The following is a 115343-nucleotide window of genomic DNA, read 5'->3' as shown; positions in this document are numbered from 1 at the left end:
GCGCGCTCATCTTTTCCCTAAGCGCAGGTGCTATTACTTGGTTCTCCCGCGCGACCATTCCTACCGCGCTCATTTCTGTGGGCACGATGGTGCTAGCTACCGGTGCGCTCCTTAGCGTGTGTGCCGTGTGCTTTCCACAAAATTTCAGTGATAATCCCTTGACATCATTGTCTTCCTATTTCTTCACTGCACTCGTTGCGTTCCTTTTTCCAGGCTTGGTAACCGCGATTATTGCAGCATGCATGGCCGTCCAATCCGCCGCGCCTGCACACCTTCTCCCGCAGCAGGAAGACATCTCCGTTCCCCTACACACCCACATAACGCCTACTCCCCATGAAAAAGGAAAGGCCATTGCCGCTAAGCAACCTCGCACTCGTGCCACCACCTAATTTACTCAGACCAGCGGCGATGAATAAAGGCCCTATTTGGTGAGTAGACGGTGTACGACGAACCGCCTGCTCACCAAATAGGGCCTTTGGCCGTGCCTAGTGTATAGGTCTTTCCTAGCCCCTTACTCTACGGCCCGGTGTGCACCGAACCATAGAGTTTAAGGCCGATAAAGAAACTAAAGTTTTAGCGCTCGTTATAGCGGCGCTCATAGGTCTCGCCTTCAGCGTAACGTGTGTTGCTTGCGGCGCCGCCAGCGCGTCCCGGAGCCGAATAGTCGCCGCCACGGGAGCGCACTCCGGCACCGCCACGCAGGGCAGAGCGGTCGGAGTTTACTGTACGCAGCAGACCATTAAGGGTGGTTTCAAATTCGCTTAGCTTGCCATCCACAAATTCATCGCATTCACTGCGCAGACGGTTAGATTCGGTGTGGGCGGATTCCACAATGCGATGTGCTTCTTCATCGGCGCGGCGAACAACTTCTGATTCCGAAACCAGACGCTCTTGCTCTGCGCGGCCATCAGCGACGGAACGCTCATATTCATCATTCGCCTGAGCGATAGTACGGTCTGCTTCCGCGCGGGCCTGCTCCACCATGGACTGAGCGCGAGCTTCAGCATCAGCCACCAGCTTGGCGGCATGCTGCTCTGCATGGGACACCGTGGCATCCGCCTCTTCGCGTGCGTGGCCCACAATGTCATCTGCTTGAGCATTAGCATCATTGATGGTTTGGTCCGCGCGCTCCTCAGCGCCGTGCAGGATTTCATCCTGCTTATCCAACACATCCTGCGCGTCATCAATCTCCACGGGCAGCGCGTTACGGAGGTCGTCGAGAAGCGCGAGCATTTCATGGCGCGGAACTACGCAATTAGAGGTCATGGGGAAGCCATGGGCCCCCTCCAAGTGCTGAACTAATTCATCTAGAGACTCAAAGACACGGTACATACCGCGAATTTTACATACCCTCACCCGCCATGCGTGGAGGCCACGCACCGAGTGTGTACTGCAGATTTTACTTCCACAACCGGTCTTGCCAGTCCGCGCCCACACATACAGAATTTATGGCACGCATATACAAAAACAAGCGCCCCTTTTACCGCCACGCTCTGTGGCGCAAAAGGGGAGCTTGAATAAGGCCGATTTTTAGATGACGCCCTGTGCCAGCATGGCATCCGCTACCTTCTTGAAGCCGGCGATATTTGCGCCGGCTACGTAATCGCCTTCGCGGTCGTATTCCTTCGCCGTGTTGTCGATGTTTTTAAAGATATTAGACATGATCGCGTGGAGGCGGTCATCGGTGTAGTCAAAGGACCAAGAATCACGGGACGCATTTTGCTGCATTTCCAGCGCGGAGGTAGCAACACCACCAGCATTAGCGGCCTTGCCCGGCGCGAAGTTGATCTTGGATTCTTGGAATATGTGGACGGCCTCCGGGGTGGACGGCATATTGGCACCTTCGGCCACGTAGCGCACGCCGCCTTCCACAAGCTTTTTGGCCGAGTCGCCGTCCAGCTCATTTTGGGTAGCACACGGCAGTGCCACGTCCGCCCCTACTTCCCAGATATTTCCGCCCTCATGGAATTCCACGCCGCTGCCAGCCTCTTGTGCATAAGTGGAAATACGCTCACGACGAGTTTCTTTGACGTTCTTGAGAAGCTCGATGTCCACGCCTTGTGGGGTGGTGATATAGCCGGAGGAATCGGACATGGCCACCACGGTGGCGCCCAGTTCTTGGGCCTTCGCTGCGGCGTAGATGGCAACATTGCCAGAGCCAGAGACAATAACCTTGGCACCATCAAAGGACTCGCCATGGGTCTTCATCATTTCATTGGTGAAATAGACCGTGCCAAAGCCTGTGGCCTCGGTACGAACCAGGGAACCGCCCCAGGTCAGGCCTTTGCCAGTAAGGACACCGGATTCATGCTGGGTAGTCAGGCGGCGGTACTGACCAAAGAGGAAGCCGATCTCGCGGCCGCCGACGCCAATATCACCAGCTGGAACATCGCGGTATTCTCCGATGTGGCGGTGCAACTCCGTCATAAAAGACTGGCAGAAGCGCATGATTTCCACCTCAGACCTGCCCTTGGGATCAAAGTCAGAACCGCCCTTGCCACCGCCAATGGGCAGGCCGGTCAGGGAATTTTTGAAGATCTGCTCAAAACCGAGGAACTTAATGATGCCCAGGTTGACCGAAGGATGGAAACGCAGTCCGCCCTTGTAGGGGCCGAGCGCAGAATTGAACTGGACGCGAAAACCGCGATTGACTTGGATATCACCATTGTCATCGATCCACGGCACGCGGAAGATGAGCTGGCGCTCAGGTTCACAGAGACGCTCCACCAAGCCGTAGTCCGCGTACTGCGGGTCTTTTTCTAGGACAATCTTCAGCGAGTCCAGAACCTCAGAAACCGCTTGGTGGAATTCTGGTTCTCCCGCATTGCGCTTGAGCAATTTGTCGTAGTACTCAGAAATTTGGCTATCTACTGACATGGCGTGCATTCCATTCTGTGGACGTATAAGAACAGATACCAGTTTCCTATCAAACTACCGATAAAGCAAGCAGTTTCTAGACCTTGCATAGATCCGAACCGTCTTTACCAGCGACAATAAAGTAAAATATTTTCTGTAGAACGTTCGGATCTTCAGCCGCACAGACTCCTTTCGCAGGCGGGCTTTATAATCACGGGCATGCATATTGTCGTCGCGCCAGACTCGTTTAAAGGCACCGCCTCCGCGCCCGAGGCCGCAGCAGCCATTGCTATGGGGGTGCGCCAGGTTCTTCCCGAGGCCACGGTTACCACCCTGCCCATGGCCGATGGTGGCGAGGGAACCGCCGCCGTCCTCGCACAAGCGGCCGCGGCCGGCGGACAATCCGTCGAAAACATCACCCTGCCTACCACCGACGCCATAGGCCGCTTGACTCAGGCAAGCTATGCTCTGGCCGGAACCACTGCGTTTATCGACGTCGCCTCTGCCACCGGCCTGCCCGCAGTGCAGGACAGCCTTGATCCGCTGCACGCCGATTCTTATGGCACCGGCGTGCTGATTGCGGATGCAGAAACACGCGGCGCCACCTCGATTGTGCTCGGATTGGGAGGAACTGCCAGCATCGACGCCGGTATGGGCATCCTTACCGCGCTCGGCGCTGCCGCGCACGACGCCCGCGGCTACGCCCTGCCCAAGGGCGGCGCTCCCCTAGTTCAGCTCGATCACATTGACACCGCGCAGCTCAATATCAAGGCGGGCATGCTTGATTTCACATTGCTGGCAGATACCCGCGCTACTCCAGTACAGGCGGCAACCATGTACGGCCCCCAAAAAGGAGCGCAAGGCGAGCAGGTAGCCCTGCTGGCCGGTGCCATGTTGCAAACATGCGAAGTCACCGGCGCCGATGCGGACTCCGAATATTTCGGTGCCGCGGGTGGCCTTCCCATCGGCCTGCACTGGCTTTCTCGCACGCTCTGGGGCTCAGATGAGCATATTCGCGTCTTATCCGGCGGCGCACATGTCGCCACTGCACTCGGGCTGCCAGAAAAAATATCCTCCGCCGATCTCGTCATTACCGGCGAGGGCCGGTTTGACGAGCAATCTTTGACCGGAAAGGCCGTCGGAACCATTGCGGGTCTCGCCCAGGACGCAGGCACGCCTATGGGCATTATCGCCGGTTCCTTCGAGCATGACATGGACGCCTACTGCGCATCGCTTAGCCAAGAAGGCCCCCTGGCGCAACAGCTGGCGGCGGCCGCCAGGGACATCGTCAAGCAGCTCTAAGGCCGGATAGACAGCGACCACGGGAAGATAGCTGGCTGCTCATGCGCCAGCTCATCTTCCAGCAAGACGTGGTCTTTCGGCAGCACTGCATGCGGGGTAAGAAGGCGCGAGAGCACCATGCCTAGTTGGTTAACCGAGCCGCTCACCCCTGTTACCGCAATGTCGTAGCGGTACACGCTCGCGTCCTCAAGGTCGCGGTCCTCATGCTCATCGCGATAATTTTGCCGCAGCTGTTCTTCCAACCCCTCTGGAAACTGCGGCGCATCGGGGCGAGTAACCTCAGCGGAGGCTAATGAACCGCTTTCTACCAACTTGTCGGTGGCAGTGGTAAAGATATCCGCGACGCGCTCTGCTTGTGCGTTGGGAACCAAAACATCAAATTGAATAACCGGCATAGCGCTAACCCTACCCAATTCCTAAGGTGTGAAACCATGTCTGATTCTGCCCGCATCGCCCAGCTCGTCACTTCCCAGCAGGCCGATCTGGAGTGGCAGCAGGACTTTTATGAGGACCTGCACCGCCACCCCGAGCTTTCCCACGAGGAAGAGCGAACCGCCGGTCGCATCCGCGCCAAGCTCGCCGATTTTGACTGCGAGGTAGTAGAGAACATCGGGGGTTATGGGATGGTCGCCATCTTCCGCAATGGCGATGGACCCACCGCTTTGCTGCGCGCGGATTTCGATGGTCTGCCGGTAGAGGAGGCCACCGGTGTTTCCTATTCCGCTGCCAATGGAAATATGCACGCCTGCGGACACGACATGCACACCACCGCGCTGCTAGGTGCCTGCGCGCTTCTCGACGCCTCCCGAAACACCTGGTCCGGCACCTTCCTCGCCCTTTTCCAACCGGCCGAAGAATCCTCCATGGGGGCTAAATTCATGCTGGCCGATAACCTCATCGAACGCGTCCCGCGCCCCGATATTTGCCTTGGCCAGCACATCATGCCCGGCCGCGCCGGCACCGTGCGCCATACCGCAGGCCCTATCATGGCAGGCTGCGATTCCCTGCGTATCCGCGTCTTTGGCAAATCCGCCCACGCCTCCATGCCCCATAACTCCATCGACCCGACCTACATCGCGGCTATGATCGTCACCCGCCTCCAAGCCATTGTGGGCCGCGAGGTCGCTCCGCATGAGTTCTTTGTCATCTCCGTAGGCGAGCTTCACTCCGGCGATAAAAACAACATCATCCCCGACTCCGCCGAGCTGGTACTCAATACTCGCTACTATGATCCCGCGTTGGCAGAAAAGGTCTACCACTCCCTCGAACGCATGGTTAAGGCCGAGTGTGTCGCCTCCGGAAGCGAGCAGGACCCTATTTTTGAGTACTACGCCCACGGCGAGGTCACCGATAATGACGCCGCTGCCCATGCCCCAGTAGGCGAGGTTTTCGACGCCGCTTTTGGCTCCGACTCAGTCATCGCGGCCCCCTCCACCGCCTCCGAGGACTTTTGCTACCTGCCGCAGGCGTGGGGGGTACCTTATGTCTTTTGGCACATCGGCTGCACCCCGGAAGATGAGTTGCAGGATCCTCCGGTCAACCACCAAGCAACCTTCCTGCCTGACTATGCCCCCACCGTTTATGCCTCCACCCGGGCGGCATATGGTGCGGCAATGACCTACTTGGCCACGCCCTAGGTGCCCGAGACGCGTATTCTCATTCCCCCGCCTGCGGCGCAGGGCCAATGCTATTAAGCTGGCAGGCGTTTCGTGACTCCCCACAAACTTAAGGTTGAAAATGAGCCAGCCACGGCATTCTGCTTTCGAATCCACTGTTCCCTCCCATGTCCGCGCGGCCTCTGGCGTGAGCCCGCACAGCGCTTCCAACCGTAAGTTCTGGTCGGGCCTCTCCGGTGCCGTCATGGAGCAGATTGCCGATAATTGGGAGCGCACCCGTGCTGCCTACGCGGAAACGCGCCAACAGCACTACTTCTCTGCGGAATTCCTGCAGGGACGCGCGCTGCTCAATAACCTCACCAACTTGGGTCTTGTTGACGATGCCAAGACCGCGGCCAAGGCAACCGATCACGAGCTGAGCGATGTCCTCGAAGCCGAGCATGATGCCGCGCTCGGCAACGGCGGCCTCGGACGCCTTGCCGCCTGCTTCCTCGATTCCGCTGTCACTCAGGACTACCCCGTAGCCGGCTATGGCCTTCTCTACCGCTACGGCCTTTTCCGACAGTCCTTTGAGAATGGCTTCCAGAAAGAACAGCCAGATGCGTGGATGGAAAACGGCTATGACTTTGTCATTCGCCGTGCCTCTGAACAGCGCCGCGTCCACTTCGATAACATGGACGTGCGCGCAATTCCCTATGACATGCCTATCACCGGCTACGGGACCGATAACGTAGGCACCCTGCGCCTATGGAAGTCCGAGCCCATCGATGACTTCGATTACGATGCCTTTAACTCCCAGCGCTTTACCGAGGCCATCGTCGAGCGCGAGCGTGTTATGGACATCTGCCGCGTGCTCTACCCCAATGACACCACGTACGAGGGCAAGGTACTGCGCGTGCGCCAGCAGTACTTCTTTGTCTCTGCCTCCCTGCAGACCATGGTGGATAACTACATTGACCAGCACGGCGAAGACCTCACCGGGTTTGCGAAGTATAACTCCATCCAGCTCAATGACACCCACCCCGTACTTGCCATCCCGGAGCTGCTGCGCATCCTGCTCGATGAGCATGGTCTGAGCTGGGATGCAGCCTGGAAGATCGTCACCGAAACCTTCGCCTACACCAACCACACCGTGCTGGCGGAGGCGCTGGAGAGCTGGGAGGTGTCCATCTTCCAGAAGCTGTTTTGGCGCATTTGGCAGTTGGTGGAGGAAATCGACCGCCGCTTCCGCGAAGATATGGCCCACCGCGGTCTGGATCAGGGCCGCATCGACTACATGGCGCCGGTATCCAACGGCCACGTGCATATGGCCTGGATCGCCTGCTATGCCGCCTACTCCATCAATGGTGTCGCCGCCCTGCACACGGAAATCATCAAGGCCGATACGTTGGCCGAATGGCACGAACTCTGGCCGGAGAAATTCAATAACAAGACCAATGGCGTCACCCCGCGCCGCTGGCTCAAGATGTGCAACCCCCGCTTAGCAGAACTGCTCACGCAGCAGGCTGGCTCCGATGCTTGGGTCACTGACCTCACCCAACTGGCCAACCTCGCTGATAAGGCCGAGGATAAGAACCTGCTTCGCGAACTCATCGCCATCAAGCAGGCCAACAAGCGCGACTTTGCTAACTGGGTAAAAGACCACCAAGGCGCCGAGGTTAATCCCGACTCCATCTTTGATGTACAGATTAAGCGCTTGCATGAGTACAAGCGCCAGCTGATGAATGCCCTCTACGTCCTCGACCTCTACTTCCGCATCAAAGACCAGGGCGAGACGGTGCCGAAGCGCACCTTCATCTTTGGCGCAAAGGCCGCACCGGGCTACGAGCGCGCCAAAGCGATTATTAAGCTCATCAACAGCATCGCGAAGCTAGTCAATAACGACCCAGATACCAAGGACATCATCCGCGTCGTTTTTGTGGAGAACTACAACGTCTCCCCTGCCGAGCACATCATCCCCGCCGCTGATATCTCAGAGCAGATCTCTGTAGCCGGCAAAGAAGCCTCCGGTACGTCCAATATGAAGTTCATGATGAATGGCGCGCTGACTTTGGGGACCATGGATGGTGCCAACGTAGAAATCGTAGAGGCAGTCGGTGAGGACAACGCCTATATCTTTGGCGCCCGCAACGAGGAGCTTCCTGCGCTGCGCGCCGAGTACAACCCGGGCGAGCTTTACCAGAGCGTGCCAGGCTTAGCCCGCGTGCTTGATGCGCTTGTCGACGGCACCTTGGGCGCCGAAAATGCCGGCATCTTCGGCGACCTGCGCTCCTCGCTTCTCGATGGTTACGGGGAGCACGCCCAGGACCAGTACTACGTCCTCGGTGACTTCGCCGACTACCGCGCTACTCGAGACCGCATGGCTGCGGACTATGAGGAAGACAACCTTGCTTGGGCTAAGAAGGCGTGGCTCAATATCTGCTATTCCGGCCGCTTCTCCTCTGACCGGACCATCGCGGACTACGCGAACGAGGTGTGGAAGATCCAGCCCACCCCGATTTCCTCACGCTAAGAAAAGGTCCTGTCCTTCGCTTTCGTGGCGGAGGACAGGACCTTTGCCAAGGCGTTGTGCTCAATTCTGTTTAGCGCAGGCCCATGCGCTTTAGCTGCTCATAAATGGGTTGCAAGTCAATATTGAGCACACCCATTTGCGTAGCCAGGAAGCCGAGTCCACCGACGACGGCCCCCAGGATTCCTAGGCCGGTAGCGAGGCCTGCGGCAAAGCCCTTGCTACTACCGTCCTTGCCTTCGCCATCCGAGGGATTAGCAGTATCTCCCGGCTGTTCTGGGTCACCAGCGGAATCGGTGCCATCGTTCCACCACTCGTCAAAGACCAAATTGGCCACCAAAGTGTTGTCGATGTATTCACCGCGCACCGAATCGGTACCAGAGGTACGAGCCATAATGTCCTCCGAGCCGGCCCCCTTGAAGAAGAACGGCACTAGCTGGTTAGTGTGCTGCCCGGAGTACCAACCGTGGCGGGCAACCTTGCCCTTTTCACCTTCCATAGCATTGAAGCGGTTGTCCGCTTCAGGGGTGTCTTCTGTCGGCACCTCATTAGCGCCGGAGAGATAGCCAGTCTCGTGGTCCGCGGTAACAACGAGCAGAGTATCTTCCCACGAGGAGTTTTCCTCCACCCACTTAATGGCGGCGTCAACCGACTTATTGAAATCCTGGGTCTCCTCGATATCGCGCACCGGGTTATTGCCATGGCCGGCCCAGTCAATGGCACCGCCTTCAATCATGACGGAGAAACCATCCTCATCCTGCCCCAAAGCATTGAGCGCACCGGTGGTCATGGTGGGAAGATCCACGACGTCGTTAAGCGGGTCAGAGTACGGTGCCTTTGCCTCGCCAGTGCGGGAGTTCTGCAACGTGGAACCTACCTGCGCGATACCCCAATACTTCTGCTACGGCTTGACGTCACCTTGCGCCATCTTCTTGAAGTCATCGTTGGACTCGAAGTAATTCCAGTCGGTCTCGCCTCCGGAAAGCTTGGCGTAGTCGTCCTCGTACATGAAGCTATAGTCGGGAGTATCGACCTTCTGGTGGTCATTATCGTAGAACGGGTGGCCAGCGGCCATGACCAAGTCGAAGGCGCTGCCGAGCATCTCACGGCTAATGTCCTGCAGCTTATCGCGGTCCTTGTTGTGCGCGGCCCACGCCGCCGGAGTGGCTTCGGAATAGAGAGTGTCTGATGGTTTGTGTGGGTACCTAACCTGCATGAGGAGATGGACCAGAATGACTACTGTGGCGAGACGAGATCCGGCTGATAAGGCCAAGATTGATGCGATTGAAAAGAAGCTTCTTGCTAACCCTGAAATCGCGAAGCTGATTGATGACCTAGGCACGTCTACAACGGATGCCAACGACCTGGTTCGCGGCATGTTGCAAGCCTCGATTACCAGGGGACTCAACGCTGAAATGGATGCCCACCTGGGCTACGAGTCTGGCGACAGGAGCGCTAAAGCTGCAGCTAGAACAGACAATCACCGCAACGGGTCGTATCCAAAGACCGTGGATTCTAACTACGGGCCAGTTACCGTTGATGTGCCGAGGGATAGGGCTGGCACATTCTTGCTGACTATGGTCCCTAAAGGCTCGAGGAGATTGACCGATGTCGATGACATGACCGTTAGCTTGTACGCCGGTGGGATGACAATTAGGGACATCCAGCACCATATGGCAACGGCGATGCGTGTTGATATTTCCCATGAGACGATTTCCGCAGTCACCGATGCCGTCCTCGATGAGGTCATGGTCTGGCAAAACCGCCAGCTAGACGAGTTCTACCCGGTCATTTTCCTGGACGCGCTGCGCATTAAAATCCGCGATGGCGGCCTAGTGGTCAATAAGTCCGCGTACATGGCAATCGGCGTGGCTCTCGACGGTATCAAGCACTTTTTGGAATCGTGGATTGCCAAAGAAGAAAGCGCTTCATCCTGGGCGCAAGTATGCGCCAATCTTTCTAACCGTGGGGTTAAAGACGTCTTTATCGTTTGCTGTAACGGGTTCAAAGGCTTGCCGGAAGAAGTAAAGGCAACCTGGCCGAACTCTATGGTGCAAACCTGTATCGTGCACCTGATTCGTGCCGCTAACCGATGGGTAGCCTACAGGGATCGCCGGGGCGTATCGGCCGCGTTGAAAAAGATTTACACCGCCACGGACGAGTCCACAGCTAAGGCTGCCTTAGACGAATTTGAAGCCTCTGAATTGGCAGAAGAGTATCCACGCTCAGTCAAAGTCTGGCGAGATGCATGGGCGCGTTTCGTACCGTTTCTCCAGTTCCCACCAGCAGCCAGCAAGGTCATTTACACGAAGAATTCGATTGAATCATTCAACAATGAACTGCGGAAAGCTACCCGCAACAGGGTGCAGTTCACTAACAATGAATCAGCGCTCAAGACGCTATGGTTGATGATCTGCAATATCGAAGACAGACGAGCTGCCAAGAGAGCGAAGCAGGGCAAACGAGTCTCAGCGACAACCGGCAGACTCATGGAAGGGACCCGAGTTTCCGGCTGGAAACAAGCCATTAACCAAATGGCCGTGGCCTACCCCGACAGCTTCGACAAATACCTATAAACCTAGCCCCACACACAAACAACTTGACACCCTCCGAACAAGCAAGCATTGATAGATGCAGGTCTGCACTACATTTTGTCGGTGAAACCCCACCGTGCCTGAGGTGATTGAAACCTGGCGGCGGGAAATCCCTGGTGAAGCCTACGCCCACGGCCGGATCTGGACACAAGCCTCGGCAAGCGATGCGCGCAAACACACAGCCCCGAATACGGTGACCCACTTCCAGTACTCCTATGATCGGGCCAGACGCGGCCTGCGCGGAATCAAAGAGCAAGTCGCAAAAGCCAAACGCGCTGTTGACGGCGAAATCGCCATTAAGCGCAACCGCTATTTCGATCTTTCCACCCCGAACAAGAAGGTCAACTACGCTCTTGCTGCCAAACACCGAGCCCTAGCCGGAATTAAAGGCTATGAAACCGACCTGACCGCTCTTCCCGCCCTGGAGGTTATCGGGCATTACCGCAGGCTATTCCACATTGAAAATGTCGTATCGGATGTCGAAATCAGACCTGAAAGCACGCCCAATCTATGCGAGGAAACAAAACTCGATCACAGCACATCTCAATATTGTGATGGCAGCACTAGCCGTGACCCACCTGATGGAGACCCGCAGTGGTCACTTCATCAAACGCCTCGTGAGAACACTCAAGAAATACCGCAGCTTTCAACTCGTCGTTGGCGGCGAAACCATTCACGCCGCCGTACCATTCCCGCCCGACCTCACTGCCACCATCCAAGTAATCACCGGCCGCGAACTTCCGCACAAAAATTGGCCTAAGTCAGGTTAGAAGGGAATCAGCACACCGTCTCGTGGGATTCGTGCTCTGGGTGCTCAATCTGGATGGTGGAGTGCTCGATACCGTGTTCGCGCAGGGCCTGCTGGGCGGCATCCAACAGCGGGCCGGTGCCGACGGTGCCGTCGCGCACGATATGCACGGTCGTGAGCACGTTCACGCCGTCCAGGCTCCACAGGTGCAGGTCGTGGATGTCAGCAACGCCCTCGACCTGCCGCAGCGCGGGCTCGATCGCACTGGCGTCGAAGTCCGCCGGGACTTGCTCGAGCAGCACGCTCGCCGAAAGCCGCATGAGCTGCCAGGCGCGCGGCAGCACCATCGCCGCGATCGCTAGGGAGGCGATCACGTCCGCCGCCACAAACCCCGTGGTTAGTACCACGATGCCGGCCACGATTACTGCGACCGAGCCGAGCATATCCACTAACACGTGCAAGAACGCGCCCTCCACGTTGATCGAGGATTTGCGGTGCCGGTGCAGAACCCACGCCGATAGCGCATTCGCCACCAGGCCGATCAACGCGATGATCAGCATCGTTTTTCCCTGCACTTCGGCCGGGCTCTGCAGGCGGCGCACCGCCTCGACGACAATCCACACCGAGATCGCCAGCACCATCACTGCGTTCGCCAGTGCAGCAAGCACCTCCACTCGTCGGTAGCCGTACGTGGCCTGAGCCGATGCTTGTCGGCGCCCAACCAACACCGCTAACACCGCGATGATCAACCCCGCAGCGTCGGAAAGCATGTGCATCGCATCCGCCATCAGCGCCATCGAACCCGCCAACCAGCCGCCGATCAGCTCCGCGAAGAAGACGGTGCCGGTAATGCCTAGCGCAATCAAGAGTGCGCGCAGCGGCGTGCTGGAGTGATCGTGGTCGTGGTGCTCGTGTGCCATGCACTCAGCCTATCCCCGTCGACGCTTATTGACAATTAAATGAAAATAGATGGCGGTAAGCGCAGCCACTGAGGCCAAGTCGGCCTGATTTAGGTCATTGTGCAGTTGTCCTTTGAATGCGTAGAGAAGCTGAAACATGAACAACCAAAAAGTACTGCAGCCGCATGTCAGGAAAGCAACCGCTGAGTGTACTCGAGGTAAATATAAATCTACATTTGTATAAATAGCTAAAAGCGCCGCGCCCCGTGGAACGTGTTAAGGGGTGGGACGCGGCGCTTATGCCAGGAAAATTACTTCTTGGTTTCACCCAACAAGTGGCACTGAATCATGTTGGTATTGCCGGCAATTCCTGGAGGGGTACCAGCAATGACGACAATCATGTCGCCTTCTTCGTACTCATCCATCTCCAGCAATGCGTCATCGATAGCTGCCATCATGTCGTCGGTGGACTTAACGTGCGGACTCAAGAAAGTCTCCGCGCCCCAGGTCAACGCCAGCTGGGAACGAACGGCCGGATTCGGGGTAAACGCCAACAGCGGCAGGTGGGAATGCAGGCGGGCTACACGCTTGGCAGTATCACCGGAGGTGGTGAAGGCCACGATGGCCTTAGCATTAAGGCGCTCTGCAATATCGCGAGCGGAGTAGGACACCACACCACGCTTGGTGCGCGGAACGTGGGTAAGCGGTGGAACCTTGCCGCCGTCTTCAGCATTAGCCACAATCTTGGACATGGTGCGCACAACGTTCTGCGGGTCAATGCCCACGGAAGTCTCACCAGAGAGCATGACAGCATCGGCGCCGTCGAGCACGGCGTTGGCAACGTCGGATGCCTCTGCACGGGTCGGGCGCAGGTTGGAAATCATCGAATCCAGCATCTGGGTAGCCACGATGACCGGCTTAGCGTTTTCACGCGCAATCTGGATAGCGCGCTTCTGGAACAGCGGCACGCGCTCCAGCGGCACCTCGACGCCGAGGTCACCACGGGCAATCATAATGGCATCGAATGCCAGCACGATGGACTCGAGGGCATCGACTGCCTCCGGCTTTTCCAGCTTCGCAATAACCGGAACGCGGCGACCTTCTTCATCCATAATCTCGTGGACCTTATCCACGTCAGCTGGGGAGCGAACGAAGGAAAGCGCGACAAGGTCTACGCCAAGCTTCAGAGCGAAGCGCAGGTCGGCGATATCCTTCTCCGACAGGGCCGGCACGGAGATATCCATGCCAGGAAGGGAAACGCCCTTGTTATTGGAAACTGGGCCGCCCTCGGTAACCTCACACACGACGTCACTGCCGTCGACTTCCTTACAGACAACGGCGACCTTTCCGTCGTCGATAAGCAGGCGGTCACCCGGCTTGGCGTCCTTGGCCAAGCCCTTATAAGTGGTAGATACTCGGTCGTGGGTGCCTTCGATATCGTCCACGGTAATGCGGACGATTTCACCGTTATCCCACTGCTCCTCGCCGTTAATAAAGCGGCCAAGGCGAATCTTGGGGCCCTGCAGGTCCGCCAAAATACCGACGGCGCGGCCGGTCTTATCAGTAGCCTGGCGCACCCAGTTGTAATTCGCCTCGTGGTCCGCGTGCTCGCCGTGAGACATATTCAAGCGGGCAACGTCCATGCCGTCTTGAACGAGGCGCAAAATGCCATCCTCGCTAGCAACGGCAGGGCCGAGAGTACAGACAATCTTTGTTCTTCTATCCAGCATTATTGGCCTATTCCGTCGGGGAAACTGAACACTCCCCAACCTACTCCTTCGTATGGATTGCGGCCACAATTTTGGACCCCCATTTTCCGAACGGACACTCAAAAATGCCCTAGCCCCCACACAATCAAACCTATTCGGAAATACCGGGGTAGAACCTACGGTGATGCAGAGTCCGAATGCTGCCCCTCAGGTACCGCGCTACCATCGCCACCCCCGTTACTATCGCGGCGCTCGGCCCAATACTTAGGATCTACCTCTGCGGGAGATTCTGGGCCTTGGCGGCGCCTATCAAGCAAGAAAAAGACGACCGCAGAGATGATGAAAATCACCAGGGAGACGATGATATTCACGCGCAGCCCGAAGATATGGGTGGCTTCATCGGAACGCATTCCTTCGATAAAGAACCGGCCCAACGTATAGCCCATGACATAGAGGGCAAAGACTCGTCCGTGCCCCAACTTCCATGCCTTGTGCGCCCACAAGAGGAATAGACATACAAGGACGTTCCACACCAGCTCGTAGAGAAAGGTCGGATGCACCGAAGTCATAACCTCACCCGTGGAGTGCCCGGAAACCGGCGCATAACCGCCGTTGTCATTGACTCGGTAGTAAATATCTAAAGCCCATGGAACGTCGGTCGGGCGCCCGTAGAGTTCTTGGTTAAACCAGTTGCCTAGCCGCCCAATCGCCTGCGCGAGGACCAAGCCCGGGGCCACGGCATCAGCGAAGGGGCCGAGTGGCACCTTCTTCACTTTGAAAAGTATCCACAAAGCCAGCGCGCCGAGAGCAACAGCGCCCCAGATGCCAAGGCCGCCATTGGTAATCTTTAGCGCATCCGCGGGGTTGCAACTATCGCAGAAGTACTTCTGATTATCGGTGATGACGTGGTAGAGCCGCCCGCCAATGATGCCGGCTGGGATAACCACGATGGCAGCATCCCATACTGTGTCTGGGTTGCCGCCGCGAGCGGTATAACGGCGCAAGGTCATGCGCAGGCCGACGATAATGCCCACGATGATGCACAGCGCGTAGGCACGGATGGGAAGTGGCCCCACCTGCCACACGCCCTGCGGCGGAGACGGAATATTTGCAAGAATTTCTGTGTGCACGTAGCCAGTGTGCCTTATCCCCCACCCCGCCAGCTAGTCGGGGTATTACTCTAATTTGCGCGCAGGGCACGCTGGGTGCTGGCCGGCGGCCACCAGCGACCGAGCCAACGCTGTAGGGTCTTGGGCCGCCATGACTGATTCGCCGACGAGCACCGCATCGGCGCCCCGAGAAGCATAGTGAAAAAGGTTGCGCGCGTTGTTTACCCCACCTACTGCAATGCGCAGGATGGATTCGGGCAGGCCCGGGGCAATATCGTTGAACGCCTCACGGTTAATCGCGTCCGAGGCTAAAGACCATGCATTGATGGAGATAACGCTACTTCCAGCCTTAATTGCGCGGTCGACCTCGGCGCAGTTGCGTACCTCGACGATGGCGGTCATACCGAGAGATTCCACGCGGTCTAATAGTGCCTCCAAGCGAGCCTGCTCCAGCAGCTCTACTTGCAGTGGAATAGCATCGGCCCCATAACAGCGGGCCTCATGAATTTGGTAGGGATCTACGATGAGATCTCGTGACATCATGGGCACATCAATCGCTGCGCGGGCAGCCGCCATGTCCTCCAAAGAACCGTGGAAGCGGCGGAAATCAGTCTGGCACGCCATAAGGTGTACGCCGCAGTCTTCAAAGGTGCGGGCCCATTGCGCCATGTGCTCCGCAGAACCAACATGTGCAATCTCGCCGCCGTAGGGAACGGCACGCTTGAGTTCCGTGATAACGGAGCAGCCGGGGCGCAAGAGAGCTGCGCGCACATCCCGGGGAGATTCCATGTCACGCGAGCGTGCCTTTACTTCCTGAAACGACACACGGGACTCCCGCGCAGCGACGTCCTCTAAGACTCCTGCTACTAGGTGGTCAACGGCAATGGGCGTAGGCATCAGCACCTCCCTCCACGGGCGATTGAAATCACACTTAGGTTAACCCGCTCCCGTGCAGTTGCGGAAATTGCACAGACTACGGGGCTATTTTTTATCCATATCAGTGGGATCGATATCACTATCAAGCGCGTCCCACATCACGCGGCCAGAATCAGAGGAGGTTTCCAAATCCTCCTCCAATTTCGCTTGCCGCGCTGCCGGCGTCTCGTATTTGCTAGATGCCTTCACTTTATCCTCGCCTGGGTTGCGAGCTAGCATAACCGCACCAAAAAGAGCCATTGCCGCTCCTACCAGGGCCAGAATCGGCCCCCAGGCATGCACCTCGGTGGAAACCACTGTGGCCCATTGAGAAATTTGCGCGGAATCTACTGCATTCTTATTAGCCGAGGCACCTTGCAGGATCTTCTGCGCGCGCTCAACATCCGCGCCCGCCGTCAGCAAGCTAACCGGGGTCCATGCACTGGCCGCTGCTGCGAGGGCACAAATAATGCCCACTACGCGCCTACCGATGCGGCGCAGAGCCAACCCTGCGACGGCGCCGGCAACCAATACTAGAGTCAAGGCCATAATCTCTAGCGACCATGCCGAACCTATGATGTCATTGGCGGCGGAGCCGGTCTTATCATCTTCGCTGGCAGCAACCACCCACGTGGCACGGGAAGACAGCCACAATACGATGGCTCCTACAGCGATAAGTAGCGGTCCAAGGCGTTTAGCCTTCACGATTGTCCTCCTAGGAGATCTGTGGCGTCAAAGCACGTGCGGTCACCGGTATGGCAGGCGCCGCCACGCTGCCGCACGGTCAGCAGGATAGTATCTCCATCACAGTCAAGGCGAACGCCCAGCACCTCTTGGGTGTGGCCAGAAGTCTCACCCTTGACCCAGTACTCATTGCGCGAGCGCGAAAAATACGTGGCCTTGCGCGTGGCAAGGGTATGCGCCAAAGCATGGTCATCCATCCATGCCATCATCAGCACCTCACCGGACTCAGCCTGGGCAATGGCCGGCACCAAGCCTTGGTCATTGCGCTTGAGCTGCTTGGCGATGCCCCCATCTAGTTCATAGTCGGCCGGGTTACTCATCGGCGCACCTCGTAACCTGCGGCATCTAGGGTGTCCTTTACGTCGCAAATTTCTACCTCACCAAAATGGAAAATGCTTGCGGCCAAAACGGCATCGGCACCGGCCGCAACGGCCGGTGGGAAATCCGCGGCGCTGCCCGCACCGCCAGAAGCGATGATGGGAATAGTCACTGCCTCGCGCACGGCATACAGCAGGTCCACATCAAATCCTTGCTTGGTGCCATCGCCATCCATCGAGTTGAGGAGAATCTCCCCTACTCCGAGTTCCTCGCCACGGCGAGCCCACTCAATGGCGTCTATTCCGGCCGACTTCGTGCCACCATGCGTGGTGACCTCGTAACCAGAGGGCGCAAACTCCTCCCAGCACCGGCGGGCATCAACGGACAGCACGATGCATTGGGTCCCGAAAACCTCGGCCATTTCGCGCAGCACTTCCGGATTCTTAATCGCTGCAGTATTTACGGAAACCTTATCTGCACCGGCGCGCAGTAGCTCCCGGACGTCGTCGACGCTGCGTACCCCGCCGCCGACTGTTAGTGGGATAAATACCTGGTCCGCAGTGCGGCGTACAACCTCTAGCATGGTTGAACGCCCTTGCTTTGAGGCAGATACATCCAAAAATGTAAGTTCGTCAGCGCCTAAGGAGTCATAACGCGCGGCCAACTCCACCGGGTCACCGGCATCGCGCAGGTTTTCAAAGTTAACGCCCTTGACCACCCGGCCTTGGTCCACGTCTAGGCAGGGGATAACACGTACGGCTACAGCCATATCGGCCGCCTCCTTTGTGAGAATGAAGTCTTAGCGGTGAAAGGAACCGCTATGACGGGACAGGATGTCCACGATAGTGGCATGGACCTGCGGGGTACCTGCGACCAAGCCACGCGACTGCGCAGTCCACGGATTTCCTTCCGGATCAGTCACTACTCCGCCGGCGGTTTGAATTTGCAGTGCACCAGCGGCGTTATCCCACGGGTGTGGGGAGAAGTTAATCGCGCCATCAAATACGCCCTGCGCAACAAAGGCATTATCCAGCCCCACTGAACCGGTCATCCGCGGGCGCAGGCCGGTTTCGCGCAGCTCGTGGAAGATCTCAGTGGGCAGATGAGAAGAGCAGCCCACGTGTCCGCGCGCTTCATCGAAGCCCATCGCGTCCTCCCCACCGCCGAAGCCAGTAGCAGGCCCGCCTACTGAGCGCAGAGGAGAGCCATCGCAAGTGACCAAACGTCGCCCCAATAATGGGAAATCAGACACCGCTACAACAGGTGCGCCCTTATGGATGAGCGCCACCAAGATGCCGGCTAAAGGGTTTCCAGCGGAGTAATTTGCGGTGCCATCAATCGGATCTACTACCCAGACGGTATCTAGCACGCTGCCGCCGGATTCTTCTCCGTACACTGGGATGCCGGTCATTTGAGTCAAAATATCCCGCAGCTGTTGCTCGATGACGAGATCTACCTCGGTGGCAAAATCTCCCTGCCCTTTAAAGCGGGCGGGCTGCGCACCGAGGCCGGAACGAAAAATGGGTTCTACTTGGTCTACGGCCGCCTCCGCGAAGGCCACCAACTCGCGGGGTTCCATCATGGCTTAGTTGTCCTCAGGGTCGAACGGGTCAATGGTTTCTTCCGCCGGCAGCGGCTCTACCTCGGCCACTGCTGTGAGAGCTTCTTCGAGGCTGAATTTCCCCTCGTAGAGGGCTTTTCCAATAATGGCGGAATCAATGCCCTCATTTTCATAGAGAGCAAGCTCGCGCAGGTCTTCCACGCTAGAGATACCACCGGAGGCGGTGATTTTAGCTTCCGTAGCCATGGCGACCTCGCGCAGCAGCTCGATATTCGGTCCGCTTAGCGTGCCGTCTTTAGATACGTCTGTCACCACAAAGCGCTGGCATCCGGCAGCATCGAGGCGCTCGAGCACCTCCCACAGGTCGCCGCCATCGGAAACCCAACCATTGCCCGCGGTGCGCCACTCGCCGCCTTCCTCGCGCACGGCGAGATCCACGGCAACCTTATCGCCATAGCGCGCAAGGATATCTTCTATCCATTCCGGCTGTTCAAGAGCAGCGGTGCCAATATTAATGCGCTGCGCGCCGGTAGCCAGTGCTTGCTCTACTGCGGCATCGTCTCGGATGCCGCCACTAAGTTCCACGTTTATGCCCAGCTCTGCGGTGATATTCGCCATCTGCTCGTGGTTGGAACCGCGGCCGAATGCCGCATCCAAGTCCACAAAATGCAGCCATTGCGCGCCGTGGGACTGCCACTTCAATGCGGCATCGCGCGGCGCACCGTAGGAGGTTTCGGTGCCTGCTTCGCCTTTGTCCAAGCGCACCGCTTGACCTTGAGAGACATCAACTGCGGGCAAGAGCGTAAAAGTCATAGTCATCATCCTACCTAGAGCGTGCGCATCCAGTTTTCCAAAAGCTGTGCGCCAGCGTCCCCGGATTTTTCCGGGTGGAATTGGGTCGCCCACAAAGCGCCATTTTCCACCGCCGCGACAAACCTATCACCCGCGTGCTCGGCCCAGCTGACCAAGGGTGGACGGGTGATTTCCGTTTCCAACTCCCAGCGGCGGACGCCATAGGAATGCACAAAATAGAACCGCTCGTCTTCGGACAAGCCTGCAAACATATCGCTGCCGACGGGAACCGCAACGGTATTCCACCCCATATGCGGCAGGACTGTAGAGTGAAGTTTTTCAACGGTGCCGGGCCACTCGCCGCAGCCGGTGGAATTGATGTTGTGCTCCACCCCGACGTCGAAAAGCACCTGCATACCTACGCAAATACCCAGCACTGGCCGCTCCCCTGCCAGGCGCTGGCCGATGACCCTTGGCCCCTGAACCTCGTTTAGCCCGCGCATACATGCGTCAAAAGCGCCAACGCCGGGGACAAGCAGACCGTCTGCGTCCACCGCTGCTTTGGGATCCGCAGTCACGGCAACTTCCGCGCCTACTCGCTCCAGCGCGCGCTGTGCCGAGCGCACATTGCCCGCGCCGTAATCCAATAATGCGACCGTCTTTGCCATGGGCTATACCTTACGCATGCGACGCAGACGCGTTCGGATATCGTTGGTTTCACTCACGCGGGTGCGCCCAAGGATAAAATCTGCCAGCGTCATTAGTACGCCAACGCCGAGGATAGCCACACCGGCGCCAAACGCCCCCGCGTAGCCGTAGCCGGCAACCAACGCACCCAAAAGGGTCGAGCCCAAGCCGGTGCCGCCATCATAGAAGATATTCCAAATGGCCGAAGCCTCCGAGACACGCTCGCGCGGTAGACGGTCAAACATCGACAACAGGGCTTCATTTTGGGCAATGCCAAAGGCCCCGCCGAATAGGAAGGCACCCAGCACAAGCCACCACACGGAGCCGTCGAGGTAGAGCGGGACGGCGATGGCGAGCACACCCACAATGGCCATGATCTGGCTGGGGATATACAACCGGCCGGGAGTGCCCACGCGGTCTGCAACCATGCCGGCGAAGTAGCGGAAAATCATGGCCGCGCCACCCACGATGGACAGCATGATGCCGGCAAGGCTGGCGCCACGCTCTGCATCTAGTTCCTGCACCGCCGGCGGCAGGAAGGACGACACGGCGCCGTAGCTCATGGAGAAAGTCGTTAACGCTAGTGCAGGCACTGCCACCAGCTTCCACGTGGGAACGCGGATTAGGTTGGGCTCGTCTTCGGTATCAGAGGCCAGCGTGACCTTTATCTTGGGAATGCGCAAGCACAAACCAAAGCCCACGAAGCCAATGATGCCGGCAGTGATATACGTCGAGGCATAACCCAGCTTTTCCGCCATGACCAAGCCCAAGGGCAAAAAGACCATTTGTCCCAGTCCCGTAAACACACCGATCATGCCGGTGGCCTTGCCCAAAAGGCGAACAGGTGCCAACTCGGCAATAAGCGCAGACTCGGAAACGGTCAGCGCGCCAAAGCCCACCCCGCGCAAAGCGGAAAAGAGTAGGACAACCCAAGCATCTGTTCCCAAAAGATGTCCGAAGGCAGGGACGCCCAAGGTAAAGGCGGAAAGTGCCATCACGCGGCGATAACCCCAACGGCGCAAAAGCCACGGGGAAATGATCTGCGTAAGCACGGTAAAGGCCATAAAGATACCGGTGGATGAGCCCGCCAAAGTAGCTGAGCCGCCGGAATCAATGACAGCGAGCGGCACCACCGGAAGGAGGATGGACCAAGCGCCGAAAGCAGCGGCAATGGCCATCATAGTGGCGGTATAGCCCGGGATCTTCCAAATATTAGTCTCTTGGGTTTTGCTCACTTACCAAACGCTCCTACCATCCACGAAATTGCTGCTACCACGGTAATTGCGGCCAAAAGGGAGGCTACTACTGTCATTGCCTTCGACCCCTGTTGGTAGGCAGACCATGCACCGCCTACTAACATGCCTGCCACGAGGAAAAGAACCAAGATCATAACATGCATGCTTTTTAGAGTGCTCCCTTCGTCGAAGGAATTCCAGTCCGACGGGGGTCGGGTTCCACGGCAGCGCGCAGCGCACGCGCCACGGCTTTAAACTCCGCCTCCGTAAGGTGGTGCGGATCGCGCCCATAGCGCACGTTGAGGTGCAGCGTTATCGCAGCGTGAGCAGCAAGCGTTTCAAAAAAGTGGCGGTTAATCACCGTGGCGTAGTGGCCACCAACTATGTGCCACTGCAGGTGCTCTGGCTCGCCGTTCATCACGAAATAAGCGCGGCCAGAAAAATCCACCACCGCTTCAACCAACGTTTCATCCATGGGCAGTAGCTGGGATCCGAAACGACGAATGCCGGCCTTATCCCCCACTGCTTCCCGCAGTGCGGTACCGAGCACGATGGCGGTATCTTCCACGGTGTGGTGGGCATCGATCTCGGTATCACCCGCTGCCTGCACGGTGAGATCAAAGCTGCCGTGGGTGGCAAACGAGGTCAGCATATGATCGAAAAAGGGCAGGCCGGTGGAAATATCGCTGCGTCCCGTGCCGTCTAGGTCGATGACCACGGAAATCTGCGATTCAGAGGTAGACCGCTGGGCGCGTCCTACACGGTTGCTCATGGTTCGCTCCTTTCTCCTCCGGCCGGATTATCCGCTACTACTGTATCCGCAAGGTCCTCAGCTACTGCCAAAAAGGCCGAGTTTTCTTCCGGCAGGCCCACGGTCATGCGCAGGTGCCCGGCAATCCCGACATCCCGGATGAGTACTTCTTTATCCAAGAACTGCTGCCATACGCGCTGCTGGTCAGCAAAGCGGCCGAAGAAGAGGAAATTGGATTCACTAGGCAGGACCGTATAGCCCAGTTCCCGCAAGCGAGCTGCCACGCGCTCGCGCTCGCTGGCGATCTTTTCCACGGTGGCGAGCGTATCCGCGCTATGGCGCAACGCCACTGTCGCCGCAGCTTGGGAGAGCACAGACAGGTGATACGGAAGTCGCACTAACATGACGGCTTCTACAAAGGCCGGATCTGCCACAAAATAGCCAAGGCGGCCACCGGCGAAGTCGAAGGCCTTGGACATGGTGCGCGAGACCACCAACTTTGTGGGGTATTTATCCAGCAGCGTCACTGCGGAGGGCGAAGAGGAGAATTCGCCGTAGGCTTCATCGACGATGAGGATTCCCGGCGCGGCGTCGGCAAGCGCGGCAATATCGTCCAGACTAGTCACCCCGCCGGTGGGGTTATTCGGCGTTGTCACAAAGATGATATCCGGCTGGTGCCGCGCCACGGCCGCCAGAGCCCGGTCCATGTCTATGCGGAAATCCTCGTCCCGCGGGCACTCCACAAACTGCGTGTAGGTTCCGTCCGCAAGGATGGGGTGCATGGAATAAGACGGCGTAAAGCCGAGCACGCTGCGGCCTGGACCACCAAAGGCCTGTAGAAGCTGCTGCAAAATCTCATTCGATCCGTTCGCCGCCCATACCTGCTCATAACTAACCCCCACCCCGGTCTGTTCGGAAACGTAATGGGCCAAGGCTTTACGCAGCTCTACGGCATCGCGTTCCGGATAGCGATTGAGCGTGGAGGCAAGGCGCTGAGTCTCCGCCACCAAATCAGCAACGAGCGCTGGAGAGGGCGGATAGGGATTTTCATTGGTATTGAGTTGGTAGGCCACAGTGAGTTGCGGCGCACCATAGGCGGACTTGCCGCGCAATTCCTCGCGCAGGGGAAGATCTGTCAATTGCGTCATTTAGTTCTCCTCGAATCGGGCGCGGATTGCTTCGCCGTGGGCAGGCAGCCCCTCAGCCTTAGCAAAGGCGATGACCTGCGGGGCAATTTCTTCCAGCGCAGCTCGGTCATAGTTAATGAGGTTGACCGGCCGCATAAAGGTGTGGGTAGACAGGCCAGCCGAAAAGCGCGCCGTGCCGGAGGTGGGCAGCACGTGATTGGAACCGGCAGCGTAGTCCCCGAGTGGCACAGGGGCGAAGTCCCCCACAAAGATGGCACCAGCGTGCTTAATCCGCTCAGCTACCGTGCCGGGTTCTGCGGTGTGGATCTCCAGGTGTTCGGCGGCATAGGCATTAGCCACCGCAATCGCTGCGTCCAGGGAATCGACCACCACAATGCCGGATTGCTCGCCGCCTAAGGCCGCGGCCGCCCGCTCCGCATTAGCGGTAGCGCCGTAGCGCGCCTCCACCTCCGCGTTCACCCGCTGAGCGAGGCTTTCTGATTCCGTTATAAGCACACTCGCTGCCATCGGATCATGCTCGGCCTGGGAGATAAGGTCATAAGCCACATACACGGGGTTTGCGGTGTCATCGGCGATGATGGCAATTTCGGTCGGACCTGCTTCTGCATCTGTCCCCACTACCCCGCGCACCAAGCGCTTGGCTGCGGTAACGAAAATATTTCCCGGCCCCGTAATCATGTCTACTGGTGCAAGCTCGGCATCATCATCGCCGTAGGCCATCAGCGCAATGGCCTGGCCACCGCCTATAGCCCACACCTCATCTACGCCAAGCATCTGGCACACAGCTAGCACCGTGGGGTGCGGTAGACCGCCGAACTCCTTTTGCGGGGGCGAGGCCACCACTAAGCTTTCTGCGCCGGCCGCCTGCGCCGGCACCGCGTTCATGATCACAGACGAGGGATAGACAGCCTTGCCTCCCGGCACGTACAAACCGACGCGCTCGATGGGGCGAAAGACCTCGGTCACCGTGGCGCCCCGAGCCAGTTCGGTGGTATGTGCGGTCGGCTTTTGTTCGAGGTGGACCTTGCGGACGCGCTCAATCGAGGCCTCAATTGCTCGGCGCACCTGCGGGTCTAAGCCAGCGACGGCCTTGTCCAATTCCGCTTGCGGTACCCGCAGGTGGAGCGGGCGCACGCCATCAAAAAGTTCGCTGTAGTCCAGTGCCGCCGCGGCGCCTTCTTGACGGACGCGATGAACCATTGGCGCCACTTTGTCCACTACAGCGGCGACGTCGGTGCCGCCGCGTGGCAGGACTCGCCGCAGCTGGGCAGGGCGCAGCTCTGTGCCGCGCAAATCGATGGTTCGAAGCATTTCCGGCTCCCATTATTCTTATCGGATTTCTATTATTAAACCAATATCCTAATGTCCAAATGCCAGCGAGGGGGCGGGTTTGGACGATAGACTCGGACTCAACACAGCTTTAAGGTGGTGGCAGTGATGAGCGAGAGTGATCCTTCCCTTCTGCTTGCGCATGTCCGCGCCATCGCCCGCGAACATGGCTTGTCCTGCTGGGCGCTACCCTCAGGCGAACTTTTAGTACCCCACTCAGCCGGCGGATCTACCTTCATCTTTATAGACCAGCTAGAAGAACCGGTACTCCACCTACACACCAGCCCCCGCGGCGGCGTAAATCTCAGCGAAATATCCGAACTAGCGCGTGTGGCCAACGAGTGGAACCACGATTGCCTCTCACCGGCGGTAGTGGTTGATTTTGACCAGCCTGAGTGCGTGAGCGTATCCGGTCATAGTTATCTACCTGCGGATATCTCCCCGAGCCGGGAACAGCTCGCGACGTTTGTCTTACCGGCGCTGCGCAATGCCGAGGTCCTCATGGACTTGCTTGCCCAATCCCGTCCAGGCCTCGTGCGCGAAGCCTCACCGGAGCTAGACCCGCTTGCCGACGCCCCCTTAGAGCCCTTCACCCTCGATAGCCTGGCCGAAATCCTGCCGCTTATCGGAATCCAACGCTTCCAAAGCGACGGCGCCACGGCTATCTACGCGTGGGTCAATGATGTTCTCTTTTCCTTCGCTTTAGACAACGGCCCCAGCCTTATCATCAAGGGACATTGGGACCCTAGCTTGGAGGAAGCGGAATTTACCCGCCTGTTCCTTATTTGCAATGACTGGAATCGCGCCCATCACGGCGCCGTTGCATATTGCCACCACACCGCCGAAGGCCTGCAGGTGCGGATGGATGCCACCACCATTGCCGCCGCCGGCCTAACGCGGCCCCAACTCTTTAGCGCTATCGGCCGCGGCCTTAAACACATCCTGCACGGAATCGATGACATCGCGCAGGAAGTTACCGGCGCCTCCCCCGTGGAATGGCCCTAGGCGCGCGGCTTACCAATCATCATCGGAACTCACAAAAGCCGTGGACCAGTAGGAAAACATCGCCATGAATGGCGCCACCGCCCAAGAGATGGCCGGGGAGAATTTCGGTGCAAATTCTACGAACTCTCCTGGGTTTTCGGGCGGATGCGTGGCGGTGACCCCGCCAAATACGTAAAACGAGGCCGCGCCTGCCAAGGCGCACACGCCGACCCACAAGAGCATCGACAAGCCCCGCCCTTGCCGTCGCAGATATGCACCCAAGCCCAAAAGCAGTCCGAGTAGGCCAGTTATGAGGGCAAAGGTAATGAAGGCGATGAACTGGGCGCTGCCCATCGCTTCGATGGCATAACCGCCATCGTCTACCTCATGGCCGGCAAGTGTCGGACGGAAAAGCCCCCACAGCGCACCTGCCACGCCAAAGACCAAGAGCGCACACGCGAGTAACCCCGCACCAAAACCTAGGGTGCGGGGTAAGCGGCGCTGGGAAAGAGACAATTTAGTTGCAGAAGGTCCAGTTGCCATTCTCGCGACGGAAGCGAACCGTAGAGGTCTCATTGCCCTCAGAGTTGGACACGCTCACGGTTGCAGAAGCATCGTCACCGTTGACCACAATGTCGTTAACAGACTGCAGCTTGGTCGACTGCGGGATGGACTCCAGCTGGCTAGCGAACTTCTCTACCTCACCGTTGCCTCCGCCCTGCTGGCGCATGGTGTTGGCGTACTCAGCGAAGGACTGGTTCGGCAGGCTATCGACGTACTGCTGGTACTGGCCAAACTCCTTGGCCTGGCCTTCACGCACGGCTTGGCAGGCGTGCTGCGGCATGTAGTTGAAGTATTCCTTCACGTTATCGATTTCGTGCTGACCGCGGACCAGCTGCTCGATGGCCTGCTTGTCAGCATCATTTGCGTCCTGGCCACCTTCAATCGGCTTGATGTCCTTCGCCCCAGCGAAAGGATCCTCGCCATTATTTAGCGGGTTGGCCATCTGATCTGGGCCCTCGCCAGGGGCGCCCTCGCCGTCTTGGCCCTCTGCACCAGCAGCGCCGTCCTTGTTTTCGCCGTCCTTGTCTTTATCCTTATCCTTGTTTTTGTCCTTGTCCTTATCGGCGTCTTTGTCCTGGGACTTGTCTGCAGACTTATCCTCAGAAGACTTGGAGGCAGTGGTGGCGGCAGCCTTCTTAGAATCGTCGTTGTTGTCATCCGAACCACATGCAGCCAGCGCCAAGGGGGCAACCAGCGCTACTGCGATAAGGGACTTCTTAGCAGGGGTCAAAAAGGACAAGGGAAAACTCCTGAATCAATCTTGCGAATGTGAAGCGCCTTAAGGCAGCTTCTTTTTGTCTTCGCAATACTAACAACACCACGATGGAAATGACATTGATACTCCATTAAAGCAACCTGTGAGCTACCGCCCCGCTAGTCCTAGTCCGTACAATCACCAAGGTGCATATCAATCGCGAGAGTATTATCGACGCCGCTATTTCCTTGCTTGATACCTATGGGCTGGGCGACGTCACCATGCGCCGCGTTGCATCCTCCCTCGGCGTTGCCCCCGGCGCGCTTTACTGGCACATTGCCAATAAACAGGCGCTCATTGCGGCTTTGGCTGAGTACATTATCTCCCCCGTTTCTGGGGAGTCGCTCGAGGAGCTCAGCCTCAGCCTGCGCGATGCGCTACTTGCCCACCGCGACGGCGCTGAGGTAGTCATTGCCGGTCTCTCCCTGCCTCAGGCCCCCGCCTGGGACTACCTCTTATCCGTCTTTTGCTCTGCCGCAGCGCGTGGTGCCTATGAAGCCGACAGTACCCACCGCGCCGCCGCCCTATCGGCTATTCACCTCGTACTCGGTGCCACCTTGATGGAACAGTCCCAACGCCAGCTTGCAGAAACCACCGGCGAGGCTCCTGGCTCTAATTATCGCGACGACCTCCATCGCGGCATTCGTATTATTCACGCTGGGCTTACGCACGGCACTGGAGACTAAAAAGTGGTTATGCTCGTGAGCATGAACACTCCCGCCATGGACGCAGTCCCCACGCCCACCGAGCGCTACGGCCGCCAAATCTGGCCTGGCAAACCTACCCCACTGGGATCCACCTTTGACGGATCCGGCACCAATTTTGCCCTATTTTCTGAGGTTGCAGACAAGGTCGAGCTCTGCCTCATCGACAAAGAAGGCAGTGAAGAGCGCATAGAAATGTCAGAGGTCACCGCCCATGTGTGGCATGTCTACCTCCCCAATGTCACCCCTGGCCAGCGCTATGGCTACCGCGTTTATGGCCCCTATGAACCTGAAAACGGCCTGCGCTGCGATCCTTCCAAGCTCCTCGTAGATCCATATGCCCGCGCCTTCGACGGCGAATTCGACGGCGATGCCTCCCTATATTCCTATGACATCCACGCCGAAAAACCTGGCACCGGCCGCAACGAAGAAGATTCGCTGGGCCACACCATGCTCTCCGTGGTCATCAACCCTTTCTTTGACTGGCGCAGCGACCATCGCCCGCACATTCCAGACAACGAGAAGGTCATTTACGAAACCCACGTCAAGGGCATGACTATGACCCACCCAGACGTGCCGGAAGAACTGCGCGGTACCTACGCCGGCATGGCGCACCCCGCCATCATTGACTACTTCAAGGAGCTCGGCGTCACCACCGTCGAGCTCATGCCCGTCCACCAATTCTTGCAAGACGATCGGCTGCGCAACTTGGGCCTGCGCAACTACTGGGGCTATAACACCTTCGGCTTTTTCGCCCCGCACCATGACTACGCCTATGCCAAAAAGCCAGGCGAGGTGGTCTCCGAATTCAAGACCATGGTCCGTGCCTTCCACGAGGCAGGCATCGAGGTAATCCTCGACGTGGTTTATAACCACACCGCCGAAGGCAACCACATGGGGCCCACCATTGCCTTCCGCGGCATTGACAATGGCGCTTACTATCGCCTCGTCGAAGGCGATGAAGCCCACTACATGGACTACACCGGCACCGGCAATTCCCTCAATGTCCGCAACCCGCACTCGCTGCAACTGATTATGGATTCCCTGCGCTACTGGGTCACCGAGATGCGAGTCGACGGCTTCCGCTTCGACCTGGCGGCGACTTTGGCGCGGGAGCTTGACGACGTCGATAAGCTCGCTACCTTCTTCGACCTTGTCCAACAAGACCCCATTGTCAGCCAGGTCAAGCTCATCGCCGAGCCCTGGGACATTGGCCACGATGGCTACCAGGTAGGCAACTTCCCACCTATTTGGAGCGAATGGAACGGCAAGTACCGCGATACCGTCCGCGATTTCTGGCGCGGTGAGCCCGCTACCCTGGGTGAATTCGCCTCCCGACTGACCGGCTCTTCGGATCTTTATGCCGATAATGACCGCCGCCCCACCGCTTCTATCAACTTCATCACCGCCCACGATGGCTTTACTCTGCGCGACCTCGTGTCCTATAACGACAAGCACAACGAGGCCAATGGCGAGGACAACCGCGACGGCGAGTCCTTCAACCGCTCCTGGAACTGCGGTGAAGAAGGCCCCACCGATAACGAAGAAATTCGCAAGCTGCGCCGCCGCCAGGTGCGCAACTTCCTGACCACTCTCCTACTCTCCCAAGGCACTCCGATGCTCTCGCACGGCGATGAGTTCGGCCGCACCCAAGACGGAAATAATAACGTCTACTGCCAGGACAACGAGCTGGCATGGATGGACTGGTCCATGCTGAAAGAAGAAAAGTCCGCCGCCATGCTGGGATTTACCAAGCGCGTGCTGGCCATTCGCAACCACCACCCCGTATTCCGCCGCAAACGCTTCTTGGCCGGTGGCCCGCTAGGCGCGGATGTAAAAGAACGCGATATCGCCTGGCTGGTCCCCTCTGGTCGCCTGATGACCCAAGACGACTGGGACCACGATTTCGGCCGCGCTCTTATGGTCTACCTCAATGGCAATGCCATCACGGAGACCACCTCCCGCGGCGAACGTATCACCGATGATTCCTTCATCATGATATTCAACTCCCACGACGGCGAAATCGAGTTCACCCTGCCTACCAAGGATCTCGGCGCCACCTGGCGGCTGATGGTCGATACCGCCGATTCCGGCGGCTACCCCGCGGAGGAAACCCTCATTGAGGCAGAGGGTACGATCACGGTGCAACCGCGTTCAACGCTGATCTTGCGTCAGGTTGAGCCGCCCGTTTTTGACTCCTAGAGAAAGGCCCCTCGTGTCATTTCCCGCGCACGGCGTACTCATCGATGTCACAGCGGATAAACTCGTGCTCCACCGCACGCTGCTGGCCACCAGCCTTGGCGCCCCCGCCACGCAGGATATCCCGCTCGATTCCATCGACACTGTGCGCGTGAATGAACCGACCGCCACCGGCTTTGGCGCCCTCGACCTTGGCGCCGCCGGTTCCATCGCTTTCGCCCCGCACCAAGACCCGCAGGCCGTCGCCCGCGCCATCGCCGCCGCCCAGCGCGGCGAGGCCCCCTCCGCCACCGCCACCATCCCGGGGCTCGATTTCACCGCCGTGGATGTAGAAACGGCCAATGATAACTGGGGCTCTATCTGCCAAATCGGCGCGGTTCGCTTCCGCGATGGCCAAGAGACCGACTCCCGTTCCTGGCTGTGCACCCCTCCGCCGGGCCTAGAGCACTTTGCGGATATCAACGTCTCCATCCACGGCATAACCGCGAGCGATGTGGAAGGGGCGCCAGCTTTTGCCGACGTCGCCAAGGAGCTCTTCGACTTCCTCGGCGGCGACGTACTTGTCGCGCACAACGCCCAATTCGATTCCACCGCACTGCGCTCCGGCCTGCTTGCCGCCGGCGCCGAGGTACCCACGGTGCCGCTGGCATGCTCCCTCGCGCTAGCCCGCGACGCCTCTAAAGCCAAGGTAATTTCGGTGCGCAATCACAAGCTGCCCACCGTCGCAGCCCACCTTTCCGCTCCGGATTTTAGCCACCACGACGCCACCGAAGATGCCCGCGCAGCCGGCGAAATCATCGCCCGCTTGGCAGAGCGCTTCGGACACACCGGCAGCATCCGCGATCTATTCACCGCCCGCGAGTTCACCCTTGGCCGCCTCGAGTCCACGGCCGTCCTTCCCGTCCTGCGCGCCCACACGGCCCCGACCTCCGGCGCCGACCTCGGCGCAGGCACCGACTTCCGCGACCAAACCCGTGCGGCCGGCTCGGCAAAAAAGAAGTCCGGTGGCCCCGCCCCCTGGCAGTCTGTCGCCACGCCGGATACTATCCCCGAGCCCAATCCAGACGCTGATCCGGAAGGCGCACTTTATGGCAAGCATGTCACCCTCACCGGTGATTTCGAGCCCTATGACAAGGGGGTGCTGTGGCAGGGCATCGCCGAGCGCGGCGGCCAGGTAGCCAAAAACGTCACCAAAAAGACCACGCTGCTTATCGTGGGCGAATGGGCCAAGAAAACCTCCAAGGAAAAGCGTGCGGAGGAACTGCAGGCCAAGGGCCAAAAAATCGACATCTGGCCGGCCGATAAGCTCTTTGCCGAACTCCAACTCGACGCCGAGCCGCCCTTTTAATTTTCCCGGGAACCAAACGGCGGTTTCTCCAGTCCAATAAAGGCGACTGCACCCTACCCCACTGGAGAGCCCCGTCGTGACCGTCGCCCTGCGTTCGCCGCGTCCTACCACCGCAAACCTGCTGCCTGCCCTCTTTGCCCGTTCCTGGCTGAAAGAACAGCGGCTTTCCGACGACGGCTTTTGCGATTCCCTTGCCACCATCCAGCTCTCCCCCAGCCTGTCCATGGCGCTTGTCTTTCCAGGCAAGCGTAGCTTTCGCCGACTAAGCCACCGCGGCTTGGCAGACATGGACATTTCCACGCGCCGGGCGTGGAACCACGCCTCACATAACCTGCAACGCGCCGCCCTCGATTCGCAGGGACTGCGTTTCTGGACTCGTCCGGCTGCCTGCGAGCTCCCTTCCGCCTCCCACCTCGGGGGCCTACAGGTTCGCTCCCACGGCGCACCGATTTCCTCCTGGATCGCTCACCCAGAAACATTTACTGTGCTGGACAAGCACATGCGCCGCCTCCTGCGTTCGCACTCGCTGACCTACCTTGTCCCAGACTCCGCCACCCTCTTCGTTTTTGCCCGCCTGCCGGACACCTATGCCTGCCAGCTGGCTGCCGATGCCGTCGCGCGCGTGCCCTACCATCGCACCGTGCTCCACCCGCGCCCGCTAGTATGGTCTAACGGATTCCCGCGGGAGTTATGAAAGGAGCACCATGCCGGAAAGTAGGATGTCGCGGCTAAGCAACCAGTACCACGACTGGGCGCGCAACCACCCCACCGCTGCGGGGGACTTCCGCACCGCCATCGAGGATCTCCTCAATGACGCCGGCATCATCTTCGACCGCGTTTCTACCCGCGTCAAGACTTGGCCCTCGCTTAAGGCAAAGGCCAAAAAGCGCCGCGAGAACGGCGATTTTGTCTACCCCCAGCCGTGGCAGGAGATCCACGATGTGATGGGGGTGCGGGTCACGCTGTTTCACTCCACCGCGATTCCAGAAGCGCTGAGCGTTTTTGGTGAATCGTTTAAAGTCGAGCGTTCCGTTGATAAAGCAGCCGAGACCCGCATTTCCGGCGGCTTTGGCTACGGCTCCCACCACCTCGTGCTCACCGTGACCGAAGATAGCGCTGCCGCAATGGAAGAGCTCGCGAACTACGTAGGTTGGACCTTTGAGGTGCAGATTCGCACCGTTCTGCAGCACGCATGGGCGGAGTTTGAACACGATATCCGCTACAAGCAAGGGCCCAACCCACCCTCACCTGAAGTGGACCGCCTCTTTACCTTGGCCGCGGGGCTTATCGAGCTTGCGGACCAGCAATTCGACGAGATTGCTGCACTCAAGGCCCCAGGTACGGAAACCGATCGGGACGTCGAGCTTACCGCCGAGACCCTACCGGGCGTGCTGGCCATTATCCTGGGCAACCGTTTCCCGCTCTCGCGCTCGGAGCACTACCGATTCTTGGCGGAGTTATTGGAGCAAAACGGCGTGCGCCACTTGAGCCAGCTCGAGCAGCTGCTTGACGATACTGCCATTGCCCACGTCCACGACGCCATGCGCTACCGCTTTCGTCCCGGCCAGGTGCGGCTTATCGACGACTTGCTGCTCAACAAATTTGGCAAGCAGCATATCGAGGCCACCGCCGAATCCGGCGACCGCCCGGGCCGCAAGCGTCGGCTTACTGCGCGCCTGAAGGCCTTGCGCGCTGCCCACTAGTTTCGGCTGATTATCGGAAACCGCCGCGGAATTTCTCCATATCGCGTCGTTCCTTCTTCGTCGGTCGGCCCGCCCCGCGTGGGCGCACGGGTACCGACGGCATAAACTCCTTGGGTGGAGGCGGCGGCGCATGGTCCGTGTAGCACGTACGCGCCACGGGTGCGCCCACGCGCTTGGCCACAGTCGCTAAGACCTCAAGGTCATGCTCGTGGTGATTGCGCCACACGCGCACACGGTCGCCCGGCACCACCTGCTGGGAGGGCTTGACAGCCTCGCCATTTATCTTGACATGCCCGGCGCGCACGGCCGTCGCGGCCGCCGAACGGGTCTTAAACATGCGCACGGCCCACACCCAGGCATCAATCCGGACGGGGCGGCCGCTAGGTTGCGGTGCCGGCATCTAATACTGGTTGTGGTTCTCGTTGACGATTTTCTGGATCTTCAGCCAGTTATAGCCGCCACCGACTACGGCGACGATGGCACCCACCAACATCCAGGCCCAGAAACTTGCCGCAGATAGCACGCCCAGCACTGCGCCCACGCCGAGGCCGGCAACCACGCACACAACGGCGTTGCGGGAGTGCTTGCGCACCTGCTGCTTGCGCTGCGCAATGGGGTTATTCGGTCGCTGCTGCATACTCATGTTCAGGATCTTACCTCAACCCACGCGCTGCCAGCTTCTGCCGCCGCGAGCTGGCCCTGCGAGATCGCTGCCAGCGTTGCTTCCAGCTCTTCCAGCCCACCTGGGCGCACGGCCACGGTAAAGGTTACTGCGGTCGCGTAGGCGGTATCGGTTATCTCATAGCCGCGCCCGCGCAGGTCCGCCTCCACCCGCCCGGCAGTTGCATGTGGGCACTCCACGGCATAAAGCTCCCGGCGCGCCCGGGTTACCGCACGCACCTTTTCCATGGCCTCACTCACCGCGCCACCATAGGCATGCACGAGGCCGCCGGCGCCTAACTTGATGCCACCAAAGTAGCGCACTACCACTGCGCAGACATCGAGCATGCCGGAGCCTTTGACCACATCCAGCATGGGTTTTCCGGCAGTGCCGGAGGGCTCGCCATCATCGGAGGAGCGCTCCACCGGGTTTGCGCCGTCGACGTGATAGACGTAGGCGGAGCAATGGTGACGGGCGTCGGGAAAGCGGGTGCGGGCGGCGTCGATAAACGCGCGGGCCTCTTCCTCATTGGTGACGCGACCGATCAAAGTAATAAATCGGGAACGCTTGATTTCAATGTCGTGTTCAACCTGGCCTACGGGGCGACGATAAGAATTTTGCATTAGGCTACGAGGAATTCATACTCGGGGGTGCCGGGCTTGAGGTACTGCACCGAAATCTTGGATTCACCCATGCGTTGCAGCAAGCCGTCGAGGTCCTCGGCGCGGCTAAGCTGCAAGCCTACCAACGCAGCACCAGTTTCCCGGTTATTGCGCTTGAGATACTCAAAGAGTGTGATGTCATCGGTCGGACCCAAAATCTCGTGCAAAAAGTGGCGCAGCTGCCCGGGCTCCTGCGGGAAGTTCACCAGGAAGTAGTGCTTGAGGCCCCGGTGAACTAGGGAGCGCTCCATGATTTCTGCATAGCGCAGCACGTCATTATTGCCGCCTGAAATCACGCATACCACCGTCGAGCCCGGTTTCAGGTCCAGCTGATGCAGGCCCGCCACCGACAATGCACCGGCCGGCTCGGCAATGATGCCCTCATTTTGATACAGGTTGAGCAAGTCCGTGCACACCGCGCCTTCGGACACGGTGTCAAAGCTCAGGCGCTCGCGATTGGCGTCCAAAATCTCATAGGGCAGCGCGCCCAAGCGCTTTACGGCCGCGCCATCAACGAAGGGGTCGACCGCATCCAGCGTGACCGGGCCCCCGTGGTCAAATGCCGCTCTTAGCGACGCCGCCCCTTCCGGCTCCATGCCCACCACCCGAGTATCCGGTGCCATATCCGCCAGATAGGAGGTGATGCCAGAAATCAGGCCACCGCCTCCTACGGGAACGACAACGGCATCGGGCGACTTGCCCTTGGCCGAAAGCTGCGCGAGAACCTCTGCGGCTACGGTGCCCTGCCCGGTGATGGTATCGCGGGCGTCGAAGGGCTCGATGAAGGCGGCGTCGCGCTCGGCGGCGTCGGCATGCGCAGCTGCGGCTGCCTCATCGAAGTTGGAACCAACTACCACCAGTTCTACTTGGTCGCCGCCGTGAACCAGGATGCGGTCGCGCTTTTGCATTGGCGTGGGCTCTGGCACAAAAATCTTGCCGGCGATTCCCATTGTGCGGCAGGCATAAGCCACGCCCTGCGCATGATTGCCGGCCGAGGCCGTAACAATTCCCCGGTGCCGCTGCTCTTGCGGCAGATTCGACATCCCGTTTAACGCGCCACGAATCTTATAGGAGCGCACGTCCTGCAGATCCTCCCGCTTGAGGTAGACCTCGCAGCCCGTCTCGGCCGAAAGCCGGGCGCAATACTGCAGCGGAGTCGGGGCGATTTCCGAGCTAATCCGTGCCTGCGCCTGCTGGATATCGGATGCATGGATGGTCGAATCAGTCATGTTTTGACAGTCTACCCATTCACTGGAAATTCACTGGCCTTTAGTTGCACCGTTACCTACGTAGGCAATAGTGGACATAACCACAAGAAAGGAAATCTATGCTCAAACGCATCTCTCTGCGTTACCTCCTCGCTCGTCCTCGCCTGCTCCCCTGCCGCGCATGCCCACGTCGTGGATAACGTGCTGGAGCATTCCGCGCCCACCGCTGCGCTGCAGCTTAACCCCATCGGTTCTCATGAATCGGGTGTGCTGGGCAAATCGGCCGCCGAAATCGTCGCTTATCACGCCGCGTCCCAGCGCATCCTCACCGTCAATGCGCGCTCCGGCGAGGTCGATATCTTAGATGGTTCCGATCCCTCCCACCCGCACAAGATCGGCGCCATCTCCGCCGGTGGTAACAGGGAGATTAACTCTGTGTCCGCGCGCCCCGTTGGCCTGGCCGCCACCGCCGTGGCAGCAGGCCTCGTCGCACCAGCTACAGCTTCTGCCACAGAAGAGTAGCCAAAGCAACTTTCGGCTGAGTGCCAGGCCGAGGTCGACAACGCCAAGAAAAAGCACCTCAAGAAGATCGAAAACGGCGAATTCGGTTCTTCCGCCCGCACCCCGCAGGAGCTTATGCAGGGCCTTGCCAATGGCTACGGTTCTTCCGGAATGCCCAAGGAGCCGGACTGCGTAGCCAAGGAGGCGGAGCAGCACCAGATCGAGGCACTTGAGCGTCTGCCTATTTGGGGCTCTTCCACCCCCGAAAAGTTCCTCGAGGTCATGAGCTGGGTGACCGTGGCCGCCAGCCTCGTGGCTGCGCTGCTGCAGGCCTTCAACATGGTTGCCACGGTAAACCCGGCTGTGCTGGAGCCGATGAAGAACGCCCTCAAGCAGCTGGGCGTGCGCTTCTAAACGCCACAGATTAAGCCGCTCCGAAGTTTCGGAGCGGCTTTCGGCGTTTTTAGAACAGTTCGCGGGTAGCGATGTCAGCGCCTTCTACCAAAGATTGCAGCTTCGCCCACGCAATCTGGGGGTGCAGGCGACCGCCCAAACCGCAATCGGTCGACGCGATAACATTTTCAGGGCCTACTACCTCGGCGAATTGGATGATGCGATCTGCCACGAGGCGCGGATGCTCTACCGCGTTGGTGGAGTGCGAAACCACGCCTGGGTAAATCACGGTGCCTTCCGGCAGCGCGTGGTCCTGCCACACGCGCCATTCGTGCGCGTGACGCGGTGACGCGGCTTCGAAAGAGAATCCGCCGACCTCGGCCCGCAAAATTTCCTCGATGATATCTGCAAATGGGACGTCGGTTACGTGCGGGCCGTGCCAGGAGCCCCAGCAGATGTGCAGGCGCGTTTGTTCCTTGGGCAGGCCGGCGATGGAATCATTAAGGACGTCGATGCGCTCACGAATGAAGCCACGGAAGTCCTCTACGGTTGGCTCCGGGTTGATTTGGTCCCAGGCCTCGGCCAGGTCGGGTGCATCGAATTGCACAGTGAGCCCGGCATCGGTGATGGCTTGGTATTCAGTGCGCATGGCACGGCCGACGTCGGCAAGCAGCTGGTGCTCATCGTCGTAGTAACGATTGTTAAGGCGCGCAGCCGAACCGGGGGAAAGGGCGGCGATGAAGCCTGGGGTGCCGGAAGGTAGGGCGTCGGCAAGCAGGCGGACATCGGCGGCGACCTCATCTTGTCCAATGTAGGTTACCGGGCCGGTAAATTCTGGGTTTGCCACCTTGGCTCGGCCGGTGAAGATGCCAGAATCCGGGTCATTGTAGGCCTCCGAAAACAGCGCGCGGTCGCGGCGATCAATGAACGACGTCAGCCGCGGCTCCCCCGGTTTCGAGCGCACTACCTCAGCCGATTCCCAGCGGTCGGTATCCGTCATCGTCAGCCCGCCCAGGCGGCTAAATGAGTAATTCCACCATGCGCCATAGTCCACAGCGCCCGAGGTGATATGGCCGTATTCGCCCTCGTTAATGATATCGAGGCCCAGATCAAGCTGCCGCTTGACGACGTCCGCCACCGCAGCCTCCAAAATCCCCTGGAACTCCGCGGCCGGCAGCTCCCCGCGCTTCAGGTTGGCCTCCAGGAGCTCCGGGGTGCGCGGCAGCGAGCCGACATGGGTAGTGCGAATCTTACAAACCATCAGGTTTCCTCCATCAAAATAGACTGTGCTGTCTATATTAGTGGAGGGGGTCGCCGGCCACCGAAATTAGATTCAGCCTAAGATGCCCGCGCCCATAGTGGCTTTGAGATCGCCCATGAGGTTGCCGGAGCGTTCCACGCGCAGGTGGTCGCCGAGGATCATGGTGGTGGACTCGGAGCCGTCGACAAGCTCGAGATACACGTCCGACTCGCCCTGGTTTTTGAGCAGAACCTGCTTGAGCCGGGCAATATTTTCCATGGTGCACTGGTCCGTGCGCATAGTCAGGCGCAGCGGCAGGCCCGCACCCCCGCCCGGGCCGAGGTCTGGGACGCGAATATCGGAGCAGAACAGGGAACGCCGCTCATCACGAATCTTGACGTTCACGCGTGCCAAGATGATGTTGTCCTCCACAATCTGCGGGGCGACGAGAGAGTAGACCTTGTTGAATACCAAGATTTCCACCTGCGCGCCGTTGTGGTCTTCCACCGTGACAATGGCCCATGGGGAGCCATCGCGCTTGGAGAAGCGGCGGTCCACGCCCGAGATGATGCCACCGATGATGAGCTCTTGGCCGTTGCGCACCTCATCGTTGAGGATCTTAGTCAGCGGGGTATCCGTTTGCGCGGCCAGCGCCTCTTCGAAGCCATCGAGCGGGTGGCCGGACACGTACAAGCCAAGCATCTCGCGTTCGAGGGCAAGCTCGTGTTTTCGGTCCCACTCATCTTCTGGGATATCCATGGCAAAGGCATTGGCGACCTCGTTATCTTCTCCTCCGCCGATTCCGGCGAAGAGATCGAACTGGCCCTTATCAGCGGCCTTCTTGGTGGTTTGCACTGCATCCACCGCGTCCTCATGAATGAGCATGAGACCCTTGCGCGGGTGGTTCAAGTCATCGAAGGCACCGGCCTTGATGAGCGCTTCTGTTACGCGCTTAGTACAGGCGGTCAGCTCGATCTTGTCCAGGTAGTCACCAAACGAGGTAAACGCGCCCTTGTCGTGGCGCGACTTAATGATGGATTCCACCACTTCCGAGCCGACGTTGCGGATAGCGCCCATGCCGAAGCGGATATCCTCTCCCACCGCCTGGAAGTCTTCTTCGGACTCATTGACGGAAGGCGGGAGCACCTTAATGCCCAGGTGGCGGCAGTCCGAAAGGTAGATGGCAGACTTGTCTTTCTTATCGCCCACCGAGGTCAACAGCGCGGCCATGTATTCCGGTGCGTAGTAGGCCTTGAGGTAGGCCGTCCAGAAAGACACCAGGCCATAGCCCGCGGCGTGGGACTTATTAAACGCGTAGGACGCGAAGGGCTCGATGGTGCCCCAAAGCGCATCCATGGCGGACTTTGAATAGCCGTTTTCTTGCATGCCGCCCCAGAACTTGTCGTACTGCTGGGCCAACACTTCGGGCTTTTTCTTACCCATCGCCTTACGGAAGCCATCTGCCTCGCCGGCCGTGTAGTTGGCGACCTTCTGCGAGATACGCATGATCTGCTCCTGGTAGACGATGAGGCCGTAGGTCTCATCCAGGATTTCCTTCAGCGGCTCTTCTAGCTCCGGGTGAATCGGGGTGATTTCCTTCCGGCCGTTCTTGCGGTCCGCATAGTCCCAGTGGGCGTTCACACCCATCGGTCCCGGGCGGTAGAGCGCAAGGGATGCCACAATATCTTTAAAGCCGGTAGGCTTCATGCGCTTGAGCAGCTCTTGCATACCACCGGAGTCGAGCTGGAAGACGCCCAGCGTATCGCCGCGCGAGAGCAGGTCATAGACCTTGGAGACTTTGGGGTCGTCGGCATGCAGCTGCTCCAAGTGAACTTCTTCGCCGCGGTTGCGCTTGATGTTTTCAATCGCATCGCCGATAACGGTGAGGTTGCGCAGGCCCAAAAAGTCCATCTTCAGCAGGCCGATGGCCTCACACGCCGGGTAGTCCCAACCAGTAATGTAGGCGCCGTCGGCTGGGCGCTTCCACATGGGGATGTGGTCCATGAGGCGGACCGAGGCCATAATCACCGCACAGGCGTGCACGCCCGCCTGCCTGACGACGCCTTCCAAGCCCCTAGCCGTGTCATAAATCTTTTTCACATCCGGGTCGGATTCCACCATCTGGCGAACCTCGGTGGCCTCAGAATAGCGCTCGTGATCCGGGTCCGTGATGCCCCTAAGCGGAATATCCTTGGCCATGATCGCAGGTGGCAACGCCGCGTTGATGCGGTCGGCCATCTGGAAGCCAGGCTGGCCAAAGTGCACCTTGGCGGAGTCTTTAATGGCCTGCTTCGTCTTCACCGTGCCGAAGGTAATCACCTGCGCCACCTTGTCCTCGCCCCAGCGCTCGGCCGCGTAGGTGATCATTTCGCCGCGGCGGCGGTCATCGAAGTCGATATCGATATCGGGGGCGGACGGGCGCTCGGGATTCAAGAATCGCTCGAAGAGGAGATCATGTTCCAGGGGGTCGATATTGGTAATGGTCAGCGCGTAAGCGACAAGCGCGCCGGCCGCCGAACCACGGCCTGGCCCCACACGAATGCCCACCGAGCGCGCGTGCTTGATGAGCTCGGCCACGATAAGGAAGTAGGACGGGTATCCCTTCATCTCAATAACGGAAATCTCATACTTCGCGCGCTCGATGTACTCCTCCGGAACATCCTGACCGGGGAAGCGAGCTTGCAGGCCCTCCATAACCTCGTGGGTGAGCCAGGAAGTTGGGGTGTGGCCCTCGGGGACGTCGGCAATAGGCATGCGATCGTGGGTGTGCTCTTCCCAAATCTCGCCATAGTCTTGTACACGCTCGGCAATCCACAGCGTGTTATCGCAGCCATCTGGAATCATATCGTCCCAGGTCTCGCGCATCTGCGCGGCCGATTTAATGTAGTAGCCGGTGCCGCCGAACTTGAAGCGATCAGGGTCCATAAAGGTCTTGCCGGTCTGCACGCACAACATCGCCTCGTGCGCCGGCGCCTGGGATTCCAAAACGTAGTGGCAGTCGTTGGTCACCAGCGGCGGCAGGTCCAGCTTGCGGCCGATCTCTAATAGGCCATCGCGCGTGCGCTTTTCGATGTCCAGCCCATGGTCCATCAACTCCAAAAAGAAGTTATCTTTGCCGTAGATGTCTTGCCACATGGCCGCAGCCTCAAGCGCCTCATTGAACTGGCCTAGGCGCAGTCGGGTCTGGACATCGCCCGAAGGACAGCCGGTGGTGGCAATGATGCCGTCAGCATGCTCCGCGATGAGCTCAGCATCCATGCGCGGCCACTTGCCCAGCTGGCCCTCATAGGAGGCCAACGAGGACAGGGTAAAAAGGTTGCGCAGGCCGGTCGCGTTTTCCGCAATCATTGTCTGGTGGAGGTAGGCGCCGGAAGCGGAAACATCGTCGCGCTTTTGGTCCGGTGTGCCCCACAGCACGCGCTTTTTATTGAAGCGAGACTCCGGTGCCATATACGCCTCGATGCCGATAATGGGCTTGATACCGGCGCCGGTCATGCGGCGGTAGAAGGCATCGGAGCCGTACATATTGCCGTGGTCGGTCATGCCTACGGCCGGCATTTTCTGGCGGACCACCTCGTGTGCCAGCATATCGACCTTGGCCATGCCGTCCAGCATGGAAAACTCGGTGTGGTTGTGCAGGTGGACGAAGGAGGAGTTTTTGGCCATGCGGCTCATCATAGCGGGGCGGTCAAAATGGGCTATTATTTTGTGATGCTCTACACGCTGGCCGCCTACATCATGTGGGGATTTTCCCCGCGTTCTTCCCTCTCTTGTTGCCGGCATCGCCTTTAGAAATCTTGGCCCACCGCGTGCTGTGGACCGCGGTGTTGGTCACGGGATTTTTGTGCCTCGCCGGCCGATGGCGCGAGTTAGTGCGCATGGACAAGCGCACGTGGGGCTGGCTCGCGGCCGCGGGAGTATTCATCACGGCTAATTGGGGCACCTACGTGGTGGCGATTAATAGCAACCACGTAGCCGATGCGGCGCTGGGGTACTTCATCAATCCCCTCGTATCAGTTGCCCTCGGCATGGTGTTTTTGAAAGAGCGGCTGCGGCCGTGGCAGGCCGGCGCGGTGGGGGTTGCGGCCATCGCGGTGCTGTATTTGACATTCTTTACCGGCCAGGCGCCCTATATTTCGCTGTTATTGGCCTTCAGCTTCGGGATTTATGGGCTGCTCAAAAAGCAGGTGCGGGTATCCTCGGCCGTCTCGGTGGCAGCGGAGGCGCTCGTGATGTCACCACTAGCGGTGGGCTACATCCTGTGGCTAGAAAGTAGCGGCCAGGGCACCTTCGCTAGCGAAGGAACCGGCCACGCGCTGCTTTTGGTGAGCGCCGGCTTAATCACCGCACTGCCGCTTCTTTGCTTTGCAGAGGGCGCGCGGACGCTACGCTTATCGACGATCGGCATGCTCCAATACCTCACCCCCATCATGCAAATGCTATGGGCGCTTTTCGTCACCCACGAGCACTTTTCGACCCACCGGTGGATCGGTTTCGGCATCATCGGCTTAGCCGTAGCAATCTACGTGGTCGACCTAGTGCGCATGGCTAGGAGCGCTTGAGTTCCTCGCGGGCAGCGCGAGCACGGCGTCGTGCGGCCTGCTCTTCCTCCGCTTTTAGTGCCCAGCGGGGCATCACTGCGATAAGGAAGATGCCATAGGCACACACGATCCCCGAAAACACCAGCGTCATCGGGGTGCCGCCGGAAACGAGGCCAATAAGCAGTGCGATGCCGGAGACCACCGCCGCAACCCAGGCGGCGATATAAGCAAACTTGTAGTTGGGCATCCACTGCGAAAAAGGCTGCTGCGAGAACATAGGTCTAGCCTACCTAGGTAGGGCTAGTGTCAACCAGATCCGGCGGGGGCTCTTCCCAGGGGTTGACCCAGCGCACGCCGCGGGCCGTGCGCTCGAAGCGGCCGTTGCGCGGCGGGCCGGTGCGATGATCGTCATTGCGGCCATTGTGATAAGCGCAGGCGGTGGTGAGGTTCTTCGCGTTCGTCCACCCGCCGCCGGCCCAGCTGAATATGTGGTGGACTTGGCACTCATCGGCAGGCTTGTGGCAGCCCTTAACCGGGCAGGTGGGGTTTTCCGCCGCGGCCATCATAAACTGCTTCCAGGTCGCCCCGCGGCGCATGCGGTACAGATTCACCGGACCTTCCACGGGATGCAGCAGGGTGACAAACCCCTCCTCTGCCAGCGCGCGCTGGGCCAATTCGGCACCGGTTATCTGCGCGCCGTTGGTCATGGTCAGCACCACATCATCACTACCATGGGCCACGCCGACCAATTTATCTAGTGGCACCACAACATTAGTGCGCACGGTAGAGGTAGAGGCGCCGGTGCGGAAGAAAGAGGCGACGTCGGCAAGCGAGCTGGCATGCTGGTGAAGTTCCGCAATGAGCGCGGAAGGACCGGTGATAGAAAGCGTCCACGGCTTTCCGGCGGCGCGGCGCCGCAGCCGCACGCCAGGCTTGGGTTCACGTGGCGCGCGCATCCTGCGCAGCTTGGTGCGGGCACGCCTTTCCATCTCCCGCGTATCGCAGGCAAGGTGGGTGAGCTCGGCGCGCAGGGCCCAGGCGCGAGCTTGGGTGGGCGCGCGACGCGCATGCTTTTCGATGACCTCCAGCGTCGGCAGTGAATGCCTGTTACGCCGCGCCCCATCCACCGCGCGCCGTTGGCGGCGGCGAAAGCTGGTGGGGCCGAAGTAGACCTGCGCGAGCTGCGCAATAGAGTCCGCTGCGGCATCGGGCATGCCGGCGGCGGCAAGGTCGGCAGCAGAAACGGAGGCGGCCTCGGCGAGGATATCCATTGCCGAGTTCAGTGCCGCGATATAGGCCCGAATATGTTCCATGCCCCTGATGCTAAAAGCGCTGCGGGGGCACTGCGCGCTGCGGGAGCACAGAAGGCGAAATTAGCTGGGAGGGCGGATGGCGAAGCTGCCCCAGGCGGCGTCGGCAGGCGCGGGTTCGACGGCGGCAACGGAGGGGGTGGAGGCGACGTCGGCAAGCTGGGCGCCCGATCCCCACACCACAACTGCGCTTACCGTGCTGGGCCGCTGCCCATAGGAAGCATCGATGCGGTCGAAGGCGCGCTGGATGACGGCGGCCCGGTCCTCACCAGCGCTCGGTTCGGGGACGTCGATGGGGGCGGTGGAGCCAATGAGGATGGCATCCATGCGCGGGGCCGCTGCAACGGCGGCCGCGGCGGCTACGGGCGGTAGATCCTCGTCGAAGGTAACCAGGGCGTAGGCAGGCTCATTGGGAATGTCGCTGCCCGCCACGCGCGCAATATACTCCGCGCGCGATTCCCCATCCGGGCCGAGCTGGTCTCCTTGTACCTGCGAAGAAGCCTGTGTCCCCAAGGCACCGAAGAGCGCAAGGGCGGCAAGGAAAAGCATCGCGAGCACCGCCAACGCCGCTAGCCGACGCCGCCGGTAGACCTCCCTCATCCCCGCAGCACCTCCAAGGCATGGTCAAGATCGGCTGGATACGGTGCCTGAATCTCGAACCATTTTCCGGTGCCGGGGTGGGTAAAGCCGAGTTTTACCGCGTGGAGCCACTGCCGTTCGAGTCCAAGGCGCTTGGCCAGGTTCGGATCGGAGCCGTACATGGGATCGCCCACGCATGGGTGCCCGGTGGCAGACATGTGGACGCGGATTTGGTGGGTACGGCCAGTCTCCAGGTGCACTTCGATGAGGCTGGCCTCGCGGAAGGCCTCGATAAGGCTGTAGTGGGTAACGGCCGCTTTGCCGTCATCAAGCACGGCGAATTTCCAGCCCGACTTGGGGTGGCGGCCGATGGGGGCATCGATGGTGCCCTCAATGGGATCTGGTAGGCCTTGGACCACGGCGTGGTAGGTCTTTTTCACGCTGCGGTACTTAAAGGCATGCTTGAGCGCAGAGTAAGCGCGCTCCGAGGAAGCCACGACCATCACCCCAGACGTACCCACATCGAGGCGGTGCACGATTCCCTGGCGCTCGGTCGGCCCGGACGAAGCCACGGTATAGCCGGCCGCGCGCAGCCCGCCGATCACCGTCGGCCCGTCCCAACCCACGCTGGGGTGCGCGGCCACGCCCACCGGCTTATGCACGCAGATGATATCGGCATCGCTGTAGAGCACGTCCATGCCCTCGACCAGCTCTTCGCGCGGCAGCAGCGGCTTTTCTGGCTCCGGCAAAAGCACGGAGACCACGTTGCCGGAAATCAAACGCTCGGACTTGCCCAATTCTTGGGAATCGATGGTGACGCTGCCTTCGGCACATAGCTGCGCGGTGGCGCTGCGGGAGAGGCCAAGGAGCTTGGCCAGGGCGGCGTCGGCACGCATGCCTTCTAGGCCTTCAGGAATGGGGAAGCTGCGCATTTGCCTATTCATGCTCGGCCTTCCTTTCCTCCAGCACCATGGCGATGATGAAGATCACCACGCCGCAGGTAATGGCCGCGTCCGCGATATTGAACACGGCGAAAGAGCCAACCGAAATATAGTCCACCACGTGCCCGAACCAGAAGCCGGGGGCGCGGAAGATGCGGTCGGCAAAATTACCCAGCGCACCGCCAGCAATGAGCGCTAGGCCTACTGCCTGACCGGAGTGGGTAATGCGCGGGGCGGCTACGGCCACGCCGAGCACAAAGACCAATTGGATGGTAGTAAACAGCCACGTAGATCCCTCCCCGCCCATGGAAAAGGCGGCACCAGGATTAAAAAGCAGCGTAAAACGGAACCAGTCCCCAATCACCGGCAGGGGTTCGCCCTCGTTAAGGATGGAGAGCATTACCTGCTTCACGGCTTGATCCACCAGCGCCACGGCAATGACTACTGCGGCGATAAGTCCTGTCTTGCTCCTTCGTTTTTGACTCACCCGGTCTATTCTAAACGGGAGCGTCCGGTATTTTGGTAAGCGTGTTTCGAGTCAAAGTTTTTGCAGCCCTGACCACAGCCGCCGTAGCGCTTACGGCGTGTTCCTCTGAAAAGCCAGGCCCGGCGGTGGAACAACCCGTAGGCCTGACCATCGACGCCCCGCGCGTCACCGTGGATAATCCCGGAACCGGAGAGAAAAAACTCCTGGAATACCGCGATATCGACTCCACGCAGGACCTAAACTACCGCGTTACCGAGGGCTTTGCGCAGGACCTGCTCAAAAAGTCCGCAGCTGAGAAGTTTCAGGCCGCCGACGTCGATTCCACCACTACTACCCTGCCGCTATCGGCCAAGGTAGAAAAGGCCAGCGAGGACGTCGAAGACCAGCTACCAGCCAGCCGCAATGCCTTCGTCACGGCCGGAACTCCAGAATCTACCGGAGATAAAGACGTCTCCTCGGCGGAGGGATTCCAATTCGGTTGGCGTGGCCAGGACACCGGCCAGATGAATTCGCTGCGCCTAGCTGCGCCCCAGAATGCCACGGATGATGCCCGCGGCTCCGTCGAACAGGCGATTATGAAGCTGACGGCCCTACCCGTAGTTTTCCCTACCGAGGAGGTGGGCAAGGGCGCGAGCTGGTCGGTGGATTCGCGTGTGACCGGCGAGTCTACCCTGCTGCAGACCACGCGCTATACGGTCGATTCCATCGATGGCGACCGAGTGAAACTAAACGTAGAGGTAGAACAGCGGCCCTCGCTAGGCGCACTGTCCTTTGCAGGCCAGGCCCAGGGCACGGAGCTGGAGAACAAAGAGCTCAAGGTTTTAGATTCCAGCACCAAGTCCAAGGGCAGCATCACGGTGGATTTGAGCAAGCCGCTGCCCGTAGACGGTGACGTGTCTTTCGACACTAAGGTCATTTATGGTGCCGCCGGCTCGGAGCTGCGCGTGGTGCAGTCGAGCCTGACGGAGCTGAACTTTTCCTAGTTACTCGGCCGGGGCTTCTACAGGAGCCTCTGCCGGGGCCTGCTCGGCACCAGCAGCGGGGGCATCGCCTTCCGCGGGTGCACCGTCGCCCTCGGCCGGAGCCGGGGCAGGTGCGGAGGCACCGGCGCCAGTGTCCGCACACATTTCTGGAACTTGCTCTGGCGGCACCGTGTTTTGGATAAGCGTGCAAGCCCAAGCCTTGGAAAGCTTCCAGGTGCCATTTTCATACACAAACTCCACCTGTTCTGCGGTCTGCTGCTGGCCGTCAGCGGTGGTGAAGTTCACGGTGGTAAGCACGGACTGCGGGTCATAGCCCGGCAGTACAGGATCAACGACCTCGAATTCAGCGCCGGATTCCGCCTTGGACTTTGCCATAGTGTCAAAGATTTCCGGCGCGGTCTCGCCGCCTTGCACGGTGGAGGTCTTTTCTTGCTCGGAGGCATTGGGGTCGGTGGCCTTGGCCAAAATTGCGTTTAGGTCGGCCGGGGACGGCAGCGCGGGGGCGGCGGAATCGCCGTCCGAGGAAGCGGATTCCTGTGCCTCGGTGTTGGCGGCGGCGGAATTGTCCTGCTCATCGTCGGAAGAGCAGGCGGCCAGGGCGGTAGCCGCGGTCAGTGCGAGGCACGCGGCGCTAAACTTGCGGAATTTCACTTCTAACTCCTCACGTGTGGGTTCCAAACTCCCATCAGTTTACAGCTGCACCACCCTTTTCCGGATTGCGCCCGCCGCGTGGACGCAGATTTCTTTAACCTTAGATACATGACCCGAATTGCTTTGATCGCCACCGGCGGCACAATAGCGTGTACCACCACAGCCGATGGTTCCCTTGTTCCCACCGTCTCCGGCGCGACCCTAGCCGCAGATATCGACGCCGAGGTAGTGGAGTTTCGGCAGCTCGACTCCTCCTCTATCACTTTGGCGGACCTCGATGAGCTCATTGCGGTGGTTAACGCCCAAACGTCGCGGGAGGACATCGACGGTGTAATCATCACCCATGGCACCGACTCGATGGAAGAGACCGCGTTGGCGCTGGAGATTTTCTGTAGCGGTGCAAAGCCCATCGTGCTTACTGGTGCGCAGCGTTCCCACGATCACCCCGCGGCGGACGGCCCTAGCAACCTGCGCGATGCCCGCAATCTTGCAGCCAGCGGGCGCGCCGGGGTATTCCTCTGCTTTGGGGGTGCGAGCATTCCGGCGCGCGGTGCGCGCAAGCGGCACACCAGTGACCTGCGCGGATTCGAGTCTCTGGGTATCCCAGGCACTACGCCGCGCCTAGCTCCTGCCCCGCTGGCGCCGCACCCGGTGGAGATCATCCCAGCCTATCCGGGGGCCGGGCGCCTGCTGGTTGATGCCGCCGCCAATTCCCCTACCTGCGGCCTCATTATCGAGGCCATGGGCTCGGGCAATATGGGCGAGGACATGGGCCTCGCGCTTGCCGACGCCCTCCGCACCGGCCTCCCCGTCGTCATTTCTACCCGCACGCCCTACGGCCCAACTGCGCTGGCCTACGGCGGCGACGGCGGTGGCGCGAGCCTTGGGAAACTGGGCGCTATTAACGCCGGGTCTTTCCGCCCGAGCCAGGCGCGAATCCTGCTGGCAGCGGCACTGGCCGCTGGTACCGACCCAGCTGAGCTATTCCGACAGTAAATGCTTAGTCTTCGGTGGCGAGCCAATCCTGCCAATCAAGCGAGTCGAGCGGATCCGCCGGCACGAGCGCGGGGTCATCGGCCGCGAAAGACTTGGTCCGGCCGGGCCCCGTGGCACGGGTTTCAAAACGCACGCTCACTACCCCATGCCCGGCGCCCTGAATCCAGCCGTGGCCGTATTCGGGGTGGAATACGTCTTGCGTTGCGTGCCACTGGTTATCGGTTTCTTCTTCCACCGTCACCGTCGGTGTCGGTACTGGCGGCGCAACGTCGTCGCTCACCCCGGTTTCATAGTCCGTATCCGCCGGCGCGGGCCGCACGATTTCACGGTCCAGTTCCGGGAAGAGCACGTCTTGGCGGGCGGTTTCTAACCCGGAATAGCTCACTCCCACTAGGCGAATGGGCCCGAGCTCATCGGGATAACGGGCGAGCTTGAAGGCGGCGGCGGTGAGCACGGCGGCGTCGTCAGTCGCGTACGGCAAGGTAGTTGAGCGTGACTCAATGTGAAAGTCCGCCATGCGCAGCTTCACCGTCACGGTGCGTGCGCCACGCCCGTCCTTGAGCAGCCGGCGGTGTGCGCCCTCCGCCGCGCGGGCTATAGCTGCATCGACCTCCGGCACGGTTAGCAGATCCTTCGGGTAGGTGTGCTCGGTGGAAATCTGCTTAGAAATAGCGCGCGGCGCTACCTCTCGGTCATCAATACCGCGGGCCAGCTGCCACAGCTGCAGACCTACCACGCTGCCGATAGAAATCTCCACTTCCTTGCGCGTCATCGCCGCGAGCTGTCCAATGGTTTCCACCCCAATGGAATTCAGCTTCGCGCCGGTCACTGGGCCGACTCCCCATAGCTTGTTCACCGCAAGCGGGTGCAACATCTCAAGCTGGCGCTCGGCCGGGATGACGAAGGTGCCATCGGGTTTCGCCTCGCCTGAGCCAATCTTGGCAAATTGCTTACCCGAACCCGCACCGATGGAGCACGGCAGCCCCGTTTCCTTACGGATGAGCGCGCGCAATTCATCCGCCCAGCGCTTGACCTCATCCGCGCTCGCGCCTTGTAGGGCGGCGGGTTCCATAAAGGCCTCATCGATGGAAAGTTGCTCGATGACTTCCACGTGTTGCGCGATGATGTCGAATACCCGGCGCGAGGCCGCCGAATAGACCACCCGGCGCGGCTGCACCACCACCGCGCGTAGCCCAACGAGCTGCTGCGCGCGGTACATCGGCATGGCCGAATGCGCACCGTACACGCGCGCCTCGTAGGAGGCGCCTGCCACCACGCCGCGTCCGCTGGTTCCGCCCACCAAAACCGGACGCCCCCGCAGCGTAGGCCGGGTCAGCTGCTCGACGGAGGCGAAAAACGCGTCCATGTCGATATGTAAAACCCAGCGTTGCATGCGGCCCAGTCTAATAGGCGTACCTCTACATGCACTCCTGGGTGTTTGCGTGCCGTTAATTAAAGCTTTAATTCCCTTCCATCTTCACGTCACCCACATGCAATATTACGGCCTTATCTTTTTCGAGGTTATTTCTTGAAGAAAGTATTTCGCTGATTATGGACTCACCCCACGTCATCTTGCGCGGCGTTAAGCGCGAATTCGCCGATAATACGGGCCTCCACGAGACCGATCTGAGCATCAACCGCGGTGAATTCGTCTCTATTCTCGGACCTTCCGGCTGCGGCAAGTCCACCCTGCTGCGTTGCATAGCCGGATTAGAAACGCCTGACGCGGGAACCATCTCCTTCGGAGAGATGGAGGTATTTGGCCCACGAACCAACGTAGCCGTCAATAAGCGCCGGCTTTCGATGGTCTTCCAGGACCTCGCACTGTGGCCACACATGACGGTGGAAAAGAACATCGAGTTTCCGCTGACCACCCCAGGCAATAAGGTGGCGGCAGGCCAACGGGCCGAGAAGGTCCGAGCCTGCATGGACATGGTGGGTATCGCTTCCAAAGCGAAGGCGCGGCCAAACCAACTTTCCGGTGGCCAACAGCAGCGCGTTGCCATCGCCCGCGCGTTGGTTTCTAATCCAGATGTCCTGCTTATGGATGAGCCGCTGTCCGCCCTCGACGCCGCGCTGCGCGTGCAAATCCGCGCAGAGCTCACCCAGCTGGCACAGGAGCTGGGGCTGACGGTCATCTACGTCACGCACGACCAAGCCGAGGCACTTGCCATGTCGGATCGCGTCGTAGTTATGACTCAGGGCCATATCGAACAATTCGCGGATCCAGTCACCCTTTACGAACAGCCGGCCACCGATTTCATCGCTGGCTTCGTAGGCACCATGAACCGCCACCCACAGCTACCCAGCGTACGTCCAGAAAATCTCACCGTCACCACTGCGGAGGAGGACACCGGCGCCTCCCCGCGCCGGGTCGAGGCGCAGGTTCTTGGCGCTCACTACATCGGTGGGCGCTACGAGTTGCGCTGCAATGTTCCCGGGGCCGAGGAGCCGTGGGTGGCATATTCACCGCGCCGCATCGCTCGCGGCGAGACCGTCCACCTCAACTATCCATCTTCTCTTTCTGCATAGGAGCCACACATGTTCACCAAAAAGTTTACTGCCGTTATCGCTACCACCGCTGCTGGAGCGCTCGCCTTGACCGGTTGCGGGTCCGTTGAGGACAGCACCGAAACCGCCACCGACGAGTCCACCTCTTCTGCTGAGAAGTGGAAAGCGCCTGAAGGTCTATCCGGCGAGGTGGATTACTACTCCGCTAACCCACAGGGTCTCACCGACGCCCTCGTGGAGGCCTTCGAAGAAAAGACCGACGTCCACGTCAATGTTTTTGCCGACACCACCGGAAAGATCACCGCCAAGCTCAAGGCAGAGGAGGCAAACCCGCAGGCTGACGTCGTCTACCTCGCCTCGTGGGCGGCAGCTAGCAAGCAGGACAAGTCCGGCGCCCTTGAAAAGTACACGCCGGAGGGAGCGGACAAGATTGAGTCAAAGTGGGCGTCGGAAAGCGGCACGTTTACCGGCCGCGATGGTTCGGCTCTAGCACTGGTAACCAACACCAACGTCGTGGACGAGGCCCCGAAAGACTGGGAGGACCTCACCGATGAGAAGTACAAAGACCAAATCATCATGCCGGACCCGCGCGAATCCGGTACCGCAGCCGACCTCATCGCGGCCATGGTGGACCAATGGGGCGAGGAGAAGACCTGGGACCTCTTTGACAAGCTCTTTGACAACGGCATGATCGTCCAAGGTGCCAATGGCCCAGCGCTCGACCAGGTCACCTCCGGTTCCCGTGGCATCGTCCTCGGCGGCGTTGACTACTCCGCATACTCCGCGCAGAAAAAGGGTGAGCCGCTCGAGGTCGCCATCCCTACTTCCGGTACCACGGTCACCCCGCGCCCAGTCATGATCCTGAAGTCCTCCGATAACAAGGAAGCCGCAGAGGCCTTCGTGGACTTCATGTTCTCCGAAGAGGCACAAGAAATCTCCGCCTCCAAGAACATGATTCCGGCCAATAAGGACATCGCTCCAAAGAATGGCCCGAAGCTGGATGAGATTAAGACCCTCAACGATGACCTCGATGGCCTGGTTTCTCAGTCCAAGGACATCAAGGAAACCTTTGCCAAGCGCTATTTGAAGTAACCAATGAGCTCCACCACCACTCCCCGACGTCGCCTTGGGATATACGGGGTCCTTCTCATCTTGCTCGCCCTCGTCGCCGCACCACTGGCTTCCGTGTTGGTCAACGCGGCCGTGGGCTACCACGATGAGCCCTCAGCCCTAGGCAACATTGTCCAACCGGGCATGCTGCACATCCTTGGCAATACCATCTTGTTGTCCGTGCTGGTCGTGGCTTTTGCCACGCTCATGGCCGCCCCGCTCGCTTTTCTACGTGCGTGGACGCGCTTTAGCTCGGCCAACTGGATCGAGATCGCCGTCATGATCCCGTTTATGACTCCGCCCTTTGCGGCGGCAATGGCGTGGATGGATTTCACCCGCCGCGGTGGTGTCGCAGAGATGCTTCTCGGCCACGGCGCTGGCAAACTCGCCCACGATGTCATTTACTCGGTGTGGGGCATGGCCTTCATCATGGCCGTGGAGCTTTTCCCTTTCTTATATCTCATCCTGCGCACCTGCCTGAATTGCATTCCAGCGTCAACGTTGGAGATGGCCCAGGTAGCCGGCGCGAGCCGCTGGCAACAGGCCGTGCGCATCATCGCCCCAAATGTTATTGGGCCATATTCCCTTGGTGCACTCATCATCTTCATCAAGGCCGCCGGCGAGTTTGGCACCCCAGTTACGCTGGGCAATGCCATCGGATACAAGGTGCTCGTCTCCTCTATTTATGAAGACGTCACCATCGACCCCCTCGACTTTTCCAGCGCCGCCGCGTCCTCTTCGGTTCTCTTTGCCATTGGCGTGGCTGCGTGGGCATTCCAACAGTGGATTTCGCGCCACGATCTCACTGGCGGCGGACGTGTAAGCCGCCCCGTGCTCATCCGCCTCAGCCCAGTCGGCTCTATCCTCGGCGCACTCATTGCCGCAGTCATCCTCTTGGCTTCGGTGGTCATTCCCTATCTTTCCATCACTTTGTCCGCGATGACCATCCTGCGCTCGGCCCCACCTACGCTCAATAACCTCACCTTCGATTACTTCTCCATCGTTGTGCAGATGCCCACCGCACAGGAAGCGCTGATTCGCTCCATCGGCTTGGGTGCCCTTGGCGCCACCGCTGCCGTAGCACTAGGTGTCCTCGTCACGGTGCTCACCCGCCGCCAAAGCTTCATAGGCGCAAAGCTGAGCGATTTCTTGGCCGTCGCCCCCGATACCGTGCCGGGCATCGTGCTGGCCATTGGCTTTATTTTGCTGTGGAACTCTCCTTGGCTGCCCTGGTCTCCCTACGGCACGATGGGCATGCTGGTCATGGCTTTTACGGTGCTCTTTTTGCCCATGACCATTCAAAATATCAAGACTTCAGCCGAGTCTATCTCCCCCACCATGTACGAGGCCGCCGCGATTTCGGGATCCTCAACTCTGCAAACTTTTGGGCGCATTACCCTGCCCTTGCTTGCTCCTGGCATCTTCGCTGGCTGGCTCCTCGCCTTCTTCGTAGGCATCCGCGAGCTGGTCATGTCCTCGCTCATTCGCCCCAGCCAGGTCAACCTCTTGGCTCCGTGGATTATGAACCAATTCGATCAAGGACACCGTGCCGAGGCCATGGCTATGACGCTCATCGGTGTCGGAACGTCCACAATTGTCTTGGTAGCTATCACGTGGTGGCAAAACCGAAAGGCCGCACATGCCCGCTAGCATTTTTGTCTTTGCCGATCTGCACCTAGGCCGCCCGGGCGCCCCCGGCTTGGACTGGGCCCTGCAGGCACTCGAGGTTGCCGCCAACAGAGGGGCCACAGCGTGCGTGTGCTTGGGCGATATCATTGACCGCAACGCTAACTCGGCCGAGTTTATGCCTCAGGCCCGCACCGTTATGGCCCATGCTGTCACTTTGTTCAGCGAAGTCCACTTCATTTCCGGCAACCACGATACCCACCACCACCTGGACTTCCCGCCCGAGGTGACAGTCCACGGCACGCAGGTGCATACCTTTCGCATAGGAAACACCACGGTCCTAACCGCAGCGGTGGCCACCGATCCGGACCCGCGCCGCCTCCAGCTTCCTCCCCGCCGCAGCAACGGCCCCGTCCTCGGCCTCCTACATTCTTCCGTCACCGGTGAGTTTTCTAAAGGCACCTGCCTACCACTTTCTGTAGACCAGCTACAGGCCTGCGAGGCCGATGCCTGGATCCTTGGGCACGTCCACACCCCGCACACGCTTGCCGACGCCCCCTTCATCGGCTGGGTCGGCATGGGCCACGGCTTACTCTTCGACCCCGATACGTGCCACGTCACACGATTGCCTAACTAGATTCGTTCCCCACAAAGTACACCTTCACGCTTGCTTGCATGCAAGCTTGTATGCAAGATGGATGCATGTCCAATGAACGAATGCAGCCCGCCGCGGAGCGCGCCTATGACTTCGTCAAAGAGAAGATCATCGACGGCTCCTTCGAGCCCTCGCAGATGCTTTCCGAGGCCTCACTCGCTACCGAGATGGGGATTAGCCGCACCCCGATGCATGAGGCCTTTTTGCGCCTAGAGGTCGAAGGCTTTCTACAGCTCTACCCCAGGCGGGGTGCGCTCATCGTGCCGATCAGCCCGCAGGAAATTCACGAGGTCTATGAAGCACGCTTGCTCGTAGATAGGCACTGCGCTGAGAAAATCTGCGCCATGCCTGATGCCGAGCGCGCGGACATTGCTGATCAGCTGGATGCGACCATCGCGGAACAAGACACGGCGTTGGATGGCGCAGACCTGCATGCCTATACGCATCTTGATGCGCGTTTCCACCAGATCATCATGGATGGCGGGGCGAATAGCCTGCTGGCGGGACTGGGACACCAGTTGCGCGAGCGCCAACAGCGTTTTACCGCCACAGCCATTGGCCGCAATGTGGCCCGTGCCCGCACCTTCGTGGACCAGCACCGCACGCTTGCCGATGCCCTCCGCACCGGCGACCTCGACGCCTACCTCTCCACATTGGACACCCACCTAACCAACTCAAGGAATCAACTATGACCGAAAAGTTTGCCCAGCACTCATGGTTTCCCGTCGCCGGCAGCATGGTTGCCGTGGCGTGGGGCGGCAATGAGTTCACCCCTCTCCTAGTTATGTACCGCGAGCAATCACACTTCTCGCAGGTCACTGTCAACGGGCTCCTAGCCGCTTATGTGCTCGGCATCGTGCCGGCGCTGCTCATCTCTGGCCCGCTTTCGGACTACATCGGGCGCCGCCCCACAATGCTGCCTGCCGCACCCCTATCACTGCTGGGTTCATTCCTACTCTCCATCGCGCCGAATGAGCCCCTCGTCATCGCCGTGGGCCGCATCATGTGTGGCTTGGCTCTAGGCATCGTCATGGCGGTCGGCTCCACGTGGGTGGCGGAGCTTATCACCCGCGCCGGCGGCGACCCCGCTGCTGGCCCGCGCCACGCTTCGATGTGCCTAACCCTAGGCTTTCTCATCGGCGCTGGCCTCGCATCGGTGCTGGCCCAATGGGGCCCGTGGCCAACCCATCTGGCCTATATCCTGCACATTCTCCTCACCGTCGCCACCGCCATCTGGTTGATGAATACCCCGGAGACTCGCCCACCACGTGGCGCCACGGTAAAAGATACCTTCCTCGACCTGAGCATCCGCGACATGCTGCGCATGCTGCACATTCCCTCCGCAGCCCACCGCCGCTTCGTGCGCATCGTCTTGCCGGTAGCACCGTGGGTCTTCGGCTGCGCTGGTGCCGCCTACGCGCTCTTGCCCCAACTTTTGTCCAAGTCTGCCAGTGAAGCACCCATTGCTTTCTCCGGCCTCATGACTGTTATCACCTTGGGCTGCGGCGTTGGCGTCCAAATGCTCGGCAAGGTCATTGACACCAGCCGGTCCGCCCGTGCTTCCGCGGTGGCAATGGGAGTTATCACCGTAGGCACCATCCTCGGTGCGGTTGCCTCTAGTACCCGTTCGCTGCCGCTCGGTATCGCCGGCGCAGCCGTCATGGGTGCAGGATATGGCCTAGCCCTTGTCGCCGGTCTATCCGAGGTCCAGCGCATCGCCCGCCCTGAAGAACTCGCTGGCCTCACCGCCGTGTACTACTCGGTGTCCTACACCGGCTTCTTTATCCCCATGGCCTTCAGCGCGCTCGCCCCGCTGCTCGGCTTTACCACCCTATTCCTCATTGGCGCCGTGCTTGCACTGTGCTGCCTAGTTAACGCGGTCCTCGGCTGGCGCGCTCACCTGCCCGGTCCAGTCCGCTAAGTCCTATCACTCATGAAAATTGCCCAGCCACGCCGGCTGGGCAATTATTTTTAGGTGGCAGCTAGCGCGCTACTGCTTGACGACGGTAGCGCTAACCCCCTTAACCACCTCGTGCACGCCCTCGCCATCAAGCGCCTCGGTGGTCACTTGGAAGTCGGTGGCGAGTACTTCACCGGCTATATGGTCGGCGTGACGCTCAGCCCATGCCTTCTTCGCCTCCGGTACGGCAAGTACGGCCGCGATGCGATCCGAAACCTCGAATCCAGAAGCCTTGCGGGCGTCCTGGAGGCCACGGATAACGTCAGCAGCCCAGCCTTCGGCCTCGAGCTCTTCGGTCACCTCAGTATCGAGTACCACAAGGCCATCGAGCCCGTCGATACGCGCGGTCGACTTCGGGTTCGCCGCCTGCAGGCGCTCCGTGTACTCATCCGGACCAAGCACAATATCGCCGTCAACTACTACCTCATCGCTGCGGCGCTCATAGTTGCCCGCCTTAAGGTTCTTGATGGCGCGCTGCACATCCTTACCCAAGCGCGGACCAGCGACCTTGGCATTGCAGACTACCTGGAAGGTGCCCACCGAATCGACGTCATCGGTAAGCTCAACTTCCTTAACGTTGACCTCGTCGCGAATGATATCGGCAAAGCCCGCCAAACGCTGTGCTTCTTCAAGAGCCACCGTCAGCTTCGGCAGCGGCAAGCGGTTGCGCAGTTTATTGGACTTGCGCACCGACGATGCCGCCGAGGCCACCGCACGGGTCGTATCCATCGCAGACACCAGATCTGCATCGGCTGGGTAATCCGCGGCCTGCGGGAAGTCCGCCAAGTGGACGGAACGCTCGCCGGTTAGCCCGCGGTAGATAACTTCCGCCACGTGCGGCAAAAGTGGCGCGACCACGCGAGTCACGGTTTCCAACACGGTGTACAAGGTATTGAATGCCTCAGGATGGGCTTCCTCTCCCTCCCAGAATCGCTCGCGCGAGCGACGCACGTACCAGTTGGTCAAAACGTCTGCGAACAGGCGCACCTCTTCGGTTGCCGTAGCGATATCGGTATCGGCAAGCGCCGCGTCCACCTTAGCTACGACATCGTGGGTTTTAGCCAAGATATAGCGGTCCAGAACATGCGTAGAGGTGGTGTCGAACTTAGCTTCCTTTTCCGCGTAGAGCTGCAGGAACGTATAGGCGTTCCAAATAGGCAAGATAGCCTGGCGCACGCCCTCGCGGATGCCCTGCTCGGTCACGATGAGATTGCCTCCGCGCAGAATAGGCGAAGACATAAGGAACCAGCGCATGGCATCCGAACCGTCGCGGTCAAAGACTTCATTGACGTTTGGATAATTGCCCTTGGACTTGGACATCTTGAGGCCATCGTTGCCCAGCACGATGCCGTGGGCTACGACCTTCTTGTATGCCGGACGATCAAACAGCGCGGTGGACAGCGCGTGCATCACATAGAACCAGCCACGCGTTTGACCGGAGTACTCCACGATGAAGTCAGACGGCGAGTGGGTTTCAAACCACTCTTTATTCTCGAAGGGGTAGTGCTTCTGCGCGAACGGCATCGAGCCGGACTCGAACCAGCAGTCCAATACGTCCGGCACGCGGCGCATCATAGACTTGCCGGTTGGATCGTCCGGGTTCGGGCGCACCAACTCATCGATGTGCGGGCGGTGCAGGGACTCCGGGCGGACGCCGAAGTCACGCTCCAGCTCATCCAAGGAGCCGTAGACATCCATGCGTGGGTAATTGTCATCATCGGACATCCAAACCGGGATTGGCGCACCCCAGTAGCGGGTACGCGAGATATTCCAGTCGCGCGCCCCCTCGAGCCACTTGCCAAACTGACCGTCCCGAATGTGCTCCGGCAGCCACTCGATCTCATTGTGGTTGAGCTCCACCATGCGATCGCGGAACTCGGTTACCTTCACAAACCAGGCTGGCAGAGCCATGTAGATTAGCGGCTCACCCGAGCGCCACGAATGCGGGTAAGAGTGCTCGATGGTCACGTGGCGCACCACTCGCCCAGCGGCCTTCAAGTCCTTGATGATGTCCTTATTGGCATCAAAGACCAGCTGTCCCTCATACGGCGGTACCTGCGAGGTGAACTTGCCGTCCTCGTCCACTGGGATAACCAGCTCGATATCGTACTGGTTAGTGGTATTCATATCGTCTTCACCAAACGCCGGAGCCTGGTGAACCACGCCGGTGCCGTCCTCGGTAGTGACATAATCAGCGACCAATACCTGGTAAGCATTGCGCAAATCCGGGAAGAAACCAAAGATCGGCTCATAGGTAAAGCCCTCGAGCTGCGCGCCGGTGAAGGTCTCCAGTACCTCGGCCTCACCTAGTTCCTTTTCCAAGGTAGCCAGCAGGTTTTCCGCCATGATGAAGGTACGACCGGAAAAATCGTCCTCGGTGGCCCTAAAGAGCACGTAAGAGACCTCTGGGTGAACCGCCAATGCCTCATTAGAAGGCAAGGTCCAGGGGGTGGTGGTCCAGGCGAGGAAGGAGGCGTCGGCAAGCGCGGGGTGCTCCGCCAGTGTCTTTTCTGCCGCGCTTCCCTCACGAGCGCCGTCCACAGGGAAGGTAACCGTCAGGGTCGGGTCCTGACGCATCTTATAGGAGTCATCCAGTCGGGTCTCCTGGTTGGACAGAGAAGTATGCTCTGCCCAAGAGTAAGGAAGGACGCGGAATCCCTTGTAGATCAGGCCTTTGTCATAAAGCTCCTTGAACGCCCACATGACCGATTCCATGTAGTTGATGTCCATGGTCTTGTAGCCGTTGTCAAAATCCACCCAGCGGGCCTGGCGGTTGACGTATTCTTCCCACTCGTCGGTGTATTCCAACACGGACTTTGCGCAGTATTCATTGAACTTTTCCAAGCCCATGTCCTCGATCTGCGCTTTATCAGTAATACCCAGCTGCTTTTCCGCTTCCAGCTCGGCGGGCAGACCGTGGGTATCCCAGCCGAAGACACGAGGCACGTAATTGCCAGCCATGGTGCGATAGCGCGGAACGATATCTTTTACATAACCGGTCAACAGGTGACCATAGTGCGGCAAGCCATTAGCAAAGGGAGGGCCATCATAGAAGATGTATTCTGGGCAATCCTTTGTCTTTTCTAGCGAAGCCTGGAAGGTATCATCCTGCTTCCAGTACTTCTGAACTTCCTCTTCCATATCCGGGAAGCGACTTGAGCCTCCGGTCATGTCAACCTTGGGGTAAATCTTTTTCGCCATTACAATCCTTCACTCATCACTCGGTGCAGGGACGCGCCTGTCAGGCTCGCGGTACCACCCTGATTGAGCCCGAAGGCTCCGCTTCGTTTCGGTGAAGGAGTTGACGGTCCCACCCGTTCAGTTCTACTAGGCCGCACTGGCTGTTCTTCTGAATTGCTCCCCGGTGATGGCCGGATCACTGCATGTAGCACAAAGTATAGCGCCCCCAGAATCTTCGTGCACAATAAGTTATCCACAGGCTAAAAATTTTCCCTTGTGGGGGCTTGCGCGGGGCAATAAATTGTGAGTCGTGAACGCGCTAGATACTTACCTCGCAGCCATGGCACCTGGGATGGACATCGTCCTTGGGTGCGCAGGCATGTCTGAGGACGACCTCTGCGCACGGGGCGCTGCCGAAAAGACTGCCCGCGAGCTGGCCTTGTTAAAGGAAGCATACTGCGGCACGACCAAGTTCACGGGGAAACGTCGCCGCGCTATCGAAGGCGCCCAGCACAATGGGCATTCCATTGTTGCCTTATCCATCATTGAAAAGTATGCGCGGAAAATGCCTACGCTTTTCGACGCCTGGGTTCTCCGCGAACAACTCTGCACCACCAAGGCCACAGCAGGGGCGCTGGAGAAGCTGGCTCAGTCCAAAGTCCCGAAGAAAAAGCGCACTGTGAAACCGGGCGTGCGCATCATCCGACGCAAAGATGCTCCGTGGACGCTTGCGATCGATGGATCGTCTTCGTTTATCGCGGATTTGCACGCAGCGGTAGAAAACCAGAATAAAAAGCCGCTAGAGGTGGTGGAAGATACCTTCTTCGGGGACGATAGCGCGCAACGGAGCACCGTAGTAACCAATGTCATCGTGCGACTGGAAGATTACGTACGCATCGTCAACGGTGACGGTGAGGAAATCACCCTGCAGATGACAAACGGGGCAACGCTTTCGGGTGCGCAATACTTGCGCCGCACGTTAAAGGAACATGGACTCATCACGCTGGTCAGCCCCTACGAAGGCGCGGTGAACCTGTATCGCACGGAGCGCTTCGCCAATGCTAAACAGCGATTGATGGCGGGTGCAGAAAATCCTGTGTGCCCGTGGCCGCGGTGCGCTAAGCCAGCCGACGAATGCCAAATTCACCATTTGGAACCCTGGCTACACGGTGGATTGACCAATATCGCAAACTTATCCACAGCCTGCGCCTACCACAATGGAGCCAACGATGACGATCCCAATGCCCCACCGCTACGCGGGCGACTTAGCCGCACGAATGGGCAGATTCGGTGGCAGCCCCCTGACTGCTAAGACAAGACCGCGAAATAAGGCGCCTCGAGCGCCTTTTTGGCGTGCTATTTTAGTTCTCGCGTAAAGCCTCGCGCAAGGAATCTTGCTCAGGGTGTTGTGCTGCCCGGGCTTTATCGCTGCGATGCTTATGCGCCCAATCCAGAATAAAGCACACCAGACCGAGGCCAGCGGCGGCGAAGACGATATACAGCGACCAGTCGGCACCCGAGATGACGAAGTTGACCAAGGCTACGAATGCCACGAGGGCGAGAACTAAGGCGGCAACAAGCACAATGGTTCCTTTCGGTTAGGTCGGGATAGGGCACCACGGTCTAAAACAACAATAGCGCCCCCGCAGCGGTGGCGGGGGCGCTAGAGAGAACGCGGTGGCTTAGTTATTGCCAGCTTCGCCGTTCGGTGCGGCGGTGCCGCGAGTAGCCAGCTCTTCCAGCTGAGACTCGAGCAAGGTCTTCAGGCGAGTGCGGTACTCGCGCTCGAAGGTACGCAGCTCGGAGATACGAGCCTCCAGTGCGGTCTGCTGCTGCTTGACCGTGTTCATAACCTCGGTGTGCTTGCGCTCAGCATCGGCCTGCAAGGAAGCAGCCTTCTCCTCAGCCTGACGGATTTGTGCCTCAGCACGGGAGGACGCATCGGACTCGGTCTGCTTTGCCTTAGCCTCGGCGTCAGATACCAGCTTCTTGGAGCGGGAATCCGCGTCCTGCAGCTGGGCATCGTACTTCTTCTGGGCGTCGGCAAGCTGCGCCTTGGAACGAGAGTCTGCGTCGGTCAGCTGCTTCTCGGCGGCGGTGCGTGCCTCCGACAGCATGGACTCGGACTCCGCACGGGCCTCGGAGGTCAGGCGGTCTGCCATCTCCTGTGCCAGACCCAGAACGCGAGCGGCCTGCATGTGGGTTTCTGGGGTAGCCAGACCATCTGCAGCCTGAGCTGCACCAGCGCCTGCAAGGCCTGCAGCTGCAACGCCGGCCTTGGAAGAACCAGCTGCGGAAGCGGACTTCTTCAGCTCATCATTTTCCTTCTTGGAAGCCTCAAGGTCCTTCTTTGCCTGTGCAGCCTCTGCACGAGCTGCCTCGGCTTCCTTCTTTGCCTGTGCTGCCTCATTGCGGGCGGCCTTCAGGTCTGCAGAAGCGGAAGCGGCGGCAGAGCCGGTCTCCTGTGCCTTGGATGCCTCCGCCTGGGCTGCCTTTACCTGCTCGCGTGCCTTCTTGGTTTCTTCCTTAGCGCGGGACAGCTCGGACTTGGAGTCCGCCAGCTTGGTTTCGTACTCGGCGCGCAGCTTGGCCTCAATCTCCTTGCGCAGTGCAGCCTCATCGGTACGAGTGGACGCTACCGTTGCGGTACCAGCGGCACCGGCGCCAGCGCCCGCCTTGGCCTGAGAGTTGAGATCGCTGACCTGTGCCTGTAGATCTTCGTTCTCATCCTGCAGCTGGGCAAGCGCATCCTCTACGAGGTCGAGGAACTGATCCACCTCGTCTTCGTTGTAGCCGCGCTTGCCAATGGGCGGCTTGCTGAACGCGACGTTGTGAACATCAGCTGGTGACAGTGGCATGTCTTCTCTTCCCCTTCAGGTTGATACAACCCCGGAGGTTCCAGGGCCTTAGGAGCTGCGGTTCAGGTCTAACTAAACCTTCCCCACAAAGGTACATGTGGTTCATAATACGGGTTATCGCGATTTATCGTAACCAAACGACCACAATAATCGACGCCCCGCCGAGTCTCAACGTTTACCACAGGTTGCGAGGCGACGGGGGTGCTAACCGAAAAATACGATTTGCAAGATTCGTGTAAGTATCGAAAGCAAAATAAATAGCACGAGCACCGATACGTCGAGGGCCACCCCGCCCATCTGGAGCGGTGGGATCAAACGGCGCAGCGCCTTTACCGGCGGATCCGTAATTACAAACAGTGGCTCCGCCACAACCATAAACCAACGTGGCGGGTTAAACTGCCGCGAGAAGGATTGAATCATCTCAATGATGATGCGGGCGATGAGAACCCACGTATAAATCCGCACGAGCAGGATAAGAATAATTCCGAGTTGTGTCACAATAACCGAGCCTATCTAATAGACCCCCGCAGGTGCCCAATCGGCACCCCACGGGGGTCAAGAAAAACTTACTGCTTTAGCGCAGGCCAGCGGCGCGCTCGAGCTCGTGCCTAGCGATGTCCGCAGACTTCGGCATGATAGAAAAGACCTTGCGCTCGGTATCCAATCCCTTGGTGAGGTTAAGCATGCGCCCTTCCAAGCCGAAGCAGAGACCGGCAGCGAAGTCGATGAAGCGCTTTGCGGTGGCCTTGTCGGCGTCGGTAAGCTCAAAGACCACTGCATCGCCGTCGCGGAAAGGCTCGCCCACCTTGGCAGCGTCATTGAAAGACGTCAGCGAAATAGCCACGATGGTCGGCACAAACTCTTCTTTCACCGGAGCAGGCTCATAAGACTGCGGAGCACGGCGCGGGGCGTAGGCGGAGGAGGCATTTTCGGAATAACGCGGCTCCTCGCTGTAGTAGGCATCGTCTTCTTCGATGTCCACCGGGCCCAGCCCGAAGAAATCCTTCGTCTTATCAATGAATGACATTTTTGGGTCTCCCTCTGACCTAAATTTGTACAAGTCTAAACGCGCAAAATGTGTCTAGTGTGACTCATGTGATTTACGCTGTGAAATGCGCTTTTGCAATGCTTTCAACCTACTGGCCGCGGCCCCATGATACTGGTTCCGACACGCACGATATCGCTGCCCGCAGCAATTGCTTCGGCCATGTCCGCGCTCATTCCAGCAGACAATTTCAGCGGGCGCTTCAGCGCGGCAGATAGCCGGTCGACCTCATCTCGCACACCGCGAAAGACCTCGCCCGCATCGGCGTCGAGGGGCGGGACTACCATGAGGCCAGCGAAGTCGAGGTGTTCGCTTCCTTCTACTGCTTCGACGAGCTCGTCGAGCGCGTGGCGTGAAACGCCTCCGCGAGCGTCATCGCCATCGGCAGACACTTGGACAAAGACCGGCAGGTTGCTCTCGCGTTCCCCTCGTTCCTTTGCCAAGGCGACGCCCCGTTCCAAAGCCTGAGCAAGTTTGAGGGAATCAAGCGAATGAACGCTGGCCGCCCAACGAGCCACGTGATTGGCCTTTTTGGTCTGGATCTGGCCGATCATATGGAAACGCAGCTGTGGCAATTCGGCAGCTTTGGCGCGAGCTTCTTGCTCCCGGTTTTCGGCAACGTCACTAACCCCGAGTTCAGCAAGTAGGGCGATATCCGCAGCTGGATGAAACTTCGTCACCGGCAGTAGCTGCGGGGGCTTGCGGTCTGCTTGCGCCGATAGCCGTTCAATCTCAGCTCGAGTAGCGGCGAGATTTTCTCGTAGCTGTGCTTTACGGTCTGCCATTAGTTAGCCTCCAACCAGATCAGCCCGGCCTGGCGGCCGGTAGTGCCTTCGCGGAGATAGGAAAAGAAATTTTCGTCTTCAATTGTGCAGCGCGGATCGGATTCAATCGCGGTGATGCCAAGCTCCATGAGCTGGCGGATCAAACCTGCGCGAACGTCAATTCCCCAGGTTCCTTTCGACGTCCGCGTCTTCGAACCGGGCAGCCGACGTTCTACATCCTCAGCCATCTCTTTCGGCACCTCGTAGTTTTTGCCGGAGGCAGCTGGTCCCATAACCACCTGGATGCGCTCGGGCTGAGCGCCGAGTTTCTCCATTTCGCGCACGGTATTGACGATGATGCCGTTGCGGGCGCCCAAGCGGCCAGCGTGGGCGGCGGCGATGACACCAGCGGCGACGTCGACAAACAGAACCGGCGTGCAATCTGCAACAAGGACGCCCAGCCCAAGGCGGCGCTGCGTGGTGACAATCGCGTCGGTGGCTGGCACAGGTTCATCCTGTGGACCATCGATAACGGTGACTGTATTGGTGTGTAGTTGTTCCATCCACACGATATCGTCCACGCCGGTCACGCGTTTTAGGCGATCTCGATTCGCAGCAACCGCGGCGGGGTCATCGCCAACATGGTGCCCTAAATTAAAAGAGTCATATGGAATAGCAGACGCCCCGCCGGCACGGCTGGTAAAGACCATGCGGACGGGGCGTTTGGTGCGATGTTCCTCGTTTACTGGCATGCACACCAGCGTAGCGCTTTGCGCTTAGCGCATGAAGGAAGGCACGTCCAGATCGTCGTCGCCATCATCATCGCGGCGCTGGGATGGGCGAGACAAACGGTAGTCATCACGACGCTCCTCGCGGGAGAAACGGTCAGAATTGGTGAACAGACCGGTAGATTCTGGGCGGCGCTCCTCGGCAGGGCGCTCTGGGGTGTAGCGCTCCCGCTCCTGGCCGGCACGCGGCTCGTAGGAGTGGCGCGGGGAGTAATCATCTTGTACCGGCTCGGCCGCACCAGGCTGTGCCGGAGCCGGGGTGACGGGCTCTGCGGCCGCGCGCTGGCGATTGTCAAAAAGGGACCCTGGCTTGCGCTGTTCCTGCTGCTTCTGCGGTTGTGCAGCGGCCTGGGTCATATTGGCCTCGGCATCAAAGCCGGTGGCAATGATGGTGATGCGGATTTCATCACCCAAGGTGTCATCGATGATGGTACCGAAGATAAGGTTGACGTCTTCGTCAGCGCGCTCCTCCACCATGGAAGCCGCGGCATTAACCTCGTGCAGGCCAAGGTCGGAGCCGCCGGCGATGGACAACAGCACGCCCTTGGCGCCTTCCATCGTCGATTCCAATAGCGGGGAATTAATGGCCTGCTCGGCAGCGGTCATGGCGCGATTATCGCCGCGGGCAGAGCCGATGCCCATCAGGGCAGAGCCGGCGTCGGACATGACGGAGCGGACGTCGGCAAAGTCGACGTTGATCATGCCTGGGATGGTGATCAGATTGGTAATACCCTGCACACCATTGTGCAGCACCTCATCGGCGGCGCGGAAAGCCTCGACAATGGAAAGCTCTTCCCCACCGAGCTGCATCAGGCGGTCGTTCGGGATAACGATAAGAGTGTCGCATACCTCACGCAGCTCTTCGATGCCGGCCATAGCCTGGCGGGTACGGCGGGCACCCTCGAACTTGAACGGACGGGTGACAACGCCCACGGTCAACGCACCCATCTTCTTCGCGATGGATGCCACAACCGGAGCGGCACCGGTGCCGGTACCGCCGCCTTCGCCAGCAGTCACGAAGACCATATCGGAACCCTGTAGGGCGTCTTCGATTTCGGACTTGTGATCTTCTGCGGAGGTCTTGCCCACCTCAGGGTTAGCGCCGGCGCCAAGGCCACGGGTGGCCTCGCGGCCGATATCCAGCTTGGTATCGGCATCAGAGAAGATGAGGGCCTGAGAGTCAGTGTTGATGGCGACGAACTGAACGCCCTTGAGGCCTTCTTCGATCATGCGGTTGACGGCGTTGACGCCGCCACCGCCGACGCCGACGACCTTGATATCCGCGAGATTGTTATTGGAAGAGATCATGTGAGTTGGTCTCACCTTTCGCTACTTTAAGTCTGCACGTGCATTAAACGAGGAATGTAATGCGGTCCGCCGAAGGCGAATCGCGTTCCTTTCCATCTTTAACGACAGCCGTGTAATTTTCACGCACATTTTGCGCGTGTCGAGACCCTCAAGTTGCACTTTAGGGTTGTTCACCTGCGGTTTTGTTAGTCACACCCGCACCATCCGCCCCACATTGGTGCCAGAGAAAAAGGCCCCTGCAGCGCACGCGCTTAAGCGGCGCTGCAGGGACCACAGAAGGGTAAAAAATGCGTCCGGGGGCACCCGTCCCCTATCCGCGGGTGGTCACCAACTCAGGGTTGGAAATATTCCACTCGCGACCTTCCATCTTCAACACGGTGGCAAAGGCACGCGCCTTGTCATCATCATTGGAGTCGCTCGCGCCCCAAAAGACGCGGCGGCCATCCTTAGTGGTAAAGATGAGCGAGTATTCATCGTCCACATCAAGGGTTCCTACTTGGTTGCGCACATCATCCGATAACGCAGCGATCGCGCGCACCGCGTCTTGGGTTTGGCGGGAGCCGCTATCAACAGAACCAGTGACCTCAACCGCGCCGGCGGGAGGCTCCGCGGAGGTAAATTCCTCGCCCTTATCATCAATCAGGAAAGGCTTATTATCGCGCTTTACAAAAGCCACAGCCTTGTGTTCGTCCACATTGATAGTCAAGGTGGAGGGGAAATCGCGCGAGACAGTTACCGAATCAACCCAATCCAATCCAGCAACACCGGAGGCTGCCTTGCCTGCATCTACGCGCAGGAGGTTTTCTCCTTCGGCAACCCCGGCGGCCTCCTCTACCTGCGCAGCATCAAGCTGGTGGGTACCTTCCACCTGAAAATGGCGGACTTTTAAGATGGGCACCGTCCACACTACGACGGCAATGATCAAGGCTACGACAACGACAGCTGCACTGATCCCGGCAATGAGCTTGGTGGATACGCGCACTAGCTCGCCCGCAATTCATCGAGAATTTCTGCCGCGACCATAGTTACCGAGCCAGCACCGATGGTCAGCACGACATCGCCAGGTTCTACGAGCGAAACAACGTCGCGGGCAGCGGCAGAAAAATCTGGTTCGAAGATGACCTGCATGTCGCTTGGCATTTTATCGGTAATGATGCGGGAGGTAATTCCCTCCACAGGTTGTTCGCGCGCGCCGTAGATGTCGAGGACTACGGCGGCGTCGGCAAGCGAGAGCGCTTGGGCAAACTCGGCGTCGAATTCCATGGTGCGCGAGTACAGGTGCGGCTGGAAGCAGGCGATGACACGGCCCCCGTGGCCTTCGGCCTCAACCTTTGCCCGAGCGGCGCGCAGAACTGCAGCAACCTCGGTGGGATGGTGCGCATAGTCATCAAAGACGCGCACGGGCTTTCCCTGCTTGTCGACGCTCCCCCGGTACTCAAAGCGCCGGCGCACACCGCTAAAATCAGCCAATCCCTCAGCAATGGCAGCCGGGGCGCCACCGGAAAGCACACCAGCCAACAAGGCGCCCATCGAGTTAAGCACCATGTGGTGTCCCGGGATCTGCAGCTCGTAGCGCACAGTTTCAGAGATGCCAGGAAGGTTAACCTTTACGGTGGTGTCCATCCCCTCAGCGGTGGTCTCCTCGCGTTCCAGCTCAGCAGCCAGAGACACGGTAGTGGTAAAAGACTTGTCCGCTGCGCCATAGGCCACGACGTTGATGCCGCGCTCCTGCGCACGCTCGCCTGCTTGGGCGGCGTTCTCATCCTCGGCGCAGACAACAAGATAGCCGGTATCTGGGGTGACCAGGCTAGCAAAGTCATCGAAGACCTTGAAGTAAGCCTCCTCGCTGTGGAAGAAGTCGAGGTGATCGGGCTCGATAGTCGTAAGCACCGCAACATCGGGGCTGTAGCGCAGCAGGGAGGCATCGGATTCATCAGCCTCGGCGACAAAGGCCTCACCGGTGCCGCCGTGGGCGTTGGTGCCCGCGCGATTGAGCTGGCCGCCGATGGCAAAGGAAGGATCGAGACCTGCGTGTTGCATCGCACTCACGGTCATCGACGTAGTGGACGTTTTGCCGTGCGTGCCGGCTAGCAATACCTGCTTGTGGCCTTCCATCAATGCGGCAAGCAAATCGGAGCGGCGGATGACGGGGATATCGTTTTCCTGCGCGGCTACTAGCTCCGGATTGTCTTGCGGAATGGCAGCGAAGGAAGTCACCACGACGGTCGGTAGTTCACCCGATAGGCGCAGGTTTTCGGCAGCGTGCCCGATGGCGACCTTCGCGCCCATGGTGCGCAGCACCTCCACCGGGGTGGAGGCTTTTACATCGGAACCGGTAACCACGGCGCCGCGCGTGGCAAGAATTCGCGCCAGCCCCGACATGCCAGAGCCACCAATGCCGATGAGGTGGACGCGGCGGAGATCGTAGTGTGCGGGATCAGTCATTTACTTTTCCTTCCTTCCGGCGGCGGTTTCGGCCTCGGACACGCGGGCAGCGATGCGGTCTGCGATGGTATTGGCCACGTCGCCGGCGCTGGCGTGGGCGGCGGCATGCGTCATCGATGCTAGACGTTTAGGGTCATCGAGAATGCCGCGCACCTCAGAGATAAGACGCTCAGGGGTCAGCTCCGCATCGGGAATCTGGATGGCAGCGCCCGCCTCGACCACTTCACGGGAATTGAGCGCTTGTTCACCGTTACCATGCGGCAACGGCACGTAAATCGCTGGCAGCCCTGCGGCAGATACTTCGGCAACGGTCATAGCACCGGAGCGGCATACGACGAGATCGGCTACCGCAAGGGCCGAGCCCATATCCTCGATATACGGCAAAGCAACGTAGTTCGGATGTGCTGCGGGCTCGTCATTCTTCTTGCCATAAGCATGCAGGAGCTGGAAGTCCTTGGCTAGGTCTTCCACTGCCCCAGCAACTGCGCGGTTGATGCTGGCTGCGCCTTGGGAGCCGCCGGTAATGAGGACGGTGGGAAGCTCGGCCAAGTTCCACTTGGTGCGCGCGCCTGCAGCAAGAGTCCCCTTCGGGTCCTCCGCCAAGCTCGGGCGCACGGGAATGCCCACGACCTCACCCGGCATTCCGGAGTCCGGGTGGGCGTTGAGGCCGATGCCGCCCATTTTCACGCCGAGCTTATTGGCGATTCCGGCTAAGGCATTGGTCTCCAAAACATAGAACGGGATCCCAAGGGAGCGCGCAGCAATATAGGCTGGGCCGGCCACGTAGCCGCCGGTGCCAAAAACAACGTCTGCTTCGAGGTCCTTGAGTACCTGCTTGGCCTCCCTCACCGCGCGGGAGAGGTTAAACGGTAGCTTGAAAAGCTGCGCGTTGATTTTGCGCGGAATCGGCACGGGGGTAATCAGTCTAAGGTCCACGCCTCGGGCGGGAATGATATCGCGCTCAAGGCCCTTTTCGGTACCGAGAGCAGTGATGCGAGCGCCGTGGCGCTCACGCAAAGCTTCGCCCACGGCAAGGGCGGGTTCAATGTGTCCGGCAGTGCCGCCACCTGCAATGACGACGGAAATAGGCGTGGAATTCATAGCCTAAAGGCTACCAGCGCCACCTATCGATAGCGGCGCTCGGCGCGCGGATAGCGGCGGCCGCTTCCAGTCACCGGGCGACCAAATTGCTCTTCGCGCACACGGGAGCGTGGCTCCTGCGGGCGGGCGTGACGCCCCCGCTGCTTCTTTTTCGGCTTAGACACCGGCTGCGGCTCGCCAATGAAAAAGAGGCGATCAAAAAACGGGCGGCCAAAGTTCTGCATTGCGGAAATCTGCATCGGCTCGTGGCGCGCTACATTGCACAGCACGCCCATCGAACCGATGGTGATAATCGCCGCGGTACCGCCGGCGGAGATCATGGGCAGCTGAATACCGGTCACTGGCAGCAGGCCAATGACATAGCCAATATTGACGAAGGCCTGAGTAACCACACCGATGGTCAACGAGGCGGCGAGCAAAGATTGGAACTGATTCTGTGCCCGCATCGCGGTGCGCAGGCCCACATATCCCAAAGCGGCAAAGAGCAAGATAACGAGCGCGCCGCCCCACCAGCCAAGCTCCTCACCCACGATGGCGTAAATAAAGTCATTTTTCGCCTCTGGCAGGTAGAACCACTTGGCGCGGGATTGGCCGATGCCAACGCCCCAGAAGCCGCCGTCGGCAAGCGAGAGAAAGCCCTGATAAGACTGGAAACCAGTGCCTTGAGTATCGGAGATATTGCCCAACAAGGCGTCGAAATAGGTGTGGAAGCGATTCGAGCGGAAACCGCCTTTCAAGAAAATCCCAATCAACCCCAAGACCGCGGCAACGCCAATCGTTGCGGGAACTCTCCAGTCAACGCCGGCGAAAATGAGGGTAAAGACCACCACGATGGCGAAGGACAACGCCATGCCCATGTCCCCTTGACCGACGATGAGCAAAAACATTCCTGCAGAAATAAAGGAATACATCATGAAGGGGTCAGAAAGCTTCATGGATTTGTGTTCCTTGTCGGCCAGGACGCTCGCACCAAACATGCCTACGGCAATGCGCGCGAGTTCCGAAGGCTGCAAGGAAAACGGACCGAGGTAAATCCACGACTGCGAACCCACCTCTTCACGGCCGGTGCCTACACCGGGGATAAGCACCGCAATGAGCAAAATAATAGAAAGGCCCACGATCCACGGCACGCACTTGCGCAAAGTATGTGGCGAAACCTGCAGGCCCAGCCAAAAGGCAAGGAGACCAAAAAACACCATGACGCACTGCCGTAGCGCCTGGTTCCACACCCCGCCGTCCTCCGTCAATGACGTGGCCATTGAAGAGGAAAAGACCATGAGCACACCAATGCCCACGAGTGTGAAAATGATAAAGCGCAACAGCTGATAATCCAGGCCGGCCTGCTGGCGGGCTTGCTCGCGCAGCTCACGAACGCGGTCGCCAAAGCTCTTGGAGCGCGGGCGCTGCTGGGAGGTGGCCGTCATATGTTCTCCTGATCTTCAATATCTAGCTCTAGTCGCGGGTGAGCTCCCGCGCGGCTGCGGCAAAGAAGTCACCGCGTTGAGCCATGCCGGTATACATATCCAACGATGCCGCAGCCGGTGCCAAAAGGACGGTATCCCCGGCTTCGGCGTGTTGCAGTGCAGCATCCACCGCTGCATTCATGGCCGCGGCAGGCTCGTTGTTTTCGATAACGTCTACAGGTGCATGTGGTGCGTGTTCGGCCAGTGCCTGGGCGATTTCTTGCCTATCCGCGCCGAGAACTACCGCGGCCTTGATCTGGGCGGCGTGCTTGGCGACGAGCCCGTCTACCGCCGCCCCCTTCAACTGCCCGCCGGCAATCCATACAACGGAATTGAGCCCTTTTAGTGCCGCATCCGCTGCGTGTGGGTTGGTGGCCTTGGAGTTATCGATGAAACTGATGCCGGAATGCTCATGAATCACAGCGCCACGGTGCCCGGCGACGGTATACGCTGCCAGCCCCTGCGCGATGGAGCGCGGGCTAGCGCCTGCCAAGTGCGCGACGCTCGCCGCGGCCGCAGCGTCCAAGACTCCTGCCAAGCCGGCGGGCTCGATACCTTCGGCGGAAGCGAGATCCTCCCGCTCCTGGGCGAGCCGCGAGACAAGGCGGCCGGCGCTTACGCCTACCTCACTCTCTGCAGGTTCAGCGGCGGTAAAACCGTATAGATTAGCTGTATTCTCGGCGTAGCGCACCGCCGCGGCATCGTCCTTGCCCACGACGGCGGCTTGGCCGTCGAGCACCTTGGCTTTGGCCTGCGCATAAGCGTCGAACGAGCCATGCCAATCGAGGTGGTCTTCTGCCAAGTTCAACAGCACGCCCACATCTGGGCGCAACTGGCTAGACCAGTGCAGCTGGAAAGAAGAAAGCTCGGCACAAAGGACGTCGACGCGAGGGGTGGCGGTGAGGGCGTCGAAAAGCGAAACGCCAATATTGCCCACCGCCAGTGCGCGCTTGCCGGTGCGCTCGGCATCGGCCTGCATAATCTGGGCCAACATTCCGGTGGTGGTGGTTTTGCCGTTAGTTCCGGTGACCACTAACCAGGTGCGCGGTGCCCCGAAGACGCCGGATCGGTCCAAGCGATAGGCAAGCTCCACATCGCCGATCACCTCTACCCCAGCGTTCTGAAAAGCAACCAACAAAGGCGAGTCAGGACGCCAGCCGGGCGAGGTAATCACGAGGTCAAACTCGCTTTGGGCAGCGGAGTCAACGGAAACCGTAGCTACGCCGTAGTCCTCCGCCAACGCCTCTAGAGCAGCTTCGTTGGAATCTGCCACGGTAGTGTCCACGCCGAGTCTGGTGAGCATAGCGACGCAACCGCGCCCGGATACTCCCGCCCCAGCCACGAGCACGCGACCGCGCAAGGAGGATGGCAACTCGGTCATCTGTTTTCCTCTTTCCTCGATAAAGCTAGAAGGCGTGAGTCTTAAGAACTAAAACCGACCGCGGACAGCCAGTCACCATAAAAGATGCATACGCCGGCAATGGCGGCCATGGCGCTGAGCAACCAAAAGCGAGTGACCACGGCGGTCTCTGCCCAGCCACCGTTTTCAAAGTGGTGGTGGATGGGCGCCATGCGGAAAAAGCGCTTTCCGGTGCTGCGGAAGACGATGATCTGGATAACCACGGAGACCGTCTCAATAACGAAGATGGCGCCGATGATGATCATGAGCAGCTCGGTACGGGTGGTCACGGACAGGCCAGCGACGAGACCACCGAGTGCTAGTGAGCCGGTATCGCCCATAAAGATTTTCGCCGGTGCGGCATTCCACCACAAAAAGCCCAAGCAACCGCCCAGGCCAGCTGCAGCCAGCACGGCGAGGTCGAGTGGATCACGGACCTCATAGCACCCCGCCGCAGGCGACACCGCGCAAGAATTGCGGAACTGCCAGAAGGAAATGAGCGCGTAGGCTCCCATGACCATCGCAGTGGTGCCGGCGGCCAAACCGTCGAGGCCATCGGTGAGGTTTACGGCATTCGACCACGCCGCGATGAGTAGATAGAGAAAGACCAAGAAAACGATGGTGCCGATAATGGCGCCGCCCACGGCGATATCGAAGGTGTCAAAATCGCGGACGAAGGACAGGTTTGTAGACGCCGGGGTCAAGCCGTGTGCATCTGGGAACTGCAGTGCCAAGATGCCGAAGATAAGCGCGACGGCTAGTTGACCTACCAGCTTGGCGGTCTTATTGAGGCCGAGGTTACGCTTTTTAAACAGCTTGATGAAGTCATCGGCAAAGCCCAGTCCGCCCAAGCCCATGGTGAGGAAGTAGACCAAGAGACCGGAGGGGCTAAAGCCACCGTTGCCCGTCACGCGGGCGTAAATGCCCACCACAAGGTAGGCCACAGTGATGGCGAGCAAAATCGCCAGTCCGCCCATGGTTGGGGTGCCGCGCTTGCGTAGGTGCAGCTGTGGCCCGTCCTCACGGATTTCCTGCCCCTTGCCTACGCCGGAAAAATAGCGGACCAACATGGGAGTGGTAAAAATCGCGACGAGGAAGCTGAGGATGCCCGCGATAATGATCTGAGTCATTGCTAGAGGTCTTTCTCCTTGTACTGAGGACTAACGGCGATTGAGCTTTTCTGCCACGCGCCACAGGCGCTGGGCATTCGATGACTTGATGAGGACAACGTCTTTGGCCTCGCGCTCCGCCCAGTCTTCGATGCCGGCAGGCGCTACCCTAATGATGTCTTCGACCGCCGCCGCAGCGGTGTCAACATCTGGGCTGATAGTAGTATTTATACCCTGCGCCCGTGCGGCCTCGACCATCGCCCTCATATTCTCGTTATCTCCCACGGCCACGAGGTAGCCAACGTGGTATTTGGAAAGGACCTCGCCCAATGTGCGGTGGGCAGCCACCGCTTCGCCGCCGAGTTCTCCCATCTCACCGAGCACGGCGATGGCACGGGCATCCGGACGAGCGGCTGAGGTATAGGCCAGCGCGGCAATCGCCGCGTGCATGGAATCGGGATTGGCATTATAGGAGTCATCGATGGTGGTGACTCCATCGCGGCGGGTTCGCACGTCCATGCGGTGTTCGGAGGCATTTTGGTGCCCCGATAGCGCGCTGGCTACCACCTGCGGGTCCATGCCTGATTCAATGGCTGCGGCCGCCGCTGCCAAAGCATTAGATACTTGGTGCCGGCCAAAGACCTGCAGTTTTACTGGAAGCGGGTCTGTGCCCGGCGCATGCAGCACGAACGAGGGGCGGGCCACATCATCGAGCTGGATATCGCTGGCGTAGTACTGGGCGTCGGCAGCCGGCGGCTTATTTGCCGAGTAGTAAACGACCTTTGCTGAGGTGCGTGGCGCCATGCCGGCGACGAAGGGATCATCGGCATTGAGCACAGCGACCCCGCCCTCAGCGGCCGAGGGCAAGGCCTCCACAAGCTCGCCTTTGGCTTGGGCGATGTTTTCACGCGAGCCAAACTCGCCTAGGTGAGCGGTGCCGACGTTGAGCACTACGCCCACGGTGGGTGCGGTAATGGTTGTCAGATGGCGGATATGGCCAATTCCGCGGGCAGACATTTCGGCAACAAGGAAGCGAGTGTGCTCATCACAGCGCAAAGCGGTATAGGGCAGGCCGACCTCGTTATTAAAGGAACCAGGAGGGGCAACGGTATCGCCCTCTGCGCGGAAAATAGTGGCCAGCAGGTCCTTGGTGGAGGTCTTTCCGGCTGAGCCGGTCACACCGACGATCTCTAGGCCCTGCTCCGCGGTCAGGCGGCGGGTGACTTCCCTGGCAATATCGGACAGCGCCTGGACAACCGCAGCGGCAGAGCCGTCCTCGTCGTGAGCATAGATATCCGCGTTCGCAGCATCACCGGTAACGCGGCCTTGAGGCTTGACGACGACCGCCGGAACGCCGACCGGCCGCGCGGCAAGCACCGCTACAGCGCCCTGCTCAACGGCCTTTTCCGCATAGTCGTGGCCATCCACTCGGGCGCCGGGCAGGGCAAGAAACAACCCACCTTTGGTTACCTTCCGGGAATCGAATTCGATGAACCCGGTAACGCGCTGGTCTGGGTCAGAAACGCAATCGAGGCTGCCCCCGGTGATTTCGGCAATATCGGCAATAGAAAGTGGAATCATGACTACTCCTTCGCATCCCTAAGGGTATCGCGCTGTAGGGTTCCGGCCAGTTTCTTCTCGATGGCGCGTGCCATTTCTTCGCGGTCATCAAAGTGCAAGGTTTTCCCGTTAACAAGTTGGCCCACCTCGTGGCCCTTGCCGACGACGATGACGGCATCGCCTGGCTCGGCCCAGTCAACGACTTCATCGATGGCACGGGCACGAGAACCTACCTCACGAATATCGCCCTGGGGCGCGGCTTCGCGTGCACCGTCCACCACCGCAGCACGAATAGTGGCAGGGTCCTCAGAGCGTGGGTTGTCATCGGTGACCACAGTGAGGTCAGCGCGGGTGGCCGCGGCAGCGCCCATGATGGGGCGTTTTGAGCTATCACGGTCTCCGCCGGCGCCGACGACGATGCCGACGCGCCCCTTGGTTCCTTCTAGTTGGCCGCGCAGAGTATCAAGCACCGCGGCGATAGCTGCCGGCTTATGGGCATAGTCCACCACGGCCACAAAGTCTTGGCCGCGGTCGATGCGCTCCATACGGCCGGGAACAGCGACCTTTTCCACGCCCGAGAGGAACTCCGCCGGCTCCTCTCCTACCGCTACGGCCATGCCCAGCGCCAAACAGGCATTGGCGATATTGAACTCGCCAGGCAGTGGCAACCGGAAGGAGAAATCGGCACCGTCATAGTTCAAGGCGACCTCTTGGGCGCCGGTAGCCTCGGTGGCGGTTTGGTGCGCAGAAATCGTGGCCGCAGCCCCCTGAGTGGCCACCGTGGTTACGGGGTGGCCAGCGCTCTCGGCGACGCCGCGCATGCGCCCGCCCCACTCATCATCGAGGCAGATTACAGCCTGCTCGGCCGCCTGTTCCCCAGCAAAGAGCTTGGCCTTAGCTTCAAAGTAGTCCTCCATGGTGGGGTGAAAATCCAGGTGATCCTGGCTTAAATTCGTAAACCCGCCCACGGCAAACCGGGTTCCGCGCACGCGTCCCAACTCCAGTGCATGCGAAGATACCTCCATCACCACGTGGGTGACGCCCTCGCTTTTCATGCGCGCGAATAGCTCTTGCAAGGTAGGTGCCTCGGGAGTAGTAAGCGAGGTAGGAACCGGGGTGCGGTTAATACGAGTACCGGTGGTACCGATAAGCCCCACGGAATGCCCAGCATGGAGCAGACCAGCTTCAAGCAGGTAGCTCGTGGTGGTCTTGCCGGAGGTACCGGTGACGCCAATGACCGTCAGTTCCCGGGTGGGGTGGCCATAAATTTCAGCGGAAATCGGACCGAGCACGGCACGAATATCGTCCACCACCACAATGGGGCGGGTCTCTTGGGCCCGGCTGAGCAGGTCGAGTCCGGCGGCGTCGGTAAGCACAGCCGCAGCCTTAGTATCGCGGGCGAACTGCGCGCCGTGTGCACGTGTGCCCGGCAGGGCGGCAAAAAGCGCGCCCTCAGGCAGACGGGAAGAATCCAGCCCGCACGCGGAGACCTCCACGGAGGCATCACCAATGACGCGCCCGCCAGAAAGCTGGGCGAGAGTATCCAATGAAACGGTCATACTAAGCTCCTATTGTGCCCGCAGGGTCAGCCGCGGTGCTGGTTTCGAAGTCGGAATATTGTCACGGTTGAGCAGCCAGGAGGCGATGTCTCGGAAAATCGGCGCTGCCGATTGGCCGCCGCCTCCATTGTCCTCCACACCGGATTTGGGTTCATCCAACATGACGGCAACGACGAAGCGCGGATCATCGGCCGGTGCGATACCGGCAAAGGTGATCCAATAGGCGGAGTTCGAATAGGCCCCGGTATTCGGATCGACCTTTTGAGCTGTACCAGTCTTGCCGGAGAGCTGATAACCCTTGAGTTGCGCATTACCGGCCGTGCCATTTTGCAGGCCAGCGTCATCGTCTTGGAAGACGGCCCGGAACATATCCACCGTTGTCTTGGCGGTTTCAGGGCTTATCACCTGGGTCTTTTTTGGCTCCTCCAGCTTTTCTTCCTTGCCGTCTGGCCCCTTCACAGAGTCAATGATGCGCGGCTCGATGCGCTCGCCGCCATTTGCCAATGTTTGGTACACGCTCGCCATCTGCAAGGTGGTCCAGGACTGGCCCTGACCAATGGGCAGGTTGGCGAAGGTGCCGCCGGACCATTGCTCCAGGTCCGGCACGCTACCGGCAGATTCATTCGGTAGTTCTACGCCGGTGGTATTACCCAAACCAAACTTTTCCAAGTACTTCGCGTATTTTTCTTGGCCCAATTTATCGGCAAGCATCAAGGTGCCCACATTGGAGGATTTACCAAAGATGCCGGTCGTTGTATAGGGCTCGGTGCCGTGCTGCCACGCATCGTTAACGGTCACACCCGCCATATCGATGGATCCCGGAACCTGGTGCACCTCGTCCGGGGTGGTCACTCCCTCTTGCAATGCGGCAGCGGCGGTAACCACCTTGGCTACAGAGCCTGGCTCATAAGGGTGCGAGACGCTGTGGTTTTCAAAGTCTTTGCCCTCATCGAGCTGATCCTCAATATTCTTGTTGGGATCTACGGTATCGGTATTGGCCATGGCGAGGACTTGGCCGGTCGCAGCATCAAGGACCACAGCCTCCGCGCCAGAAGCCTTGGAATTGGCCTTGGCCTTCTCCAGCTTTTGCTGCACATAAGTCTGCAGATCCAAATCGAGGGTGAGGGTGACATCGCGGCCATCAACGGTATCAACGACATCACGGAGCGTGCCCGGAATAACCTGGCCATCCGCGGATACGTCCTCGGTTGACTGGCCGTCAATGCCGGTTAGTTCCGTATCGCGCGCGGCCTCGAAGCCAAATTGGCCATGGCCATCCATGGATACCTTGCCCACGACATTCTCCCCAATAGCGCCATTGGGGTACTGGCGAATGTCTTGCCGGTCCGCTGCTACTCCGTGGTACTTATTGGAAATCTCTACGGCTACATCCGGATCGACATTGCGCACCAATACCTCGTATTGGGTATCGGCCTTGAGCTTATTAAGAATGTCTTCCTTTTCCACCTTGGAGGTCGAAGCTCCCGAATCCTCAATCATCTTCGGGATTCCCTCCGCCATGTCTTTGAGGGTCTCCTCCATTTTCTGGTTGAGGAAGCTATCGAGCTTCTTATCGTCCATGCCCTCAGTCGAGCCGTCATTCTGGGCCTCGATTTCGGCCTTGTCTTTTAGCTCATCGCGCAGACGAGTAGGTGAGACGGTCAAGGACCGAGACTTCATCGTATAAGCCAAGCGCTGGCCGTCGCGGTCTAAAATCTCTCCCCTACGGGCCGGCTCAATATAGACGCGCTCGCGCTGAGTTACGGCCTTGGCGGAAAGGTCCGGACCCCATACGAGCTGCACCCAGGCTAGTCGGCCGACAAGGACAACCATAGCCACGAGCACCACGGAGACGATAATGCGCAGACGCTTGCGCATCAGCTTCTTTTGCGGCACCGCGGAGCTGGTGGCGCGGCGCGGGCGGCGCCTAGCCCTACTTGGCGTAGTCACAGTCCAATGTCACCTTCCCTATTTCCGCCACAATTTCTTGCGTGTATTGATTGTGCCCTACAAAAGTCAGAATGCCCGCGCCACCACGCGCGAGCATCATCATTTTCACCGAATATTCTTTCCTAGCTACTCCGACTACTCGGCGCGGCTGGCGTACGGCGCACGTGCGGGAAGGTTGGGGCGCGCGTCATCCTGCGCGGCGCCGGTATTCCCGGCATCACCGCCGCGGGTGGTGCGCTGTTGGCCTTGCGGCACGGCGTTTAAGGAATCCGAGAGGCCTTCAGTATCCTTCGGGTCGCTGGAAGCTTGGCTGGGGCGGATAGGTTCTCCGTTTACGTCAATAAGCTTTTCCGTATCCGGGGTGCCTTCGCGCTTATCGACGATCTTTCCATCGCCGCCGACTTCCGCAATACCTGGCTGCTTAGGAATGGCCATGCCCATTTCATCCGCACGGCGCGCGATGTCTGCAGAAGAGCTGAGATTTTCTGCATCACGGTTGAGGGTTTCAATCTGGTTATCCAGTTGGGAATCCTGAACGGTGAGCTGTTGGATGGCAAAGGTTTGCTTGGTAGACAAACCGGACAGCCACATTGCCACAGCTACGCCGACGATGAGAAGCGTAAGCGCGATGACAGACAGGCGGGCAAACAGCCCGCTCTTCTTAGTCTGCGGCTGCAGCTGCCGGCCGCGGAAGCTAACAACCTGCTTCGATCCCAGGCGGTTCGTGCTGCGGCTGCGGTGCGGAACCCGGGTGCGGCTCGGGGCACGCTTCGTGCTGGGACGCTCACGCAGCGCCGTCGGGGCTCCGGTATCGATTCCGGTGGTGAAGTCTCGGCTGGCGCCCATGGTGCGAGTGGCCTCTCTGTCGCGGCTGTCAGTCTTTAGGTGGTTTCGACGTGGGATTGTGCTCATGGCCTGCCTCCCGGCGGTAGAAATTCTGGCATTCCCTCGAGCCTTTCGATGGCACGAACACGCACCGACGCGGCCCGGGAATTTTCTGCAATCTCCTCTTCGGAGGCCTTTTCCGCGCCTCGCGTCACGATTGTGAATTTCGGCGCGGTGCCAGGAAGGTCCATTGGCAGTCCGGCCGGAGTTGTGGACGTGGTCAATTCTTTAAAGGCCGCCTTCACGATGCGGTCTTCCAAGGACTGGTAACTCATAAATACGGCACGGCCTCCTACCGATAGTGCTTGGGTAGTAACCGGCAGCACATTTTCGATAGCCTCCAACTCGCGGTTGACCTCGACGCGCAAGGCTTGAAAGGTGCGCTTCGCGGGGTGTCCCCCTGTACGCCGGGTCGCGGCCGGAATGGCGTCGTAAAGCAGCTCAACTAAGCGCGCGGAGTTAGTGAAAGGCTCCTTACCGCGCTCCTTCAGTACAGCCGAGGCAATTTTCCCGGCAAAACGCTCATCGCCATAGGTCTTGAGGATCCGAGCCAAATCACCGTGCGAATAGGTGTTGAGCACATCCGCCGCAGTAATCCCCTGCGAGGGATCCATACGCATATCCAGCGGTGCATCCGTCTTGTACGCGAATCCGCGGTCCGCCTGATCGAGCTGCATCGAAGAAACGCCAAGGTCAAAGAGGGCTCCGGCAAGGCCGACGCTGCGGGCCAGATCAAAGTTATAGCCCTCGCCTTCCGCAATGGCACTGCCCAACTCATCAAAGCGAGCGTTGACGCCAATGAAGCGATCGCCATAAGGCGCTAGACGTTCGGTTGCGTTGCGCAGCGCCTGCTGATCGCGGTCTACGCCAATCACTCGGACATTGGGGAAAGCTTCTAGAAAATAGCGGGTGTGGCCGCCGGCGCCCAAGGTGGCGTCAACAAGCACGGCTTTATCCCCCGCCGTTTCTACTTGGGGGCGTAGGAGATCGGCCATGCGCTCGCGCATGACAGGCACATGGCCGTGATTATCAGCCACGTCATAATTTAGGTTTTCAATAGCCATGTCTCCCCGCAACCCCCTTTCTTCGAATCTCGGACTTCCAGTGGTGGAAAGCATGCGAGTGCGTATAGGGCCCTGTCCGAGGCAGGTTTCTGATATCGGGGAAGTACACCAGAATCATCCGCCTCGGACAGAGTCCTTACACGCACTCTTGTGCAGGCTTAGAGCAAGCCCGCCAGTACGTCATCGGCATCTGCGGCCGAATAAGCATCTTCAGTTTGCGACTGGTACTCGGCCCACGCGGCCGCGTCCCAAATTTCGAGAAAGTCCACAGAGCCAACCACAACGCATTCCTTGGACAGGTTCGCGTACTCCCGATGCCCCGCGGACAACGTGATTCGACCATGCCCGTCCGGTCGCTGTTCGTCCGCACTTGCTGCCAAGTTGCGAATGAAAGCGCGTGCTTCTGGGTTGGTTCGAGAAACCGCCGCTGCCTTCCGTGCTCGTGCCGCAAACTCCTCCCGTGGGTACACGGCCAACGAGTGGTCCTGCCCCTTGGTGACCATGAGGCCACCCGCGAGTTCATCGCGAAACTTTGCCGGAAGCGTAAGACGTCCTTTGTCATCGAGCTTCGGAGTGTAGGTTCCGAGAAACATCCCGGCATCCACCTTCCTTACTCGAAAACTCCGGATTCTCTCACTTCAGAATCGAGACGTTGAAGCCCCTCTTTCCTCCGCTGCGCCCCACTCTACCCCACTTTCCCCCACCTAACCCACTTATTACCGCGTGTCCTTCAGTTAGTCCACAATTTCCCGCAGCTAGATAGCAGTTTTTTCAGTGGGAAGAAATCCCCTATATGGCCTTGACAGCCCATTACCGCCACCCCTTACACCCCACCCGCAACACCAATATAATGCGCCCCGATCCCCTCACCTCCCCCATATCCTGTGTTATCGAGGCGTTTTGACTGGGCTAACGGGAAAGCTACCCCACAACAGCCCACCGAACGCTTCTCCGGTGGGGCAAAGTGGGGAATTTTGGTTGGATACAAAAATCCCCGGTCAACCTTTGCTAGGTCGACCGGGGTGAGCTTGAAAATGAGAAGCGCTAACGCCCCTCAAAACGGCGGCGGAAGTTTTCCTCCAGCTTATCGCTGACTCCACCCCTACGGGCGGCAGACTTCTTTGCACGGACACCAGAATCACGCTTCTCCACCGAATAGCCGGAGCCATCACCGCGCAGCATCCACACACCAGCGGCAAACATCACTAAAAAGCCCGCAATGGAAAGCGCAATAAACCACAGGCTCTGTTGTGCGAGGGCAACACCGCCAATGAGCATGCATAGACCGACAACAACGAGTGCTACGCCACGCAGGGTTACCGCGCCGCCAGAGCCACCGAACGACGCAGGCTCAGAAACGGAAGCGCCAAACTTAGGATCATCAGCAAGTAACGATTCCTCAATTTCACGGAGCGTACGCTGCTCCTGTTCAGAAAGAGACACTGTTCCTCCAACTAGGGTTTGGGCTTCGGGCGGCAATAGTTCTACTTATACTAACGCCCAGAATAATCAGTATGTTCCCTAAAAGGTAGTGAGCGCCCCCACGCAGTGACTACGCAGCAAAAGAGCCAAAAGAAGTCTCTAACTCACTTTCATCCAAGAACTGTGCAGCACGCTGCATAAGACCGTAGACAAAATCCCCGCCCGGGACTTCATCCAAGCCCGACGCTACGCGAGCGCGGGTACGCGAATAGCCCTTAAAAGATTCAGCCCACCGCTTTTCCTCCACACCTACGAGCGCTAGCCGGTCCCATGCGCTAGAGGGGAGGCGGCGACGTCGAGCCACCGCCGATACAGCTACCCGCGCCCCCGCGGTGCGAAGGGCCGATTGGTACGCCACCTCTAAAGCTTGATCGAACCGCCCTTCAGCCGCATAACCGCGTGCGGCATCCAATAATTCTCGAGCCTGAAAGAGGAACCGCGCTCGCTTGCCGCCCGCCCGGCCATAAGAACGGGTACGCGTTGCCGAAATAATCTGTGCCATTGCCTTTGTCCTTAACTAAATAAATAACGTCGTTGGTTTTGCCCATTGACCCTAAGGAAGCCGCCGGACATTTCACCCTTAATAATAGTGCACCTGTTCGAATTAGACAAGGGTATACCCTGCGCACAAGGTTCTATAAGGCCGATTGTTCGACTTTTTAACACCGCGTCCGAAAGACAGAGTTCGCCCCACTGTCCGCCTCTGGGCCAGACTTCTGGTGTCATAGATACTGTGAGCTTTGAAATTCGCCGCCTAACCCCGCCGGAGTTTTCCTTACTGGCCCCTCAATTGGTTGAAATCCATATCGAGGCAATGAACTACAACCCCGCCATCGTGCACAGCCGCATCTCCAGCTGGCGACGTGACTTGACGCGCCCTGGATTCAGCGCGCAGATAGCCACCCAGGACGACGGCATCGTTGGGGTGTCCTATGGGTTTCTAGGTTCTCCGGATAGCTGGTGGGACGCTGAGCTTCGTCGCGGGCTACGTTTGCAAGGCGGTCCCACTGAAGAGCAGTGGGACATCGTACGCAACTACTACGAATTGGCGGAGATCCACGTATTGCCGCAATACCAGGGACACGGCCTGGGTAAAAAGCTCTTAGAGGGATTGTTATGGAATGCCCCGGCGCGTTATGCCCTATTGTCCACGCCTGAAGTACCAAACGAGGACAACGGTGCCTTCCGCCTCTATAGGTCCGCCGGTTTTTTCGATGTCCTCCGCAATCACCTCTACCCCGCCGATGCCCGCCCTTTTGCCATCTTGGGCGCTAGGCTGCCGCTGTAAACCTCTGTTATTTCTTAAGTGCTCTAGGCGGTATCGTGTGGGATGTGACTATGCAAAATATTCCTGAGCTGGCGGACATTCCCGGTGCGGTACGCGAAGAACTCGCTGCCTTTCTTGATCAACGCCGAGAGCAGGTGGCCGCAATTGGTGCCCCTGTAACTAAGGCCGTGAGCTTTTTGGAATCCTTCGTGCTTGACGGCGGCAAGCGGGTGCGCCCCACCTATGCCTGGGCAGGATACCTCGCTGCTGGTCGCGGAGAAGAAGACCCGGAGGCCATGCTCCGTGCGGCCGCTTCCCTGGAATTTATCCAGGCATGTGCGCTCATCCATGATGACATTATCGATGCTTCAAATACCCGGCGCGGCAATCCTACGGTGCACCGAGGCGTCGAAAAGCTGCACCGCGAGTCGGGATACTTGGGGGACCCAGAATTTTTTGGCACGTCCGTAGCAATCTTGGTCGGCGATCTAGCGCTGGTGTATGCGGAGGACATGTTCCAGGACTCCGGTCTTAGTGCGGCAGCTTTACACCGAGCTCGCAGCCCGTGGCGCGGCATGCGAACTGAAGTCATTGGCGGACAACTTTTAGATATCTCTTTGGAGGCGGCCGGTTCCGAATCCGTAGAGCTTGCCAATTCCGTCAACCGCTATAAAACGGCCGCCTATACCATTGAACGCCCATTGCACTTGGGCGCCTCGATTGCCGGTGCTAGCGAAGAACTTATCGCAGCCTTCCGCGGCTACGGGCAAGATATCGGCATTGCCTACCAGTTGCGCGACGATCAATTGGGTGTCTTTGGCGATCCCGCCGTAACCGGCAAACCTGCCGGTGATGATCTGCGCGAAGGAAAACGCACCGAGCTTTTGGCGCTAGCGCTTCGTCGCGCGGATGAATCCGACCCGCAGGCTGCGGCCACCCTACGCAAGCTCATCGGTCACACCTCAGATCCCCAGGAGCTATCGCGCTTAGCGCAGATTATCGCTGATTCGGGCGCACCGGAAGAGATTGAGCGCCGCATCGCATCACTGACGCAATCCGGTTTGCAGCACCTGCGCGCCGCACGAGTAGATCCCGCGGTAACCGAAACCCTAGAGCAGTTGGCAATCAAGGCCACGGCTCGCCACAAGTAGGTTTTTGCCGTGTCAAAGACGTACTCCTTTCCCATTCCGCGCGCGCTACCACTGGGATTATCGGCATCCTGTATTTTGCTGTTTGCCTCATTCTCCGGCGGCGCTACCCGGAACCGCGGCGGGCTCCTTGAGGCGCTAAATATTGGCTTCTTGTCTTATGGTCACGGGCGCAATCTCGGTCTTGCGCTGTACTGGGTGGGCATTTTCCTCTTAGCTGCGGCTTGGGTACTCGCTGGGCGCACCATTATTCGCCCGCAGCTTACTAACCCTCGCCCCAAGGGCGGCTTACGCGATATCCAGCGCATCCTCTTTGCCTGGGTCACTCCCCTTGTATTTGCCGGTCCCCTGGCTTCGCGCGATGTGTATTCCTATCTCATGCAGGGCGCAATGGTCCGCGACGGCTTCGATCCTTATACCGAAGGTGCTGCTGTCAATCCAGGCCCCTTCCTTCTTGAGGTTTCCCAGGACTGGCGCAATACCACCACGCCCTATGGCCCCCTTCATTTATGGATAGGTGAATTGGTCACCGGCTTGGTGGGTGACAACGTCACCGCAGGTGTCGCCGCGTATAAGGTTCTTTCCCTATTAGGTTTTATCACCATCGCTTGGTCTATCCCCCGCATCGCTTCGAAACTCGGCGCTGATCCGGCGGTAGCTTTGTGGCTCGGCGTGGCAAACCCAGTCATTATCTTGCACCTCATCGGCGGCATGCACAATGAATCTCTCATGGTGGGTCTCGTATCTATCGGGCTGCTAGCAGCTTTGAACAGGCATTTCCACGCCGCCCTCCTCCTCGTAGGCACGGCAGTGGCGATGAAGGCCACTGCCGTCGTTGCGGCACCTTTCATTGTATGGATGATGCTTCACTACTACGCGCCCAAAGGCTCTAGCAAGTGGCGGTCGCTATTCGTCTTTGTGCTTTCTGGCCTAACTGCGCTGGTAGAAATCATCGCTGCGGTAGCCCTCATCACATGGATTTCGGGAACGTCTTGGGGCTGGTTGTCTCAGGTAAGCGGCAATTCCAAGGTGATCAACCCGCTTGCGGGGCCAACCCTAGCCACTGATGTAATCTTCCCCGCCGTGCAAATCTTTATGCCGGATGCTTCCTATAACGCCATCCTGGCTGTCTTGCGCAGCATCGCAATGGTCTGCATGCTCATCGGACTGGTGGCGGTGTGGTGGCTATGCCGCAAGGACGACCGTGACGCTGTCATGGGCACCGCAGCCGCCTACCAGGTCGCCTTTGTCTTCAATGCCGTGACCTTGCCGTGGTATTACGCCTCCATCTTTACCCTGATGGGCACGTTCCGGCCGCCATTATGGCTTATTAAATTCGCCTCCGGCGTGGCCCTGTTTATCGGCGTCTCCTTCTCCGGCGATGGCAATCACCAGCTCTACAACTGGTTCTGGGTCATCGGGATGATCGTGGTGGCATGGTTTGCCATTCAGTGGATATTTGAAGGCGTGCCTAAAAAGCGGCAGCCTGAGCACGCCGGATAACCTCGCGGGCGAGGTGACCATGCAAGGCATCGATGGGGCGGCCCGGCAGTGAATCATCCTCAGTAAAGAGGTGCTTGAAGATTTCGGTGTCCTTATAGCCGCCGTCGGTCAATACGGTAATCGCCGCGGTCACATGCTTGGCAATGACACCTTTATCATTGAAGAAGGCCAGCGGCACCCGCTTTCCTTCTGGGGAATCCCAGGCGATGAACTTTCGGTCCTGCAGCAGGTCATAGGCGCGCGTAATGGGCAAGTCTAGCTTTTCTGCTACTTGCTGCATGCTGAGCAGTTCTTCGTTAGCGAGCAAGGTATCTAGGGATTTTTCTGCATTAGTCACGTTCTCTACTTTAACGCGGGCTAGAGGATCAGCCATACTGGGAAGCATGACTAGGTTGGAAATTGGTGACGTGCTGGAAAACCGTTACCGCATCGATCGCCCCATTGCCCGCGGTGGCATGTCTACCGTCTATCGTTGCGTGGACATGCGGCTTGGGCGAGCGGTAGCGGCCAAGGTCATGGACGAGCGCTATTCCGATGACCCAGTCTTTATCAAGCGCTTTTCGCGCGAGGCCCGCGCCATGGCTCGTTTGCAGCATCCCAACCTCGTGGCTATTCACGATTTTTCGGCCGATGGTGAGCCCATCTACCTCATCATGGAGCTCATCGATGGCGGTACGCTGCGCGAGCTTCTGGCCGAAGGCGGCCCCTTCCCGGTGCAGGCAGCCACCTCTACCCTGCGCAATGTTCTCCGCGGCCTAGAGGAGGTGCATTCCACCGGGCTCATCCACCGCGACATCAAACCCGATAATGTGCTTATTACCTCCCACCACCGAGTAAAGGTGGGCGATTTTGGGCTGGTGCGCGCCACCAATGCCGAAGCCACGACAAACATGATTGTGGGCACCGTGTCCTACCTTGCGCCAGAGCAAGTCACAGGTGAGGAAATTACCCCGGCCTCGGATGTATATTCAGCCGGTATTGTCCTCTTCGAGCTGCTTACCGGCACCGTTCCCTTTTCTGGCGATACTCCCATGGCGCATGCCACGGCCCGCTTAAGTTCCGACGTCCCCGCGCCGTCGTCGCGTATCTCTGGTGTGCCCAAGCTTGTCGACGCCCTCGTGGCCACCGCCACCGCCCGTGATCCCCGTGAGCGCTTCTCCGACGCCGGCGAGTTTCTCGAGGCACTCGATGACGTCGGCCGAGAGCTCGATCTCCCAGACGTGACCATCCCCGTGCCAAGGAACGCTGCGGCAGCGCGCACGGCACAGGCTCCTACGGATTTTTCTGGCACAGGAGCCACCGAGATCTTTGAGCCCACTCGCAGCATCTCGCAGGACGAAACGGAACATCTTGACGGTGGCCCGACAGAAGTCATCCCGCCGCAGCGCCTTAGTTTTGAAACAAAACTGGATATGCCTCAGGCGGGGGCCGCTCCAGGGCCGCAGCCACAACCGCAGCCATATTCCACGGCCGAGTCCCCCCTCGAGCCGTTTGCCCCGGCAGCTGCATCTGCGCCACCACCGGTGCCGGCGTCTGTCCCTGAGCAACCGGTCCACAGCGCACAAGAAGAACCCGCCGAGCGTCCGTTGACCAACCGCAATCCGCTTTCACTAGTTCTTTTCCTACTAGTGGTAGCGATTGCTGTTGGCGCGGTGGCGATCGGCGGGTGGTGGTTCGGTTCTTCGCTTTATGGCATGACGCCGAACCTGTGGATTTAGTTACGCAGCATCTCCGCAATGAGGAAGGACAGCTCTAGCGATTGCTGTGTATTCAAGCGCGGATCTACGGCAGACTCATAGCGGCCCGGCAGGTCCACGTCGGTGATGTCCTCGGCACCGCCTAGGCACTCGGTGACGTCTTCACCGGTGAACTCGAGGTGCACGCCACCCGGATGGGTGCCCAGTTCACGGTGGACCTCAAAGAAGCCTTGGACCTCGTCCACAATCTTGTCAAAGTGGCGAGTCTTATAACCATTGGATGCGGTAAAGGTATTGCCGTGCATCGGATCAGACTGCCAAACCACCTTGTGGCCTGAGTCTTCCACTGCCTTCACGATGGCAGGTAGAACGCTGCGGACCTTATCGTGGCCCATGCGCGAAATCATGGTCAGGCGACCAGGTTCACGGTTCGGGTCGAGCCTTTCTGCGTACTCCACGGCCTGCTCTGGGGTTACCCCTGGCCCCAGCTTGATGCCCACTGGGTTGCCAATCATCGCCGCAAAATTCACGTGGAAATCTTCGATACCTCGAGTGCGCTCACCAATCCATACTTGGTGCGCAGAAAGATCGTAGAGCTTGGTATCGCCGTTATTATCCAAGCCCAAGCGCAGCATGGAGCGCTCGTAGTCCTTCAGCAATGCTTCGTGCGAGCAGTAGATATCGGCAGAGCGCAAGGTGTCATCGTGCACGCCGCAGGCATTCATAAAGTTCAGGCCGTTTTCGATCTCACGGGCTAGGTCCTGGTAGCGGGCACCAGCGCGAGATTTACGCACGAACTCACGGTTCCACTCATGCAGGCGGTAGAGATCCGCAGTTCCAGACGAGGTTAGCGAACGTACCAGGTTCATTGCCGCCGAAGAGTTTGCGTAGGCGCGGATCATGCGGGCGGGGTCGTGACGGCGCGCCTCCTCGCTTGGCTCCACGCCATTGACAATGTCACCGCGGTAGTTCAACAGACCGTTAGAATCCGTATCAGAGGAACGCGGCTTGGCGTACTGGCCGGCGATGCGGCCCAGTTTCACCACGGGAACCGAGGCACCATAGGTCAACACCACGGCCATCTGCAGCAGCGTTTTCACATTGCCGCGGATATGCGGCTCGGTATTTGACTCAAACGTTTCTGCACAGTCGCCGCCTTGCAGCAAAAAAGCCTTGCCTAGGGCAACGTCTGCCAGCTTCTTCTTGAGCGCTTCAATCTCGGGCGCAACCACGATAGGAGGCACGGATTCGAGAATTTTGCGCACGTTATTGGCCTGGGAGGGATCCCAGCTTGGCTGCTGCTTTGCATCACGCTTGATGACGTCTTGGAAGACTTCCTCGATGCCCTCAGGCAATGGTGGAAGGTCCGGGAGAACGCCTTGCGGAATATCTACTGTCCAACTCACACTGCTATTTAACCATTAAGGACCTATAGCGCGTTAGTTAAATTCTAGATATTGATTCTATTGCCCTTAGAGAGCGGAAGCACCTGGGCGCAGGCACGGAACTTGGCAAGGTTATGGCGGGCGTCGACAAGCGCATCATGATTGCCCTTTGGCACGGCGGGCAAGCTTGGTCGTCCTGCAAACTCCCAGTACTGCTTGAGCTCGCGGGTATAGCGCGGCATCCGCCTAGGCAGCCCGGCCATATCTCCCCACAACTGCGCCAATACCACGTGATCGTAGGCTCCCACCCACGCCCACAGCTCTATCGGAGTGGAACTTTGGGTCAGGAATTCAAAGACCTCCGTGCGGATGGTCTCCAAAGGTTTCCACACTGGATCCCGGGGGCTGGGCAACTTGGCTAATACATTGTCTTTTACCCAAGAATTGGCCTTTGCCGGATCAAAATCCGTAGACACAGCGTAGTACTCGCTGCCATTCTCACCGACGATGCCGATGGAGACCAATTCAATGGTCTGTCCATCTTCGATAAATTCGGTGTCATAGAAGTAGCGCACGTCTCCCAAGCCTAGCGTCGCCTTATCCGGGGCGGTAAATTGGCCCCTTAAAGAGACAGTTGTACACTTCTGGCGTGAAGAAGTCTGTGTGGTTTACTGCATTTCCCTTGTGCCTATCTGCCCTCGTGGCCCTTTGGTGGCTGATTGATATTCCGGAGCTTTTCTCCGGCCATTTCTCCACCTACTACCACATTGACCTCGACGTTTACCGCGAAGGCGGTGCCGGCTTTGGCAGCGATTTATATGCCAAAGATTACCTAGTCGGCAGCAATCGCGATGTCTCTCTCCCCTTTACCTACCCGCCGTTTGCGGCGCTGCTTTTTGTCCCATTGAGCTGGATTCCCCTCACCGCCGCAAGCATCTTCATATCTATCGCTTCCTTTGCTGCGCTTTGGGGCTGCGTAGCCCTCGTTCTGCGTGCTTTGCGCTGCCCTGGCTGGGCAGGTTGGGCGCTTTTGGCCGCAATGCTTACTGAGCCGATCACGGAGACCTTTAGCTTCGGGCAGGTCAATATCTTGCTGACCGCACTAGTGGTGGTGGATATCCTCTGGCTTAGCCCCGGCCGTGGCCGCGGCGTGCTGACCGGTATTGCAATGGCTATCAAGCTCACCCCCGCAGTATTCCTCGCCGTGTTCTTTGTCCGCAGGGAATGGCGCGCATTTTTCAGCGCGCTAGGCGCCTTCCTAGCCGCGGGTCTCCTTGCCTTTGCTTGCAATCCGCATAGTTCCATCCAGTACTGGAGCGATACGTTGCGCGATTCCAACCGCATTGGCGGCCTTGCCTATAGCTCCAACCAATCTCTGCGCGGATTCTTCAGCCGCCTAGCCCCAGAACACGCCGAAAAGCTATGGCTCGTAGCTGTTCTCCTCGTCATTGCCCTCGTCTGGTTTACCATGGAGCGTCTCTCTCAGGAGAACCAAGCGGTGCTCATGCTTCTGGCCGCATCAGTTTCGCTGCTGTGCTCGCCGGTGTCGTGGTCGCACCACTTTACCTGGCTCGTTTTGGCGGGAGTGCTTCTGGTGGCCCGTCGCCACTGGGGGTTTGCCGCACTAACGTGGCTGGCGCTTCTGGCTCGCGGGCACTGGCTCGTGCCTCATGCCAATGGCCAAGAGCTAAGCTGGGCCTGGTGGCAGCACATCGTGGGCAATGATTACGCCATCGTTACTGCCCTGCTGGTTCTTTGTTCGCTACCATTGGCTCTACGACGGGCCGGCGCTTATCAATCCGCGGTGGAACCAGCGTCCACCCAAGGATAGGTACCTTGCCCAGCGCCCAAAGTGCCACCGAGGCCGCTGCCGAGTAGAAAAAGCAGGCGCCAATCCAGAACCAGGTATTTTCCATGGGCCACGCGCCGGCCAGGCTCACCGCGTAGTCTCGGTGGGCCATGAAGAACCCGAATCCCACCGTCATGCCGATGGGGTGGGCCAAGTAAATGGGCAACGTGTGCCGGCCGACAAATCTTACGAAGGTGGAAAGCGCCGGAATATGGCTGATGATGACCGCACCGACGATGCCCGCTGGGGTTTCGAGCGTTTGCTCTGCAAAGCGAATCAAGAGATCTAAATCGCCCCGGCCGAGGACGTCCCCACCTGGCAATGGCCACTGCACAGCTACGTCACCTTCGATAGCATTCCAGGTTTGGCGGAGGGACAGTCCCGTGATGTAGCTAATGATGGCCGCACAATATACCCATAGCGATCCTGTGTGGAAGTTGCCCTTGAAGGGTGCTTCGGCGGCGTCGGCAAACCGCGTAATTGGTCCACGCAAATAGGCCGCCCCCACGAAAATGGGCAAGAACATAATTGCCTTGCCGATGAAAAAATAGTGGTCCTGCCAGGCTATAAAAAGCAGCGGTGCAAAACTTAGTCCTATGCCCGCCCACGCTGGCAGCTTGCGCACGGCCCACAAAAATATATTGAACAAAATGAGCGAGTGAATAAACCAAGCCATCGTGTGCCCCAAAAGCAGGTTATACAGTAGCTCAGTAACCTGGAGATAGGGATCACCGAAAACCCAGTGATACTCGATGCGCTTGGTCCATAGTTCAACGGTCATCCACACCGTATAGGGAACGAGGAAAAACCACAGGCGTCGAGTAAATAGCTCGCTAAAAGAATAGCGAAAAATCTTGGTAGAGAAATAGCCGGATACGAGAAAGAACAAGGGTAGGCGGAGCGGGTCCAGCCATACGTTTAGGGCAGCCAACCACGTTAGCTCACCTTCTGGAACTACCAGCGTGACGTGCAGCAGCACGACGCCGATAATGGATACGCCTTTAGCGGTATCTGGCCAGGCTAAGCGGGCCTTGGGAATAGTGATTACCTCCCCTTGTATTCTGCGCCGGCGGGGTAACCATGGCCAGCTTTGAGTGAAGCCTTCACATCGGAGGCGTACACATCAACATAAGGCTTATCGCTCATCTCGGCCAAATTGCGCATCACAAAATCAGTAAAGACACGGATCGTCTCATGCTCTTTTGGATTCATACCGCGCTCTTTGGCCCACTCATGCGGCCAGATGGCGTCGCCCACCCGCACGCCGACCTTGAAGGGGCGAGGAATCCACGAGCCAATGGGATTAGCTTTGCGCGTGTTGATCATCGCAATGGGGAAAACCGGTTGGTTAGTCTCCATCGCAATGCGCGCCATGCCGGTGCGGCCCTTATAAACGCGACCATCCGGAGAACGGGTGCCTTCCGGGTAAATACCGAAAAGATCCCCGCGGGACAAGATGCTTTCTGCGGTTTGCACAATGGCATCGCCAGCGTCTTCACTATCGCGCTCGATGGGGACTTGGCCTACCGAAGTAAAAAACCACTTCTGCAAGCTACCGACGAACCCAGGGGTGGTGAAATATTCCGACTTAGCTGGAAAGGTAATCTGGCGAGGGCATACCAAAGGAAAGAAGAAAGAATCCATCACAGCTTGGTGATTCGAGACCAAAATCGCGGGCCCTTCCGCTGGGATGTTTTCAATTCCCTCGGTCCACGGGCGATTCCATACGCGCAGGACAGGTCCGAAGAATATGTACTTAAAAGCCCAGTACCACTTGTTTTTCATCGCCAGGTCGTCCTTTGTTCGTTCTAACGGCCGCTGCGGGCCAAATCGGCTACGCCAATCATACCCGCTGCAGGCCCCAATTCCGCGGTGGCAACACGTGCGAGGGGGCGATGCCCTGCCCCGACAATATCTTGCCCCATGGCTTTGGTAGCCCCTTCGAGGTACAAGTCCGCGTCTTGAGATACGCCGCCGCCAAGCACGATGAGCTCTGGATCGAGGACATCGGCCACAATGGACAGGCCTTGGCCTAGCCACCGGCTGAAGTCTTCCATCACCGCTACAGCAAGCGGGTCTCCCCTACGCGCTGCCTGGGTAATTTCTTTACCTGTAGGCTCCGCCGGCAACGAAGTCTCATAATGTTCACGCAGATCGGCGCAGGTATCCGGCAAGGCAGTCCCGGAGGCATAACGTTCCAAACAGCCACGCTTGCCACACGAGCACTGCCGCCCATTAGGAGACACCACGATATGCCCAAACTCTGGTGCGGTGCCGAACGCACCGCGGTAAATGGTGTCATGCGTCATCAGCGTGGCACCGATTCCGGTTCCCACTGCAAAAAAGACCCAATCTTCCGCGCCACGACCAGCACCAAAGCGCCATTCTCCCCACGCAGCAGAATTTGCATCGTGCTCCAAGCGCACGTGCATGTCTAGCTTGCGCGAAAGCGATTCCTGCACGTGGGCTTGCCGCCACGGAAGATGCGGGGCAAAGCGCACTACTTGGCACGAAGGATCCAGGAATCCCGCCAATGCGAGGCCAACCGCATCCACCGCATATTCAGCGCGCAGCTCCTCGACGATACCCACAATGTCCGTTTCCAGCTGCTCGGCGTCCATAGAAGTGGGAACCGTACGGCTCGCGAGAATTTCCCCCTCCCGCGTGATCACTCCACCGCGCACGTTGGTGCCACCGACGTCAAAGCCGATAGTGAGATCGGCGGAGTTATTCTTAAGCATGCATAACAGAATATACCGACAACCTGGTTAGGGTCACATCAGGACATCAGACGACGCAATCGCTGGCCCATAATCCGCCAGGTCCACTGAGCTTCTACATGGCGACGCCCCGCCTGCCCCATGCTGAGCCTACGCTGCGGATTCGCCAAAAGAGACTTTACTGCCTCTGCCAGTTCCTGCACCGATGAGCCGTTGACAACGACTCCGGTATCCTCCGTCACTGTCTCCGGTGCTCCGCCGGAGTTTCCGGCAATAACCGGCAGGCCGCACGCTTGGGCCTCCAAGTAGACAATGCCTAGGCCCTCAACATCCAGACCGCCGCCGCGAGTGCGCGCCGGCATGGCAAAGATATCCGCCGCGTGTAAGGCAGTCTCAATGCTCTCTGCTTCTTGAATCACTGCATCCGGGCAGTAGATATCCGCCAGTTCCTCTAAGGCCCGGCGATAGCGCCCGCGCCCGATAAGAAGTAGCTGCGTATCGGGGAATTCTTCACGTACTAAGGGCATGGCGCGTAGGAGCTGATCCTGGCCTTTGCGGGGTACGAACCGCGATATGCACACGATAGTCGGTCCGCTGACACCGAACTCAGCCTTTGCAGCTGCACGTTGCTCCGGTGTGGCCGGGAAAAGTCCTTCTACACTCACGCCGGAAGGCAAATGCTCCCACCGCGGATTCGGCCCAAATGCTCGGCGCAACCGACGCAGGGTGTATTCAGAGATATAAGTAATGACGTCGGCGTGATCACCAATGCGGCGCAGGCACTGCCTGGCGACGGGCAGCATCGACCACCCCACCTCGTGTCCATGGGTTGTAGCAACCACACGGGTGGCTCCTGCCTCTTTAGCGGCCTTGCCCATCAAGGCAAGGGGCGCAGCTGCACCGAACCACACGATGTCAATGCCCTCGGCGCGGATAATCTCCTGCATGCGGCGCACCGTGGCCGGCGTCGGCAGCATCACTCGGCGAGGCCAACGGATAACCTTGTAGTCCACCGCGGCATCGAATTCCGCCGGCGATTCCTGAGTCGAGGCAAATACCACGACGCCGCGCGGATCTAAGGTTGCTAAAAAATCCCGGAGGTAAGACTGAATCCCGCCGATCTTGGGCGGGAAATCATTGGTTACCAGCAGAACGCGGGCCACTTAGTACCGCGCCGTTCCGGTAATCGGCATGGACTTCAACGGCACCACCTGAACAGGCACGCCATAGGTAGAGGCATGGACCACCTGCCCATTACCGATGTACATACCCACGTGAGTGACACCAGGGTAATAACCCACAATATCGCCCGGCTGCAGGTCCTCTAGCGGTACCGAGGTGCCGCCAGCAATCTGAGCCTGCGACGTACGTGGAATCGACTTGCCAATCTGCTGATACGCCCAGAACATCAACCCAGAGCAATCAAATTGATCTGGGCCTGCAGCGCCCCAGCCATAAGGTGCACCCAGCTTCGACAGAGCAGCGGAAGCGGCACCATCAGCAACCTCGCCCAAATCCATATCAGGCTTATCGGTACCGCCGAACTGACCTTCCCAGGCTTGACGCTGTTGCTCATCGAGGGCGTCTACCTGCTTCTCGATGTCCTCTTGCTGCTTTTCCAGCTCCTCCTTTTCCTTGAGGAGCTTCTCGCGCTGCTCTTCTAGCGCCTTCTTTTCCTCGCGTACCTTAGTAGCGGCTTCAGTAGCCTTGTGCTTTTCTCCCTCCGCCGTCGAAGCGGCGCTCGCCTTTGCATCAAGGGTGCGCTGCGCCTGGCGGGAAAGCGCGCCGAGGTAACCCATGCGCTCAACTGCATCGGAAGGATTTTCTGCAGCCAGCGCTCCCGATACAGCGGAGCGAGAATCGCCGCGGTAGCGCGACTGAGCGAGGTCATCGACGCGGCTCTGCTGCGCGGTCACGTCACCCTTCGCCTCATCCGCCCGAGTTTGCGCCTCAGCGGCTGCGCTCTCAGAATCAGAGACTTCCGCCTGTTTTTCCTCGAGCTTGATTTCTAGCTCTTTTACTTCTTCATTCTTGGCGGAAACCTTGCGCGCAACCTCGCCAACGCGCTCCACCAACGCGTCCATATCTTCCGTGGCGTTTTCCTGTTGCGGCGCCGCTTCCTGCGCAACTACCTGCGAAATCCCAGAAACCGACGACACAGCAAGAGCTGCCACGATTGCAGCTACGGGAAGTACTCGTTTAGACACGTAAGGACCCTTAGACTAAGAGGAATTTAAAAATCGCATCAACTATAGCGGGTTTTACCCCCTAATGCACAACAAAGCCCTCCCACGGAAGGGAGGGCTCTATCCGCAACCTATTAGAAGCGGACAGCGGAGTGAATCGGCATGTAGTTCATGTCGCGCTCCTGAACCGGAACACCGGAGTTCAAAGCGTCAATGATGGTGCCGTGGCCGGTGTAGATGCCGACGTGGGAAGCACCACCGTAGTAAGCGATGATGTCACCCGGCTGCAGCTGATCCAGCGAAACCGGAGTACCACCGGAGGCCTGTGCCTGAGAGGTACGCGGAATCGGCTTGCCAGCCTGAGCGTATGCCCAGCTGGTCAGGCCGGAGCAATCGAAGGCGTTCGGGCCTGCAGCGCCGTAAACGTACGGGGAGCCGATAACGGAGCGAGCTGCTGCCAGCGCCTTCTGACCCACGGTCTGTTGTGCCGGAGCTGCCTGCTTGTGCCCGGCGGCTGCATAGTTGGTGTTCTGCTGGTCAGAAACCTGGCCCAAAGACGGAACGTAGCGGTCAATGTTCGGGACCTGGTCAATGTTCGGGACGTTTTCCAGACCTGCTACCTCGAAGCGGTAGTCAGTATTAGGTACGACGACCTCTGCCGCCTGTGCTACGCCTGGCGCAACGACAGCTGCGGTGGCAGCCAATGCTGCGGTAGATGCGATTCGACGGGTGTTCTTAATGCCCTGACGACGGTGCTGTGCCATGAGAAAAACTCCAAATCTTCCTGCGCGCCTACTTCTCTACTAAGAGAAGCTCTGACCCTGGGGGACTAGCGTTCGTTGGAAATCCGTTCCTTTAGGAATTCCTCCACTCGGCCCCTCAGTAGGAGGAGCCAGATGCGGCGCTGTAATTCTTCTGTTTAGATTGAGCACCTTTTCGGGCGGTAACTCAATGTCTCAAATAGGTTACGAAATCATTACAACCGATGTCCATTCGCTCTACCCAATTTCACCTTGTTATCGGTTCGTTACCTTCCCTTGACCTAGACGAGACTTATCACCCATAGAAGGAAATAAGTTCACCGCTAGCAGAACCTATAAACCCACTAGCTGCAAAAATGTCAAAGCTCAGACCACACCTCCTCAAAGCAGCACGTTCGCAAAGCAGACACTCAACAATTAAGTGAGTCCTAATTTGTGACTTTAGCCACTAGCGCCTTTGGTGGCCCTATTCAGCCTTAAATTGGCCCCTTCTACTCCACCGCAAGGTAGCTCCTTCACGGCAGTCGCGCCTCCCTACATAGCCGGGCAGTATAGGCCTCTCGCCGCGTACAGATGTTTAGCCGAAACCAATAGTGAAGGTCACCGCGAGACTAGAAAATAGGGCGCTATTGCAAGGAACTTGAGAAAGCCCCTACAAAATGCAGCATCGAAGTTTAACTGCCCGTAGGGACAACGCCAAACGAAAAAACAAGCCCGGCTATGAACGCCCGCCGAGGCGCTCCATGGCCTTCTCACGCGTTTATCGTCTAAACATTGCTCCTCAATGCTCCAAGGCCGCCCGCAGCGTAGGGGCTCCATTCCAGTACTCTTTCTGCGCTTCGGGATTACACCTCAACAACAACAGCCCCTAGAGAAGTATTGGCCCAGCAAAACGCAAAACCCACCCTTGCTCCTTCAGCAGGAGCAGGGTGGGTCTATGAGCGTGTTTCGAGTAACCCTCACGACAAGGTCTTAGATGCGGCCGTTTTCCTCGTCCTCGCGGCGGTTAGCCTCGTTGAGGCGACGGAACATCTCCGCTTCCTCATCGTGGTTATCCGAGTGGATTTCATGGACGCGGTGCATGAGCGCCTCATCGTCAGGGCTAAAGGTTCCCTGAGTCTCGGAATCCGCCAAGCCGAGCTGGTTGAGCTGCTTTGGAACCTGAGCACCTGCGTACTCGAGGGGAACTGGGTGACCATCGGCATCAACCGGGCCGAGCGGCTGGTGAACCTCAATGAAGGCACCATTCGGCATCTGCTTGATAACGCCGGTCTCGATACCGTGCTCCAGAACCTCACGGTCAGAGCGCTGCAGACCAACGCAGATGCGGTAGGTCATGAAGTATGCAATCGGAGGCAAGATGATCAAGCCGATACGACCAACCCAGGTCATCGCGTTGAGCGAAATCTGGAAGAAGTGCGCTACGTGGTCGTTACCACCGGACAGCGTGACCAGCAAGAAGAATACGATGGCAGCTGCGCCGATAGCGGAACGGGTAGGAACATCGCGCGGACGCTGCAATAGGTTGTGGTGTGCATCGTCACCGGTGAACTTCTTCTCCAAGAATGGGTATGCCATAAGCAGTACGACCATCAGACCACACAGCAGAGCAACCCAGAACGCGGAAGGAATGGTGTAGTTGCCAATGTAGAGCTCCCAAGCTGGCATGACACGGGCAACACCATCAGTCCACAGCATGTAGATATCCGGCTGAGAACCGGCGGAAACCTGGGACGGGTTGTATGGTCCAAGCGTCCAGATGGCGTTGATGGTCAGCAGACCAGACATCAGAGCGAGTACGCCGGCGACCATCATGCCCATGCCAATTGCCTTGGTAGCAAAGACCGGCATAATGCGGACACCAACGACGTTGTTCTCGGCACGGCCCGGTCCCGGGAACTGGGTGTGCTTCTGGAACCAAACCATAATCAGGTGGGCAGCAATCAGGCCGAGGATGATGCCCGGAATGACCAGAACGTGCAGGATGTAGAAACGATCCAGCATCAGGTCAGACGGGAAGTCACCGCTGAAGATTGCCCAGTGCAGCCAAGTGCCGATAATAGGCAGGCCGAGGATGATGGCGGACATGATTCGCAGACCAACACCGGAAAGCAGGTCATCCGGCAGGGAGTAACCGAGGAAGCCCTCGATCATGCCCAGCAAGATGAGTGCGCAGCCGATGATCCAGTTTGCTTCACGTGGACGGCGGAATGCGCCGGTGAAGAAGATGCGGAGCATGTGAGCCACCATGGACATCATGAACAGCAGGGCTGCCCAGTGGTGCATCTGGCGCACAAACAGACCGCCACGAACCTCAAAAGAGATGTCCAGCGCAGTGGCGTAGGCGCGAGACATTTCCACACCGTTCAACGGTGCGTAGGTGCCGTCGTAAATGACCTTCGTAATGGAAGGGTCGAAGAACAACGCCAAGTAGATACCGGTCAGTACAAGAATGATGAAGCTGTACAGCGCCATCTCACCGAGCATGAAGGACCAGTGGGTCGGGAAGACCTTGTTCAGCTGAGTCCTCAGCACACCGGCGGCGCTATAACGCTCATCCATATTGTTGCCCATTTGGGCGAGTTTATTGCTCATTATGACTTACGCTCCCAGAATGCCGGGCCGACAGGCTCAATGAAGTTGCCCTGTGCAACGAGGTAGCCCTCGTCGTCCACCGTGATAGGCAGCTGTGGCAGTGCACGGGCTGCCGGACCGAAGACCGGCTTGCCGTAGTGCAAAGCATCGAACTGCGACTGGTGGCATGGACACAGGATTCGGTTGGTCTGAGCCTCATAGAGAGAGGTCGGGCAACCGATGTGAGTACAGATCTTGGAGTAGGCGTAGTAGTCGCCGTGGTGGAAGTCTTCTTGACCTTCGCGCTCGATGGCCTTCTGCGCATCGTTGTGACGCAGTCGGATCAACATCACGGCGTTGCGGTTGCCGTGAATTGAGTGCATGTGGTGCTCGTAGACATCGCGCTCGGCATCGTACTTATCGCCATCGTTGACGTCTTCTTCTGCCAGCGGGAAGACGGTCTCCATACCGCCTGCTGCCAGATCCTCCGGACGCACGCGAACCAGGCGGGTAACGCCCTTGGTGCTGTAGTGCTCGCCGGTTTCACCGGAGTGCTTCTCAGCGATGGTACCGGTGTCGCGGGCCAGGTAAAGTTTGAAACCTTCATTATGAAGGGTCCAGCCGGAGGTCCACAGAGTTCCGTCACCGGCGTAGTTCAGGTTGTGGCGAACCTTCCATGGGTTCTTGATTGCGCCGCCCAGCGGTGCAATCACCGTCAGGCCAAACAGGACGCCGGCTCCGCCCAACAGCCCCTGAACGGTCTTACGGCGACCAAGGGTGGAAGTCTTCCAAGAATCATTCAGCAACGCGGTCAAGGTACGACGGTCAACCTCTTCGGAAGGACCGTCATGGCGACGCTGTACGGAAATCTCCTCTGGGAGGATCTTCTTAACGTACTGAACAATGGCGATACCCAACGCACAAATTGCGAGTGCGGCGGTAATACCCAGCAAAGGAGTGTAGAGGGTGTGCCAAATGTGGCCCTCCTCCCCTAGCTGCTTGTACTGCCACGGCCAGAACAGGTAAACGCCGAGGAATCCCAGCCCGCCGATGACAGACAGGAAAAGCCAGATGGCGACGTTGCGGCCCGCACGCTTTTCAGCCGGGTCGCCTTCAACCGGGAAGCGCTCCTTGCGGAACGCGACGGTGACATCATCGAGCTCGGTACCTAGAGCAGCGAGTTCATCGTTGCTCATCTTATCGAGCTCAGCATTAGTGTAATTCTTCTTTACATTGCTCATGAGCGCGATCCAATCCACATAGCGGCGGCGCACAGGGCGCTAATGCCGATAATCCACATTGCCAGGCCTTCCGCTACGGGGCCGAGGCTACCAAGGTCCCAACCTGCTGGGGAAGGAGTTTCCTTTGCAGACTTGAGGTAGGCAATGATGTCCTTCTTCTCGTCTGCAGTCAGCTGGCGGTCGGAGAACTTAGGCATGTTTTGCGGGCCGGTCAGCATTGCCTGGTAAATCTCCTGCTCGCTTGCCGGGGCAAGCTCAGGAGCGAACTTACCGGAGGACAGCGCGCCACCCTGGCCGGTGAAGTTGTGGCAAGATGCACAGTTCATGCGGAAGAGCTCAGAGCCCTTCGCTACGTCTTCTGCTTGGATTTCGCCATTGTAGTTAGCACCACGCAGGGATTCCTGGGCAACGCTTCCGTCATCGTTGTAAACGATGTCTGCGCCGCCACCATTGGCTGCTACGTATGCAGCCAATGCCAGAGTCTGCTGCTCGGTGTAACGCGGAGCTTTGCGCTCTGCCTGCGCATCGTTAGACATCATCGGCATACGGCCAGAGTGTACTTGGAAGTACACAGAACCAGCGCCGATGCCAACGAGGGAGGGACCGCGGCCTTCGATGCCCTGCAGATTGGCACCGTGGCAAGTGATACAAGCGGTGTCGTAGATGTCCTTGCCCTCCTGAACGAGGGCTTGGTCATCTTTTTCCGCCGTGGCGACCTGTGCGTCTGGGGTCAAGGCAGAAGCCAAGACGCCCGCACCGGACAGGCCAATCGCCAAAGCGAAGCCACCGGCGATGGTGCGCTTCGCCTTGCGGCGACGGCGGGTCTTCTTAGCCGCCGCAGTGGTCTGCTCCACTGCCACGGACTGCGAATTGTTATCCATCATTTTCCTTTAGATAACTCGAACACGGGAGGACTGTTTGGGGATAGTGGCCAGTTCTACTGGACCAAGTAAATAACGGTGAAGACGCCGATCCACACAACGTCAACGAAGTGCCAGTAGTAAGACACTGCCATTGCGGCGGTAGCCTGCGCCGGCGTGAACTTGGACTTAGCAACGCGCGCCAGGATGATTGCAAAAGAAATCAGACCTGCGGTCACGTGCGCAGCGTGGAAGCCGGTGATGATGTAGAACACCGAACCGAAGACGCTGGACTGCACAGTCACACCTGCGTGAATCAACTCGGTCCACTCGAATGCCATGATGCACAGGAACACAACGCCCAGTACCAGCGTCACGGTGTACCAGAGTCGAAGCTTGTAAACGTCACCCCTTTCTGCGGCAAACACGCCGAACTGAGAGGTCACAGAAGAAGTAATCAGCACTGCCGTAATGAGGAAACCCATGGGCAGGTTGATATGGGCGGTGTGCTCCGCCCAGTCGCCTTCTTGACCGTTTGCTCGCGAGGTGAACCACATCGCGAACAGTCCGGCAAAGAACATCAATTCCTGAGACAGGAACACGATGGTGCCCACACTGACCATATTTGGTCGGTTCAGTGAGGCAGCACGTGGTGCTGTCATACCTTGGTTAGAAACTACGCTCGTCACAGAGGCCATTATGGCTGTTCTGGGCGGCAAAGTCACCTCGATTCCCCCCGTTATCACTATTCATTTTTGATACTTTAGCCAGCAAACGTTCAGCCAGTTCCCTGCGATATTTTTATTTTTTCCGCCGGGAACTTTTTGCTCTGCTTTACGACGCCCCATCGATGCAGGTGACAACACACGACGGCCCACGCTTAGAAATTCCCGAGCGCCCCCACCTCAATAATTCTGGCCTGTAGATACATTAACAAGTACGCGAGATTGATACTTTCTGGAGAGATAAATCACATCCACCCACCACCCCAAACCCGCAGGTCTACAACTTTCGGTCGACCCCCGCGAAAAGATGCCTCTACGTGGCCGAATGGCACAGACGGTTAGGCAACTGCCTTGTTGGATGTGCGGCCACTACCCCACCCCTAAAAGTTTTTTGGAATCTAGGGAACTTTTTCGCGGAACATCCGACTACCGATCGCCAAAGCCCTCCTAGCTTCCATAGCTAGGAGGGCGGAGAAGTTTTAGGCGGGGGATTTCTTCAGAGTGAAGAACTAGTGCTTTTCCTTTGGCAGACCGTACTGCAGGGAAAGACCGGTGCAAGCCGCGATGAGGCAGACAGCGCCGAGAGCGATCAGCCAGAAGTAAAGGAAGATGACACCCAGGCCAAGGAGCGCGATAGCACCGGTCATAGCCAGCGGCCAGATGGAGCCTGGAGAGAAGAAGCCAAGGATGCCAGCAGCGTCCTCTGTCTCTGCCTCTTCCCAATCCTCTGGGAGGACGTCGCTGCGGTTATCGGTGAAGTGCAGGTAAGCACCAAGCATCATGCACAGCAGGAAGGCAAGGAACATACCCACGATGCCAACCCACTCGGCACCGTACAGATAGCCGTCGTCCTTAACGAAGGTAACGCCGAAGATGTAGACAATCAGCGAGACAAGAAGGTAGGTCGCGATTGAGTAAAAGACTTTCGATGTTGCACGCATTGTGTTGTGTCCTTATCTCTTATGCCGCCGTGTTGACGAAGTTGTCACCATTAGCGGTATCACGCTCGCCGGAGAACGGGTGGGTGGTAACCGCGTATGGGTCCTGACCGATTTCCTTGAGAGCCTCGGCGTTGGTAGCTTCCGGATTGTTCTCGCGGAACTTCATGTACTTGTTGAAGTCCTCTGGGGATACAACGCGGATTTCAAAGTTCATCATCGAGTGGTAGGTACCGCACATCTCGGCACAGCGACCAACGAATGCGCCCTGCTTCTCAATCTTTTCCACCTGGAAGCTACGCTCCTGAGCGTTTGCCTCTGGGTGTGCGTAGACGTCGCGCTTAAATAGGAACTCCGGTACCCAGAATGCGTGGGATACGTCCCCAGAAGCGAGACGAAATTCAATCGCGGTATCGGAAGGAAGAACCAGAACCGGAACCTCTTCGGTAGTACCGACGGTCTCAATCTTGTTGTAGTTCAGGTAGGAAAGGTCGCCCATGGACTTGCCGTGGATTGGGTTCGGGTTATCGATACCCTCTGGGTCGTGAGCAGACTTTTCTGCCTCGGCCTGACGTTCCTTATCAGCACCGTCATAGTTCTCACCGTTAACGTGGTTCTCCGCGTAACCGAACTTCCAGTTCCACTGGAAAGCGGTGACGTCGACGACGACCTTCGGATCCTTATCCAAGGCGGTAACTTTCTGCTGGGTCTGAACGGTAAAGAAGAACAGGCCCATGATAATGAGGATCGGAACGATGGTCAGAACCATCTCAAGCGGTACGTTGTACTGAATCTGGCGCGGGAACTCGCCCTTGCCATCCTTCTTCGCCTTCTTCGCGCTCCAGCGGAAGATAGCGGTGAGGAATAGGCCCCACATAATAAAACCAACGATCCATGCAGCAACCCAGACCCAAATCCAGAAGTTGTACATGGCCTCTGCCTCAGGGGTAATACCCTTTGGCCAACCGAATCCTAGGAGGTTCTCTACAGCAGTTGGCGCCTGAACGTCACAACCTGCCAGAGCGAGTCCACCCAGAGCAAGTGCGCCAGCTACGCCCGCCTTGCGGGCAAAGGTGCGCTTATTACGCTGTCCCACGTGTGTTCTGCCTTTCTGTCCACACAAAACTTCTCGAATACTCACAGAGCACTCTTACCCAATCAGAATAGAGGAAAATTGCCAGATTCCCAGCCTATTTAAAGGCATAAAAGGGCACCTAGTGCACTCATTTCATATTCTCCTTCTTGTAGGTTACCGCCCCACCTGCACAATGTTCCAACCGGACCCTAAGGTTCCAACACGGCCATGTGTGTCAATTCACAGCTTGCCCGGGGATACATCAACCGAAAGTTCGCACCCTATCGGGGAAGCTTTTTCCAAGGCAGCCAACAGCTTTCCTTAAGCCGTGGCGTGTTCTAGTTTGCACCTCTCGAGCCGTAAAGTGGGTGACTAGCAATAGACGCTTATATTAAGGAGCAATCTTTACATGTGCGGACTTCTTGGCATGCTCGCCGCCACGGGCGACGTAGATAAGTACGTTGACGCGCTAGAACGTTCCCTGCCTTGCATGCGCCACCGCGGCCCAGATGCGGCAGGCACCTGGCACGACGGCGATGCTGCCTTTGGCTTCAATCGCCTGTCCATCATTGACCTAGAACACTCCCACCAGCCCCTTCGCTGGGGTCCGGAGGACCAGCCTGACCGCTACGCCATGACCTTCAACGGCGAAATCTACAACTACGTAGAACTACGGGAAGAGCTCAAGGGCCTCGGCTATACCTTCCATACCGAAGGCGATGGTGAGCCTATCGTGGTGGGATACCACCACTGGGGCAAGGACGTGGTGAACCACCTGCGCGGCATGTTCGGCATCGTCATCTGGGACACCCACACTAAGACGATGTTTGCTGCCCGCGACCAATTCGGCATCAAGCCGCTGTACTACGCCACCACCGACGCTGGCACTGTCTTTGCCTCCGAGATGAAGTGCATTCTGGAAATGGCAGACGAGATCGGTCTAGAGCTCAACCTTGACCGCCGCGCCATTGAGCATTACGTCGACCTGCAATACGTCCCGGAGCCGGAGTCCCTCCACGCGAATATCCGCCGCGTGGAATCCGGCTGCACTGTTACCCTTCGTCCAGGCGAAGAGGTTGTCCTCGAGCGCTACTTCAAGCCCCGCTTCCCTGTTCAACAGGTAAAGCAAGGTGAAGAGCAGCAACTCTTTAACCGGATTGCGGAGGCGCTGGAGGATTCCGTAGCTAAGCACATGCGCGCCGACGTCACCGTAGGCTCCTTCTTGTCGGGCGGCATTGACTCCACAGCTATTGCCACCCTGGCTAAGCGCCACAACCCTGATCTGCTGTCTTTCACCACCGGCTTCGAGCGCGAGGGCTACTCTGAGGTCGATGTCGCGGCAGAGTCCGCGGAAGCTATTGGCGTGGAGCACATCGTCAAGATTGTCTCCCCGGAGGAGTATGCCGAGTCCATCCCGAAGATCATGTGGTACCTGGACAATCCGGTAGCTGACCCTTCGCTGGTGCCGCTCTATTTCGTGGCCCAAGAAGCCCGCAAGCACGTCAAGGTTGTTCTTTCCGGTGAGGGCGCGGACGAACTCTTTGGTGGTTACACCATCTATAAGGAGCCACTGTCCCTCGCGCCCTTTGAGAAGATCCCTTCCCCACTGCGCCGCGGGTTGGGCAAGCTCTCCCAGGTGCTGCCAGAAGGTATGAAGGGCAAGTCTTTGCTCAACCGTGGCTCGATGACCATGGAAGAGCGCTACTATGGCAACGCTCGTTCCTTCAATTTTGAGCAGATGCAGCGGGTTATTCCGTGGGCGAAGCGCGAATGGGACCACCGCGAGGTAACTGCGCCCATCTACGCGCAGTCCGAGGGCTTTGACCCGGTCGCACGCATGCAGCATCTGGATCTCTTTACCTGGATGCGCGGTGACATCTTGGTCAAGGCCGATAAGATCAATATGGCCAACTCGCTTGAGCTTCGCGTGCCCTTTTTGGACAAGGAAGTCTTCAAGGTGGCCGAGTCCATCCCTTATGACCTGAAGATTTCCCACGGCACCACCAAGTACGCACTGCGCAAGGCAATGGAGCAGATCGTTCCGGCCCACGTTTTGCACCGCAAGAAGCTGGGCTTCCCTGTGCCGATGCGCCACTGGTTGGCCGGCGACGAGCTCTACGGCTGGGCCCAAGACACCATCAACGATTCCCAGACCGAGGACATCTTCAATAAGAAGGAAGTTCTCGAGATGCTCAAGGAGCACCGCGACGGCGTCTCCGACCACTCCCGCCGTTTGTGGACCGTACTGTCCTTTATGATTTGGCACGGCATCTTTGTGGAAAAGCGCATCGATCCGCAGATCGAGCAGCGCGACTATCCAGTCAAGCTCTAAGAGCCTTCCACACATACACAAGAGGGTGGGTGCCATCGGCACCCACCCTCTTTGCTGTCCTTCTTTTTAGTTGAAGGAATCGCCACAGGCGCAAGAACCGGTGGCATTCGGGTTATCGATGGTAAAACCCTGGGACTCGATGGTGTCAGCGAAGTCAATCTTGGCACCGGTCAGGTAAGGAACGGACATCTTGTCCACGACGAGGTTTACGCCGCCTACCTGGTCGACCTTGTCACCATCCAAGGTGCGATCATCAAAGTAAAGCTGGTAGCGCAGGCCAGCGCAGCCGCCAGGCTGAACGGCAATGCGCAGGGAGAGATCGTCGCGGCCTTCCTGATCAAGCAGCGCCTTTGCCTTAGCGGCTGCTGCTTCAGTCAGAATGACGCCGGTTGCGGAAGCTGGAGCGGTCATCACTTCTCCTCAATAAGTATTGGTTTCGTTGCCACTACCCTACCCGCTTCTTTCAGGTGGGAAAAGGTAGCCCACTGCTACAACATCTACTGGGCCGGGCCTATTCCCCTATTCGCGCCTAAACCTTGTAGTGTGAGGAGCGTGAAACTCCCGTGGCAAAAAGATGACAAGACCTCCACTGAGCCCGCTCCTGCGCAGGACAAGGCGCAGGAAGAAATTCAGAAAGAGCCCCAGCGCAAGGGCTATACCCCACCGAAGGGTCGTCCTACGCCAAAGCGCTCCGAACAAGAGATCGCGCGCGGCGTAAAGCGCGATCCCCATGGCATGTCCGAAGCACAGCGTTACCAGCACCGCAAGGACATGAAGAAGTCCATGAGCAAGGACGAGTGGAAGGAATATAAGAAAAAGGAGCGCCAAGAGCGCCAGCAGGCCAACCGTGAGCAGCAGGCCCGCATGGCTGACGGTGATCCGCGCTTCCTTCCCGCTCGCGATCAGGGCGCAGAACGCGCCTATGTGCGCGATTGGGTAGATGCGCGCCGCAGCTTGAGCAATTGGGTTATGCCAATGGCCCTTGTTCTCATCGTGGTCGTGTTCTTGACTTACGCGGTACCAAGCATCGCGACGGTCATTAACGCGGTGGCGATGGTTATCCTCATTATCTTTGCCATCGAGGGCATCATCTTGGCCCGCCGCTGCAATAATGCCGTGCGTACCAAGTTCCCTGGCACCACTGAAGCCGGCTTTAGCCTGGGCTTTTATGCATATTCCCGCGCCAGCCAGCCGCGCAAGTGGCGCATTCCGCGCCCCCGCGTGGAGCTCGGTGCTGACGTTTAGGGAGATGTGCTCATGGCCATTCCGCAGCCCGATTCTCAGGCACGTACCGCACACGACGCACAGCTCGCGCCTTATGGGCGCCTGACCGAAGCCGCCCAATGGCTAGCCGCCTGCCAAGGCAGCGCCCCCGCTCAGGAGCCGCAGCGTATACGAGCCATCGTCTTTGCTGAGCAGGAGCCCCAGCTACCGGCTCCCGAGACCGCTGCGCGTCGGGCCGGGGCCGGACTGAATGTAGTCACGGTGACGGATCTATCCCAGGCATATGACTTGGGAGCCGCTACCGCAGATGCGGAAATTGATGCCGGTGCGGACCTACTGATTCCCGGCGGCGTGGAAAGCGCCCGCGTCCCCGCCGTGGTCATGGCGACGATGACGCAGACGGAGCCGGTAGTGATCGTCGGCAAGCAGCCCAGCGTGGAAGACTGGAAGCGAGAGGTCTCTGCCATTCGAGATGCTATGTTCCGCGCCCGCAACCTCGAGGGCATGGAGCTCGTAGCCTCCTGCCAGTCTGCGGTGCTGGCCGCTGCGGTGGGGCTCATTACCCGAGCCGCGGAGCGTCGCACGCCCCTCCTTATCGATGCCCCCTTAACCGCAACCGCGGCGCTCCTTGCCGAGCGCGATAACCCTGGGGTGAAAGAGTGGCTCTTTGCCACTACCCTTTCCACCGCCCCTGCCCATGAGTTGGCGCTAAGAAAACTGGGCCTCCAGCCACTGCACCAACTGGCAATGGAGCCGGAGCCCACCCTCGGCGCCCTAGCGGCGCTGCCGATGCTACTTACCGGAGTCGAGATCGCCGCAGACGCCTAAGCCGCGGCCTATTTCACCAGGGTATGCAGCCAGCCATGGGTATCTTCCACGGCACCGCGCTGAATTCCGGTTAGGCGCTCGCGCAAGGTCATGGTGATCTCGCCTGCTTCATTGCCATTGACCTGGAAATCGGCGGAATCGCCCAGCACGTGGCCCACCGGGGTGATAACCGCGGCAGTACCGCAGGCAAAGGCCTCCGACATTGCGCCGGATTCTGCATCGCGCTGCCATTCCTCGGCCGTAATGCGGCGTTCGGTGACCTTGTAGCCCAGGTCTTGGGCAACTTGCAGAAGAGATTCGCGCGTGATGCCCGGCAACACGGAACCGGATAGTTCTGGCGTAACAATCTCCACATTCTCGCCGGAGCCATAGACAAACATGAGGTTCATTCCGCCCATTTCTTCGATGTAGCGGCGTTCAATAGCGTCCAACCAGACCACCTGGTCACAGCCCTTTTCATCCGCCTGAGCTTGGGCCAATAGCGAGCCCGCATAGTTGCCCGCAAACTTGGCCGCGCCGGTGCCGCCGGGCGCTGCGCGCACGTAGTCGGTGGACAGCCAGACGGATACCGGTTTGATGCCACCACTGAAGTAGGAACCCGCTGGGGAGGCTATAAGCACGTAGCGGTAGGACTTGGCCGGGTGAACCCCCAAGGAAACCTCGGTGGAGACCATAAAGGGACGCAGATACAACGCCGCTTCTCCACCGGCTTCCGGTACCCAGTCCTTATCTACTTCCACCAACTGGCGCAAAGACTCAATAAACTCCTCCTGCGGCAGCTCCGGCATAGCCAAGCGTTCAGCAGAGTTGATAAACCGCTGGGCATTATGGTCGGGACGGAAGGTGGCAATGGAATCATCGGGCTGACGATAGGCCTTGATGCCTTCAAAGATTGCCTGCCCGTAGTGGAATACGTTGCTTGCCGGTTCCATTGTCATCGGCCCGTACGGTCTTACCTGAGCATCGTGCCAGCCCTTTTCTTCGGTCCAATCAATGGTGACCATGTGGTCCGTAAAGTGCTTGCCAAAGCCGGGGTTGGCGAGAATTTCGCTCAATTCCTTCGTAGACGTGGGGTTATCGGTCCGAGTAATCGTGTAATCAAGCATGCCCACAATCTACCCCTTTATCTATAGCGAAGCAGGAATAAGTTCACCGCTGCGCGGTACAGTAGAGGGAAGATTGATAAGCCTTTTTATAAAGGAGGACACTATGGCACAAAACGAATTGCCCGCACGCGGTCAATTTCCCAAGCTAAAGCTGGGAAAGAAGGCTCCTAAGAAGGCGGACGCGCTACTAATCGCTGCGTTCCAGGGCGAAGGCGGGCTAGAACTGCCGGGTACCGAATTGCTAGGGGCTGCCGCACTTCGCTCCACCTATGAGGCACTGGTGGCCGTAGGGGCTTCCGGCACGGCCGGCGAGGTCACGCGCGTACCGGCTCCCGCTAAGGCTGGCGTAGCCTCCATCATCGCCGTGGGATTGGGCGAAGCAGAAGAAGTAGACGCTGAAACGCTGCGCCGCGCTGCAGGCCAAGCCGCCCGCTCCATTACCAAGATTGAACAGGTAGCTACCTCTCTGGGCGATTTTGGCATCGCCCCAGTGGTAGAAGGCCTCATCCTCGGCGGCTATAAGTACTCCGGCCTACGCAGCGAGCCATCTACGATGCCCACCACCTTTACCGTAGTGGCCGAGAAGTCAGCCCAAGAGGAATTTGAAAACGCGAAGATTACCGCTGAATCCGTTCTTCTCGCCCGCGATCTGGTCAATACTCCATCCAACCTGCTCTACCCAGAAAGCTACGCCGCTTTCCTTTCCGCCCAAGCAGCAGAGGCGGGCCTTGAGGTAGAGGTCTTGGATGAAAAGGCCCTAGAAAAGCAGGGCTTTGGCGGCATCCTGGCGGTCGGCCGTGGCTCTGCACGTCCGCCGCGTTTGGTCCGCTTGAGCTGGCGCCCGAAGAAGGCCAAGCGCCACGTCGCGCTGGTGGGCAAGGGCATTACCTTTGATACCGGCGGCATTTCCTTGAAGCCAGGCGCCAAGATGTGGGACATGATTTCCGATATGGGCGGTTCCGCCGCAATGGCCGCTGCCATCATCGCTGCGGCAAAGCTGAACCTCAAGGTGGGTATCACCGCTACCCTGCCACTGGCAGAAAACATGCCAGGCAGCGATGCCACCCGCCCAGGTGACGTCATCACCCACTACGGCGGCATTACCTCCGAGGTGCTCAACACCGATGCGGAAGGTCGCCTCGTGCTTGCTGATGCCATTGCGCGCGCCAGCGAGGACAACCCTGACTACCTCATTGAAACGGCTACTCTCACCGGCGCCCAGATGGTTGCTCTAGGTGAGCGGACCGCCGGCGTTATGGGTTCCGAGGAATTCCGTGACCGCATGGCCGAAATCGGCCGCGAGGTGGGCGAGAAGGCTTGGGCCATGCCGCTACTGGAGGAACACGAGGAATCGGTAAAATCCGCCAGCGCCGATATCCGTAATATCAACGCTAAGCGTGAGGGCGGCATGGAATATGCCGGCACCTACCTCCAACACTTTGTGGGTGAAGGAATCGAATGGGCCCATATCGATGTGGCCGGCCCTTCCTTCAACACCACTGGCGCTTATGGATACACCCCAAAGATGGGCACCGGCGTGCCCACCCGCACGGTGGTAGCAGCCCTGCGCGAAATTGCTGAATTAAAGTAGCACCACAGCAGGCTTTATGCGATTAAACTCCTAAAGGCATGAAGCCTGCTCTGATTATCGTTGACGTTCAATATGACTTTTGCCCCGGCGGCGCCTTGGGTACCGAACGAGGCAATGAAGTCGCTGCCAAGATCGCTACCCTGCAACAGGATTATGACACCGTCGTAGCCACGCAGGATTGGCATATAGATCCGGGCTCTCACTTTTCCCAGAGCCCGGATTTTGTTGATTCCTGGCCCGTGCACTGTGTAGCCGAATCCCACGGAGCGGCCATGCATGAGGCTATCGGGCCGGCCCAAGCCTACTTCCGCAAGGGCGAATACACCGCCGCCTATTCCGGATTTGAGGGTGCTGCTAACGGCACCCTGCTCGCTGACTGGTTGCGCGAGCACCACATCGATGCCGTAGACATCGTGGGCATTGCCACCGATCATTGTGTTCGTGCCACCGCTGCTGATGCCCTACAGGAGGGGTTCACCGTCCGCGTTCTGCGTGACTATTGCTCCCCGGTAGATGAATCTCGCGGTGAGGCGGCGTTGCAAGAGTTAGCCGCTGCCGGCGCCACGATCTGCTAGGCAAAAGAAAACGCCTGCGGCCCTCGAACCGAAAGTGGTCCGAGGGCCGCAGGCGTCTCTCTACAAGGTGTTTCCATGTATCGGCTAAAACAGCCGCCCTCTGGAAACATGAGGGGTTCTCTCTATCTCTCTCGCATGCGCTCTCTCAAACGCATGAACTTAGTATGGGTTACCGATATTGGATAGCGGTGGAAAGATCCTGAAAGTTTCCTGTTGACCTAGCAACCACATTCCTTCACCCTCCCACCACGCATCGCTAGGCCTAGACCAAATGCAGAAAACCCTGCGCTGGGTGAGGCGATTGTTATACGGTGATCTACGTCCCCACGGGTGCCCGAGCACGGGCTGAGAGTGCGCTACAGCTGCGTATCTACCGTTCGAACCTGTTTGGTTAATACCTACGAAGGAAGAGAGGAGAGCCTGCCATGACGGCTGCCCCAGAAAACCACCCCAAGCATTCCTATTCCCCCCATTCGACACAACGGCTTAGAGGTCCCAGAGACCGAAATCCACTTGGACGATTCCCCTCATGCCCCTAACGAGCCCTTCCGCGTTTACCGCACGCGTGGTCCCGAATGCGCACCGGAGCAGGGGCTTCCGGCATTACGCACCGAGTGGATTCAAAAACGCGCGGATACCGAAAAATACCAAGGCCGCAACCGAGAGCTCGCTGACGACGGCCGCGCCGCACAGCGTCGCGGTGCTGCCTCCCAAGAATGGAAGGGCTCTAAGCGCCTGCCACTTAAGGCGAAGGCAGGCCAACGCGTTACGCAGATGCATTATGCCCGCCAGGGAATTATTACCCGAGAAATGGAATTTGTAGCTCTGCGCGAGCATTGCGATGCGGAATTCGTACGTCAGGAGGTCGCTCGCGGCCGCGCGATTATTCCCAATAATGTCAAACACCCCGAGTCCGAGCCTATGATCATTGGCCGCAAATTCCTTACCAAGATTAACGCCAATATCGGCAACTCAGCGGTTACCTCCTCCATCGATGAGGAAGTATCCAAACTGCGCTGGGCTACCCAATGGGGTGCGGATACCGTCATGGACTTGTCTACGGGTGACGATATCCACACCACCCGTGAGTGGATCTTGCGCAACTCCCCGGTTCCCATCGGCACCGTCCCGATTTACCAAGCATTGGAAAAGGTCAATGGCGTAGCGGAGGACCTCACGTGGGAGATCTTCCGTGATACCGTCATCGAGCAATGCGAGCAGGGCGTGGACTATATGACGATTCACGCTGGTGTGCTTTTGGCCTATGTGCCTTTAGCTAGCAATCGCGTGACTGGCATTGTAAGCCGCAGCGGCTCGATTATGGCGGGCTGGTGCTTGGCCCACCACAAAGAATCTTTCCTTTACGAGCACTTTGATGAGTTATGCGAGATTTTTGCGCAATACGATGTTGCATTTTCGCTTGGCGACGGCCTGCGTCCCGGCAGCCTAGCCGATGCGAACGACGCAGCCCAGTTCGCTGAACTTAAGACGATTGGCGAACTTACCCGCCGGGCTTGGGAGTATGACGTCCAAGTCATGGTGGAAGGCCCTGGGCATGTCCCGCTCAACATGATTCAAGAAAATAACGAGCTCGAGCAGGATTGGGCCTCTGACGCGCCCTTTTATACTCTCGGCCCGCTAGTTACCGATATCGCTCCCGGCTATGACCACATCACTTCTGCCATCGGCGCCGCCCATATCGCTATGGGTGGCACGGCGATGCTGTGCTACGTGACTCCGAAAGAGCACTTGGGCCTACCCAATCGAGATGACGTAAAAACTGGTGTCATTACCTATAAGATTGCCGCGCACTCCGCGGACGTGGCCAAAGGTCACCCTGGCGCCCGTGCCTGGGATGACGCGATGAGCAAGGCCCGCTTTGAATTCCGCTGGAATGATCAGTTTGCGCTTTCCCTCGATCCGGAAACCGCGCAGGCTTACCATGACGAAACCTTGCCTGCCGAGCCAGCAAAGACCGCCCACTTTTGTTCCATGTGTGGCCCCAAGTTCTGCTCTATGCGCATCAGCCAAGACATTCGGGATATGTTTGGCGGGCAGATGGCCGAGCTAGGCATGCCAACGCTAGGTGAGCAAGTCCGCGAAGCCGTCGACGGCACTGCACCGGAGAAAGGCATGCAAGAAAAGTCTGCCGAATTCCGCCGCCGCGGCTCCCAGGTCTACCTACGTGAAGAGAGCGATCTAGCTTAATTCAGTCCCCGTATCGGGGTTCTCGCCGCGCTCGAACCGGGCGCGGCGTTTTCTTTGTTCTTCCCTTTTACGCAGAATGCGGTTTCGCTCCAGGCGTTCACGCATGCGCTGCGGGTAGCCGGTTTCTTCCACGTCATAAATATCGCAGCTCAATAATGCGGCCACCGCGTCGATACCCTTTGGCCCGCCGATGCGACGGCGGATGAACTCGCCGTTTTCATCGACAACGACAACCGACATCTCGTTGACCACTGTTTCCGGCTCTACAAAGGCCTCTACATACATTCTTCCGGCGGCCCACTGTTGCAAATCCTGCGCGTCTTCTGGGCGGATGGTCTCCCCCGGTCCGCGGGGTGGTCGCAGTGACGATCTGGACTTGTTGCGGCGGAAGGGGTTGAACATAATTCCCTAGCTTACCCGGAAGGAGGGTAGTTACTAACCCCACATCTGCACGAGGGTGAGCATCACGCTGTAAGATTGTCGGGTAGCGATAGAACACTTCCAACTTTCGAGGAGTCTTATAACTCATGGCGAACTCCGTTGAGATGCCCGAGCTGGGCGAATCCGTAACCGAAGGCACCATCACGCAGTGGCTCAAGTCCGTCGGCGACACCGTCGAAGTAGACGAGCCTTTGCTCGAGGTCTCCACCGACAAGGTCGACACCGAAATCCCCTCCCCCGTAGCCGGCACCATTATTGAAATTAAGGCTGACGAGGATGACACCATCGAGGTTGGCGAGGTCATTGCCATCATCGGTGACGAGGATGAGGCAGGCTCCGCATCCAACGACTCCTCCGCTGACAAGGACGAGGAAGAAGCAGAAGAAGCTCAGGAAGAGTCAAAGGCTGACTCTTCTAACGGCGGCTCCGGCGATGCTTCCGACGTGGAAATGCCAGAACTTGGCGAGTCCGTCACCGAAGGCACCATCACGCAGTGGCTCAAGTCCGTCGGCGACACCGTCGAAGTAGACGAGCCTTTGCTCGAGGTCTCCACCGACAAGGTCGACACCGAAATCCCCTCCCCAGTAGCAGGCACCCTGGTAGAAATCCTCGCCGACGAAGATGACACCATCGAGGTAGGCGCAGTCATCGCCCGCATCGGCGACGAAAACGCCTCCGCATCCTCCTCCGACTCCAAGCCAGAACCAAAGGAAGAAGAAAAGGAAGAAAAGAAGGAAGAGGAAAAGAAGGAAGAGCCGAAGGCTGACTCTTCTAACGGCGGCTCCGGCGATGCATCCGACGTGGAAATGCCAGAACTTGGCGAGTCCGTCACCGAAGGCACCATCACCCAGTGGCTCAAATCCGTCGGCGACACCGTCGAAGTAGACGAGCCTTTGCTCGAGGTCTCCACCGACAAGGTCGACACCGAAATTCCATCCCCAGTAGCAGGCACCCTGGTAGAAATCCTCGCCGACGAAGATGACACCATCGAGGTAGGCGCAGTCATCGCCCGCATCGGCGACGAAAACGCCTCCGCATCCTCCTCCGACTCCAAGC

At 58.8% G+C, this 115343-nt stretch carries 108 protein-coding genes and 3 pseudogenes (1 of these 111 running past the window's edge); 36 read left to right on the top strand and 75 right to left on the bottom strand.

The genetic code is table 11. The annotated features are described in order from the left end of the window. Window positions 1-389 carry the 3' portion of a hypothetical protein gene (locus MHK04_RS00555; RefSeq protein WP_239207552.1) on the top strand. Its footprint begins 259 nt before the window's first position, so the window shows 389 of its 648 coding nt (coding positions 260-648); its start codon lies beyond the left edge, outside the window; the stop codon is at window positions 387-389. Between the two features lie 184 nt (window positions 390-573). Here the strand turns inward: MHK04_RS00555 and MHK04_RS00550 are convergent, their stop codons facing one another. Together MHK04_RS00550 and gdhA are read right to left on the bottom strand one after the other, a co-directional pair. Beyond that, window positions 574-1332, bottom strand: coding sequence for a DivIVA domain-containing protein (locus MHK04_RS00550; protein ID WP_239207551.1), 759 nt, complete (start codon window positions 1330-1332; stop codon window positions 574-576). 198 nt (window positions 1333-1530) lie between these two features. Next, window positions 1531-2877, bottom strand: coding sequence for an NADP-specific glutamate dehydrogenase (gene gdhA, locus MHK04_RS00545; protein ID WP_200288898.1), 1347 nt, complete (start codon window positions 2875-2877; stop codon window positions 1531-1533). A 198-nt stretch (window positions 2878-3075) separates the two neighbouring features. Between gdhA and MHK04_RS00540 the strand changes: the two genes are divergently transcribed. After that, window positions 3076-4158 carry a glycerate kinase family protein gene (locus MHK04_RS00540; protein ID WP_023021263.1) on the top strand — a complete coding sequence of 361 codons (1083 nt, stop codon included), beginning with the start codon at window positions 3076-3078 and terminating at the stop codon, window positions 4156-4158. Here the strand turns inward: MHK04_RS00540 and MHK04_RS00535 are convergent. Further along, window positions 4155-4553, bottom strand: a complete 399-nt coding sequence (locus MHK04_RS00535) for a hypothetical protein (protein ID WP_023021262.1) — start codon at window positions 4551-4553, stop codon at window positions 4155-4157. The genes MHK04_RS00540 and MHK04_RS00535 overlap by 4 nt on opposite strands. Window positions 4554-4589: 36 nt before the next feature. Between MHK04_RS00535 and MHK04_RS00530 the strand changes: the two genes are divergently transcribed. Both MHK04_RS00530 and MHK04_RS00525 read left to right on the top strand, forming a co-directional pair. Then, complete coding sequence (locus MHK04_RS00530; protein ID WP_239207550.1) at window positions 4590-5795, top strand: amidohydrolase; 1206 nt, start codon at window positions 4590-4592, stop codon at window positions 5793-5795. A 100-nt stretch (window positions 5796-5895) separates the two neighbouring features. Next, the gene (locus MHK04_RS00525) at window positions 5896-8286 is read left to right on the top strand and encodes a glycogen/starch/alpha-glucan phosphorylase (protein ID WP_239207549.1); all 2391 of its coding nucleotides are present in this window, start codon (window positions 5896-5898) and stop codon (window positions 8284-8286) included. A gap of 70 nt (window positions 8287-8356) precedes the next feature. Here MHK04_RS00525 and MHK04_RS00520 read toward each other — a convergent pair whose 3' ends face one another. Both MHK04_RS00520 and MHK04_RS00515 read right to left on the bottom strand, forming a co-directional pair. Beyond that, window positions 8357-9148 carry an alkaline phosphatase gene (locus MHK04_RS00520; RefSeq protein WP_239207548.1) on the bottom strand — a complete coding sequence of 264 codons (792 nt, stop codon included), beginning with the start codon at window positions 9146-9148 and terminating at the stop codon, window positions 8357-8359. 36 nt (window positions 9149-9184) lie between these two features. Next, the gene (locus tag MHK04_RS00515) at window positions 9185-9499 is read right to left on the bottom strand and encodes a hypothetical protein (protein ID WP_234288178.1); all 315 of its coding nucleotides are present in this window, start codon (window positions 9497-9499) and stop codon (window positions 9185-9187) included. A 16-nt stretch (window positions 9500-9515) separates the two neighbouring features. Here MHK04_RS00515 and MHK04_RS00510 point away from each other — a divergent pair, with 16 nt between their 5' ends. Both MHK04_RS00510 and MHK04_RS00505 read left to right on the top strand, forming a co-directional pair. Next, the gene (locus MHK04_RS00510; protein ID WP_086587436.1) at window positions 9516-10859 is read left to right on the top strand and encodes an IS256 family transposase; all 1344 of its coding nucleotides are present in this window, start codon (window positions 9516-9518) and stop codon (window positions 10857-10859) included. A gap of 36 nt (window positions 10860-10895) precedes the next feature. Then, window positions 10896-11647 (top strand): annotated as a pseudogene (locus MHK04_RS00505) (IS1634 family transposase); the annotation flags it as partial. Window positions 11648-11654: 7 nt separating this feature from the next. Here the strand turns inward: MHK04_RS00505 and MHK04_RS00500 are convergent. From MHK04_RS00500 to hisD, 15 genes are all read right to left on the bottom strand, one after another. Beyond that, window positions 11655-12545 carry a cation diffusion facilitator family transporter gene (locus tag MHK04_RS00500; protein WP_239207547.1) on the bottom strand — a complete coding sequence of 297 codons (891 nt, stop codon included), beginning with the start codon at window positions 12543-12545 and terminating at the stop codon, window positions 11655-11657. Between the two features lie 290 nt (window positions 12546-12835). Beyond that, complete coding sequence (gene pyk / locus MHK04_RS00495; protein ID WP_239207678.1) at window positions 12836-14251, bottom strand: pyruvate kinase; 1416 nt, start codon at window positions 14249-14251, stop codon at window positions 12836-12838. 158 nt (window positions 14252-14409) lie between these two features. Continuing rightward, window positions 14410-15363, bottom strand: coding sequence for a prolipoprotein diacylglyceryl transferase (gene lgt, locus MHK04_RS00490; protein ID WP_239207546.1), 954 nt, complete (start codon window positions 15361-15363; stop codon window positions 14410-14412). Window positions 15364-15408: 45 nt separating this feature from the next. Next, on the bottom strand, window positions 15409-16239 hold the full coding sequence (locus tag MHK04_RS00485; RefSeq protein WP_023021255.1) for an indole-3-glycerol phosphate synthase TrpC: 831 nt from the start codon (window positions 16237-16239) through the stop codon (window positions 15409-15411). A gap of 84 nt (window positions 16240-16323) precedes the next feature. Continuing rightward, window positions 16324-16962, bottom strand: coding sequence for a TIGR02234 family membrane protein (locus MHK04_RS00480; RefSeq protein ID WP_023021254.1), 639 nt, complete (start codon window positions 16960-16962; stop codon window positions 16324-16326). Further along, window positions 16959-17321, bottom strand: coding sequence for a phosphoribosyl-AMP cyclohydrolase (gene hisI / locus MHK04_RS00475; protein WP_023021253.1), 363 nt, complete (start codon window positions 17319-17321; stop codon window positions 16959-16961). Before hisI ends, MHK04_RS00480 begins: the two co-directional genes overlap by 4 nt. Then, entirely contained in the window at window positions 17318-18088 is a 771-nt protein-coding gene (gene hisF, locus MHK04_RS00470; protein ID WP_239207545.1) for an imidazole glycerol phosphate synthase subunit HisF, read from the bottom strand. Before hisF ends, hisI begins: the two co-directional genes overlap by 4 nt. Window positions 18089-18118: 30 nt before the next feature. Next, window positions 18119-18901 (bottom strand): inositol monophosphatase family protein, encoded by a 783-nt coding sequence (locus MHK04_RS00465; RefSeq protein ID WP_023021251.1) that lies wholly within the window; start codon window positions 18899-18901, stop codon window positions 18119-18121. A 3-nt stretch (window positions 18902-18904) separates the two neighbouring features. Then, complete coding sequence (gene priA, locus MHK04_RS00460) at window positions 18905-19693, bottom strand: bifunctional 1-(5-phosphoribosyl)-5-((5-phosphoribosylamino)methylideneamino)imidazole-4-carboxamide isomerase/phosphoribosylanthranilate isomerase PriA (RefSeq protein WP_023021250.1); 789 nt, start codon at window positions 19691-19693, stop codon at window positions 18905-18907. A gap of 14 nt (window positions 19694-19707) precedes the next feature. Then, complete coding sequence (hisH, locus tag MHK04_RS00455; RefSeq protein WP_023021249.1) at window positions 19708-20340, bottom strand: imidazole glycerol phosphate synthase subunit HisH; 633 nt, start codon at window positions 20338-20340, stop codon at window positions 19708-19710. A 3-nt stretch (window positions 20341-20343) separates the two neighbouring features. Continuing rightward, window positions 20344-21594 carry an MFS transporter gene (locus MHK04_RS00450; RefSeq protein WP_023021248.1) on the bottom strand — a complete coding sequence of 417 codons (1251 nt, stop codon included), beginning with the start codon at window positions 21592-21594 and terminating at the stop codon, window positions 20344-20346. Then, window positions 21591-21758: a CG2302 family histidine operon protein gene (locus MHK04_RS00445; RefSeq protein WP_049361109.1), complete on the bottom strand. Its 168-nt coding sequence runs from the start codon at window positions 21756-21758 to the stop codon at window positions 21591-21593. The genes MHK04_RS00450 and MHK04_RS00445 overlap by 4 nt, the downstream gene beginning before the upstream one ends. Before the next feature lie 5 nt (window positions 21759-21763). Further along, window positions 21764-22366 carry an imidazoleglycerol-phosphate dehydratase HisB gene (gene hisB, locus MHK04_RS00440; RefSeq protein ID WP_239207544.1) on the bottom strand — a complete coding sequence of 201 codons (603 nt, stop codon included), beginning with the start codon at window positions 22364-22366 and terminating at the stop codon, window positions 21764-21766. Next, window positions 22363-23493: a histidinol-phosphate transaminase gene (locus MHK04_RS00435; protein ID WP_200288891.1), complete on the bottom strand. Its 1131-nt coding sequence runs from the start codon at window positions 23491-23493 to the stop codon at window positions 22363-22365. Before MHK04_RS00435 ends, hisB begins: the two co-directional genes overlap by 4 nt. Further along, complete coding sequence (gene hisD, locus MHK04_RS00430) at window positions 23494-24804, bottom strand: histidinol dehydrogenase (RefSeq protein WP_239207543.1); 1311 nt, start codon at window positions 24802-24804, stop codon at window positions 23494-23496. It abuts the gene before it with no gap. Window positions 24805-24930: 126 nt separating this feature from the next. Here hisD and MHK04_RS00425 point away from each other — a divergent pair, with 126 nt between their 5' ends. Then, window positions 24931-25827, top strand: coding sequence for a type III secretion system chaperone family protein (locus MHK04_RS00425; RefSeq protein ID WP_239207542.1), 897 nt, complete (start codon window positions 24931-24933; stop codon window positions 25825-25827). Between the two features lie 9 nt (window positions 25828-25836). Here the strand turns inward: MHK04_RS00425 and MHK04_RS00420 are convergent, their stop codons facing one another. Then, window positions 25837-26349, bottom strand: coding sequence for a hypothetical protein (locus tag MHK04_RS00420; RefSeq protein ID WP_239207541.1), 513 nt, complete (start codon window positions 26347-26349; stop codon window positions 25837-25839). After that, the gene (locus MHK04_RS00415) at window positions 26324-27109 is read right to left on the bottom strand and encodes a hypothetical protein (RefSeq protein WP_200288888.1); all 786 of its coding nucleotides are present in this window, start codon (window positions 27107-27109) and stop codon (window positions 26324-26326) included. The genes MHK04_RS00420 and MHK04_RS00415 overlap by 26 nt, the downstream gene beginning before the upstream one ends. A 161-nt stretch (window positions 27110-27270) precedes the next feature. Here MHK04_RS00415 and MHK04_RS00410 point away from each other — a divergent pair, with 161 nt between their 5' ends. From MHK04_RS00410 to MHK04_RS00390, 5 genes are all read left to right on the top strand, one after another. Next, on the top strand, window positions 27271-27810 hold the full coding sequence (locus MHK04_RS00410; RefSeq protein WP_023021240.1) for a TetR family transcriptional regulator: 540 nt from the start codon (window positions 27271-27273) through the stop codon (window positions 27808-27810). A gap of 21 nt (window positions 27811-27831) precedes the next feature. Continuing rightward, window positions 27832-30030 (top strand): glycogen debranching protein GlgX, encoded by a 2199-nt coding sequence (glgX, locus tag MHK04_RS00405; protein WP_239207540.1) that lies wholly within the window; start codon window positions 27832-27834, stop codon window positions 30028-30030. A gap of 13 nt (window positions 30031-30043) precedes the next feature. Next, window positions 30044-31375: an exonuclease domain-containing protein gene (locus MHK04_RS00400; protein WP_023021238.1), complete on the top strand. Its 1332-nt coding sequence runs from the start codon at window positions 30044-30046 to the stop codon at window positions 31373-31375. 76 nt (window positions 31376-31451) lie between these two features. Continuing rightward, on the top strand, window positions 31452-32069 hold the full coding sequence (locus MHK04_RS00395; protein ID WP_023021237.1) for a hypothetical protein: 618 nt from the start codon (window positions 31452-31454) through the stop codon (window positions 32067-32069). A 10-nt stretch (window positions 32070-32079) separates the two neighbouring features. Beyond that, on the top strand, window positions 32080-33078 hold the full coding sequence (locus MHK04_RS00390; RefSeq protein WP_023027873.1) for a GTP pyrophosphokinase: 999 nt from the start codon (window positions 32080-32082) through the stop codon (window positions 33076-33078). A gap of 10 nt (window positions 33079-33088) precedes the next feature. Here MHK04_RS00390 and hslR read toward each other — a convergent pair whose 3' ends face one another. Genes hslR through ilvA form a run of 4 tightly spaced genes read right to left on the bottom strand, consistent with a single transcriptional unit; the run spans window position 33089 to window position 35630 of the window. Further along, window positions 33089-33478: an Hsp15 family ribosome-associated heat shock protein gene (gene hslR / locus MHK04_RS00385; RefSeq protein ID WP_023021235.1), complete on the bottom strand. Its 390-nt coding sequence runs from the start codon at window positions 33476-33478 to the stop codon at window positions 33089-33091. Beyond that, window positions 33479-33721: a hypothetical protein gene (locus tag MHK04_RS00380; protein ID WP_023021234.1), complete on the bottom strand. Its 243-nt coding sequence runs from the start codon at window positions 33719-33721 to the stop codon at window positions 33479-33481. Between the two features lie 2 nt (window positions 33722-33723). Next, window positions 33724-34362, bottom strand: coding sequence for a YigZ family protein (locus tag MHK04_RS00375; RefSeq protein ID WP_239207539.1), 639 nt, complete (start codon window positions 34360-34362; stop codon window positions 33724-33726). Beyond that, a complete protein-coding gene (gene ilvA / locus MHK04_RS00370; RefSeq protein ID WP_023021232.1) occupies window positions 34362-35630 on the bottom strand; it encodes a threonine ammonia-lyase IlvA in 1269 nt (422 codons plus the stop codon). The genes MHK04_RS00375 and ilvA overlap by 1 nt, the downstream gene beginning before the upstream one ends. Window positions 35631-35801: 171 nt before the next feature. On the opposite strand from ilvA, the gene MHK04_RS00365 reads away from it, so the two are divergent. Continuing rightward, the gene (locus MHK04_RS00365) at window positions 35802-36131 is read left to right on the top strand and encodes a hypothetical protein (RefSeq protein ID WP_239207538.1); all 330 of its coding nucleotides are present in this window, start codon (window positions 35802-35804) and stop codon (window positions 36129-36131) included. 114 nt (window positions 36132-36245) lie between these two features. Then, a complete protein-coding gene (locus tag MHK04_RS00360) occupies window positions 36246-36524 on the top strand; it encodes a hypothetical protein (protein ID WP_023021230.1) in 279 nt (92 codons plus the stop codon). Window positions 36525-36573: 49 nt separating this feature from the next. Here MHK04_RS00360 and MHK04_RS00355 read toward each other — a convergent pair whose 3' ends face one another. Together MHK04_RS00355 and dnaE are read right to left on the bottom strand one after the other, a co-directional pair. Continuing rightward, window positions 36574-37764, bottom strand: coding sequence for a cobalamin-independent methionine synthase II family protein (locus MHK04_RS00355; protein ID WP_200288885.1), 1191 nt, complete (start codon window positions 37762-37764; stop codon window positions 36574-36576). 72 nt (window positions 37765-37836) lie between these two features. Further along, complete coding sequence (gene dnaE / locus MHK04_RS00350; RefSeq protein ID WP_239207537.1) at window positions 37837-41409, bottom strand: DNA polymerase III subunit alpha; 3573 nt, start codon at window positions 41407-41409, stop codon at window positions 37837-37839. 45 nt (window positions 41410-41454) lie between these two features. On the opposite strand from dnaE, the pseudogene rarD reads away from it, so the two are divergent. Continuing rightward, a pseudogene (gene rarD / locus MHK04_RS00345) lies at window positions 41455-42305 on the top strand (EamA family transporter RarD). Here rarD and MHK04_RS00340 read toward each other — a convergent pair. From MHK04_RS00340 to lspA, 5 genes are read right to left on the bottom strand one after another with little or no spacing between them, the layout of a single operon-like run. Further along, window positions 42292-42561, bottom strand: coding sequence for a hypothetical protein (locus tag MHK04_RS00340; RefSeq protein WP_023021226.1), 270 nt, complete (start codon window positions 42559-42561; stop codon window positions 42292-42294). The pseudogene rarD and the gene MHK04_RS00340 overlap by 14 nt on opposite strands. Window positions 42562-42574: 13 nt before the next feature. After that, a complete protein-coding gene (locus tag MHK04_RS00335; protein WP_239207536.1) occupies window positions 42575-43597 on the bottom strand; it encodes an HNH endonuclease signature motif containing protein in 1023 nt (340 codons plus the stop codon). Between the two features lie 60 nt (window positions 43598-43657). Further along, window positions 43658-44194 carry a hypothetical protein gene (locus MHK04_RS00330; RefSeq protein WP_239207535.1) on the bottom strand — a complete coding sequence of 179 codons (537 nt, stop codon included), beginning with the start codon at window positions 44192-44194 and terminating at the stop codon, window positions 43658-43660. After that, complete coding sequence (locus MHK04_RS00325) at window positions 44191-45117, bottom strand: RluA family pseudouridine synthase (RefSeq protein ID WP_239204338.1); 927 nt, start codon at window positions 45115-45117, stop codon at window positions 44191-44193. Before MHK04_RS00325 ends, MHK04_RS00330 begins: the two co-directional genes overlap by 4 nt. Continuing rightward, window positions 45110-45601 carry a signal peptidase II gene (gene lspA / locus MHK04_RS00320; protein ID WP_411350897.1) on the bottom strand — a complete coding sequence of 164 codons (492 nt, stop codon included), beginning with the start codon at window positions 45599-45601 and terminating at the stop codon, window positions 45110-45112. The genes MHK04_RS00325 and lspA overlap by 8 nt, the downstream gene beginning before the upstream one ends. 41 nt (window positions 45602-45642) lie before the next feature. Between lspA and MHK04_RS00315 the strand changes: the two genes are divergently transcribed. Next, window positions 45643-46584 (top strand): hypothetical protein, encoded by a 942-nt coding sequence (locus tag MHK04_RS00315; protein ID WP_200288882.1) that lies wholly within the window; start codon window positions 45643-45645, stop codon window positions 46582-46584. Here MHK04_RS00315 and MHK04_RS00310 read toward each other — a convergent pair whose 3' ends face one another. Continuing rightward, the gene (locus MHK04_RS00310; RefSeq protein WP_239207534.1) at window positions 46585-47235 is read right to left on the bottom strand and encodes a WKL family lipoprotein; all 651 of its coding nucleotides are present in this window, start codon (window positions 47233-47235) and stop codon (window positions 46585-46587) included. A gap of 108 nt (window positions 47236-47343) precedes the next feature. On the opposite strand from MHK04_RS00310, the gene MHK04_RS00305 reads away from it, so the two are divergent. After that, window positions 47344-48231: an asparaginase gene (locus MHK04_RS00305; RefSeq protein WP_239207533.1), complete on the top strand. Its 888-nt coding sequence runs from the start codon at window positions 47344-47346 to the stop codon at window positions 48229-48231. A 4-nt stretch (window positions 48232-48235) separates the two neighbouring features. On the opposite strand, the gene MHK04_RS00300 is transcribed toward MHK04_RS00305, so the two are convergent. Then, a complete protein-coding gene (locus tag MHK04_RS00300) occupies window positions 48236-49624 on the bottom strand; it encodes a DNA polymerase IV (RefSeq protein ID WP_239207532.1) in 1389 nt (462 codons plus the stop codon). A gap of 158 nt (window positions 49625-49782) precedes the next feature. Here MHK04_RS00300 and MHK04_RS00295 point away from each other — a divergent pair, with 158 nt between their 5' ends. The 6 genes from MHK04_RS00295 to MHK04_RS00270 all read left to right on the top strand — a co-directional run bounded on the left by MHK04_RS00295 (window position 49783) and on the right by MHK04_RS00270 (window position 56054). After that, window positions 49783-50763 carry an ABC transporter ATP-binding protein gene (locus tag MHK04_RS00295; protein WP_200288878.1) on the top strand — a complete coding sequence of 327 codons (981 nt, stop codon included), beginning with the start codon at window positions 49783-49785 and terminating at the stop codon, window positions 50761-50763. 9 nt (window positions 50764-50772) lie between these two features. After that, entirely contained in the window at window positions 50773-51834 is a 1062-nt protein-coding gene (locus tag MHK04_RS00290; RefSeq protein WP_200288877.1) for an ABC transporter substrate-binding protein, read from the top strand. Window positions 51835-51837: 3 nt separating this feature from the next. Continuing rightward, window positions 51838-53502, top strand: coding sequence for an ABC transporter permease (locus MHK04_RS00285; RefSeq protein ID WP_200288876.1), 1665 nt, complete (start codon window positions 51838-51840; stop codon window positions 53500-53502). Next, on the top strand, window positions 53492-54115 hold the full coding sequence (locus tag MHK04_RS00280; RefSeq protein WP_200288875.1) for a metallophosphoesterase: 624 nt from the start codon (window positions 53492-53494) through the stop codon (window positions 54113-54115). Before MHK04_RS00285 ends, MHK04_RS00280 begins: the two co-directional genes overlap by 11 nt. A 65-nt stretch (window positions 54116-54180) precedes the next feature. Further along, complete coding sequence (locus MHK04_RS00275) at window positions 54181-54825, top strand: GntR family transcriptional regulator (protein WP_200288874.1); 645 nt, start codon at window positions 54181-54183, stop codon at window positions 54823-54825. Next, window positions 54822-56054 carry an MFS transporter gene (locus MHK04_RS00270; RefSeq protein ID WP_023021214.1) on the top strand — a complete coding sequence of 411 codons (1233 nt, stop codon included), beginning with the start codon at window positions 54822-54824 and terminating at the stop codon, window positions 56052-56054. The genes MHK04_RS00275 and MHK04_RS00270 overlap by 4 nt, the downstream gene beginning before the upstream one ends. A 69-nt stretch (window positions 56055-56123) precedes the next feature. Here the strand turns inward: MHK04_RS00270 and ileS are convergent, their stop codons facing one another. Beyond that, the gene (gene ileS / locus MHK04_RS00265; protein WP_239207531.1) at window positions 56124-59294 is read right to left on the bottom strand and encodes an isoleucine--tRNA ligase; all 3171 of its coding nucleotides are present in this window, start codon (window positions 59292-59294) and stop codon (window positions 56124-56126) included. A 289-nt stretch (window positions 59295-59583) separates the two neighbouring features. Between ileS and MHK04_RS00260 the strand changes: the two genes are divergently transcribed. Beyond that, window positions 59584-60585, top strand: a complete 1002-nt coding sequence (locus MHK04_RS00260) for an HNH endonuclease signature motif containing protein (protein ID WP_200288872.1) — start codon at window positions 59584-59586, stop codon at window positions 60583-60585. Between the two features lie 49 nt (window positions 60586-60634). On the opposite strand, the gene MHK04_RS00255 is transcribed toward MHK04_RS00260, so the two are convergent. The 21 genes from MHK04_RS00255 to MHK04_RS00155 all read right to left on the bottom strand — a co-directional run bounded on the left by MHK04_RS00255 (window position 60635) and on the right by MHK04_RS00155 (window position 82555). After that, entirely contained in the window at window positions 60635-60856 is a 222-nt protein-coding gene (locus MHK04_RS00255; protein WP_200288871.1) for a zinc-binding dehydrogenase, read from the bottom strand. Between the two features lie 99 nt (window positions 60857-60955). Continuing rightward, entirely contained in the window at window positions 60956-62131 is a 1176-nt protein-coding gene (locus MHK04_RS00250) for a DivIVA domain-containing protein (RefSeq protein ID WP_239207530.1), read from the bottom strand. Between the two features lie 204 nt (window positions 62132-62335). Continuing rightward, window positions 62336-62629 (bottom strand): YggT family protein, encoded by a 294-nt coding sequence (locus MHK04_RS00245; protein ID WP_023021209.1) that lies wholly within the window; start codon window positions 62627-62629, stop codon window positions 62336-62338. 76 nt (window positions 62630-62705) lie between these two features. Continuing rightward, a complete protein-coding gene (locus MHK04_RS00240) occupies window positions 62706-63158 on the bottom strand; it encodes a cell division protein SepF (RefSeq protein ID WP_239207529.1) in 453 nt (150 codons plus the stop codon). 104 nt (window positions 63159-63262) lie between these two features. Then, window positions 63263-63961 (bottom strand): YggS family pyridoxal phosphate-dependent enzyme, encoded by a 699-nt coding sequence (locus MHK04_RS00235; protein WP_023021207.1) that lies wholly within the window; start codon window positions 63959-63961, stop codon window positions 63263-63265. After that, window positions 63961-64692, bottom strand: a complete 732-nt coding sequence (gene pgeF / locus MHK04_RS00230; protein ID WP_239207528.1) for a peptidoglycan editing factor PgeF — start codon at window positions 64690-64692, stop codon at window positions 63961-63963. The genes MHK04_RS00235 and pgeF overlap by 1 nt, the downstream gene beginning before the upstream one ends. A gap of 24 nt (window positions 64693-64716) precedes the next feature. Further along, complete coding sequence (gene ftsZ / locus MHK04_RS00225; protein WP_023021205.1) at window positions 64717-66036, bottom strand: cell division protein FtsZ; 1320 nt, start codon at window positions 66034-66036, stop codon at window positions 64717-64719. Between the two features lie 310 nt (window positions 66037-66346). Continuing rightward, window positions 66347-67018 carry a cell division protein FtsQ/DivIB gene (locus MHK04_RS00220; RefSeq protein ID WP_239207527.1) on the bottom strand — a complete coding sequence of 224 codons (672 nt, stop codon included), beginning with the start codon at window positions 67016-67018 and terminating at the stop codon, window positions 66347-66349. Continuing rightward, window positions 67018-68481, bottom strand: coding sequence for a UDP-N-acetylmuramate--L-alanine ligase (murC, locus tag MHK04_RS00215; protein WP_239207526.1), 1464 nt, complete (start codon window positions 68479-68481; stop codon window positions 67018-67020). The genes MHK04_RS00220 and murC overlap by 1 nt, the downstream gene beginning before the upstream one ends. Continuing rightward, a complete protein-coding gene (murG, locus tag MHK04_RS00210) occupies window positions 68482-69582 on the bottom strand; it encodes an undecaprenyldiphospho-muramoylpentapeptide beta-N-acetylglucosaminyltransferase (RefSeq protein ID WP_239207525.1) in 1101 nt (366 codons plus the stop codon). A gap of 23 nt (window positions 69583-69605) precedes the next feature. Beyond that, window positions 69606-71006, bottom strand: a complete 1401-nt coding sequence (locus tag MHK04_RS00205; RefSeq protein WP_200288865.1) for an FtsW/RodA/SpoVE family cell cycle protein — start codon at window positions 71004-71006, stop codon at window positions 69606-69608. 28 nt (window positions 71007-71034) lie between these two features. Continuing rightward, window positions 71035-72426 (bottom strand): UDP-N-acetylmuramoyl-L-alanine--D-glutamate ligase, encoded by a 1392-nt coding sequence (murD, locus tag MHK04_RS00200; protein WP_200288864.1) that lies wholly within the window; start codon window positions 72424-72426, stop codon window positions 71035-71037. Window positions 72427-72467: 41 nt separating this feature from the next. Beyond that, entirely contained in the window at window positions 72468-73574 is a 1107-nt protein-coding gene (gene mraY, locus MHK04_RS00195; RefSeq protein ID WP_023021199.1) for a phospho-N-acetylmuramoyl-pentapeptide-transferase, read from the bottom strand. A 30-nt stretch (window positions 73575-73604) separates the two neighbouring features. Then, a complete protein-coding gene (locus MHK04_RS00190; protein WP_200288863.1) occupies window positions 73605-75134 on the bottom strand; it encodes a UDP-N-acetylmuramoyl-tripeptide--D-alanyl-D-alanine ligase in 1530 nt (509 codons plus the stop codon). Window positions 75135-75136: 2 nt separating this feature from the next. After that, window positions 75137-76672 (bottom strand): UDP-N-acetylmuramoyl-L-alanyl-D-glutamate--2,6-diaminopimelate ligase, encoded by a 1536-nt coding sequence (locus tag MHK04_RS00185; RefSeq protein WP_200288862.1) that lies wholly within the window; start codon window positions 76670-76672, stop codon window positions 75137-75139. Between the two features lie 9 nt (window positions 76673-76681). Further along, a complete protein-coding gene (locus MHK04_RS00180; RefSeq protein WP_034655422.1) occupies window positions 76682-78550 on the bottom strand; it encodes a peptidoglycan D,D-transpeptidase FtsI family protein in 1869 nt (622 codons plus the stop codon). Window positions 78551-78757: 207 nt separating this feature from the next. Beyond that, on the bottom strand, window positions 78758-79534 hold the full coding sequence (gene ftsL / locus MHK04_RS00175; protein WP_200288861.1) for a cell division protein FtsL: 777 nt from the start codon (window positions 79532-79534) through the stop codon (window positions 78758-78760). Beyond that, window positions 79531-80571: a 16S rRNA (cytosine(1402)-N(4))-methyltransferase RsmH gene (rsmH, locus tag MHK04_RS00170; protein WP_239207524.1), complete on the bottom strand. Its 1041-nt coding sequence runs from the start codon at window positions 80569-80571 to the stop codon at window positions 79531-79533. The genes ftsL and rsmH overlap by 4 nt, the downstream gene beginning before the upstream one ends. 158 nt (window positions 80572-80729) lie before the next feature. After that, window positions 80730-81164 (bottom strand): division/cell wall cluster transcriptional repressor MraZ, encoded by a 435-nt coding sequence (mraZ, locus tag MHK04_RS00165; protein WP_005324499.1) that lies wholly within the window; start codon window positions 81162-81164, stop codon window positions 80730-80732. 451 nt (window positions 81165-81615) lie between these two features. Further along, window positions 81616-82014 (bottom strand): DUF3040 domain-containing protein, encoded by a 399-nt coding sequence (locus MHK04_RS00160; protein WP_023021193.1) that lies wholly within the window; start codon window positions 82012-82014, stop codon window positions 81616-81618. Window positions 82015-82123: 109 nt separating this feature from the next. Continuing rightward, entirely contained in the window at window positions 82124-82555 is a 432-nt protein-coding gene (locus MHK04_RS00155; RefSeq protein ID WP_023021192.1) for an SAV_6107 family HEPN domain-containing protein, read from the bottom strand. 231 nt (window positions 82556-82786) lie between these two features. Here MHK04_RS00155 and MHK04_RS00150 point away from each other — a divergent pair, with 231 nt between their 5' ends. From MHK04_RS00150 to MHK04_RS00140, 3 genes are read left to right on the top strand one after another with little or no spacing between them, the layout of a single operon-like run. Continuing rightward, window positions 82787-83341: a GNAT family N-acetyltransferase gene (locus MHK04_RS00150; protein ID WP_023021191.1), complete on the top strand. Its 555-nt coding sequence runs from the start codon at window positions 82787-82789 to the stop codon at window positions 83339-83341. A 50-nt stretch (window positions 83342-83391) separates the two neighbouring features. Next, window positions 83392-84471: a polyprenyl synthetase family protein gene (locus tag MHK04_RS00145; protein ID WP_034655886.1), complete on the top strand. Its 1080-nt coding sequence runs from the start codon at window positions 83392-83394 to the stop codon at window positions 84469-84471. A 9-nt stretch (window positions 84472-84480) separates the two neighbouring features. Continuing rightward, entirely contained in the window at window positions 84481-85971 is a 1491-nt protein-coding gene (locus MHK04_RS00140; protein ID WP_239207523.1) for an alpha-(1->6)-mannopyranosyltransferase A, read from the top strand. On the opposite strand, the gene MHK04_RS00135 is transcribed toward MHK04_RS00140, so the two are convergent. Beyond that, entirely contained in the window at window positions 85940-86344 is a 405-nt protein-coding gene (locus tag MHK04_RS00135) for an Rv2175c family DNA-binding protein (RefSeq protein WP_023021188.1), read from the bottom strand. The genes MHK04_RS00140 and MHK04_RS00135 overlap by 32 nt on opposite strands. A gap of 10 nt (window positions 86345-86354) precedes the next feature. Here MHK04_RS00135 and MHK04_RS00130 point away from each other — a divergent pair, with 10 nt between their 5' ends. Beyond that, window positions 86355-87689 carry a protein kinase domain-containing protein gene (locus MHK04_RS00130; RefSeq protein WP_239207522.1) on the top strand — a complete coding sequence of 445 codons (1335 nt, stop codon included), beginning with the start codon at window positions 86355-86357 and terminating at the stop codon, window positions 87687-87689. On the opposite strand, the gene MHK04_RS00125 is transcribed toward MHK04_RS00130, so the two are convergent. Beyond that, a complete protein-coding gene (locus MHK04_RS00125; protein WP_023021186.1) occupies window positions 87686-89074 on the bottom strand; it encodes a class II 3-deoxy-7-phosphoheptulonate synthase in 1389 nt (462 codons plus the stop codon). The genes MHK04_RS00130 and MHK04_RS00125 overlap by 4 nt on opposite strands. Window positions 89075-89118: 44 nt before the next feature. Then, entirely contained in the window at window positions 89119-89628 is a 510-nt protein-coding gene (locus tag MHK04_RS00120; RefSeq protein ID WP_239204554.1) for a polyadenylate-specific 3'-exoribonuclease AS, read from the bottom strand. A 74-nt stretch (window positions 89629-89702) separates the two neighbouring features. On the opposite strand from MHK04_RS00120, the gene MHK04_RS00115 reads away from it, so the two are divergent. After that, on the top strand, window positions 89703-90884 hold the full coding sequence (locus MHK04_RS00115; RefSeq protein WP_239207521.1) for a glycosyltransferase 87 family protein: 1182 nt from the start codon (window positions 89703-89705) through the stop codon (window positions 90882-90884). On the opposite strand, the gene MHK04_RS00110 is transcribed toward MHK04_RS00115, so the two are convergent. From MHK04_RS00110 to ctaC, 12 genes are all read right to left on the bottom strand, one after another. Then, window positions 90790-91881, bottom strand: coding sequence for an acyltransferase family protein (locus tag MHK04_RS00110; RefSeq protein WP_239207520.1), 1092 nt, complete (start codon window positions 91879-91881; stop codon window positions 90790-90792). The two genes, MHK04_RS00115 and MHK04_RS00110, sit on opposite strands and share 95 nt — an antisense overlap. A gap of 65 nt (window positions 91882-91946) precedes the next feature. Further along, window positions 91947-92687: a lysophospholipid acyltransferase family protein gene (locus tag MHK04_RS00105; RefSeq protein WP_239207519.1), complete on the bottom strand. Its 741-nt coding sequence runs from the start codon at window positions 92685-92687 to the stop codon at window positions 91947-91949. A gap of 23 nt (window positions 92688-92710) precedes the next feature. Then, on the bottom strand, window positions 92711-93643 hold the full coding sequence (locus MHK04_RS00100; RefSeq protein WP_239207518.1) for an ROK family protein: 933 nt from the start codon (window positions 93641-93643) through the stop codon (window positions 92711-92713). 38 nt (window positions 93644-93681) lie between these two features. Further along, window positions 93682-94785, bottom strand: coding sequence for a glycosyltransferase family 4 protein (locus MHK04_RS00095; RefSeq protein ID WP_239207517.1), 1104 nt, complete (start codon window positions 94783-94785; stop codon window positions 93682-93684). Then, entirely contained in the window at window positions 94786-95829 is a 1044-nt protein-coding gene (locus MHK04_RS00090; protein ID WP_200288858.1) for a C40 family peptidase, read from the bottom strand. Window positions 95830-95942: 113 nt separating this feature from the next. Then, the gene (locus MHK04_RS00085) at window positions 95943-96572 is read right to left on the bottom strand and encodes a C40 family peptidase (protein ID WP_239207516.1); all 630 of its coding nucleotides are present in this window, start codon (window positions 96570-96572) and stop codon (window positions 95943-95945) included. 969 nt (window positions 96573-97541) lie between these two features. Then, window positions 97542-99164: a cytochrome bc1 complex cytochrome b subunit gene (gene qcrB / locus MHK04_RS00080; RefSeq protein ID WP_023021177.1), complete on the bottom strand. Its 1623-nt coding sequence runs from the start codon at window positions 99162-99164 to the stop codon at window positions 97542-97544. After that, window positions 99164-100384 carry a cytochrome bc1 complex Rieske iron-sulfur subunit gene (gene qcrA, locus MHK04_RS00075; RefSeq protein WP_239207515.1) on the bottom strand — a complete coding sequence of 407 codons (1221 nt, stop codon included), beginning with the start codon at window positions 100382-100384 and terminating at the stop codon, window positions 99164-99166. The genes qcrB and qcrA overlap by 1 nt, the downstream gene beginning before the upstream one ends. After that, on the bottom strand, window positions 100381-101268 hold the full coding sequence (gene qcrC / locus MHK04_RS00070) for a cytochrome bc1 complex diheme cytochrome c subunit (RefSeq protein ID WP_049361051.1): 888 nt from the start codon (window positions 101266-101268) through the stop codon (window positions 100381-100383). The genes qcrA and qcrC overlap by 4 nt, the downstream gene beginning before the upstream one ends. Before the next feature lie 53 nt (window positions 101269-101321). After that, a complete protein-coding gene (gene ctaE / locus MHK04_RS00065) occupies window positions 101322-101933 on the bottom strand; it encodes an aa3-type cytochrome oxidase subunit III (protein ID WP_432417960.1) in 612 nt (203 codons plus the stop codon). Between the two features lie 545 nt (window positions 101934-102478). After that, window positions 102479-102910, bottom strand: coding sequence for an aa3-type cytochrome oxidase subunit IV (ctaF, locus tag MHK04_RS00060; RefSeq protein ID WP_023021173.1), 432 nt, complete (start codon window positions 102908-102910; stop codon window positions 102479-102481). A 19-nt stretch (window positions 102911-102929) separates the two neighbouring features. After that, the gene (ctaC, locus tag MHK04_RS00055) at window positions 102930-104003 is read right to left on the bottom strand and encodes an aa3-type cytochrome oxidase subunit II (protein ID WP_049361049.1); all 1074 of its coding nucleotides are present in this window, start codon (window positions 104001-104003) and stop codon (window positions 102930-102932) included. Window positions 104004-104391: 388 nt separating this feature from the next. On the opposite strand from ctaC, the gene asnB reads away from it, so the two are divergent. Further along, a complete protein-coding gene (gene asnB / locus MHK04_RS00050; protein WP_239207514.1) occupies window positions 104392-106314 on the top strand; it encodes an asparagine synthase (glutamine-hydrolyzing) in 1923 nt (640 codons plus the stop codon). A gap of 66 nt (window positions 106315-106380) precedes the next feature. Here the strand turns inward: asnB and MHK04_RS00045 are convergent, their stop codons facing one another. Next, entirely contained in the window at window positions 106381-106725 is a 345-nt protein-coding gene (locus MHK04_RS00045; protein ID WP_005324455.1) for a HesB/IscA family protein, read from the bottom strand. Window positions 106726-106866: 141 nt separating this feature from the next. On the opposite strand from MHK04_RS00045, the gene MHK04_RS00040 reads away from it, so the two are divergent. Further along, window positions 106867-107559, top strand: coding sequence for a DUF3043 domain-containing protein (locus tag MHK04_RS00040; RefSeq protein ID WP_200288854.1), 693 nt, complete (start codon window positions 106867-106869; stop codon window positions 107557-107559). A 12-nt stretch (window positions 107560-107571) separates the two neighbouring features. After that, complete coding sequence (locus MHK04_RS00035) at window positions 107572-108366, top strand: nicotinate-nucleotide--dimethylbenzimidazole phosphoribosyltransferase (protein ID WP_200288853.1); 795 nt, start codon at window positions 107572-107574, stop codon at window positions 108364-108366. Window positions 108367-108374: 8 nt separating this feature from the next. Here MHK04_RS00035 and MHK04_RS00030 read toward each other — a convergent pair whose 3' ends face one another. After that, complete coding sequence (locus MHK04_RS00030) at window positions 108375-109472, bottom strand: branched-chain amino acid aminotransferase (protein WP_275434169.1); 1098 nt, start codon at window positions 109470-109472, stop codon at window positions 108375-108377. Window positions 109473-109575: 103 nt separating this feature from the next. On the opposite strand from MHK04_RS00030, the gene MHK04_RS00025 reads away from it, so the two are divergent. The 3 genes and pseudogenes from MHK04_RS00025 to thiC all read left to right on the top strand — a co-directional run bounded on the left by MHK04_RS00025 (window position 109576) and on the right by thiC (window position 113846). Continuing rightward, entirely contained in the window at window positions 109576-111063 is a 1488-nt protein-coding gene (locus MHK04_RS00025; protein WP_239207512.1) for a leucyl aminopeptidase, read from the top strand. Window positions 111064-111101: 38 nt separating this feature from the next. Further along, a complete protein-coding gene (locus MHK04_RS00020; protein WP_200288850.1) occupies window positions 111102-111638 on the top strand; it encodes an isochorismatase family protein in 537 nt (178 codons plus the stop codon). A gap of 425 nt (window positions 111639-112063) precedes the next feature. Further along, a pseudogene (thiC, locus tag MHK04_RS00015) lies at window positions 112064-113846 on the top strand (phosphomethylpyrimidine synthase ThiC). Here thiC and MHK04_RS00010 read toward each other — a convergent pair. After that, window positions 113838-114248: a hypothetical protein gene (locus MHK04_RS00010; RefSeq protein ID WP_023021164.1), complete on the bottom strand. Its 411-nt coding sequence runs from the start codon at window positions 114246-114248 to the stop codon at window positions 113838-113840. The pseudogene thiC and the gene MHK04_RS00010 sit on opposite strands and share 9 nt — an antisense overlap. Window positions 114249-114373: 125 nt before the next feature. On the opposite strand from MHK04_RS00010, the gene MHK04_RS00005 reads away from it, so the two are divergent. Then, window positions 114374-115343: biotin/lipoyl-containing protein (locus MHK04_RS00005; RefSeq protein WP_301332377.1), on the top strand; the 970-nt coding region annotated here is incomplete at its 3' end.

Source organism: Corynebacterium nasorum (assembly GCF_022345765.1).
Lineage (GTDB): Bacteria > Actinomycetota > Actinomycetes > Mycobacteriales > Mycobacteriaceae > Corynebacterium > Corynebacterium kefirresidentii.
The sequence above is the reverse complement of the archived record's forward strand: the minus strand, read 5'-3'. Positions and strand labels throughout refer to the sequence as shown.

Coding starts and splice junctions, on each gene's coding strand:
- hslR (WP_023021235.1), bottom strand. CDS start 33,478: ATGCCGGCACCGCAACCTAGCGGCCGCCCCGTCCGGATTGATGCCTGG.
- MHK04_RS00390 (WP_023027873.1), top strand. CDS start 32,080: ATGCCGGAAAGTAGGATGTCGCGGCTAAGCAACCAGTACCACGACTGG.
- MHK04_RS00155 (WP_023021192.1), bottom strand. CDS start 82,555: ATGGCACAGATTATTTCGGCAACGCGTACCCGTTCTTATGGCCGGGCG.
- ftsZ (WP_023021205.1), bottom strand. CDS start 66,036: ATGATCTCTTCCAATAACAATCTCGCGGATATCAAGGTCGTCGGCGTC.
- MHK04_RS00190 (WP_200288863.1), bottom strand. CDS start 75,134: ATGATTCCACTTTCTATTGCCGATATTGCCGAAATCACCGGGGGCAGC.
- hisF (WP_239207545.1), bottom strand. CDS start 18,088: ATGGCTGTAGCCGTACGTGTTATCCCCTGCCTAGACGTGGACCAAGGC.
- murD (WP_200288864.1), bottom strand. CDS start 72,426: ATGACCGAGTTGCCATCCTCCTTGCGCGGTCGCGTGCTCGTGGCTGGG.
- MHK04_RS00285 (WP_200288876.1), top strand. CDS start 51,838: ATGAGCTCCACCACCACTCCCCGACGTCGCCTTGGGATATACGGGGTC.
- MHK04_RS00280 (WP_200288875.1), top strand. CDS start 53,492: ATGCCCGCTAGCATTTTTGTCTTTGCCGATCTGCACCTAGGCCGCCCG.
- ftsL (WP_200288861.1), bottom strand. CDS start 79,534: ATGAGCACAATCCCACGTCGAAACCACCTAAAGACTGACAGCCGCGAC.
- MHK04_RS00500 (WP_239207547.1), bottom strand. CDS start 12,545: ATGGCACACGAGCACCACGACCACGATCACTCCAGCACGCCGCTGCGC.
- hisI (WP_023021253.1), bottom strand. CDS start 17,321: ATGAGTAACCCGGCCGACTATGAACTAGATGGGGGCATCGCCAAGCAG.
- mraZ (WP_005324499.1), bottom strand. CDS start 81,164: ATGTTTCTCGGAACCTACACTCCGAAGCTCGATGACAAAGGACGTCTT.
- MHK04_RS00425 (WP_239207542.1), top strand. CDS start 24,931: ATGAGCGAGAGTGATCCTTCCCTTCTGCTTGCGCATGTCCGCGCCATC.
- MHK04_RS00335 (WP_239207536.1), bottom strand. CDS start 43,597: ATGGAACATATTCGGGCCTATATCGCGGCACTGAACTCGGCAATGGAT.
- hisB (WP_239207544.1), bottom strand. CDS start 22,366: ATGAGCAACCGTGTAGGACGCGCCCAGCGGTCTACCTCTGAATCGCAG.
- MHK04_RS00340 (WP_023021226.1), bottom strand. CDS start 42,561: ATGTTCTCGCAGCAGCCTTTTTCGCAGTGGATGCCCAACTACAAGTTT.
- MHK04_RS00100 (WP_239207518.1), bottom strand. CDS start 93,643: ATGCTTAAGAATAACTCCGCCGATCTCACTATCGGCTTTGACGTCGGT.
- MHK04_RS00185 (WP_200288862.1), bottom strand. CDS start 76,672: ATGACCGTTTCATTGGATACTCTCGCCCAGCTTTCTGGCGGGCGCGTC.
- MHK04_RS00250 (WP_239207530.1), bottom strand. CDS start 62,131: ATGCCACTGTCACCAGCTGATGTTCACAACGTCGCGTTCAGCAAGCCG.
- MHK04_RS00530 (WP_239207550.1), top strand. CDS start 4,590: ATGTCTGATTCTGCCCGCATCGCCCAGCTCGTCACTTCCCAGCAGGCC.
- MHK04_RS00305 (WP_239207533.1), top strand. CDS start 47,344: ATGACCCGAATTGCTTTGATCGCCACCGGCGGCACAATAGCGTGTACC.
- MHK04_RS00105 (WP_239207519.1), bottom strand. CDS start 92,687: ATGAAAAACAAGTGGTACTGGGCTTTTAAGTACATATTCTTCGGACCT.
- MHK04_RS00205 (WP_200288865.1), bottom strand. CDS start 71,006: ATGACGGCCACCTCCCAGCAGCGCCCGCGCTCCAAGAGCTTTGGCGAC.
- priA (WP_023021250.1), bottom strand. CDS start 19,693: ATGACTTTTACGCTCTTGCCCGCAGTTGATGTCTCTCAAGGTCAAGCG.
- MHK04_RS00025 (WP_239207512.1), top strand. CDS start 109,576: ATGGCACAAAACGAATTGCCCGCACGCGGTCAATTTCCCAAGCTAAAG.
- hisD (WP_239207543.1), bottom strand. CDS start 24,804: ATGCTTCGAACCATCGATTTGCGCGGCACAGAGCTGCGCCCTGCCCAG.
- MHK04_RS00290 (WP_200288877.1), top strand. CDS start 50,773: ATGTTCACCAAAAAGTTTACTGCCGTTATCGCTACCACCGCTGCTGGA.
- MHK04_RS00235 (WP_023021207.1), bottom strand. CDS start 63,961: ATGGCAGACCGTAAAGCACAGCTACGAGAAAATCTCGCCGCTACTCGA.
- MHK04_RS00525 (WP_239207549.1), top strand. CDS start 5,896: ATGAGCCAGCCACGGCATTCTGCTTTCGAATCCACTGTTCCCTCCCAT.
- mraY (WP_023021199.1), bottom strand. CDS start 73,574: ATGACTCAGATCATTATCGCGGGCATCCTCAGCTTCCTCGTCGCGATT.
- MHK04_RS00375 (WP_239207539.1), bottom strand. CDS start 34,362: ATGCAAAATTCTTATCGTCGCCCCGTAGGCCAGGTTGAACACGACATT.
- dnaE (WP_239207537.1), bottom strand. CDS start 41,409: ATGGCCAAAAACTCCTCCTTCGTCCACCTGCACAACCACACCGAGTTT.
- qcrA (WP_239207515.1), bottom strand. CDS start 100,384: ATGAGCAATGTAAAGAAGAATTACACTAATGCTGAGCTCGATAAGATG.
- MHK04_RS00550 (WP_239207551.1), bottom strand. CDS start 1,332: ATGTACCGTGTCTTTGAGTCTCTAGATGAATTAGTTCAGCACTTGGAG.
- ctaF (WP_023021173.1), bottom strand. CDS start 102,910: ATGCGTGCAACATCGAAAGTCTTTTACTCAATCGCGACCTACCTTCTT.
- MHK04_RS00420 (WP_239207541.1), bottom strand. CDS start 26,349: ATGGCAACTGGACCTTCTGCAACTAAATTGTCTCTTTCCCAGCGCCGC.
- MHK04_RS00130 (WP_239207522.1), top strand. CDS start 86,355: ATGACTAGGTTGGAAATTGGTGACGTGCTGGAAAACCGTTACCGCATC.
- MHK04_RS00035 (WP_200288853.1), top strand. CDS start 107,572: ATGGCCATTCCGCAGCCCGATTCTCAGGCACGTACCGCACACGACGCA.
- pgeF (WP_239207528.1), bottom strand. CDS start 64,692: ATGCCAGTAAACGAGGAACATCGCACCAAACGCCCCGTCCGCATGGTC.
- MHK04_RS00085 (WP_239207516.1), bottom strand. CDS start 96,572: ATGGCACAGCACCGTCGTCAGGGCATTAAGAACACCCGTCGAATCGCA.
- MHK04_RS00300 (WP_239207532.1), bottom strand. CDS start 49,624: ATGCAACGCTGGGTTTTACATATCGACATGGACGCGTTTTTCGCCTCC.
- MHK04_RS00435 (WP_200288891.1), bottom strand. CDS start 23,493: ATGACGCAATTGACAGATCTTCCCCTGCGCGAGGAATTGCGCGGCAAG.
- ilvA (WP_023021232.1), bottom strand. CDS start 35,630: ATGACTGATTCGACCATCCATGCATCCGATATCCAGCAGGCGCAGGCA.
- murC (WP_239207526.1), bottom strand. CDS start 68,481: ATGACTGATCCCGCACACTACGATCTCCGCCGCGTCCACCTCATCGGC.
- MHK04_RS00180 (WP_034655422.1), bottom strand. CDS start 78,550: ATGCGCAAGCGTCTGCGCATTATCGTCTCCGTGGTGCTCGTGGCTATG.
- MHK04_RS00465 (WP_023021251.1), bottom strand. CDS start 18,901: ATGATGGAACCCCGCGAGTTGGTGGCCTTCGCGGAGGCGGCCGTAGAC.
- MHK04_RS00540 (WP_023021263.1), top strand. CDS start 3,076: ATGCATATTGTCGTCGCGCCAGACTCGTTTAAAGGCACCGCCTCCGCG.
- glgX (WP_239207540.1), top strand. CDS start 27,832: ATGAACACTCCCGCCATGGACGCAGTCCCCACGCCCACCGAGCGCTAC.
- MHK04_RS00275 (WP_200288874.1), top strand. CDS start 54,181: ATGTCCAATGAACGAATGCAGCCCGCCGCGGAGCGCGCCTATGACTTC.
- murG (WP_239207525.1), bottom strand. CDS start 69,582: ATGAATTCCACGCCTATTTCCGTCGTCATTGCAGGTGGCGGCACTGCC.
- MHK04_RS00145 (WP_034655886.1), top strand. CDS start 83,392: ATGCAAAATATTCCTGAGCTGGCGGACATTCCCGGTGCGGTACGCGAA.
- rsmH (WP_239207524.1), bottom strand. CDS start 80,571: ATGGCTATTGAAAACCTAAATTATGACGTGGCTGATAATCACGGCCAT.
- MHK04_RS00020 (WP_200288850.1), top strand. CDS start 111,102: ATGAAGCCTGCTCTGATTATCGTTGACGTTCAATATGACTTTTGCCCC.
- MHK04_RS00135 (WP_023021188.1), bottom strand. CDS start 86,344: ATGGCTGATCCTCTAGCCCGCGTTAAAGTAGAGAACGTGACTAATGCA.
- MHK04_RS00485 (WP_023021255.1), bottom strand. CDS start 16,239: ATGCCTACGCCCATTGCCGTTGACCACCTAGTAGCAGGAGTCTTAGAG.
- MHK04_RS00325 (WP_239204338.1), bottom strand. CDS start 45,117: ATGAATAGGCAAATGCGCAGCTTCCCCATTCCTGAAGGCCTAGAAGGC.
- MHK04_RS00030 (WP_275434169.1), bottom strand. CDS start 109,472: ATGCTTGATTACACGATTACTCGGACCGATAACCCCACGTCTACGAAG.
- MHK04_RS00240 (WP_239207529.1), bottom strand. CDS start 63,158: ATGTCATTCATTGATAAGACGAAGGATTTCTTCGGGCTGGGCCCGGTG.
- MHK04_RS00045 (WP_005324455.1), bottom strand. CDS start 106,725: ATGACCGCTCCAGCTTCCGCAACCGGCGTCATTCTGACTGAAGCAGCA.
- MHK04_RS00355 (WP_200288885.1), bottom strand. CDS start 37,764: ATGGTTTGTAAGATTCGCACTACCCATGTCGGCTCGCTGCCGCGCACC.
- MHK04_RS00295 (WP_200288878.1), top strand. CDS start 49,783: ATGGACTCACCCCACGTCATCTTGCGCGGCGTTAAGCGCGAATTCGCC.
- MHK04_RS00380 (WP_023021234.1), bottom strand. CDS start 33,721: ATGAGTATGCAGCAGCGACCGAATAACCCCATTGCGCAGCGCAAGCAG.
- gdhA (WP_200288898.1), bottom strand. CDS start 2,877: ATGTCAGTAGATAGCCAAATTTCTGAGTACTACGACAAATTGCTCAAG.
- MHK04_RS00515 (WP_234288178.1), bottom strand. CDS start 9,499: ATGCAGGTTAGGTACCCACACAAACCATCAGACACTCTCTATTCCGAA.
- MHK04_RS00510 (WP_086587436.1), top strand. CDS start 9,516: ATGACTACTGTGGCGAGACGAGATCCGGCTGATAAGGCCAAGATTGAT.
- qcrC (WP_049361051.1), bottom strand. CDS start 101,268: ATGATGGATAACAATTCGCAGTCCGTGGCAGTGGAGCAGACCACTGCG.
- ileS (WP_239207531.1), bottom strand. CDS start 59,294: ATGGCGAAAAAGATTTACCCCAAGGTTGACATGACCGGAGGCTCAAGT.
- MHK04_RS00330 (WP_239207535.1), bottom strand. CDS start 44,194: ATGAGGGAGGTCTACCGGCGGCGTCGGCTAGCGGCGTTGGCGGTGCTC.
- MHK04_RS00270 (WP_023021214.1), top strand. CDS start 54,822: ATGACCGAAAAGTTTGCCCAGCACTCATGGTTTCCCGTCGCCGGCAGC.
- MHK04_RS00360 (WP_023021230.1), top strand. CDS start 36,246: ATGCAGGGCCTTGCCAATGGCTACGGTTCTTCCGGAATGCCCAAGGAG.
- MHK04_RS00535 (WP_023021262.1), bottom strand. CDS start 4,553: ATGCCGGTTATTCAATTTGATGTTTTGGTTCCCAACGCACAAGCAGAG.
- qcrB (WP_023021177.1), bottom strand. CDS start 99,164: ATGAGCAATAAACTCGCCCAAATGGGCAACAATATGGATGAGCGTTAT.
- MHK04_RS00445 (WP_049361109.1), bottom strand. CDS start 21,758: ATGCATGTTATGATCTTGGTTCTTTTCCTCGTGGCAGGCATGTTAGTA.
- hisH (WP_023021249.1), bottom strand. CDS start 20,340: ATGGCAAAGACGGTCGCATTATTGGATTACGGCGCGGGCAATGTGCGC.
- MHK04_RS00010 (WP_023021164.1), bottom strand. CDS start 114,248: ATGTTCAACCCCTTCCGCCGCAACAAGTCCAGATCGTCACTGCGACCA.
- asnB (WP_239207514.1), top strand. CDS start 104,392: ATGTGCGGACTTCTTGGCATGCTCGCCGCCACGGGCGACGTAGATAAG.